Below are 114,132 nucleotides of genomic sequence, written 5' to 3' on the forward strand. Positions count from 1 at the left end.
ATTAACCGGGCAGGTATTGTGCGGGGAAAGCAGCGGTATTTCTGTAAAGCCTGTCAGGTGCATTTTAGCTTCCCCAATGAGGTACACACCCCATCGTTACGGCCCCATCAGGTTACTATTGTTGACATCGCAGAGCAATTGGGTATTTCTAAATCGACAGTTTCGCGGGCTTTGCGCGGGCAGAGCGACATTCATCCCGGCACCCGACAGGCCGTGCTCGACGTAGCGAACCAACTCGATTATCAGCCAAACCAACTGGCACACAGTTTAGTGAAGAGTCGTACCAATACCGTCGGAATGCTCGTGCCGGAGTTTCTGTCGTCGTTTTTCCCGAAAGTAATTATGAGTGCGCAACAGGTGCTGGTTGAAGCGGGCTACAACGTCGTGATCTGCCAATCGGGTGAATCGTATGAAACCGAGGTAGCCAATGCCCGCACCCTGCTGGCTAACCGGGTCGACGGGCTGATGGTGTCGCACACGAAAGAAACCCGCAACTTCGACCACCTGCGGACGTTTCAGCGGAAGGGTATCCCGGTCGTATTTTTCAACCGCGTCTGCGAAGACATGACTGTGCCTAACGTAACGGTCGACGACTACCGGGGGGCGTTCGTGGCTGTTGAACACCTCATCCAGACGGGCCGACGACGCATTGCCCACTTAGCCGGTCCCGACTCGCTGCCGAACAGCCGCAACCGCCTAAACGGCTACCACGACGCGCTCCTGCACTATGGGCTGCCGGTTGACAATGAGCTAATTATATCTTATGATCTGACGCTTGAGAAGGTTAATATCTATGTTAATCACTTACTAAATCTGCCCCACCCGCCCGACGCGCTCTTTGCCATGAACGACCCTGCCGCCATCGAAGCACTGAGAGTGTGCCGGAGCCGGGGCATCAGGGTGCCTGCCGAACTCGCCATTGTGGGGTTCAGCGACGACCCGGTATCGGAACTGGTGGAACCGTCGCTGACTACCGTTGCGCAGCCAATGGCCGAAATTGGCCGCGAAACGGCCCGTCTGCTGCTCAACGCCCTGCACGGACCCGTTTCCGACGTACCGGAACAGGTGATGCTACCCACGCAGTTGATTGTGCGAAGATCGAGCTAAGGGAGCTCACCCGCCGGGCGCGTGTTGGCTCCTTTTTGAGCGGTCAGGTCATCGCCCAGGTCGAGCCGGGCGGCAGTGGCTATCTGTTGTAGTTCCGCTACACGCTCTGGAAACTGATCTTTGAGATCGTAGCGTTCGCCGGGGTCGCGGCTCAGGTCGTAGAGGGCCAGTGTTTCGGGGTTATTTTCGTTGGTTTTGCCCGGAAATCCATTTTGCCCTACCGGGAAAGCTCCGTAGGTGCGGCCCGGATGCGGTAACACTAATTTCCAGTTGCCCCGCCGAACAGCCTCCAGGTTGTTTTTGCGGTAATAATAGTAAAACTCCTTTCGCGGACTTGCCGTCAGGTCGCCCTGCCACAACGGCCACAAATCAACCCCGTCGAGTTTGCGGCTGGGTAGCGGTGCCCCGCAGCGGCCCGCAATGGTCGGTAAGAGGTCGATGGTCGAAGCCAGCGCGTTGCAGACCAGCCCGGCAGGAATAACACCCGGCCATCGTACCAGACAAGGTATTCGGTTGCCTCCTTCGTAGGTTGTACCCTTGCCTTCCCGCAACCCACTGGTCGATCCGGCATGATTACCGAAATTGTACCAGGGGCCATTGTCGCTGGTGAAAACAACCAGCGTGTTCTTGTCTAACTTATTGGCTTTGAGCGCGGCAAGTACCTCGCCAACCGAATGGTCGATTTCGGTAATGACATCGCCAAACAGCCCACGCTCGGTTCGCCCCCGAAAACGAGCCGATGCGGCAATGGGAACATGGGGCATCGGATGCGCCAGATATAGAAAAAAAGGCTTTTTTCGATTTCGCTTGATAAAATCGACAGCCTGCATCGTGAGCAACCCGGTTAGCTCGGCCTGATCGTCGAGGGTGCGAATCAGGCGAAGTGTATCGCCTTTCCCGCGCAGGAGTGGCAAGTCTGTGAATCGTGCTTTCGGCGAAGATGTTGCTGACACCGGCTTGCCATCGTAATCAACCGGCCACATGTCGTTGGAGTAAGGCAGGCCCACATATTCGTCGAAGCCGTGGTTGAGTGGCAGAAATGGTCGCTGATCGCCCAGATGCCATTTACCGAAGATGGCTGTTGCATAACCCTGGCTTTTGAGGAGTTCGGCGAGTGTAGTCTCCTCGCTGTTGATACCAATTTTCGACCCTGGAAACAACGCCCCATACAGCCCGATTCGATTAGGATAGCAGCCTGTCAGCAGAGCCGCCCGCGAAGCCGTACAAACGGGCTGGGCCGACAGGAAATTGGTAAACCGAATACCTTCCGAAGCCAGCCGGTCGAGATGTGGTGTCTGATAGCCAGTAGCCCCATAGCATCCCAAATCGCCAAAGCCGAGGTCGTCCATGAAAATCAGTACCACATTGGGTGGTGTTGGGCGGGGTGGGTTATAGAGGGGGCGAAACGCGACAAATGCAGGCCACAAGCCAATGAGTAAAGTCAGATAAATTGCTTTTTTCATGATGATCGGGGGTTTACAGAAGTATAAGCCTGATAGGTCGAGTTAAATAGTGTGTTTAGCAAAGGCAGCGGGTTTGTAGCCGGAAAGTCCGTAATAGATCAGGTAGAAGTAGCAGATGAGCGGCACTACAAACGCCCAGCGGATGGTGCTATAATCGGAGATTAGGCCCATCAATGGGGGAACAATGGCCCCGCCTACAATGCTCATAATCAGCAACGAAGACCCCTGTTCGGTATGTGGTCCCAGCCCGGCGATGCTTAGGGTGAAAATGATGCCGTACATCACGGACGTGAACAGCCCCACGCTGACCATCGACCAAACGGCCACCCAGCCCGAACTCAACACAGAGACAGTTATCAGTACCACTACTACGCCCGACACTAACCCCAGCATAGGCCCTGCCCGGAACCGCCGGAGTAGCACAGCCCCTGCCAGTCGCCCGATCAGCACACCGGCCATGTAGAGGCTGATGAACGTAGCAGCTTTTTGTTCAGTAATACCCGGCAAATCGAGCGATTTGAGGTAGCGAATCATGAAGCTGACCGTACCCACTTCGGCACCGAGGTAGCAGAACACCGCCACGGCTCCCAGCACCGTATGCCGAAACCGGAGCACGTCGCGCAGGCGGGTGGGAGAGCTGTCGGTTTGCTGAATGGGCGGGAGTTTTAACCGGGCAATCACCACACCCAAACCCAGCAGGAAGAGGGCCAATGTCAGGTAAGGGGCTTTGACGCTGTTGGCCTCGGCATCCAGAAAAGCCGTCAGCGCGTCCGGCGACAAACCACGCAGGGATTCTTCCGAAACATCCTGTTGGTGCAGAATCAGTTGCCCGCCCAGCAGCGGCCCCAGCGTTGACCCCAGCGACCCGCAGGCAGCCGCCAGATTGAGCCGACTTGCCGCCGTTTGGGGCGACCCCAACACCGACACGTAGGGTGTGGCCGAGACTTCCAGAAACGTGAAGCCCGCAGCCATCACGAACAGAGCCAGCAGAAACACCGGATAAAATCGGGTTTCGGCAGCGGGATAAAACAGGAATCCGCCCACCGCAGCCAGACAAAGGCCCGTAACGATACCGGCCTGATAGCCGCGTTTTTTGAGAAAATATCCCACTGGCAGCGCACACAGAAAGTAGGCCCCAAAAAACGCCGACTGCACCAGCGACGATTGAAAATCAGTCAACTGGCAGGCCCGTTTAAGGTGCGGCACCAGCACGTCGTTGATGTTTCGGCTGATGTTCCACAGAAACATCAGCAGCATCACCACCAGCAGCGGTAACCAGGTGGAGCCGGTCGCGGGTTGGGCGGAAGCAGGGGGCAGAGCAGGTTGAGGAATAAGGGCCATGCGATTGGTTTAGGGAGGTTAACGACGGTAGCCCAGTTCGGCCCCTCCGCCAACGGGCATCAGGCACCCGGTGACGAAACGGGCCGCATCGGAGAGCAGAAACACGCACACATCGGCCACGACATGGGCTTCGGGGCAGTAACCCAGGGTATGAATCTCATTCAGATACGTTTCGATGGCGGCTGGATTAGGTTGTGTTTTGGCCCAGTCGCGGAGCATCGGGGTCCAGACCCCTGCCGGGCAAACGGCATTGACCCGAATCCCAAACGGCGCGTAGTCGAGGGCCATTGCCTTCGTTAAAGCGTTCATGGCTCCTTTGCTGGCTACGTAAGCCGCGTGAATCGGCTGGCCGAGTTCGCCTACCATGCTGCTTGTGTTGAGGACGCAGCCACGTGTTTGCTTCAAAGCCTCCAGGCCGTAGCGAGTGGTCCAGTAAACGCTTTTCAGGTTTATCGCCATCAGTTGATCCCATTCGTCTTCGGTGGTTTGGTCCAGCGATTTCGACGGACTCGCGCTGCCCGCATTGTTATGAATTGCGTCGATGCGGCCAAACGTTTGGAGGGCCTGTTCCACAGCCGCTTTTACGTCGGCTTCGTAGCTTACATCGCCCGCAAAGCCCGCGTGGGGGCTACCCAGCCGGGCCAGCGTTTCGGTCAGGCGGTCGGGTTGATTGTCGAGAATAAAGACCGATGCACCCGCGCTCGCGTAAGCCGTTGCGCAAGCCTCACCAATGCCTGATGCACCGCCGGTCAGGAAAATGATTCTGTTGGCTAAAGTTCCCATTTTCAGTCGATTAAGTCGCAACTGCTACCCTCGTGTTGCGGGGTTTGGTAATAACCGCCAACAATTTCGGCGGGGTGCCGGAAGTGCGAACGCAGGTGCGGAATATGCTCCAGAAACAGAGCCTCGTGACCCAGCGCAATGTGGTTGAACAAGACCAGATGCTGGTGCAGTTGGCCCATGTCGCCCACGTGTGGCACCACCGGCACGTCAAACTTTTTGGCCAGCAAACTTACCGCCAGAAACTCGGCCACTCCACCCACGCGCACGGCATCGACCTGGCAAAAATCCATTGCCTGGGCTTGCAGGAAGTTCTTGAAAATGACTTTGTTGGGAATGTGTTCGCCCGTCGCGATTTTGAACGGAGCCACCGCCCGCGCCAGTTGTTGATGCCCCAGTACATCGTCGGGGTGGGTGGGTTCTTCGATCCAATACGGGTTTACGTCGGTCAGTTGGGCGCAGATTTGCCGGGCCTGCGGCACGTTCCATTGTTGATTGGCATCGAGCATAAGCGTAGCCGCGTCGCCCGCCGTGGCCCGAATAAGGCCCGCCCGGCGAATATCACGGGCGGGGTCTTTGGAACCCACTTTCAGCTTCATCGCCGAAAAGCCGTTACTGATGGCCCGGCGCGTGTTTTCGACCACCTGCTCATCGGAATAGTTGAACCAGCCTACCGAGGTGTCATAGCCCCGGTAGCCGGTTTTCAGTACTTCGCTCCGGTCGGGGCGGGTAGATAGTTGGTTGGTCAGTAGGGTCAGCGCGTCGGCGTGGGTTAATTCGTCTTCGAGGTAACTGAGATCGAGGGTCGCCAGCAGTTGCTCGGGCGACAGATCGAGGAGGAGTTTCCAAAGCGGAACCTGCCGGGATTTGGCCCAAAGGTCGAAACAGGCGTTGGTGATGGCCGCCAGCGCGAGGTGAACCACGCCCTTGTGCGGCCCCAGCCAGCGGTAGGCAGGCTGATCGGTGATGCTCCGATAAACGGTCCCAAAATCGGCCATCAGGTCTTCGATGGGCTTGCCCAGCAACGGGGCAGACAGGGCGTTGATAGCCTGACAAACCAGGTCATTGCCCGCGCCGAGTGTGAAAGCCAGCCCGGTGCCGGTGGTGGTTCCACCCGTGTGCAGGTGGCAAACGGCATAGGCGTACTGGATATTCTGGTGGATAGCATCGGAGCCAGCCCCGGCCCTGAGGTCGAATCGGCGGTCGGCGGTTGTAATAGCGGTAATAGTCATAATCGGGTTGTACGTAGGGCAATCGTATGATTTTCAATCCAGTTCCAATCAATATCTACCCCCAGCCCCGGCCCGGTCGGTACATGAACCAGTCCGGGCCACGTTTGGTCGGACCACGCTTAGTTGGTTGGGTCGATTTTTAGGGGCGTGTTGAGCAGATCAAGATGAAAGATCGGGTGGTGTAATTCCAGAAATTGACAGTTGCGGTTCGGCGTCCCGATATTAGCTCCGGCAACGTGCAGGTTCGCTACATCCAACAGGGGGCTTCCGGCAGAATGAATTTCAAGAGTCAAGCCGCGTTTCCGCGCTACGTCAAAAGACCGATGAATGCCCGTAATACCGCTTTTATCAAAACATCGCCCCGGAGTATGGAGAGTTCAGTCTGGTCAGCGAAGGTTTCGAGTGCGGCCAACGGTAAGGTTTCCCCCGCCCGTGATTTCGCCTGCAACCCGCGACCAAGTCCCAAAATGACTCACTTTCACGAAGTAATGACCTGGTTCTTCGATGGAATTGGAAACAGTTCCTTCGTCAATTCAGCTAATACCATCGGGCGAAAGCTGCACCCGCATATCCAGGCGGGTATCGGTGCCTTCAACTTCTTTCACAATTAGAAAAAACAGGGCTTAGGAGGCCCAGCCGCACTTCATCGGGTGCGAGGTAAAAGGTCGTCTATCCAGATTCGGCGTTCGACTGCCGAGGCTTGAAATGGTTTTATTTTGTAGATCTTACTGCTTCTCGTCTTTACCTCCGTATTTCTTTTTGTCCGTATAGAACATGACCATCTCAAGCGCACGAAGTGGCGACACGATCTGTCCATTTAGCTTTTCCTGAATAGTACGGCAAATGACTTTTGCAAAGTCTTGTTCTGATAAATTATTCATTAATGCCTGATAATTGAGAAAGGTCTGAGTCTCTTTCATCTGGTAATGGTGTGGCATTGAATCTTGCTCCAATAAATACCTGAGAACCCGTCGGTCCCATATTGCGTATCTACTGGGGTTGATGAAATGAAGCAGTTTTGATGTACCTACTAATGAATTTTTTAGAAGTCCTTTCAAAACTTCGATTTGAGTATCTGAAAGTGTTCCACCTGAGTTTACTTCATTGAGACAGCGGACAGATTCATCAAAATCAGTAGAGGTGAATGAAAAAACTCTGGGCATCCAACCATATACAAAATGAATGCCTATTATAAGATGATGCTTATTTATAGGATTGACATTCTTGAAATAATTAACAAATTCAGGATAAGAAATCAGATACGAATCATGTTGGTCAAAACCTTTTTGCTTCAACTCTTGCCAGTCTTTCACTATGCGTTCCTGAATTCGCGCTTGATTAAAAAGTACTGTTTTCTCATTCTTCATTGATGCAAATTGTGAGAGTTAATGACTGATTTTAGTGTTTTTCGCCCCGTAGGGGCACACATAGTACATTTTTCTACAAAATATATTCTCCGTTCGCGGCTTCGATAGGGGAGGGAATTTGAGAAGACTTCAGCATTTGCAACACGTTGATTTCAACAGTACGCACAATAGAATCGAGCGGTACACAGGCCGGATTACCATCAAACGGATTCATCAGGCTAAGTCCGTTCAAATGCGTTACGTGAAACACAAACCCGATCAGCCAGCCCAGTCCTATTGACCAGATACCGGCCTCTTCAACGATATCCATCGTCAACACAGCGATCATTATCCAGATAAAAATCCGTGTGAAGTACAAATAAGTTACCGGAAATACTGTGTTCTTAATTCGTTCGCATTTGCCCATGCTATCGCAGAAGCGAACCAGCAACTCGTTGAGTGTTAGAAAAGTAAACCCGTCGATTTGGGAAGTGTCTCTCAATGTTTGCAAATCCTGCGATTGTAAATCCAGTAAAGCCGCCGGGATGTTGGTATAGTGGATGAGAGCTTTCTGATCGGCCTGATTTAAATAAGCCTGATAATCCTGACTGTTTGTGTTACGTAGCGTGCTTTTGAGCGCGTGCAGGAAACTCAGATTACGGCGTATCATTCGTAATGCCAGGTCTTCGGCGGGTATTTCCTGAACAGGCTGTGTAGCCGTCTGGGTAGCCTTTGTATAAGTCAGAATGTTCCGTGTCCAGGACCGGGAATCGTTTACCAATCCGCCCCAAACGGTACGGGCTTCCCACCAACGGCTATATGCCTGATTATTGTTGAACCCAATAAAAAAAGCAAGTGCCGTACCGAACAATGCAGGTATAGACCCCGGAATATGGATGCTTCCCCGAACTACGTATGTCTCCACCAGATAAGCACCCGTGCATAACGCAATCATCCACAAATCAACTCGCCAGGTGATTCGGATTACCCGGCTGAGTCGCAGGTCAGGCTTAATCAACATAAATTTTACTACTGTTAATTATCGGCTCTTTTATACAGTTTACCATCCTTCATTATGACTAAGAAGTTTTTTTCTGGCTTGGTAATCAGGTCCAGTTGGGCAAGTGGATCGCCGTTTATCAGTAACAAGTCGGCCAGAGCACCTTCTTCTACTACGCCCAACTTGCCTTCATAGGGGCTGCGCAAACCCGATAAAGCCAACAACTGTGCGTTGTCGTAAGTGACCATTTTCAGGATTTCGGCGGGTGTGAACCAGGGTTTTAGCTTTAAAATATATTCGTTCTGCTCCATATTGAGCCAGGGTTCAAACAGGAAATCGGTGCCCCAGGCCATTTTTACACCCAGTTTTTTGGCTAAAGGCCACAAACGCGCTTGTCCTTCGATAACGGGCTTCCGCTTTCGCAGGCGCAACGGGTCCATGTCGGGGGTTTCGGCCACTAAGTTTTGCGAACTCAGCCAGATGCCTTTAGCGGCCATCAGACGCAACGTTGCTTCGTCTAATAACTGCCCGTGTTCAATGCATTTCACCCCGGCTTCAATGGCTCTCCGAACGGCTCTGGTAGTGTAGGCGTGAACCGTTACGTAGGTACCCCAATCTTCGGCAGCTTCTACGGCGGCTCGCATTTCGTCTAAAGTGTACTGGGTTACATCAACCGGATCGTAAGCCGACGACGTGCCACCACCGGCCATTACCTTAATTTGACTGGCACCTTTGCGTAGGTTTTCGCGCGTGGCTGTCAAGACCTCGTCGCGGCCATCGGCAATAAAGGTGGCTTCCATTTCTTCGGCCCGCGACCACCGGCCAAAATATCGGCGCGAGCGTTCGTGCGGCATTCGCAAATCGCCATGTCCGGCGGTTTGGCTGATGGTGGCTCCCGAAGGCCAGATGCGCGGGCCAGTGAATTTGCCCCCGTCGACTCCTGCTTTTAAGCCGAACACAGGGCCACCCACGTCGCGTACCGACGTGAAGCCACGTAGCAGCATATTACGGGCCTGGATGCCAGCAATGCTGTCAACGTCTTTTCCGGTCAGTTTGGGGTTCATAAGTTGTGCCATTGTCATGGCCCCAAACGTCAGGTGTACGTGTACGTCAATCAGGCCCGGCATCAGCGTAGCCCCCCGGCCTGAAATAACGGTCATCGACGTAACAGCGGGCAGAATAATCGGCGTTTTACTGATGCGGGCGATGCGGTTTCCCTCAACGAGTACGTGTACCGGCCCGCTCAGTCGGTCAGACTTCCCGTCGAAAATGCGGACGTTATCGAAGAGGACACGGGTTGGTTCCTGTTGTTGCTGGGCAAAACACACAACCGGCAGGAGAACGAGCATGCTTAAACGAGTAAGATGCTTCGGAATCAGTTTGTTTGTCACTAAGTGCCAATCCATAATAACGTTGTGTAAAATTGAGGAAGCCAATCCGATGTCAGGCTGTGTGTTGTTATCGTCAGTGCAAAGGCCGTTTCTTTACCACTCCCCCCTTCGCATCCCTTACATTGCTCATCACCACAAATGCATCCGGCTCTATCTTTTCGATCTCAGCATTGAGTTTCATTAGTTCGAGCTGGGTAACCACTGTGTAGAGTATATCTATTCCTTGCGTTTTCCCAGACTCATCAGGGCGTTTGCCGGTGTAGAGCGTAACGCCGTGTCCAAGTTGATTGCTAATCATTTGCCGTATTTCATCGCTGCGAGATGCTACTATGGTTACGCCAACGTATTCTTCGATACCTTCGACAATGAAATTCAGCGTCTTTGATGCTGCAAGGTAGGTAATCATGGAGTACAGAGCGATTTCGATGCCGAGCATAAAGGCAGCAACCGAAAAGATCAGGACGTTGATGACGATGATGACCGTTCCAATCGACGTACCGAACATCCGGCTTAGATAGATGGCCAGAATCTCTGTTCCGTCAATGACGGCTCCGCCCCGCATGGATAGCCCTATGCCTACTCCAAGAAAAAACCCGCCGAAAATAGCTACCAGCAAGTTGTCCTGCGTAATGTCGGGAAACTCGACAACGGTCAGGCAAATAGCCAGGCCCGCAATGGCGAGAGACGCTTTCACGGCAAACTGTTTTCCGAGTATCTTATAACCGAGAGCTATGAATGGAATGTTTACGCAAATGAGCAGGTACGGCAGCGGAATATCTGTTAAGGCCGCAATCAGCAGCGATATTCCCGTGGCACCACCGTCGATAAAATCGTTGGTCAGCAAAAAACCCTCGAAGCCAAAAGCCGCCGAAAAAATACCCAGCACAATCAGACAAGCGTCTTTGATGTGCTGGCCGATTGACGGGCGTGTTTGGGTGGTAATGTCAGTATGTTCCTGAATCATAAAGTGCGGCCCTGGGCCAGTATTCCCTGAAAATTAATTTGACAGACCGAGGAACTTCAATGGCTTTGAGACCACGAAATTCTTCGAGGATTCGCCGTTATACGTTTCGTTTTTAGAAAGAGCTAACTTTCTGACAGCCGCTCCCTCCTTTAAATCCAGATTTTTAAAGTCAACCCAAACCACGTTTGGTGTTAAGACATTCTCGAAGTAGTAGACAAGGTTTTTGTGATCGGCTACTGTTCTCCACTGAGTATTGGAGATATTGGGTTCGGTAGGAGAGGATATGCCGTAAGGTACTGAGCAGTTGCGGATTACGCTAAAAACACTGGCTACCGCTACCCGCGTATTATCAGTTTGGGGAATGGCATTGATGTAATACGATGCCCGCACAAAACGGTCGGCGGCACGGTTGGTGCCTGGTAATCCAATAGTGCCCGGAATGTCTTTCCAGTACTGATTAATAGCCAACTGCTGATCGAAAATTGGGGAGTTGGTCATCACCGTATATGAGCGGTCGTGATGAATAACGAGTTTGCCGTTGATGTACTCTAAAATGGCATTGTCGCCTGTTGCATCTGATAGCGAGAGGTGCATGGTTGTGAACATATTGGTGCCCGGCACAAAATCGGAAAATACGTCAAACTCGCCTTTACGAAAATCCGCAACGGCTTCGGCTACTGTGGCAAAATTGTCTAAGGTGTATTGAAGCCAGAGCGATATAGCCAGTCCTTTCTTGTTTCCGTCTTTTTTGAACTCCGGATATTTCGACTCCACTAACCAGAGGGTGTTGCCCACCAAGCCTTTTTCGTTCATTCCGTCGGAGGTGGCTACGTCGAACGAGCTGGTAGCCACGCTTCCATACTTTGACTTCCATTTTATGGACATAGGCCCAACTTCGCCGGTCCGTTCGATGCCCTTTGGAAAAGCCCACAAATCAGCCGGAATCTCACCTCGCCAGTCCATCGAACGGGCGGTAATCACCGTGCCGTTTGGCCCCTGATAAACCACCCTCGTACAAGCCTTCGTATCCTGGTTCTGAACGAGGCATCCCAGCGTGAATGCCAACAGGAAACGTGAATAACTCAATAGATTTTTCATGTTGATTTGTTGGTTAAAAAGTACTCTGTCTGTTTCACAGTTGCTAATCCACCTGGCGAATCCGTTTTCGGCGAATGTCGTTGGTGTCGTTGTGGAATGTATAGCCCATACCCCACTCGAAATAATCGGCGTTTCCTTTGTGGGCTTTGATAGTAAGGCCAACAAACAGATGTTCGGTGGCGGCATAGCGAACGCCGACCCGCTCGTAATACCAGTTATTGTCGTCGTTGAGCGGATTGCGATTCAGGTAAAAGCCGAGGCCAACCGGAATATAGATGCGTGGTCGGATCACCCATTCCCAACTGCCTACCACCGCCATGCTGAGCACGTCGCGCAGGGGCGGGTCTGTTACGTTTTGCCGCTCCCGATAGCCACCTGCGTACATGAAGTCCAGCCCAACCCCCATTCGATATTTATAGGAAAACTGCCGCAGCACGTTGACGCCTAACGTAGATTTGGTATAATAGCCCGTTTCGCGGCTGTATTGCTTCTGCCCCACAGCCGCATTCACGTTGATGCGGTAGTGAGGCTGGTAGCGTGGCAACGGCTCGAACTGGCTGAAGTCGGGGCGTTGCTCATCGATCAGGTAATGAACCGACAACGCAGCAGGGAACATATTTATGCCATAATTGGGCAGGCGCGACGAACCATTGGAGAAGTGCTTGAAACCTGCCGACAAGCCCAGCAGAAACCGGCTGTTCAGGTGATACCGAGCCAGAAAGGCAATGTCGACGAAGCAATTTTGCGTAGAGCCTACCAATTCGTTGAGGGGATTGGCATCTTCGTCAAATGGCACGAAATCGTTGGCAATACCGAAACCACCCCGGTAGGCCCACGACCACCGTTGCCGGAAACGCGGATACGAAAACGGGATTTCGAACCACAAATAATAGGCGCGGGGAAAGCCAATGTCGAGATTACGGAAGTTAGAACTATATACCCCCACGCCGAATTTCGGGAACCGGTACAATCGGCTGTAGATGTCAGACTTGGGTATTTGCCAGCCTACCATCACTGAGTGTGCGCGGTAAGTCGACTGGTCGATGAGCTGGGCCGCTTCTGCCGTGCCGTTTCCCAGGATGGGGCCTCCTTCTTCGTAAAAAGTCAGGTAATGAAATGCTTTTTCCCGCCCATTGCGATTCAGCCGAAGCGTGTCGCTCTCCGGTACTGTTGGCTGGGCCTGGGTTAGTGTCCATGACAACGAACACACGCACAAAAGTAACAGAGGATGAATCAGATAACGGAGCATGGTGGTAACTGAACGGTGCGCAATGTATCACAAGGGTTGATGAATTGATTGGCCCGCCCGTGTTTTGCTTGTCAAGATTTATAAATATTTACACACGATATGCTTCTCGCCTACATTGATAATAAGGTTTTTTGGCGTTTCAAGTCGGCCAACTGCGAAATACGTGAATGGGATTGTATCGACGTTAATTCGGATGGTTAGTATACTATTAGTTTGGTACTGGGACGAACAGATAAATAACAACGATTTATTAACTTTGGTAAACCTAAAAGTCAGTATCTTGCCTGCACTATGGCTAAGTCGAAACGCTTTTACATTATGGTCTGAACTACATTAATCCACGTCTATTGCCTCTCATTTTTCATTTATCCAGACTTATGGGTTAAGGACTATCACGACAATGAGCTTAGATATATTCTTCATACTAACCGCTATACAGGCACTGATTACGTGTATAATCGTGTGGCCAAACAAAAAAACTGATAGCGAAGACTACTATCTACTGCTGTTTTTAGCCGCAATTCTATTCAAAGTAGTATCTAAATATATCTTATGGATTAGCGGGAATTACATCCTGTTCTATAAACTGCGAGACAGTTCCAGTTTGCTTTACGGGCCGCTTCTTCTGTTTTACTACCAACGAATTAAAGGCCAACCTATTCCACTCCGTACTGCACTGCTTCATTGTCTGCCCTTTGTAGCTCTGTTCTTGATCCAGGTGTTGGTGTATGTGCTGTCAATGCGTCAAAATAATTCTCTTATCAATTGGTATAGCCAGCTATCCGCCGTAGTCTGTTTATCTTCACCGGCTCTGTATAGTGGTTATGTTCTCTGGCAAATCCAGTCTAACCCTGCTGAATGGGCTTTCCATCACACAAAGCGAACTATCATATATATTTTAGGATTTTCCCAGTTGACATGTGTTCTGATTATCATCTTTTTTGACTTCATACTTGTGAATTCCATGTTAGGCCGGTACACTGTTTACGCCACCATGTTAGCCGCAGTAGTACTGGTATTATACTTCAGAGTCAAATTGTTTAAGCAACATTCCGAGTCGTTTGAGTACAAGGTGGATCAACACACAGAAAAGCCGGGCAAACTGGATGAATCCCAATTGGAAGAATACATCCCTAAGTCGCTGGTTTCGGTATATGACCGCCAAATTCGGGAGTTTATGGAATCTCAAAAGGCTTTTCTGCAACGGGGATATACCCTTCGGGAGATGGCCGAAACTACAGGCATTCCCTTGCATCATCTGTCGGCGGTTATCAACCGGCACTACGGCTATCATTTCAATGAATACATCAATCACTGGCGGATTGAATACCTGAAACAGCGATTGGATAAAAATGAGTGGAAACATAAAACGCTCGAAGCACTGGCCCAGGAAAGCGGCTTCACCAATCGGACATCCTTCATTACAGCCTTTAAAAAACACTGCGGTAAAACTCCATCTGACTACATTCGGACCATAAAAGGTACTGTATAACCAGTCTATTTTATTCCGGGGCCCAATCTGACGATAACGCAAGCCAATCACTTGTTAAGATTTATAAATTCGGACAAGTCCATGTGACTCGTTCGTTTATCTAATTCCAACGAACACTAACTTGGCAGCCGCAAAAGCAGTCAATCGCCGGTTTGATGTTCTGGTATGAAAAAAATTACCTGTCATTTTTTACTGATTAGTACGGTGCTCATCAGCAGTCACCTGATGGTTGGCTGCGGTTCCTCCGCGCGGATTACTGGTTCGTGGAAAAGCCCCGATGCGGTCAGGAAGGCTTATACGAAAGTATTGGTGGCCGCACTTACCAGCGATGCTTACGCCCGGCAAACGGTTGAAACAGATTTGGTAAGCCGCCTTCAGCGTAAAGGCATACAGGCGACGCGTAGTATCGACATTTTCCCGCCCACGTTCAGAGAGGGCAAACTGCCTGCCCGCGAAGATATTATAAAAACCATTCGCGAGACAGGCCACGACGCCGTGCTGACAGCCTCACTCATCAAAAGCAACACGGAGACTCGCTACGTGCCTGGCACGCTAACCTATGCACCGGTCGGCCCGTACTACAGCAATTTCTATGGATACTACAGCCGCGTGTATCCAATGGTCTATTCATCAGACTACTATACAACGCTCGATACGTACTTTCTGGAGACAAACTTATACGAGGTGGGCAGTGAAAAACTGCTCTGGTCTGCACAGTCGAAGACCTATGACCCACCATCAATCAGAGATTTCTCCCGAGACCTTGCCCAACTCACAGTGGATAGGCTCGCTAAAGACGGTATTTTATAACGCACTCGACACCGAAGTCTTATCCGTCACAACACTCACTATATGAGAACTTTCGCACCCAAAACTATCGTCTTTCGTCTCGCACTCCTTATTGCATTCTCGCAGACCGTTTCGTTGCTACAGGCACAAACCGTGCCGCCCACCTATAAAGGGGGACTTACTTTCACGAAGCCAGCTCCTACATGGCGATTGGACGTTACGGGCGGCTACCAGTTTTTTGGCTCGCTCCGGCTCAACGAAGGGCGGCTTCGGCTCCTCGATAGCTTCAACTGGAGTGGTTCGCTTTCCTATCGTTGGCGGGAAACCGACCGCTTTATGATTACATACATCAACCAGCCTACCGAATTATGGCTCCAACCGTATGGCAATTTTAATGGCACACAGGGAGACCGCAGGCTGACCGACGTCAATATACATTATGTGCTGGCTGGCAATGTACGGGAGTTTGCTATCGACGGCCCGGTACATCCTTTCGCCGGAGTACAGGCCGGGCTGGTAGTTTTTGATCCGGTATCGAGGCAGTTCAACAACGAAACCCGGTTTGCTATGGGGGTAACGGGAGGAGCCGTTGGGTCACTTGGCGGGCCGCTCGGCTGGAAGATCGAAGCTTCTTTATTGATGCCGATTTTGTGGGTTGGGGGTGGTGTGTTCTGCGGGCCGGGAGGGTGTAACCTCGGGCTTTCGGGTGGATCAGCCATTCTTCAAATGCATACCAACGCTGGCCTTACGCTCAGTTTCTGATAGCAGTCACCTGTATATGATATGCGCCTATTTTCAAAAGTTTTCTGTGAAACATGTTTAAAATCAACTAGTTAAATGAAAAAACTTATTCTCATAGTACAGGCTTTCCTCATAGGGGTGTGTCTGATTAGCTCTGCCTCCGCACAAACACTTGCTCAGGTTAACCGCGACGAAGTTCAACTCATCCGCAGCATTTGGGGATTGGAGAAGAAAGATATTGTATCGAAATACATGAAGTTTAACGACTCGGAAGCAGCAAAGTTCTGGCCGATATACGAAGAATACACCGCCGGACGCAGGAAACTGGGTGATGATCGCGTCAACATTATTGGTGAGTATGGCCGCACGTATCAGAACATGACTGATGCAAAAGCAGACGAGCTGGCTAACCGGGTCTTCAGCAACAATATTGCCTTAGACAAACTCCAGAAGAAATATTACGGCAAGTTCAAGAAGGCGGTCTCGCCGTTAAGAGCAAGTCAGTTTCTTCAATTGGAGAGCTACCTCGACACGGCCATCAAAGCCGAACTGCAAAAAGAGATTCCGCTTTTGGGTGAATTACGCCAACAACGATAGTCGGCGCAAGCCTCTACAGCTATGGCGCGTCTTCGACAATTTGTTCAGCTCACGATTATTACGGTCGCTGTTCTGCTGGTGGCTGTTCTCTTCAGCAGGGCGTTTGTGACGCTATATCGGTTGTTGCAACAGATAGTTGAAGACCTGCGAATAGGCACCTGGTTAGATTATACGCTTGTTGCAATACTCATAATAGGCATCCTGGTTTTGGCGGGATTTATTGCCGGGCTGCTGTTCGTCAGCAAGTCGGAGAAGTCAGGGCTTATCTCCTCAGTCGATTCGCAAAGTGTGCTGGTATATATCAACGGAGGCTGGCAACCTGCCCTGCTCATTGAACGAGACATTGCCGGTGCTAACGTCGTATACGTACCTCATGTTCCCAACGCTCACACAGGGGCTATTTACATAGTCGAACCATTTCAGATTACTCCCCTTAACATACCTGCGCATGAAATGCAGACAATTATTGGGCAGGGGGGCAGGGGCTTGTCAGAACACACTGGGCAACTTTTCGATGCCGGCTGACGTCTGAACTGCATTTTCCGTACAACAGTAGTAAAAAAACGCTTTAGATAGTATGAAACTTTTTTGGATTCTGACAACCGCATTATTGATTAATGTCAACTTGTCTTCGTTTGCGCAGGATGGAACATCCGTTGGGGGCGAGTGGGCTTCTGGTGTGCGTTTGGGAGGATCTTCCGGCGTAACGCTAAAGAAGTATTCGAAGAATAATCAGTCAGCTTTTGAACTGATTGGCAGCTACAACTTTGATCCCAAGGTGAATAATCTGGGGATTACGGCCCTGTTCGAAAAATTACCTGCTTTATCTGGAAATCGACTGAATGCTCAGATTGGTTTTGGCCCTACCTGGATTTTTCGCAACACGCACATTGGTATTAGTGGTATACTCGGATTCGACTGGCGGTTGAAGCAAGTACCCATCTCGCTCTCGGTCGACTGGGCACCTACCTTTTTCTTTATCAACCGAACCGGCTTCAGTCCAATCAACGGAGCGTTCAGTGCACGCTACATCCTGAATAGCCGAAACTATATGTCTCGACGCCCCCGAATGCCTAAACCCTCGAGCAACTAACCGTCAACCTCAGCTCATCTTCAGTTCGATGAAAAACATGACTTCTTTCTCCTCCATATCGACTTTATTCCATTTACCTCGCCGTCGGTTTGTTCAGTTGGCCGCTATCTGGCCCATGCTGCTGATTATCTATTTCTCTACGCCCTCGGCCACATGGGCGCAAGGGGTAATTATTGGCCGTCCTCCCGGTAACCATCCGGGTCGCCCGCCGGGTAACCATCCCGGCGTGCATCCAGGTCGCCCGCCGGGCAGACCCCCACTTTGGCAGGACTTAGGGACTACTGTAGTCAGCTATGGCGTTAGCCGCGACGCCGTGAATGTATTTCACGAAGGCTTCTTTAGGGCACTGAAATTCAGAGTCTGGGATGCCCCCCTCGAGATGTTTGAGGCCGAAGTAGTTTATGGCAATGGCGGACGCGACCGGGTTCCCATCAATCAAATTATCCGGCGCGGGGAAGAAAGCAGCGCACTTAACCTGCGGGGGGACAGAGACGTATTCGAAAAGTGTTTTTTACGTACCGTTTTGTGCCGGGTTTCACTGGCCGTCGGGCGAAAATAACGCTGTTCGGAGTTCAGTAAACGTGAGACTTTTTACTTGATTAAGCGTAAAACGGGCTATTACATTTGTAAGTTACACAGTACGTTATGCGAACTCCACGTTATTACTATTTTATCCTGCTGGGCTGTCTGGTTAGTTTCACTGCCGTAGCGCAATCAAACTGGCCTCGGGAAATTGCGCTTGCTTCGGGCGGAAAAATCGTTATCTATCAGCCGCAGCCGGAAAATCTTAATGGCAATAAACTTAGTGCCCGCGCGGCTGTGTCGGTACGCCGGAAAGCAGGCGACGAACCTGTGTTTGGTGCTGTTTTTGTAGATGCCACATTAGATACCGACAAGGACAGCCGTACAGCAACCCTTGAAAGTGTGACGGTACGTAATGCGAAGTTTGCCGATGCGAAAGAGGGCGAGATCGAGCAGTTGAAAACGCTGCTGGAAACCGAAATACCGAAATGGGAACTGGAACTCTCGCTCGATCAGTTGCTGACGGCCTTGGAAAACACGCGTAGCACAACCACCGACGAGTATCGCAACGAACCCCCCACTATTATCTACACCGATAAGCCCTCTACGTTGGTGCTGCTCGATGGCGATCCGGTTGTTAAGCCGGATAAAGAACTGAAGATGGATCGGGTAATGAATACGCCGTACCTGATTATCAAAGATGGGGCAACGTATTATCTCTACGGGGGTAAATATTGGTACAACTCGCCGGAAATACTCACTGGCTGGCAACCTCTCACCAAATTGCCGTCGAAGATCAAACAGCTTGACGAGCAACTGAAAAAACAGGAGAAGGAGCAGCAGGCCAACGCCAAGACGACGGAAAACGACGCACCCAGTACGCCCAAAGGCCCAACTGCCATTGTGGTACGCACGAAGCCTACCGAATTGATTCAATCCGATGGTGAAGCGCAATATGCATCCGTCGAGGGAACGAGCTTGCTGTATATGTCCAACACCTCAAATGAGGTTTTTAAGGACATTAATAGCCAGAAAACCTACGTGCTGCTATCTGGCCGCTGGTATGCAGCCCCATCGCTCAACGGTCCCTGGCAATATGTAGCCCCCGATAAACTACCGGCTGACTTCGCCAAAATACCCGAAGGCTCCGAGAAAGATGTAATTCTGGCTAATGTGGCCGGGACACACGCAGCCGAAGAAGCAGTGCTGGATGCCCAGATTCCACAAACAGCCAAAGTAGACCGCAAAACGGCTACTGCAACGGTTAGCTACGACGGTGAACCGCAGTTTGAGTCTATACCCCAAACCGACCTGGAGCGGGCGGTCAATACTGCCAGCACGGTTATGCGGTCAGGTTCCAACAGAAAATATTACTGCGTTGAAAATGGGGTTTGGTTTGAGTCGGCCAATGCAAATGGTCCCTGGACGGTATGTACGGAACGACCGGGGCAGGTGGATAGAATCCCGCCCAGTGATCCGGCTTATAACACTCGATACGTATACATTTACGACACCACGCCCCAGTATGTGTATATGGGCTATACGCCGGGTTACATGGGTTGCTATGTAGCCGGTCCAACGGTCGTTTATGGTACAGGGTATTTTTACCGACCCTGGTATGGGGCCGTGTACTATCCGCGACCGGTAACCTGGGGATATGGTATGTGTTATAATCCCTGGACTGGATTTTCGATGACTGTCGGCTTTGGCGGGGGCTTCTTTTTCTATAGTTCGCGGAGCTATTACGGCGGAGGTTGGTTTGGCCCGCCTGTGTACCGCCCCCCATACCGTCCTTACTATGGCGGTTACTACGGAGCCAGGCCCATTTACCGAGGGCGTCCGGTGAATGTCAATCAGATAAACATTAATATCAATCATACCAATAATATCTACACTCGCCAACGGGGTGTGGTAACACGTGACGTCAACCGGCGACCCGGTGGCAGTTTGGGGTCTGTTAACCGGCCTCTTGCCAACCGACCCCAGAACCGCCCATCCCCAGCTAACCCCGGCCTGAGCGGTCGGCCCGGCATCAGTCGTCCTGACATTAGCCGCCCGTCAACTAATCGCCCCGACGTTAGTCGCCCCTCAGCCAATCGCCCTGATGTTAGTCGACCTTCTGTCAGTCGGCCCGACATCAGTCGACCTTCCGTTAATCGGCCCGAAGTGGGCAACCGTGATGTTCCCAACCGGGTAGGTGGCGCAGTGCGGGAGCGCGTACCAGGTAAGGCGACCGGCATTCCCAATGACGTATTTACGGACCGTAGCGGCAACGTTTTTCGGCGCGAACAAGGGGGAGGCTTACAGCAACGGGAACAGGGTAACTGGAGGCCAACAGGTGGCGATAACCGCGATCTCAACCGGGCCGTTCAGACTCGCGACCGGGCCTTACAACGACAGAACAGCTTTGACCAACACCGGCAATCGAACGATTTTCAGCGGCCCAGCCGTTCGGTAGGCGGCAATCGTCCTGCACCGAATCAGAGTGGTGGCGGTCTTCGGCGGGGACGCTAAACCAGCGTCAAACAGCCGGTAAGAAAAAATAGCTACGTCATACTTGTATAGACAAGACTGTTGTATACCTTTACAACATGGTTGCCAAACCGCGTCGATACCAGCTAATTTATGAGTCGTTAAAACACCAGCTTACTGGGGGCGTTTACCCGAAAGGGTCGTTGCTGCCATCGGAGAACGAGTTATCTACGCAGTTTCAAACATCGCGCATGACCGTTCGGCAGGCATTGTCCGAACTGGTACGGGAAGGATACATTGAGCGGCAGCACGGACGGGGGAGTGTGGTTCGGTCTGAGCGGCAGGCACTGGGACTACTATCGTTTCGCGGGTTTTCGGAGGTGGTCAGCACCAACCACTTAGTGCAGACAAAGTTCCTGGAGCCACCGGCTCTGCGTGACTGGCCCGCCGTCTTTTTTTATGAATTGACAACTGCCGAACGCGCCCTCAACTGCCTGAGCCTGTCCCGGATTCGGTACGCCGACAACGAACCCGTGATGCTTGAATATACGTGGGTGCCCAACATTGGCGTAGACGCTATTCTAACCGGAGAACTGCTCGATGGGTCCTTGTTTCGGACACTACACAGCCAATATCAGCTCGACATTCGGAACATGGAACAGTGGCTACGGGCTACAAGTGCGACCAATGCACAGGCCGAGTTGCTTGGATGCGCTTCGGCCACCCCACTCATCTACATCGAACGGCGGTATCTGACCAACCTGCCCAACATCCATGTCTACAGCCAACTATATTGTCATACCGACCGCTACGCTATCAGCGATAGTAAGTAATCCATTCATAACCAGTGCCGTATTTGTTCTGTATTAACTAATTTCCCCGATACGATGAACCAGACACTTATTCGCGAGATCGCCAAAATGATTGACCACTCGCTGCTGCACCCCACCATGACTGATACAGAACTTCATGCTGGTTGCCTGCTGGCTCTGAAATATGACGTAGCATCGGTTTGCGTGAAACCTTACGCCGTTGCGATGGCACAGGAGCTATTGGCTGGCTCCGACGTGCTGGTAGGTACAGTGATTGGCTTTCCGGCGGGCAATAGCGCAATTTCCATCAAGGTCGCCGAAACCGAGCAGGCTTGCCGGGATGGTGCCGTAGAAATCGATATGGTCGTTAATATCGGCAAGGTACTGGGCGAAAACTGGAGTTATGTTACCGACGAAATTCGGGCTGTTAATGAGGCTACAGTGGCGCATGGGGCCATTCTGAAGGTAATTTTTGAGAATGACTATCTACCTCAGGACAGCTACAAGATCCGGCTCTGCGAACTATGTACAGAAGTGGGAGCGGCTTTTGTCAAGACCTCAACGGGTTACGGTTTTGTGAAGGGTGCAGACGGTAAATACAGCTACGAAGGAGCTACCGAACACGACCTGCGTTTGATGCTTGACCACGTGGGGCCGGGAGTCCGGGTGAAAGCTGCCGGGGGTGTCCGCACGCTTGATGGGCTGCTGAAGGTAAAAGAAATGGGCGTCTCGCGGCTGGGTGCATCGGCTACGGCTACAATCATGGAAGATGCTTACCGCCGGTTTGGGGCCGTTGCCGCCGACGCGCCCGTGATTCCGGTTGCCGATGCGAACGGCTACTGATGGGCGGCTATGCGATTCCTCAGTTGATGGCTACCGGCTTCTGTCCTTTTTTGTATTTCTCGCCAAAACCCGAATTATTAGGTTCATAAGGAGCGGCAAACTCCGCATTGACACCGTTTTTTGGAATGTCTTTTTCCCGGCCTAAGGCCCAGTAAATGCCATTCAGAACCAGCTTCCGCATACTTTCTTCTTTAAAATCGAAAGGGTGGCCCAGCGTCGTGAAAAACACGCGGGCTGCTTTGCCACTGCTGCCGGTATAGGTTTTGGTCCAGGCTACGGGTTGTGTAAGGGGGTATTTATCCAGGTTGCCCTTCTGCTGATGCTGCGACCGCAACGACTTGCCTTCCAGAAACGGCTTTACGTCACCCTGTAATTTCCAGTCGCCCCCATCTACGTGGTAGAGCCACGAGTAAGCCTGGAAGGGCCGCACCCCGTTCAGAATAGGCGTCTGGGTATTGGACATTAAATATACCGATGTTAGCGGGGCGTTGCCATCCTCAAAATGCCCGTGATGGACAATCCATTGCTGCCCGAAGACCTTCGCAGGCCAGTCCGTATTGAGGTGCATCAGGCTCGAATCGGTTTTGTATTGAAACGTGTGCGTGGCCGTTCGGAAACCTACCATCGGCCTGCCGCTTTCGGCGTAGTCGGTAATTAACTTCACTTCGGCTTTGGGGAGGTTGCGCCATCGGGCAAATACCACCATCAGGTCGGCGGTTTTAAGGGCTTCCAGCCCGGCAATATGATCGGTGCGGTTGGGATTGATGGCACCCGTACTGTCGAGTGGATAGCAGACTGTAATTTTCGCGCCGAGGTTACGCTTTAAAATCCGCCCCAGCATCGGCATCGACTCCTCGGAGCGGTACTCTTCGTCGCCCGTTACGAAAACGATGTGCAGTGGTTTTTGCTGGGTCGCGGGGCGAAGGGCCACCGCTGCCGCAAGTACGAAAGAAAACAGAATGGCGTACGTCAAGCGTTTCATAATCAATCAGTTCGGGTGTTGCTTGAGGAGTTCGTCGGGCGTATAGAAGCTCTTGCGGGTTTTGGTCTGTTCGCGTATCTGCTTTACCATTGCCGACGTAACGGGTACGGATGCCGAATTACCAAACGACGACCGGATGTAATTCAATACATTCACCATTTCGTCGTCGTTGAGCAGTTGACCGTAGGGCGTCATGGGCACATTGCCGGGATACTTTTTGCCATTCACCTCCAGCGGGCCGTATAACCCATGCATCACTAATTTGATGAGCCGTTCGGGGCTGCCCGTCACCCAGTTGCTTTTGGCTAAGGGCGGAAAACCTGCCGACTCAAGCCCCGTTCCATCGGCCTGATGACAGGTGATGCAATATCCATCGCGGCTATAGATGGCTTTGCCTAATGCCAGCTTATCGGTCGATGCCCCCGGCTTGGGCCGGATATTGTGATTTACCATATCGGTATGGGGGCTTTTGATAAAATCCAGATGCGGCTTGATCCAATCGTCGACAGGCTGCTTTTCGACCGTTGCCAGTACCTGCTCTTTTTGCGCGTTGGGCAACCACGTACTTGCCACCATTGCTTCCATTCGTACCCGGCCCTGCGGGTCACGGGCGGCTTCGGTTAGCATCGTACCCAGCCTGGAACCCAGTTGATGGTCGTTGAACCGTGCCACGCGTACTGCTGCCGCCCGCACCCGGTAGTCGGGCGATTTCAGAAGCTTCGTCAATAAGCTTTGATCGACCTGATTTAAGCCCCAGCTTACCCAGAGCGCTTCGAGCAGGTGGTGCTGATAGTTGGCATCACTGGCATTCAGCCCCCCGATCCAGGTCTGTAGTTTGGGCAGTACTTCTGCCGGGCTATGTTCGCGCAGTTCGCGCCGGGTGCGGTAGCGGGTGCGATATTCGGGCAGTTTGAGATTTTCCAGTAATTGCTCCACACTCGCTCCATCGACTGGCGCGGGCGTTACGAGCGGGCGGGCCGGGTAGGTGATGCGGTAGATGCGCCCATGAACATGGTCGCGCAGGGGGTCGCGGGCGTTGTGCTGCATGTGGCCGATCAGTACGTTATGCCAGTCGGCCAGATAGAGCGAACCGTCGGGGGCAAACTCCATATCGACAGGCCGGAAGTTGGGGTCGCTGCTTCGTACCAGGTCCATCCGGTGGCGAGTCTGGTAGCCCGTGCCGTCGTCAATCATCTGGTGCATTTTCGTGCCCAGAAACCCAATGGTATTATTGAGCATCATATCGCCCTGCACCTCGTCGGGGAAGTGGCGGCTCGATACGAATTCCAGCCCTGAGGTAGGCCGTACACGCTGTGTTTGTTCGATGAGCGGTCTTGAATCGGGCGAGGTGAAGCCGTAGCGGGCCTTGATGGAACCGGGTGTGAGCCAGAACACGTCGGGGCTGGAGGTAGACAAACAGAATGGTTGTCCCCAGGTGTCGAAAGCTACTCCCCACGGGTTGGAAACGGTGTTTTGCACCACACGGTCGAGTTTTTGGCGTTGGGGATTGTAGCGCATGTAGCCCCCGTGCGTACCGCGAATGGTGCCGTAGGGCGTTTCGACGTTGCTGTGCAGAAATACGCCTTCGCCCATGTAAATGGCTCCCGATTCGTCGGTGCTGAAGGCGTGGATGTTGTGGTGCGTGTCGTGGTCATCGAAGCCGCTCAGCACAATCTCGACCTGATCGGCCCGGTCGTCGCCGTTCGTATCGATGTAGCGTTTGAGGTGGGTTCCCTGAGCGATGTAAACGCCCTGTGGGGTAAGTTCGAAGCCGGTGGGAAGGTGCAGATTGTCGGCAAAAACGGTCTGTTTATCGGCCTTACCGTCGCCGTTGGTATCTTCCAGAATAATCAGTTTATCGTTGGGCCGGGCGTCGCCGGGGCGGTAGTGCGGGTAGGTTGGCATGGTAGCAACCCAAAGCCGCCCCCGGTTGTCGAAGGCAATCTGAGCGGGATTAGCCAGATCCGAAAACTCTTTTTCTGAAGCAAATAACTCGATTTTATAGCCCGGAGCCATTGTGAACGACCGCAGGGCTTCGTCGCCATACAGATACCGAACCCCGGCATTGGGTTTGAAATTGGTTTCAACAGGCGGTAATGGGCTGGTGCGGGCATCAGCGGCTGCCAGGTCGTAGGGCTGTCCGTTGGCGGTGCGCCAGATGAGCGTATCGCGGTTGGCAGTCATCTGGCGAATTTTGGCCAGTTCGGCGGGGTAATTGTCGGGGCCAAAGGGCTTGTAACGACGGCCATAGACATGCACCCCGTTCGGGATTTTATAGTCATTATGCCAGTGCCAGGCGTGGTCGAGCACCGCCTGCCGAACAGCCTCGCGCCGACTCTCGTCACGCATGGGCATCGGGCCAAACAGTCCATCAACCAATAGTCTGGCGAATTTCGAATAGCCGGCTTCGTTTAGTTGCTGCCCGTCAATAGTGAGTTGCTCTCCGGTCTGAAACCATTGCTGAGCAGGCGTGAAAGCATCCAGAAACAGGACGCTGTGCTGGCGGGCTACGTCTTCGATAGCCTTCGCATACAGGCTGAGATTGCGATTTTCGGCCACGCCGTTGGGCAAATCGAACTGCTTCGACAAGTCCTGAAACGCGATGGGCGATACCAGCGCAAGCTGCGGAGCCTGGCTACCGTTATAGCGTTGAGCGAGTGTGTGTTCCACAAACGCCGACAGTTCAGCTTTGAAAGAGGGTAGTCCGGCGGGGCCAGCGTAAGACTCGCTAAAGCCAAAAAAAGCAATCACTACGTCGGCTTTGAGGGTGGTCAGCCATTCGTCGGGTTTGGGATACGTACCGATACTGCTGGAGTTCTGGGCCAGTTCGGTCTGGAATTTTTCGGCACCGGGAAAGGCCCAGGCATCCATTCGACCCGCGTGGGGCCGGAAACCGGGCGTGTCGCCCCCGTCGCAAAGGTTGCGAATGAAGAGATTTTTATCGGGGTAGCGCAGGTGCAGCTCTGTCTCGAACGAGCCGTAATTCAGCATCCGCGCACCGAGATTGTTGCCAATCAGGGCGATATGGGTGTTGTTGCCCAGCGTTAGCTTTGTGGTAGGTCGGGGTAGATAAGCCGTGCTGCCAATTCCGACAAAAAAGGCCAGGCCTAAAAAGAGTGTTGAGCGAAAGCGTTTTGTGTGCATAGGTTTAGCAAAGCGATGCAAACCCAGTAAAGGTGTTGTTGGTAAATAAAATACTCAGTAAACAGATTGTTATTCCGGGCGATTCGCACCAGACTCGTTCGGTAAATTTCTGCCCGGCCTGTTTGTGTGGCTGATTGAAATTCCGACGTAGTCAAACCACAACTTATCTATGGATGAATCATTACGCGGTATGGTGCAAAATGGCTGTACTAAATTTTTGTTAATCAATTGATTATCTGTACATAGTTCTTACATTAGAGTTTGTTTTAGGACCGACCTCTACCAGTGCCTACCCTATGCGATTCATTTGTACTGGAATATTATTGCTCGGCTGGTGTCTGACGAGCTTTGGGCAGACTTATCCAGATTTACCTGCTCTGGATTTTGATCGCCGGAGCGATGCAGCCTACATGGATAGTTTGCTGACACTGGGCCGTTCGCATCAGCGGCTTGTCGATAAGCTGCCGCGCTCGCGCCGGAACGATACCCTGCGGTTGGAGGGGCTGCGATTTATGATCTCGGTTTTCAAACAAATGCGTGGTCCGCAACGCGACAGCAGTTATATCTACGCTAAACGCCTGGAAGAACGGGCTTTGGCTTATCGTAATACGCTGTTTGCCGTGCGGGGTATGATGCAGCAGGAATATTACCTGCGTACCGCCCAGACCGATTATGTGCAGGCACTTAAAATTAATCAGCGGGCGTCGGCCCTGTGTGTGGGATTGCCGCGCGAAAGTTCACCGCGCTGGCAGGTGCAGATGAACATGGGCGATCTTTATGCATTGCTCAAAGAATACGATAACGCTCTGACAAGCTACCAAACGTCATTGACGCTGCTAAGCTACAATACATCACTTACCCCTAAAAATCGAAAATTATTAGCGTCGCAGGCACTCTCGCAAATGGGTGAAGTCTACGAAGCGCAGGGGCGTTTCGAGCAGGCCCGCCAGCAGTATGAAGCCAGCCGGCAAATTGCATTTGAAACCAATTCGCAAACCAACGTGGCGTATGCCAATGAGCGGCTGGGCGATTTTTTTATTAGCCGTCATCAGCCCGAGCAGGCCATTCGGTATTTCAATGAAGGGCTGGCCGTGTGGACACAACTGCGCGACCGGGCAGGGCAGGCTTCCGTATGGGCGCGGCTGGCCGAATGCTACACCCTGACCAACAAACCGGCACTGGCTATTGAATTTGGCGAGAAAGCACTGGCCGTGGCCCGGCAGTCGGGCTATTTACGGATGCGGCAAATGGCTACGCAGGCGTTGTACCGGGCCTATCGGCTGGCAAATCAGCCCACACAAGCGTTGGCAATGTATGAAGAGTACGTCGTGCTGCGCGATAGCCTGAACAATCTTCGGCGGGTAGAAGAACTCTCGCTTATGCAGAAGAAATATGACATCGGTCAGGTTAGGGCCGAGGCCGACCGGGAGCGGCTCGTTCAGCAGCAGCAATTGATCGACCTGCGCCGACAAGCCGAAATTGCACGGTTGCGGGCCGAAACCGAACGCGAGCAACTGGCTGGTGAAACCAGGATGAGCCAGCTTCAACGGCGGATTGAAACCGAACGCCTGCGGGCCGATTCGGAGCGGAGCCGACGCGAACAACAGGCGAACATCGACGCGCTGAACAGTGATATCGAACGGCAATACCTGACGCGGGCCTTTTTGGTGGCCGGGCTGGCAATGCTGCTTTTCTTCACGATTGTTTACTTCCGCAAAAGTCGGTTAGTGAGCCGACAGAAGCGGGAAATCGAGAGTTTCAACCATGATCTGGAAAGCAAGGTAGCCGCCCGGACCGCCGAACTCGAACAGGCGAATGCGCAACTACGGGCTAAAAACAAAGAAATTGAAGACGCTCTGCTGCGTGGGCAAACGCTCGAACGAAAACGCATGGCTGCCGATTTGCACGATAGCTTAGGGGGCTTACTGGCGGCTATCAAAACCAGTTTGTCGGCGTTGAACCCGGCCCGGCTATCGCAGCGGGAGCAGTTGGTGTATCAGAACCTGCTGAATATGACAAAAGAAGCCTTTGCCGAAGTCCGTTATCTGTCGCACAATCTGCAACCCGATGAGCTGGAAAAACATGGCTTGTCGCAGGCGCTGGAACGGTTGGTAAATAAACTGAATAGTACGCAGAAGATTGTTTTCCGGCTTGAAAATGCCGAGTTGCCGCGCCTGGATAAAACAACCGAATTTAATTTGTACTCAATCTGTATTGAACTCTGTAGCAATATTTTACGGCATTCCGAAGCCACTGAAGCCTACATATTGTTTCGGCGATTTGGTACGGAACTAAACATGATTGTGAAAGACAACGGCTGCGGCATGAATCCTGCCGACGCAACGGGTATGGGACTGCGTAACATTCAATCGCGAATGGATCAGATTCATGGCCGCTACGAAATTCACTCCGAAATAGGCGAGGGTACTACGTTTATTTTTATCCTGCCCGTTGCCGTCGGGAATCTGGTTGAAAACAGCGATTACTGAATACGGGCTTCAACCGCGAACTCATTTTTGTCGAAGAAAGACAACTTCTGAAAGCCGTATAATTTGTAGTGATTTACCTGCCAGCCTGTGCGGGTTGGACCGCTTTCGAGCAACAGATGCCGCTCAGAAGCGTATAGCGGGTTACTGGTTTGCAGAACGGCCTCAATACGCCGGGGTTGCCGCGTAACCGAATCGACTTTAACCAATAGCGACCGGACGGTCAGGCGTTCTTCCGAATTTTTCAGCGTGTATCGATACGTCAGCGAGTCGGGCCGGGCAATGTTGTAGCTGCTGCGAAGGGCCGGTTTGTTGATGTCGGCCTGTAAAAAAAGCTCCAGTTCACGCTGCCAGTTGATAGTGCGCACGGTCTGCTGGCTACGCTCCCGATTGATCTGAACCGCTTTCTGAACCAGCGGCTTACGGGCTGAAAGGTCGGTTATTTGCCGGTTAACGAAGCCCCCCACGTCGTAGTATACGGGCGGCAGGTCAGACTGAGCGGGGTTGTTGCAACCACTGAAAAGAAGCGGCAGAAGAAGACACAAACAAAACACTATACGCATAGACAGGAGCAAAATGGTTGCTGATACAGACCACCCGCTGCCCGTTGCAACACGAAATTTTTAAAATCGGTTTGGCGAACCGATTTCTGAACCAAATTTGCGCCTGAAATGCTATTCAAATACACAGTTCAACGGGTAACGTTGCACTTTAAACTTTGACCAAATTCAGGAATGGAATACGATGTTATTTTTATTGGTGCGGGGCCGGGCGGCTATACGGGTGCCATTCGGGCAGCTCAGCTTGGACTTAAAACAGCCATCATCGAAAAATATCCCACATTGGGTGGCACCTGCCTGAATGTAGGCTGCATTCCGTCGAAAGCCCTGCTCGATTCGTCGGAGCATTTTTATAATGCGGCCCACACCTTCGCCGAACATGGCATCAGGCTCGACAGCCTACAGGTTGATCTGCCCCAGATGATCAAACGCAAGCAGGACGTTGTGGATCAGACAACGAAGGGTATAGCGTTTCTGATGAAGAAAAATAAGATCGACACGTATTACGGGCTTGGCTCATTTGTGGATGCGCATACGGTGAAGATTGCCAAAAACGACGGGGGCGAAGAAACGATCAAGGGTAAAAACATAGTTATCGCCACCGGCTCAAAACCCATGTCATTCCCGTCGATGCCTATCGACAAAAAACGGGTCATCACATCGACCGAAGCCCTGAAATTAGAGCAGGTGCCGAAGCACCTGATTATTATAGGTGCGGGTGTGATTGGTGCTGAGTTAGGTTCGGTTTATGCCCGGCTGGGTGCCAACGTGTCGTTCGTAGAATTTGCCGATTCGATGATCCCAACAATGGATAAAACGATGGGCAAAGAATTGCAGAAAGCCATTAAAAAACTTGGCGCCGATTTCTACTTTAACCACAAAGTGACGAAAGTCGAAAACAAGGGTGAAGAAGTAGAGGTAAGCATCGATACGCCCGATAACAAGCAAATAACGCTCACCGGCGATTATTGCTTAGTATCGGTAGGTCGGCGGCCCTATACCGATGGGCTGAACCTCGAAGCGGCTGGCCTGAAAGCCGACGCGCGGGGTAAGGTTGAGGTCGATAGCTATCTACGAACGAGCGTACCGCACATTTATGCCCTCGGCGACGTGATTCGCGGGGCCATGCTGGCGCACAAGGCCGAAGAAGAAGGCACATTTATTGCCGAAACGATTGTGGGTCAGAAGCCACACATCCATTACCGGCTTATTCCGAATGTAGTGTACACCTGGCCCGAAGTGGCGGCTGTGGGCTATACCGAGGAAGAACTGAAGCAGGAGGGCATTCCCTATAAAACGGGTTCGTTTCCGTTCAAAGCCCTGGGCCGGGCGCGGGCCAGTATGGACATTGACGGATTGGCGAAAGTACTGGCGCACAAAGATTCCGACGAGATTTTGGGTGTTCACATCATTGGCCCACGTGCGGCTGATATAATTGCCGAAGCCGTAGTGGCTATGGAATTCCGGGCTTCAGCAGAAGATATTACCCGAATGTCGCACGCGCACCCGACCTACACCGAAGCGTTCAAAGAAGCCTGTTTGGCCGCAACCGGCAACCGGGCCATCAATATGTAATTATCTGGCGCGAGCCAACCGATACGTCGGACCGGCTCGCGCCATTTTCAGTACCCTCGGTTCAGTGAAATCTGGTTTTCCAGGATTTGGCCCTGTTCAAATTTTCGCAGGTTGCGCACGAACTGTACCATCTTCCCCTCGTCTTCGTTGCGTTGTCCGCCCGCTGTATGCTGAGTCAGAATCACGTTGGACATGGCCCATAGCGGGCTGGTCTGGGGCAGGGGTTCAGTAGCCGTTACGTCCAGGACCGCCCCGCCGAGGTGTCCGCGCTGCAACGCGTCGATCAACGCCAATTCATCAACTGTATTGCCGCGCCCGACGTTGGCAAATACGCTACCGGACTTCATGGTCTGTAACATATCTGCCGTAATAAAGCGGTCGGCAGAGCCGGGCAGGCAGTTGATGACCAAATCGGTTTGGGGCAACACCGCCATTAATTCATCGGTGGTATGCAATTCAGCCGCAGGGTCGGTCCGGGCCAATAGCTGAACGCGGCACTCGAAGCCGTTTAGAATCGTGCGCACGGCCAGACCAATGCTACCCGCTCCCAGGATGACAACATTTTGCCGATGCAACAGGCTCATAGTATGCCGAAGCGGAACACCAATCCACTGTTTCTGTCGTTGAAGCACCGCCAGCTCATCCAACCGACGATATAGGGCCATAATACCACCCACAATGGTTTCGGCGCAGGGCCAGGCGAAAAAATCGCCCATGTTACAGACCGGAATCGATAACGTAAGGTTGCTATATTTATCGAAACCAGCAGAGTCTAATTGCCAGAACTTCAGGTTAGGCGCGTTGGCAAACCATTCGGCGGACGGATTTCCCAGCAGAGCGTCGGATTGCTGAAACGCCGGTTGCTGCTCATCGGCAGAAAGTTCGTTGCGAAACAGGAGCGTATGCGTGTCGCCAACGTGCTGACGCAGGGCAATTCGGTTGGTTTCAGATAGAGACGTGTGAATGAACAGGCGCATTGATATTGATATAAATTACGGCTCTTCTTTTTCGAGAGCCGCTGTCAATACAACTAACGTGTCGATTAACTGTTCTACACGCTCGTAGCCCACAATGTCGTCAAATTTATTGCGGGCTTCCTGAAACGTATCTCGTAATACGACAAAAAGCTGTTTACCGCGTTCATTCAGAAAAATAACTTTTGACCGGGAATCGGCGGGATTTTTCTCTGTATAGATATACCCTTCGCTTTCCAGCAGACTCACGGTCTTACTCATCATCTGCTTTGTAACGCCCGCCCGTCGAGCCAGCTCATTATTAGTGATGCCTTTCTCGTCGATGTTCGCTAAAAACGCCAGATAGCTCATTTTAAAATTCACGTATCCGGCTGCGTGTAAGCGAGGTTCCATAAAACCATCCAGATACCGTTTCATACGCCACAAAAGCCGCCCGATTGACCGTTCGCGAATGGTGCGAAATTGGTCGAAATCGAAGCCCGTTGTGTCTTTTTTCGAGATCATGCAGCAAGTTAGGCAATCAGGCCGAGAAGGGGTACGTCTTCATTAAAGACGTACCAGCGCATTACCGCGCAAAACAGGAATCTCTTCGTAGAGGTCATGTTGCAGGCAGTATGTAATGTCGCGCTGAATGCCGAGTTTTTGCAAACGCCGGATGTGCGAGGCATTTGCCATATAGCTGACTAAGTTGTCTTTACCATCGCAGTAGAGCCGATGGGCCATGATCGCACTGTCTTCGGCCAGGGCAAAACTATCTTTGAGTCGGTCGATGAGTGCCCCGGCAAAGAGCGTATCTTCCATATTGACACGACCCTTCCAACCCGCACAAAGTACCATAACGTCATATCGTTCTGACTTTAGATAACGAGCAATGGCATCTAAATTCAGGAACGACCCAACCAGCACTTTCACTGCCGAGCGCGATTTGGTGATTGCCAGCGTACCGTTGGTGGTTGTTACGGCGATGTTGGCTCCGCGAATCTGCTCGGTCATGTAGGTGAACGGCGAGTTGTCTAATTCAAAGCCCTCTACTTTGCGGGCGTTGCGCTCGGCAGCGGCCAAATAGCCGCGTTCCTGCCATTGGCGGCACTCCTCGATGGTCGCCACCGGAACAATGCTATTGACACCATAGGCAAAGGCCGTTACCATGCACGAAGTAGCCCGGAACACGTCGGCTACCACCACAATCGTGTTCTCGATGGTATGCAGGTGCAGCAAATCGGGCGTTAAACAAACGTCAATGTGTTTCATCTGTATTCCATCATTTCTTGATAAAGGGCAATTTAACCACCACCGCCTTCAGCCGCCGGTCGCGTACATTAATGAAAATTTCGGTGCCGGGCTTACTGAAAGCGGTTGGCACGTAACCGAGGCCGATGCCTTTGCCGAGCGATGGCGATTGCGTACCCGATGTAACTTCGCCGATGGTGTTTCCGTCGGCGTCGCAGATGGGGTAGTGGCCGCGTGGGATGCCCCGGTCAATCATCTCAAAACCCACAAGTTTGCGGGAAATGCCCTGGGTTTTCTGTTGTTTTAATAAATCGGCGTCTATGAAATCGTGCGTGAATTTCGTGACCCAGCCTAATCCGGCTTCAATGGGCGACGTTTCGTCGGTGATGTCATTGCCGTAGAGGTTGTAGCCCATTTCGAGCCGGAGCGTATCGCGGGCACCCAGGCCGATAGGTTTGATGCCGTAGGGCGCGCCCGCTTCCATGATGGCGTTCCAGACAACTTCGGCCTGATGGTTGGAGACGTAGATTTCAAAGCCACCCGCGCCAGTATAGCCCGTTGCCGATACAATCACGTTTGCCATACCGGCGAAGTCAGCCTTCTCGAACGTATAATACGTCATTTCGAGGTCGGCGGGCGTCAGCGATTCGAGGGCTTTGGCAGCTAATGGCCCCTGCACGGCAAACAGACACATATCGTCGGAAACGTTGACGAGTGTAAGCTGATCGGTATCGCGTATGTGCTGATTAATCCAGTTCCAGTCTTTTTCGATGTTCGACGCATTCACCACGAGCATATACTCGGTTTCGCTGATGCGGTATACCAGCAAATCGTCAACAATGCCGCCCCGACCGTTGGGCAGGTAGCTATATTGCACTTTTCCATCGAACAGCGCACTCGCATCGTTGGCCGACACGCGCTGAATCAGGGCCAGCGCATCGTTGCCTTTCACGATAAATTCGCCCATGTGGGAGACGTCGAAAATGCCAACGCCATTACGGACAGTGTTGTGTTCGTCAAGGTCGGAGGTGTAGCGAACGGGCATCTCGAAGCCCGCAAACGGCACAATTTTCGCGCCCAACTGCTGATGAATGTGATGAAGGGGAATCTGCTTAAGCTCCATTACGCCGAAAGTTATCCGGCAAAAATACGAAGCGGCCTGACAAAGACACCTTAATCAATGCAACATAAAATTTATCGGCAGGTTGTATTTCACCCGGACGGGTTTACCGCGCTCATAGCCCGGTTTCCAGCGACCGCTCATTTTCTTGATAACGCGCAAAGCTTCCTGATCGACGCTGGGAGCGACTCCTTTCAATACCTCATAATCGCAGAGCGTACCATCGGTGCAGACTACGAAGCTGACAAACACTTTGCCTTCGATCCTGGCGCGTTGGGCATCGCTGGGGTAATGCAGGTTCTGCGATAGAAACTCGCCAAGTCCGGTCAGCCCGCCCTTAAACTCCGGTTGTTTTTCGCGCTCGGTGTAGCGTGTTGTGTCGCCGTCGGCGGAGAATGCTTTCCCGGCCTGACAGATGCCTTTTTCGTAACGCTCTTCATACCCATACGAATCGTCGGCGTAGCGACCCGTCCAGATGCCCTCGCGCAAACCGCCAACATACTGCCCCTGTTCGGTGTAGTCGGTCTGCTGGGTTGTATCGCGCTTTGATTCAACGCGTTTTACGGTTAAAAACGGACCATTACCTTCGGTTATCAACTGTCGGCCTGTGCTATCCCAGAACGATAATACCCGTTCGGGAGTAGAACGCTCTAATTGTTTGAGCTTGCCCGTTTGCCAGATTTGCTGAATCTGCCCGCTCGGATACCATGATGACAACGCATACCCTTCGGTCAGCTCATCCGACTTTTCGGCCACAACGCCGTTGGCATGGTACTGTATCGCACTCCCCACGCGCTGCCCCTCCTCGTAATCGGTCTGCTCAACTAATGTGCCCGTTTCATCAACGGTATAAACCCTTCCCAGCCATTGCCCGTCGGCGTCCTGATGTCCGGTTAAAAATAAGGTTTGCTTAGATGGCCCACGCTTCCAGTGCTTTTTGCGTTGCAAAGGCAACCGGACTGCTTCGGCCCAGCCTTTTGGCTTGCGCTTGTAAACAACCAGATCGCCAGTAGGCATACCTACCGAGTCTAAAGGCAAAAGTTGCTTGTATTGTGCCTGACTGGAGTCAGTCACCGCTTTCTCATCCTCATCGTAGTGGCTGATTTTAACGCCACCAACGTACAGGAACGGTTCATTTTTAGTGAACGCAACCGGCACGCTGACAAGTTGCCGAACGGGTTTACCGTCTTTATAGGCCGGTCGCCAGGCGCGGAATAAGCGAAATACCCGCATCGCTTCCTGGTCGCAATCGGGCCGGAGCGAACGAGCCAATGTAATGTCTGACACCGACGCGTCGGGATTAATAATCGCCGACAGAATCACCCGCCCACTGATGCCATCGGCTGCGGCCCGAACAGGTTTGCGGAGGTTGGTCTGCAAAAAGGTATTCAAATAGGGCATACCACCACGTGGCTCGGCAATGCTGTCAACTTCAAAGGGCTGAAAAGCAGCGTTTTGAGCAATTGTCAAAGACGAAACAAATAAAAATATGAGCAATAGTGGTAAACGCATATAGTTAACTATAGGTGAATGTGATTTTCGGGTTACAATACTACTGAAAATATACAGCAACTCTACGTTGGTTTTATCGAAAAAACGCGAACACCCCAACCGCCGAACCGGAAGCTGGGGTGTTCGCGGTTGAAAACAGTTATTGACGAACCACTTTTACCGTTTTCGTCAGTGTGCCGGTCTGAGCCTGTAGCAGATACAACCCCGACGTGCGTCCTAAACCAACTGTTTGCCGCTCAACGGCATCGGCCTGTTCAACGGTCTGGTCGCTCACTACGCGCCCTTGTACGTCGCGCACGGTCAGCCGCAGCCGTTGCCCTTCGGCACCGCGCACGATTACCTGCACCTGATCGGCCAGCGTTGGATTGCCTTGTACCGTTACGACAAAGGTTTTTTCAGTGTCGGCAGCCGCCTTACGCGCACGACTCACGCAGAAGGCCGCGAAATCGAACGTCGTACTAACCGTGCGATTCCCTTGCGTTGCCTGAATAATCAGCGGGCGTGGGTCGTTTCGGAGTTCAGGTTCTATGACGCCGTTAGGACTCATGGCCGACATCCGCCGAACGCCGGGCGCAGCGAACGTAATGGGCGAACCGTTGCCCCCGGCTGTTACAAACGTGATGGCTCCGGTTGCGCAGTCGTAAGTAGGCGGCAGCAGCACTAAGTCGGTAGTGTTGAGTTGCTGGGCGCAAAACGCGCTGATATCGAACGTAACGCTTACGCTCCGGCCACTCTGAATGGCCGTGATGCTGATTGGTTTTGGATCGTTGCGAAGACCAGCCTCAACAATTCCGGTCAGGCTCGTTGGCGATGTTCGGCTGATGCCCGGCGCGATAAACGTAATGGGTGAACCATCGCCCCCAACCGGGTTAAACGTAATCTGACCCGTGTTACAATCATACATCGGCTGAGCCAGCGACAGGCTGCTGACCGACGAATTGATCTGGTAAATAGAAAGCGAGTTGCTGGTTTCGTTAGCGAGCAACACCAGACCGTTACCGTTTGGGCTATCGTTGGCCGGGATATAGATGATGCCCTCGGCACCCCGGTCGTCGGTATTGGGTGACGCTGTGGGGGCTGTGCGGTTCACCGTGTACGTCACAAATTGCGGAGCAGTCGGCGTGGTTACGTCATATACCATTACACCCCCGATGCGTTCCAGGGCCACAAATGCATACACGCGTCCGTTGATGTTGGCGGTGGTTACGCCTTCGGGTTCGGGGCCTTTGTCGTCGCTGCGGTTCTTTGGGGCCGGGTTGCCATCGCTATTGTTGACGTTGAACAGCAGTGGCACCTGCGCCCGCGTAATGCGTTCGAGCTGATCGCCACTGTCCCAGACTAAATTACCATTCGTGTTCCAAATCGTGAACGAACGCGAACCGTAAGCATGAATCTGGTCGAAGTCGCCATCGCCATCTGTATCGCCCGACTGGTTGGTAACGTTGAGCCGACCCAGCAATAGGTTGTTCTTTAACTCAGCCGCATTCGGGAATACCGTTGGATCAAGTACGTAACTGGCTGCGCCGACGCGTACTACCTCCGTCAGCGCGGCATACTCGCGGGCGTCTCCTTCGTTGGCCGTAATCAGGTACGATTGTCCGCCCGACGTAAACGTAGCGATGGCGTCGGGTTGATAGACTCCGAAAACCGGTAGCTTTTGCAGAGCCGGAATACCGCCCTGATCGGTGGGGTCGAGGGCGTTGGCGTCGGTGTTGTGGTTTTTGAGGCCGAGGGGCTTAATCGCCGTTACGCGTTTAGCAACCAGATCGACAACCGCCACGGCGTTATTTTCCTGAAGAGTAACGTAGGCCGTGCGTGAGTCGGTCGAGAAGGTTACGTATTCTGGCTCAAGGTCTTCCGATACGGTGCTACCGTTATTTACGTTGCCTTTGCGGCCATAGAGCCGAACACCTATGCTACGTAAAAAAACCTTCTGATCGTCGAAGGCCGTGAAGCGCACTGTTGTCACATTGCTCTGCGTCAGCGATGCAACACCACCCATCAGATCGATAATTGTTATTGTGCCTTCTGGGTCAATGCTGTAGTCGTCGTTCGGTTCGCCTTCGTCAGCGGTCAATACGTAGCGGCCATCGGGCGAGAACGCTACCATGTCGGGTAATACCCCCGTCGTCACTTCCTTCAAAATCTGACCGTTCGGGTCAAAAAAGACTACTTTCCCCGGCAGCACTTTATTCGTGTTCTCGATAGCAGCAGCAACCAGCCCATCGCGGGTGGCAACGCTGTTGATGCTTCCGCCCAATGCCGATACATTGATCGACGTCAACGCTACCGGAGCCGACGGGTTCGCGAAGTTGACAATGTCGATGCGGTTGGCAACAGAGTTGGCGATGAATAACCGTTTGCTGGTTTTTTCATACGCCACAATCTCCGACGAACCAGCCGTTGGGTTCCGGTAACTGGTGAGCAATTGCAGGTTCAGCGTCGAGCTGGGCGATGGGGCCGGATTATCGTTGTCGAGAATAAACACCAACTGCGAACTGACCGAGCCAATCTGCACCCCCATTGCGTTTTGTAGCCGCAGCGTCAGGTATTCGTCAGCTTCGGCCATGCCGTCGTTTACTACTGCAATGCGATACACCACCGACGTAGCACCTGCCGGAATTGCTACCGTAACCGGCGCACCGATCAGTAGAAAATCGCTGCCGTTCTGCGCCGACCCCGATCCCAACGCTAATTGCACTGAGCCGGTCGCACTGCCGGGGCTGGTTACTGCCAGTGTAACGGCAATGGTGCCGCTGGCTTCGCCTACGCTCTGAGTGGCTGTACTCAACGCCACTGTTGGCAGGGGGCAGGTTGAACCAAACGTAAAGGCAGTTGTGCTGAAAGGCAGGTCGGGCGCAATGCCATCAATTGATTGGTCGCCACCGCTGTTGGGCTGTACCTGCCAGTTGACCGCATTGTTGAGAACCGACGGATAGCAGGCCCGGCTGATGCCTGTGCGGGGGCCGTTGTAGATACCCACGGCAATCTCGCCAGTCAGCGAAAGAGCCGTAACGCCCACTGCCAGACCCGTTCCGGCCAGCGTTCCGAACGTATTGGCGACAACGCCGTTGTTAGAAATAGCACCCAGAAAGGTAGTCGGCGTGTCGGCATTGGTGCCGAGATAAGCGAATACAGCGTCGTTTTCGTTCGAGATACCCCGGTTGCCCGTGATGGTGGCCGAGCCAACGCTGACGACGATGGGCGATGCCGGGCTTGGGTTGATGTTCGAGAACGCTACCACCGTACCGGCTGGGATAACCGCTCCACCCGAATTCCAGACAATGATGCTTTCGCCCGTGTTGAAGCCGGGATTCTGCCACTCATCGTCCCGGAAATAAATGGTTGTGTTGGCTGAAATGGCATCCAGCACTACAAAGTTCAGGTTGTCGGCACCGTCGGCGTTAAAGCCGGTAAACGCAAGGCTGCCCGGCGTTAGCTGGCCAAAGGATAGTAGTGGCAGGCTGAGGAATAGATACAGAAGAAGTTTTCTCATAAACTTTGCTTTGGATTAGAAGGTAAACTATACCATCGCAAAGTTCATAGTTGTCAGATTACCAGAGTTTTAAAAATCGGGCCGACTTTTTAACCGTGTGGTTACAATGGCAACTGTTTTATCGCCAGCCGTTCTACACCAGCTTCAACTAATTGTTCCATATCCTGCTTAGTAGCCCAGTCAGCTACAATTTTTACCCCCACCGAGCGCGGCACCAACGCCCGAAACTGGCGTGCTTCGTGGAGCCTGTTACGGCATTCCGACTCTACAAACCCCGTTCTATCTTTCAGGAAATCGGCCCCGGCGTCGGCGGCTAATTTGATCATTTTCTGCAACTGCTCGTCATTCAGCAGCGACGATTCCAGTACTACCGTTAGTAGCCGTTCCTGGGCATGGGCAAGGGCCACCATCTTCGCGACTTCAATTTTGAGCCAGACCGACGTAGGCGAAAATAGGGCCGAGGTATTCAGTACGAGTTCCAGTTCAGTAGCTCCGTCTTTCAAAGCCAACTCGGCTTCTACTTGCTTCACCTCCGTGCGTTGGTAGCCAAACGGAAACCCGATCACCGCCGAAAGCACTGCCGGGTGTTCGTCGCCAAGTTCGCGACGGGCTTTTTTCACCCAGAACGGCGCGACCGTTAGCCCGGCCAAACCGAGTTGCGTCACATCGTCGTAGGCTTCATACTGTTCGTTGATCGTCACGCCGGGGTGGAGCAGCGTGCGTTCGATGTAGGGAAACAGGTGGTTCACAGCTTGTAAACGTTGTGGTTTGACATATTGTTAAGGCTGAGTGTTAAGTTACTTTCTTGTTTTCTGGCGAAATCTGTTGATAAGCTATGCTACACTCAAGTTGGTAAATTATACCGTTTAGTTAATTTCATTATAATAAATTGGGGTTCACTGGTTAAGTTCACTGCTAAACAATACTTTGTACTTTTATTAGAATTTACGTTTGCGGTTATGGATTTTAAAGATCAAATCAAGCAGTTAGGCGACAGAGTTGTCCGATTAAAAGATTCTATTCATACTGAGGAGGCTACTAAGACAGCCCTCATTTTGCCTTTTCTGCAATGTTTGGGTTATGATGTTTTTAACCCTCTCGAAGTAGTTCCTGAGTTTATTAGTGATATAGGAACAAAGAAAGGTGAAAAGGTGGATTACGCGATTCTTCGGGATGGTGGGGAGCCGTGTATGTTGATCGAATGCAAACATTGGGCGCAAAGTTTAACACTACATGATAATCAACTGCTACGCTACTTCCATGTGACAAAGGCGCGTTTTGGCGTCTTGACAAACGGAATTATATATCGGTTTTACACTGATTTGGTCGAGTCTAACAAAATGGACGAAAAGCCATTTCTGGAAATAAATATGCTCGATTTGAAGGAGCAACATGTTGAGGAATTGAAAAAATTTCACAAGTCGTACTTCGACGTTGATTTAATAGTGTCAACTGCCAGCGAGTTGAAATACACCAGCGAGTTGAAAAGCTTAATGCACAATGAATTTGTCAATCCATCTGATCCACTCGTCAGGCATTTCGCGAAACAAGTATACAGCGGTCAACTGAATGCAAAAATGATGGATTACTTTACGACATTAGTTCGTAAGTCATTCCATCACACAATATCTGATCAGATTACAGATAGGCTAAAAACAGCACTTGGGCAGGAGCAAGATGCAATCACTCAAACTGTAGAATTACCAAACCCAACAGAAGAGAAAACAACTCCTGCTGTCGTCACGACAGCAGAGGAATTAGAGGCTTTCTACGTGGTGAGGGCCATTTTGAGAAGCCAAATTGATCCTGCTCGTATTGTTCATCGGGATGCACAATCTTACTTTGCTATTTTGCTTGACGATAACAACCGGAAGCCCATTTGCAGACTATATTTCAATGGTCAGAAAAAATATATAGCATTGTTAGATGAATCGAAGAAAGAAACTCGCTTTGAACTTGGTTCATTAAACGATATTTTCAATCATGCAGATGCTATATCCAAAGCCATAAGTCTACATGACTCTGATAAAAAGGCTTAACAAACCCCTTACAAAAACTTCTTTAAAATAATTTTTCTAATTCTCGCGAAAAGTTTCTACTTTTGCAGTCCCAAACTCGGAACGCGAGTTAACGACATATGAAGGTGAAGGTCTGCTAACCCGGAAACCACATCTGACTCTGAGCAAACACGGCTTGCTATGCCCTGCTATGTTTGTTCGCAAAAGGTCAGGTGTGTATACGCCTGACCTTTTTTGTGTTGTTCGGGGCTGAAGGTTAAGCACATAATAGGAATCACTCCGAAATATTCTTACCTTTGCGGCCCGATTCGGAGCTATTCAACGTCATGTTGGGCCTTCTGAGTTGGGAATGAGTACCTTAAATTTTCCTGCTTACTTTAAACAAACACAAATGTCTGGTTTAATTGGCAAAAAAATCGGGATGACCAGTGTGTACAATGCGGACGGGCAGGCTCTGGCATGTACAGTCATTGAAACGGGTCCCTGTGTCGTAACTCAAGTTCGTAGCGTCGAGAAAGATGGCTACACGGCTGTGCAACTGGGTTTCGGCGAGAAGAAAGAAAAGCACACCAACAAGCCGGAGATGGGCCACTTCAAAAAGGCTGGCACCACCCCAAGCGTAAACTCGTTGAATTCAAAGAATTCGAGCGCGAGTTGACCCTTGGCGAAACACTCACGGCTGCCGACGTATTTGGTGAAGGCGACTTCATCGACGTGGTCGGAACAGCCAAAGGGCGCGGTTTTCAGGGCGTTGTAAAACGTCATGGATTTGGTGGGGTTGGCGGTCAAACGCACGGTCAGCACAACCGGGGTCGTCACCCAGGTTCGATTGGTGCCTGCTCGTTCCCTTCGCGTGTATTCAAAGGCTTGCGTATGGCAGGCCGGATGGGTGGCAACCGCGTGAAAGTACAGAACCTGCGCGTTCTGCGGATTATGCCTGAGCAAAACCTGCTCGTTGTTAGCGGTTCGATTCCGGGTGCTAAAAATTCATACGTTATTATCGAAAAATAGGCCATGGATGTAATCGTATATAACAGCAAAGGCGAAGACACCGGTAAGAAGGTTACGCTGCCAGAAGAAGTGTTCGGGATTCAGCCCAACCAACACGCGATTTATCTCGACGTGAAACAATACCTGGCCAATCAGCGTCAGGGTACGCACAAAGCAAAAGAACGGGCCGAAGTATCACGCTCGACCCGCAAGCTGAAAAAGCAGAAAGGTACGGGCGGTGCCCGCGCCGGTAGTGCCAAGTCGCCCGTTTTTGTGGGTGGTGGCACGATTTTCGGCCCTCGCCCCCGCGACTACAGCTTCAAGCTGAACAAAAAAGTGAAGGCACTGGCCCGCAAATCGGCATTTGCTGTGAAAGCGCAGGCCGAGAAAATTTCGGTGATCGACAACCTCACGCTCGAAGCACCCCGCACGAAAGACTATATCCAGTTCCTGAACGCGCTGAACGTAGCCGGTCGTAAGACCCTGCTGATTCTGCCCGACGTGAACATGAACGTAGTACTGTCGAGCCGGAATGTGCAGAAAACGAAGGTAACGACGGCGTCGCAGGTAAATACCTACGATCTGATGAACGCCGACCAACTGCTCATCAGCGAAGAGGCTCTGTCAACCATTCAAACGCAGTTTGCTCAATAAGACCATGAACGTACTGAAACGACCAATCGTCACTGAAAAGATGACGGACCTGAACAAGCAGGGGAAGTATGCTTTTGAGGTCGAACTGAAAGCGAACAAGCTGGAGATTGCCAAGGCAGTCGAGCAGATGTACAGCGTTAACGTAGCATCGGTTCATACGATGCGGGTGTACGGCAAAAACCGAAGCAAGAACATCAACGGACGCGTTGTGATGGGCAAGACCCCAACCATTAAGAAAGCAATCGTGACGGTTGCAGAAGGCGAAATCATTGACATTTACGCGGACCTGTAAACCGGGCGTTGCCCTACCAATAAAACAGTCATGGGAGTTAAGAAACTGAGACCCGTAACGCCGAGTACCCGCTTTCGCGTGGCACCCGATTTTGCGGAAATAACCACCTCCAAGCCGGAAAGAAGCCTGCTGGAGCCCCTGAAGAGAACCGGTGGCCGAAACAACGAAGGCCACCGCACTATGCGCTACATTGGTGGAGGTCATAAGCGGCACTACCGCATTATTGATTTCAAGCGCGATAAAGTCGGCCAACCTGCCGAAGTTTTGACTGTCGAGTACGATCCCAACCGTTCGGCCCGCATCTCATTGGTGCAATACGCCGATGGCGAGAAACGCTACATCATTGCCCCACAGGGGATCACCGTTGGTCAAACGATCATATCGGGTGAAGGCGTTACTCCAGATGTAGGTAATGCTTTGCCGTTAAGCTCGATGCCGTTGGGTACGATTGTGCATAACATTGAACTTGTGCCGGGCAAAGGTGGCTCGATGGCCCGTTCGGCTGGCACATATGCTCAACTCGTGGGCCGCGAAGATAAGTACGCTATCCTGCGTTTGCCTTCGGGCGAGACCCGTCGGGTACTGAGTGCCGGTATGGCTACGGTTGGTTCGGTATCGAACCCCGACCACATGAACGTGGTGATGGGTAAAGCGGGCCGAAATCGCTGGTTAGGCATCCGCCCCCGCGTTCGTGGTGTGGTAATGAACCCTGTCGATCACCCGATGGGTGGTGGCGAAGGCCGGGCTTCGGGTGGTCACCCGCGTTCGCGCAACGGTCAGATGGCGAAAGGTCAGAAGACCCGCAAGAGGAATAAGGCTTCAAACAGCATGATCATTAGCCGACGCAAAAAGTAACAGATAACAATGGCACGTTCACTCAAAAAAGGCCCATATATTGATTTTCGTCTGGACAATAAAGTGCAGGCGCAGAATGATTCGGGCAAGAAATCGGTCATCAAAACCTGGTCGCGTCGTTCGATGATTTCGCCGGATTTCGTAGGCCACACGTTTGCTGTTCACAACGGCAACAAGTTTATCCCGGTTTATGTAACGGAGAACATGGTTGGTCACAAGCTGGGTGAGTTTTCGCCCACCCGCAACTTCCGGGGCCACACCGCAAAGAAAGACAAGGGCAAACGATAAACTAAAGTTGTAAGGTTGAATGGTTGTAAAGTTTTAACGTTAGCTGACGCAACACAAACTATACAACACTACAACACTATAACTCTACAACTGACAAATGGAAGCAGTAGCAAGACTTAGAGATGTGCCCACGTCGCCCCGTAAGATGCGGTTGATTGCCGACCTTATTCGTGGTCAGCGCGTTAGCCGGGCACTTGGTGTATTGAAATACCAGCCGCAGGCCGCTGCCGCAACGTTGCAGAAAGTGCTGTTGTCGGCGGTTGCCAACTGGCAGCAAAAAAACGAGGACGTGCGCATCGAAGACGCCGACCTCTTTGTTAAAACGATTTTCGTGGATGGCGGTCCGATGTTGAAGCGTCTGCGCCCCGCTCCGCAGGGTCGTGGTCACCGGATTCGGAAACGCTCGAACCACATTACCATCGTGATCGACAGCGCAGCTCAGCCGGTACTGGAAGAAGCAGAAACCCCCGAAAACGATAACTAAGAATGGGACAGAAAATTAATCCGGTTGGCCTACGACTTGGTATTGTTCGAGGCTGGGAATCAAGCTGGTACGGTGGTAAGGAATTTGCTGATAAACTCGTTGAAGACGAGAAGATCCGTAAGTACATAGCCGCCCGTATCCCGAAAGGAGCCATTGCTCGGGTTGTAATCGAGCGGACGTTGAAGCGTGTTACCCTTACTATTCACACGGCCCGTCCGGGTATCGTGATCGGTAAAGGCGGTAACGAAGTCGACAAGATTAAAGAAGAGTTGAAGAAGATTACGGGCAAAGACGTTCAGATCAACATTTTCGAGATCAAACGGCCTGAAATCGACGCAAAACTGGTTGGTGAAGCCATCGCCCAGCAATTGCAGGCTCGTATTTCGTTCCGTCGTGCTATGAAGCAAGCCATTCAGTCGGCAATGCGGGTTGGCGCACAGGGCATCAAAGTAAAAGTATCGGGTCGGTTAGGCGGTGCCGAAATCGCCCGCTCGGAGCAATACAAAGAAGGTCGTGTACCTCTGCACACACTTCGCGCCGACATCGACTACGCTATCTCAGAAGCGCAAACGGTTTACGGCAAAATCGGCATCAAGGTGTGGATTTTCAAAGGCGAAGTTTACGGCAAGCGCGATCTGTCGCCAGCGGCTATGATGAGTCAGGCGCAGGCTGGCGAGCGTGCTGCCGGTTCTAACGACCGTGGCGACCGTCGTGGTCCACGTGGCGACCGTGAAGGCGGTAACGACCGGGGTGGCCGTGGCCGTGGCGAACGCGGTGGCAACGACCGTGGCGGTAATAACCGTGGCGGTGGTCAGGGTGGCCGTGGCGGTAACAACCGTGGCGGTGGCCAGGGTGGCAACCGGAGCGGTGGAGGTCCAAGACGATAAACGAGTGATGGGCAGTGAATGATGAGTGGTGATTGGCACCAATAAACTCATCACTCATCACTCATCGTTCATAACTTCTTATTATAAAGATGTTACAGCCAAAAAGAACAAAATTCCGCAAGATGCACAAAGGCCGGATTCCCGGTATCGCATCGCGTGGTCATGAAATCGCTTTCGGCACGTTCGCTATCAAATCGCTGGAACCCGGTCGGATCACGGCCCGCCAGATTGAAGCGGCACGTATTTCAGTGACGCGGGCTATGAAACGGGAAGGCCAGGTTTGGATCCGTATTTTCCCCGACAAGCCGATCACCAAGAAACCCGCCGAAGTGCGGATGGGTAAAGGTAAAGGTGCCCCGGAATACTGGGTTGCCGTCGTAAAGCCCGGTACGATTATGTTCGAAGCCACGGGCGTTCCTCTGGAAACGGGTATGGAAGCACTGCGTCTGGCGGCTCAAAAGCTGCCGGTTCGGACCAAGTTTGTGGTTCGGCGCGATTATCAGGAGCAAGGCGACGAGTAGGACCCCTAAGCGACGAACAAGATGAAAAAGGAAGATTTGAAAGGATTGTCGGTTGATGAGCTTCGTACAGAAATTGCTGTAGAAGAAAACCGCCTGCTGAAACTAAAGTTTGCCCATGCTGTGTCTCCAATTGAGAACCCCATGCGCATTCGTGAGAGCCGCAAACGGGTGGCTCGTCTGCATACGGAACTGACAGCTAAATCGCGGCAAGCCTAATAAGACACGACGATGGAAGAGCAACAAGCACAAGCACCACAGGCCGAAGTAGCCCCTGTGGCCGCAGCAACCCCACAGACGTCGGTAACAACGACGTTGGAGCGGAATGCCCGCAAAGAGCGTATCGGTAAGGTGACGAGCAACAAGATGCAGAAAACCATCACTGTTGCCATTGACCGCAAGGTGAAGCACCCGCTCTACGGTAAATTTCAGCACAAGACCAAGAAATTGACGGTTCACGACGAGAACAATGAGTGCAACATCGGTGATGTTGTGCGCGTGATGGAAACTCGTCCGTTGAGTAAGAATAAGCGTTGGCGGTTAGTCGAAATCATCGAAAAAGCGAAGTAAGCCATGGTACAGCAAGAATCAAGATTAGGCGTAGCCGATAACAGTGGTGCTAAGGAAGTACTGGTTATTCGCGTCCTGGGCGGTACGGGCAAACGGTATGCATCGGTTGGTGATAAGATCGTTGTCACAGTGAAACAGGCCCTGTCGTCCAGTAGCATGAAAAAAGGCACGGTATCGAAAGCCGTTGTTGTTCGGACTAAGAAGGAAGTACGCCGGAAAGACGGGTCGTACATTCGGTTTGAAGATAACGCTGCCGTACTGCTGAACAACAACGATGAGCCGCGTGGTACCCGGATTTTCGGACCCGTTGCCCGTGAGCTGCGCGAGAAACAATTCATGAAGATCGTATCGTTAGCCCCGGAGGTACTGTAACAAATGAAAAAGAAAGTAATTCTGCCCAAACATAAGTTTCACATCAAAACGGGCGATACGGTTCTCGTTATTGGTGGTAACTCGAAAGGTCAGCGGGGTGTGGTAAAAGAAGTAATCGTAGAAAAAGACCGTGCTCGGATTGAGGGCGTCGCTATGATTACGAAGCACATCAAGCCTACGGCCTCTAATCCGCAGGGTAGCCTGGTAAAAACAGAAGGTTCGGTTCATATCAGTAACCTGATGCTGATCGACCCTGCTACCGGCGAACCCACCCGCACGGGCCGTAAGGTGAACGAAAAAGGAAAATTGCAGCGTGTCTCCAAAAAGACTGGCAATTTCATTCCCGATCCGGCCATCCGTTAATCACACGAAAAAAGGTCTAAGAGAATGGCAACGCCAAGACTGAAAGAAAAATATTTGAACGAGGTCGTGCCTCAGTTGAAAGACAAATTCCAGTATAAGTCGGTAATGCAAGTGCCGCGTCTGAGCAAAATTGTTATCAACAAAGGTATCGGTGCCGCCGTAGCCGACAAGAAACTGGTCGACGTAGGTGTCGAAGAGTTGACGACCATTACCGGACAGAAGGCCATCCCGACGCTGTCGAAAAAAGCCGTGTCGAACTTTAAACTACGGGAAAACATGCCCATTGGTGCGAAGGTGACATTGCGGGGTGAGCGCATGTTTGAATTCCTCGACCGGCTGACGACGGTGTCGTTGCCCCGCGTTCGAGACTTCAAAGGTATCAGCGATAAAGGATTTGATGGTCGTGGAAACTACACCTTCGGCGTGCAGGAGCAGATCATCTTTCCTGAGATCAGCATCGATAAAGTGTCTCGTATTTCGGGAATGGACATTACGTTCGTAACGACCGCCAATACCGACGCTGAGAGCTACGAACTGCTGAAAGCAATGGGTATGCCGTTTGCAAAAAGTGGCAAATAATAACCAACCGACATGGCAAAAGAATCAATTAAAGCACGGGAGCGGAAACGCGAGGCACTGGTAGCCAAATACGCTGTGAAGCGGGCTGCCCTGAAAGCTGCCGGAGACTATATCGGGCTGGACAAACTGCCCAAGAATGCATCGCCGGTTCGGCTGCACAATCGGTGCAAACTGACAGGTCGCCCACGGGGCTATATGCGCAAGTTTGGTATTTCGCGGGTAACGTTCCGTGAAATGGCATCGGCAGGTAAGATTCCGGGTGTAACCAAGGCAAGCTGGTAATTTCCAGACTCCATTTTCGTAAGCAATTCAGTTTCCGTAATTTTGCAAACTTGTTCAAAAACAGCGGTTTGTAAGTAACGCAACACAAGAATGAATACAGATCCAATAGCAGATTACCTGACCCGTGTCAGGAACGCTATCCGGGCTAAGCACCGGGTTGTGGAGATTCCTGCTTCCAATATAAAGAAAGAGATTACGAAGGTGTTGTACGACAAAGGCTACATCCAGAACTACAAGTTCGATGACAGCACACCACAGGGAACGATTAAAATCGCCCTGAAGTACAACCCAACAACCAAGCAGCCGGCTATTGTCGATCTGCAACGCATCAGCCGTCCGGGTCTGCGTCAGTATCGGGGTGCCGACAATTTGCCGCGTATCCTGAATGGATTGGGCATCGCTATTCTTTCGACCTCGAAAGGTGTGATGACCGATAAAGAAGCCAAGACGCTGAACGTCGGTGGTGAGGTATTGTGTTACGTTTATTAATCCCGCACTGAACGATGTCACGTATAGGTAAGAAACCCATCGCCCTGCCCAGCAACGTAACGTTGTCTGTTGACGACCAGAACGTTGTGACGGTAAAAGGGCCTAAAGGCACCCTGACCCAAACCGTTGACCGCGACATTACGGTTAGCGTTGAAGATGGTCAGATTCAGGTAACGCGTCCTACCGAGCAGAAGCGGCATAAAGCTCTGCACGGTCTCTATCGCTCGTTGGTAAGCAACATGGTGTTGGGCGTTAGTGAGGGCTTTAAGCTCAACCTCGAAATCATTGGGGTAGGTTATAAAGCATCCGTTGCCAATAACGTACTTGAACTACAACTTGGCTACTCACACAATGTGTATGTGGCAGTGCCGAGCGAAATCAAGGTAACAGCCGTTACGGAAAAAGGTCAGAACCCGAAAGTTTATCTGGAAGGATATGACAAGCAATTGCTGGGCGATGTAGCAGCCAAAATCCGCTCGTTGCGCAAAGTTGAGCCGTACAAAGGCAAAGGTATCCGCTTCGTGGGCGAAGAAGTTCGTCGGAAAGCTGGTAAGTCTTCGTCTAAGAAATAATTTCAAATTCGCCTATTTGGTCGGAATCAAATAAAATGGCAACGAATAAAAAATCAAGAAGACAGCGGATTAAGTTCGGTATTCGCGCTAAAGTGTCGGGTACACCGCAACGTCCGCGTCTGACCGTATTTCGCTCGAATAAAGCGATCTACGCCCAAATTATCGATGACGTAGCGGGCCATACGCTGGCTTCGGCCTCGTCGGTCGAACTGAAAAATGAGGTACAAGGCAACACCATCGAAACGGCGAAGAAAGTCGGTTTGCGGTTAGCTGAGAAAGCGAAAGCCAAGAACATCGACGCCGTCGTGTTTGATCGCAATGGCTACCTGTATCACGGAAAAGTTAAAGCACTGGCCGATGCAGCCCGCGAGGGTGGCCTTTCCTTCTAAGCGAAGATGAACACGAACGCAGCAAGACCTACAAAGTATAACGAAGCCGACCTAAAAGAAAAGGTAGTAGCCATCAATCGCGTAGCGAAAGTGGTGAAGGGTGGTCGTCGGTTTAGTTTCTCGGCAATCGTTGTGGTTGGCGATGGTAACGGCGTAGTTGGTTATGGCTTAGGCAAAGCCAATGAAGTAACTGACGCCATTGCGAAGGGCGTAGAAGACGCCAAGAAAAACTTAGTACAGATTCCGCTGTTGAAGCGCACGGTTCCGCACGAGATGGAAGGTAAATTCAGCGGTGGTTTTGTTCTGCTGAAGCCTGCTGCCCCTGGTACGGGCCTGATTGCTGGTGGTGCTATGCGTGCTGTGCTGGAATCAGCCGGCGTACATGATATCCTGGCAAAATCGAAGGGTTCGTCGAACCCGCACAACGTAGTAAAAGCAACTCTCGATGCATTGCTGAAGATGCGTCTACCCCATCAGGTGGCGTTTCAGCGGCAGATAAGCGTTGCTAAAGTGTTTAACGGCTAATCGAAGCACAGACATGGCACAAGTACGCATTACGCAGGTCCGTAGCACGATCAAACGGCCTCTAACACAAAAAAACGCTATCAAGTCACTGGGCTTGGGCAAAATCAACCGCAGTGTAGTCGTTGAAATGAACGACTCTATGCGTGGTGCAGTGAACAAAGTACAGCACCTGGTGAAGGTTGAAGAAATTTAATTATCTTTGCGATTCTTTTGGCTTTTTGTGTGCTTCGATGCTCTATTGAGGTGCAACATCAGGTCAAAAGAATCAGCTTTTTAACAAAAACAACAATGAATTTAAGCAACCTTAGACCGGCAAAAGGTTCCGTCAGAGAGCGCAAGCGAGTCGGGCGCGGACAAGGCTCGGGTATGGGCGGTACGTCCACCCGTGGTCACAAAGGAGCGCAGTCGCGTTCTGGTTATAGCCGCAAAACACACTTTGAAGGTGGTCAGATGCCCCTACAACGTCGTGTGCCAAAGTTTGGCTTTAAAAATATCAACCGCGTCGAATACAAACCTCTCAATCTGGATTCGATTCAGACTCTGGTTGAGCAAACGAACGCTACGGTCGTTGACCTGAACCTGCTTTTAGAGCACGGTCTTGTCAGCAAGAAGGATTTGGTAAAAATTCTGAGCCGTGGCGAATTAACGTCGGCAGTTGAAATTCACGCGCATGCTTTCTCCGCTTCGGCAAAGGAAGCGATTGAGAAAGCCGGTGGCAAGGCAATTGTGCCGACAAAACCAGCGAAAGAAGAAGCAGCGAACTAATCGTGTGAGCACGGCTAAGGCCGACCTACTTGTATGAACCGACTCATCACCACGTTTAAAAATATTTTTGCGATTGACGAGTTGCGGAGTCGAATCCTCAACACGCTGCTGTTTATCACGGCGTTTCGTCTCGGTTCGGCCATTGTGCTGCCCGGTGTTGATCCGAACAAACTGAATCTGAACCCACAGGGGTTGCTCGGTTTGCTGGATACGTTTTTGGGAGGAGCCTTCAGTAAAGCGTCAATTTTTGCGCTGGGCATCATGCCGTACATCTCGGCCTCGATTGCTATCCAGTTGCTGACGCTCGCGCTGCCTTACTTCCAGAAAATGCAGAAGGAAGGTGAATCGGGCAGAAAGCGTTTGAATCAGATTACCCGCGTGTTAACTATCGCGGTAACAGCCGTTCAGGCTATCACCTATATCCGCACCACAATTCCGCCGGAAGCTCTGCTGATTGATCGCGGTTTGTTCACGATCTCGTCATTGTTCATTCTGACGTCAGGTACCATTTTCTGTATGTGGCTTGGCGAACGGATTACGGATAAAGGTATAGGTAACGGGATCTCGATGATTATTATGATCGGGATTGTGTCGCGGTTGCCGGGTGCTATCATTGGCGAAGCGCAGTCTCGCGGTACGAGCCAGCTATTGGTTTTCGTGCTGGAGATCGTAGCTCTTTACTTTGTTGTGATGGGCGCGGTGGTGCTGACACAGGCCGTTCGACGGATACCAATTCAGTATGCCAAACAGGTTATCGGTAATAAGGTTGTGGGCGGTCAGCGGCAGTACCTGCCATTGAAATTAAACGCAGCCGGTGTGATGCCGATTATCTTTGCACAGGCGTTAATGTTCATCCCGACTTACGTGGCCGGACTGTTTGCTGACAAGAGCGACTTTGCGGCTGGTGTGCAGAATGCATTTGCGAGCTATACGTCGTGGCAGTATAACCTGCTGTTCGCGCTGCTGATTATTGTCTTCACATTCTTCTACACGGCTATCTCGGTTAACCCCGTTCAGATTGCCGACGACATGAAGCGTAGCGGTGGTTTTATTCCAGGGGTAAAGCCGGGCATTCAAACCTCTGACTATATCGGCACCGTGTTGGATCGGATTACGCTGCCGGGTGCTATCATGCTGGCGGTTGTAGCTATCCTGCCTGCTATTGCTAACCTATTGGGTATGACCAGCGGTTTTGCACAGTTCTTTGGCGGAACGTCCTTGCTGATTATGGTAGGTGTTGTGCTCGACACGCTGCAACAGGTTGAAAGCTACCTGCTGATGCGCCGGTACGAAGGGTTGATGAAGTCAGGTCGTGTACAGGGCCGAACGAGCGAAGCCGCAGTTGCTTAATAGAAATGGGAAGTTCTGAGAAGAAAGACAAGATGGTTTATCTCAGGAGCGATGAAGAAATCGACCTGATAAAAATCAGTGCGCAGGTACTCGGAAAAGCCCATGCTGAAGTCGCGAGGTTAATTCGGCCAGGTGTTACGACAAAGGAACTTGACCGGGTTGCCGAAACGTTCATTAAGGATAATGGCGGTCATCCGTCATTTCTCGGCTTCAATAAGTTTCCGGCTTCATTGTGTATCTCGGTTAACGATGTAGTGGTACATGGGTTTCCGAGTCGCTATGAACTTCGCGATGGTGATATCATCTCGGTAGATTGTGGTGTAAAACTAAACGGCTATCACAGCGACAGTGCCTACACCTACCCGGTAGGAGAGGTAAGCCAGGCCGTTCGACGGTTATTGGCTCGCACAAAGGAGTCGGTATACGTGGGTGCGAAACAAGCTATTGATGGTAATCGTATTGGTGACATCGGCTACGCAATCCAGACATATACCGAGAAATATGGCTATTCGGTAGTACGTGAGTTGGTTGGTCATGGTGTTGGTCAGAACCTGCACGAAGCTCCCGAGGTGCCTAACTATGGCAAACGCGGACAAGGTCCACGTTTGCGAGAAGGTATGGTACTGGCAATTGAGCCAATGATCAATTTTGGCAAAAAAGGCATTACTCAGGATAAGGATGGCTGGACAATTCGGACAGCCGACCGAAAACCTTCGGCGCATTTTGAACATACCGTGGCGGTTCGGAAAGGACGGGCGGAGATTCTGACAACGTTCGAGTACATCGAAGCCGTTACCGCCAACACAAGCCTGATGATTGAAGCACAGGAACTGATGGCCGCATAAAGCAGACATGGCAAAGCAGAATTCTATAGAACAGGACGGCGTTATTTTGGAGGCATTATCAAATGCTATGTTTCGGGTTGAACTGGCAAACAAGCACGAGGTAATTGCTCACATCTCCGGCAAGATGCGGATGAACTACATCAAAATTCTGCCTGGTGATCGCGTGAAATTGGAGATGTCGCCTTATGATTTGAGTAAGGCGCGAATTGTGTATCGGTATAAATAAGTGAAAAGATAAACGTGAAAAGTGCATAGTCATTTTTCACGGGTCGCTATTCACTTTTAACTCAGAAACCATGAAAGTCAAAGCGTCAATCAAGAAGCGCAGCGAAGACTGCATCGTGATCCGTCGGAAAGGGAAGCTGTACGTGATCAACAAGAAGAATCCCCGTTACAAACAAAGACAAGGTTAAGCATGGCACGTATTGCAGGTGTTGATATTCCAGATAAGAAGCGTGGAGAAATCGCGCTGACGTACATCTACGGCATTGGCCGCAGCCGTGCTAAGAAAATCCTGACCGACGCGGGCATCAGCGTTGACAAGAAAGCCAGCGAGTGGTCGGATGAAGAGGCAAATGCCGTGCGTAACGCTATTTCGGGCGAATACAAAGTTGAAGGTCAACTGCGTTCGGAAGTTCAGTTGAGCATCAAACGTCTTATGGACATCGGTTGTTACCGGGGTCTGCGTCACCGGAAGGGTCTCCCTGTTCGTGGTCAACACACCAAGAACAACTCGCGTACCCGGAAAGGTAAACGTAAGACAGTTGCCAACAAGAAGAAAGTCACGAAGTAATTAATCGGTCACTCCGTAGTGATGACGATCACCTCCTAACAACACAATGGCTCAGGCAAAACGTAAAGACAAAGCGAAAAAGCGCGTCGTAGTGGTTGAATCCGTTGGTCAGGTACACATCCGGGCTACGTTCAACAACATTATCATTTCGATCACCAACATGAACGGTCAGGTTATTTCCTGGGCGTCGGCGGGTAAAATGGGCTTCCGTGGCTCAAAGAAAAACACACCCTATGCTGCTCAAACGGCGGCATCGAACTGCGCTGCTGTTGCCCACGAATTGGGTATGCGCAAAGCAGAAGTGTTTGTGAAAGGTCCGGGATCGGGTCGCGAATCGGCCATCCGTACTATTCAGAACTCGGGTATTGAAGTGACCACAATTCGCGACATTACCCCGCTACCACACAACGGTTGTCGCCCACCGAAGCGTCGTCGCGTATAACGCACGATTGCTGAAAGGGCAGTTAAATACTCGAATGAGGACAGGCGACATTGGGTTGTGTCTGTCCAAGTTTTCACCTTAATTCATTCAGTCAGGAATGGCACGTTACACAGGGCCAAAAGCCAAAATTTCGCGCAAGTTCGGAGAGCCAGTTATGGGTCCGAGCAAAGCGTTACAGAAAAAGAATTACGGACCGGGTATGCACGGTCGGGGGCGCAAGCGGAAACAGTCTGAATACGCGCTCCAGTTGATGGAGAAACAGAAGGTAAAATATACCTACGGTATTCTGGAACGTCAGTTCCGCGCGCTGTTCCATCGCGCGCAGGTTCGTGAAGGTATCACGGGCGAAAACCTGCTCAAACTGTGCGAAGCACGTTTAGATAACACCGTTTATCGGTTGGGCATCGCGTCGTCGCGCCGGGCCGCTCGTCAGTTGGTATCACACAAGCACATTGTGGTTGATGGCGAAGTGGTAAACATTCCGTCATATTCGCTGAAGCCCGGTCAATTGATCGGCGTTCGGGAGAAGTCGAAGTCACTCGAAGCTATTGCGTCGAGCCTGTCGGCCCGGAATACCAAACGGTATAATTGGGTTGAGTGGGATACGCAACAAATGGCGGGCAAGTTTATCAGCTACCCTGAGCGCGACCAAATTCCGGAGAACTTCAACGAGCAGGCCATCGTCGAATTGTATTCGAAGTAATCAGGCTGGCAGAACTTAGCAGGTTCTGCCGCAATTATATATAGTTTTCAGAGGGCGGTGTACAGTGAGTGGTATTTGCTGACTGAGACCTGTCAACTGAAGACTACAAAAAGAGTCGTCACTCCCCGGCAGAGAACTGCTGTAAACAATACGAAACGTATGTCCATCTTAGCGTTCCAAATGCCCGACAAAGTCGTCGTAGAAAAAGCCGACGATTTTCACGGGGTGTTTGAATTCAAGCCTCTTGAAAAAGGATACGGTGTGACCATTGGCAATGCGCTCCGGCGCATTCTGCTGTCATCGCTGGAAGGCTACACCATTACGAGCGTAAAATTTCCTGGCGTGTTGCACGAGTTTTCCTCAATTGAGGGCGTTGTTGAAGACGTGACGGAGATCATTCTGAACCTGAAAATGGTTCGTTTCAAGAAGATCAACGACGTTGTTGACAACAAAATTACGGTTAACATCAAGAAGCAGTCGGTACTGAAAGCAGGTGATATATCCAAGTTCTCACCCTCGTTTGAAGTGCTGAATCCTGAACTGGAAATCTGCCATATTGACGATACACGCGACCTGGAAATGGAAATCTTCGTGGAAAAAGGACGCGGATATGTACCCGCCGACGAACCACGGGCCAACGAATTACCCTTCGGTCATATTCCTATCGACGCTATTTACACGCCTATCAAGAACGTGAAATACAGCGTTGAAAACACGCGCGTTGAGCAGAAAACTGACTACGAGCGGTTGTTGTTAGACATCGAGACCGATGGTTCGATTCATCCGGAAGAAGCACTGAAAGGTGCTGCTCATATCCTGATTCAGCACTTTATGCTGTTCTCGGATCAAACGATGACTTTCGAGACGACCAAGCCGGAAGAAGAAAATGTGGTTGATGAAGAAGTGCTGCACATGCGGAAACTTTTGAAAACCTCGCTGGCTGATCTGGACTTGTCGGTACGGGCCTACAACTGCCTGAAATCGGCTGACGTGCGCACGCTCGGCGATTTGGTTCGGCTGGAGATTTCAGACATGATGAAGTTCCGTAACTTCGGTAAGAAATCATTGACGGAGCTTGAGCAATTAGTTGCTGAAAAGAACCTGACGTTCGGTATGGACGTCGCCAAGTACAGATTAGACGAAGACTAACACATTAAGGAGAAAGGAGTAAAGGAGAAAGGAGGAAAGGGAATAAACCCCCTTATTCCGTTCTCCCCCCTCCCTTACTCCCTTTACCAAAATGAGACACGGTAAGAAAGATAATCACCTCAGCCGGACGCACTCGCATCGCCAGGCCATGTTGCAGAACATGGCAGCGTCGCTGATTCTGCACAAGCGGATCGAAACAACGGTTGCAAAGGCGAAAGAACTCCGCAAATTTGTGGAACCGTTACTGACCAAGGCGAAGGACGATACGTTCCAGAATCGCCGGGTTGTGTTCCAGACGTTGCACAACAACGACACGATTAAAGAACTCTTCGGAACGGTAGCCGACAAGATCGCGAACCGTCCGGGTGGTTATACGCGCATCATCAAGCTGGGGAACCGGGCCGGTGACAATGCCGATACCTGCCTGATCGAACTGGTGGACTTTAACGAAACGCTGATCGCGGTTGCGGCTGAGAAAGCGGCTGCTACGACCAAAACGCGCCGGAGCCGCCGGGGTAGTGGAGTACGTGCTGCCGCTACAACCGAAGCTGCTCCTGTGGTGGCGGCTGAAGCACCTGCTGCCGAAGTTATTGAGGAGACTCCCGTTGCGGAAGCCCCTGTCGAAACGGTAGAAGAAGCATCTGCCAACGAAACGCCCGCTGCTCCTGAAGCATCGGCTGACGACGAAACGAAACAGAGCTAATGCCGATTCGTTTTTTCATAGCGAAAAGGGGTTAACCAGACGATGGTTAGCCCCTTTTTTTAGACTTTTGTACTCCAAAAAGCATTCATGAAACATACGCAACAGCCCGAAGCCCTGCTGGTTTTGCAGGATGGTTCAGTATATCGGGGCCTCGCCTTAGGTAAAAAAGGCACCGCCGGGGGCGAAATCTGCTTTAACACCGGCATGACCGGCTATCAGGAGATTTACACCGACCCGTCTTACTATGGTCAGGTCATCATCAACACCACGTCGCACATTGGCAACTATGGTGTATTGCACGATGCCGAGCAGGAATCGTCGGGCGTGAAAATCCGAGGGATGGTCTGCAATTTCTTCTCAAACATACATTCGCGCTATACCGCCGACGGGTCGTTGCAGGATTATTTTGAGCAAGCTAATATTGTCGGGATTCACGGCATCGACACCCGGCAGTTAGTACGTTACATTCGCTCGAAAGGAGTGATGAACTGCATCATTTCGTCGGAGATTTTAGATCCCGCCCTATTATTGGCCGAATTGCAGAAAGTGCCGGATATGGAAGGGCTGGAACTATCGTCAGAAGTAAGCACTAAGAACGCTTACGAACAGGGTGATCCTGAATCGGCCCTGCGCGTAGCCGTGCTGGATTTAGGCGTCAAACGCAGCATCCTGAGCAATTTCAACGAGCGGGGCGTATTTACGAAGGTATTCCCGGCCAAAACGCCATTTGCCGAGTTAGCCGCCTGGAAACCTAATGGCTTTTTTATTGCCAATGGCCCCGGCGACCCGGCAGCAATGCCCTACGCTGTTGAAACCGTGAAGCAGGCTTTAGATACTGACAAGCCAGTTTTCGGCATCTGTCTCGGCCACCAGATTTTGTCGCTCGCCAGTGGCATCTCGACCTACAAAATGCATAACGGCCACCGGGGGCTGAACCACCCGGTGAAGAATCTGATTACAGGACATTGCGAAATTACGTCGCAAAACCACGGTTTTGCCGTTCGGGCCGAAGAAGTGCGTGACCACGCTAACGTTGAACTGACCCACGTTAATCTGAACGACAACACCATTGAGGGCATCCGGCGCAAAGACAAACCTGCTTTTTCGGTGCAATACCATCCCGAATCGTCGCCCGGCCCACACGATTCGCGCTACCTGTTCGATCAGTTCGTACAGATGATGAAGGAGTAATATAAAGAAGCCCGGCCCACATCGCCGGGCTTCTTTATAACTTTCCTCGCCAGAATTCCCGGCTCCAGACGCGCTGAAAGGGCCATCCCCGGCTTTGTAGGGCGATAGGTAAATAAGCATGCGCTTGCTTCGGCGGTTGCTGGTAGTATGTATCGTCGTCGGTCAGAATTAGCGATTGATACGTGTCTTCAACTTTTACCGTCAAATCGGCAAAAGGCAGTTCGGGCTGCCAGTTAGGGCGTTTATCGGCTAATTGATCTTTCAGCAACGAGCCAGTTAGCCCTGCCGTAATAGGGGCGGGTAAGGGACGAAAACGACCTTCCGATACATCGAGGGCGTATTGCAGGTACGCTTTCAGCAGATGTACTCCGGCACTGTTACCTGTATCGGTGCGTAGTTGATCGGGCCAAAGACTGGTGATAACGTATACCCGTTCGCGGGCGCGGGTCACAGCCACATTCAGGCGATTCTCGCCACCGCGTGCGTTTAAGCTCCCGAACTGCATCGTCAGCCGACCGCGTTCATCAGGCGCGTAGCCAACCGAGAAAATGATGATGTCGCGCTCGTCGCCCTGCACGTTTTCAATGTTTTTGACGAAAATACCCTCACCCCTGGCCCCTCTCCCAGTACGGGAGAGGGGAATAGTGCTCCCGGATGGTTCACCCCTCTCCCGTACTGGGAGAGGGGCCGGGGGTGAGGGCAATAGCAAGTCCTGAATCAACTGCTGTTGTGGATAGTTGAACGTGACCACGCCGATAGAGCGTCCTGGCAACTCAACGGCAAGCTGATCGATCAATTGTAAAACGGCTTCTGCCTCCGTTAGATTCGTATTTTGCTGCCAAACTCCGCCCACGTATTGGTAGTGAATGGCGGGTTCGTGCCGGTTGATGTCGGCATAGTGGGGGAGGAGCGACAACCGATTTTGGTAAAAATGGCGATTCGAGAACGTAATCAGATCAAGTGAGCGGCTGCGGTAATGTTCGGTCAGCGAGGTTTGCGGAAACCATTGGGTAGCCAGTTCGAGCAGCGATTCTACTTCCAGTTCGGCGGGCGTATCGTCGCCCGATTCGACATCGCCTAAGCGGGTTTGATACAGATCGCTGGGCCGAAGCTGCTGGTTATCGCCCGTTACAATCACCTGTTTGCCCCGCATCATGGCCGGAACACCCTGCTCGGCAAAACACTGCGACGCTTCATCGAAAATAACCAGATCGAACAGGTCGTTGCGGAGCGGGAAAATGGCCGACACCGTTTCGGGCGAAGCCAGCCAGCATGGCACGAGCTTAAACACTTCGTCGGCATAAGCGGCTACAAGTTTGCGAACGGGCCAGATAGTACGCTTTTTGGTAGTTTGATGCAGCAGCTCGCGGTACGTTACAACGTTGTTCAGGCGATTGAACGTCAGGTTCCGGTATGTTTGCTCGCGGAGTTTCATAAGCAAAATATCGCGGCTGAAACGCTGTTTTTGGGCCATACCCGCCTGCAACATCTGTTCTGCCTGTGCCATTTTCAGCGATGAGACCGCCCGCAGTTCGGGTTTCTGCTGCTCGATATGATTAAGCCAGGCCAGCCGAAGTGAGTTCTGAAACGTAGTCACCCATTGGTCGGGACGAAAAGCTACCAGCCGTTGTACTATGCTCATCTCAACAGGAGTCAGGCTGGCTTCGATGCGGTCGTGTTCAACCAGCAAGTCAAAATCCTGCGTCAACGACTGATACAAGGCATCAGCAAAACTATTATTGTGCCAAAGCCGCTCTAACTGACTGCCCGATAGCCATTGACCAGACATGTCGAATTGCTTGGCTACATCCATTGCAATATTCAGCACTGCCGTAACTACCGTCTGAAACGAGCTTGCCGACAGCCACGCCGACGGGGGCAAGGTTGTAAGTAGAGGCAGCGTATCAATGCGTTCGAGCAGTTTCCGCGCCCGCCAAATCAGCCGTAAACTCGCCGGAACGTTGGGCAGGGGCAATTCGCTCAATAACGATTCTACTTGCGGTTGCAGCGTATTGAGCTGATTTCGCTTTTCGAGCCGAACAGCCAGCGTATCAAGATCGGCTTCATTGGTGGTCAACGCATTCAGCATAGCCACCTGTTGTAGTTGCCGATAGCCCGAATTAGTTAGCCGCCACCACTGCCAGCGCACCCACGCCCCACGAGCCGCCCGCGCATCGGTAAGCAGGCTCATGAATGGCAACAATTCGGACTGCTGTAACGACGTTTCGGGACCGGGCGAGGCTAACGCATCGTCCCACGCAGACGATAGTTTGGGTAGCTGTTCCAGCTCAATCATCAGAGCCGGGTGCCGTGCATTGGCCCGCAAAACCAGCACCACCGCCCAGAGTTCGTTGGCATCGGGTTCGTCCAGCAATCGGAGCAGAGTTACTACTTCGCTGGCGGCAAAATTCCAGTTCATTAACCTCTGAAGCGCGATTGACTGCCCCAGTAGGGCAGCGGTTTGAGCATCGGTCTGCTGGCGCGTTTGGGCCCAGGTCGCAATGGCGTCTGTTAGCTTAGACAAATCAGCCGGGCCGAGCGTATCGAACCGCTTCCGGTCGGTCCACGGGTGTTCGGAGCCGAGCCGCTGTCGGTAAGCTGCGTAGTCGCTCAACCGGCGGGTAATGCCGTCGATGTTCGACAGTTGAAAAGCGGTATAGGTGTCCGAAACGTCAATAGTTGGGGCGTTGGGCTGGCTGGTCAGATACAGCTCTTTGGCCGATATGCCACAGATACTTGTGTCGAACAGCGCGTCTTTGAACGTCTGAAGTTCGGCTACTATAGCATCGATTCGGCGGCTTTCGGTATCAAAATCACGTTCGAGCAGTACGGCGTTCAGACTGTTGTTTTGTTGCCGGTAAGCGTCTATCTGCTCAATTTGCCGGGCAATTTGCGCGTACAAAGCCGGGCGGTCGTCCTGAAAATCGTGAACGAGTGCCAGAAACGATTCCATGCCAACCTGCCGTAGCCGTTCCTGCACCACGTCGAGTGCGGCCCGTTTCTGACATACCAGCAGCACGCGCTTGCCCGCAGCGGCTGCATCGGCCATGAGGTTGGCAATCAGTTGTGACTTACCTGTACCGGGTGGCCCCTGCACCGCCAGCGACTGCCCCGCCTTCACTGCCCGCAAAGTTGCTTCCTGTGATGCATCGAGGGGGAGGGGCGTGAGAATCTGTCTCTCTTTAAGTGATGAGTGATGAGCGATGAGCGATGAGTCTTCATTTCGGGGTAGCCACTCATCACTCATCGTTAATCGGTCATCGGTCAATAGCGCGTCATAATCAGGAACTAAAAACGACCCGGCTTGGGGAAAAATGCCCAGCACGGCTTCAGGATAAAGTTTTAACTCACCAGTGCGTTCGAGCTGGTCTAAGCTTCTGGCGTTTTGTTTGTCGAAAAATTGAAGTTTGTCGGCAAATAATTCCTGATTGAAATTCAGTTCGAGCGGGGTCGTTTTCAACCATTCGTACAACTGCGTTCGGAATACGAGCGGATCGTGGTCGAAATCATCGGTCGATTTTTCGAAAACATCGTCGGGAATTGTCAGGCTGTTGAACTGTTGGTAGGCCAGCAGCAGGGTCGGATTCAGAAATGAACCCACATCACCCCGGCCTGCGAGTTTCCAGTGCCTGCCCTGTTGTACCAATTCGACCGGAAAGAACAGCAGTGGCCCGTGTACGACCGTATTATCGAGAAATTTTCCCCGCACAAACGGCCATCCTACATACAGGTCTTCGGTGCCGCGCTCGTCTTCAATAAACCGTGCCGTGCGGTCAATGCGCCGGAGTTTACGGCTGACTTCATTACTGCGTTCCTGCCGGGCGTCGAGAACATCGCAAACCGGCACTACTGCTTTACGCCCAATCAGATCGGCAAGTATAGTGAACGACGGCTTGTTAAGCAGAAAATCGGTTTCGTGCAGATCCAAGAACTGACCAATCGGCAAATTAGTCAGAAGCAACGACCGATTACGGCTGCTCAGATTCGTAAGCCGACGGCGGAAGGTGCGGAGAATATCTGAACCAGGATTAGTCATGATTAACAGGATTAAACAGGATTTGACGCTTCGCTTGTTCGGAGCTATAACTAATTGATGTTGTAAATAAGCGCAGCGTCAAATCCTGTTTAATCCTGCTAATCTTAGCTAATCCTGGTTCAGGCGACTTTTTTTTCCGGTATCAGGTACGACGCCAGAATGCTAACGGCCAGAATAGAAATGATGATATAGAGTGAATATACGGGTTTGAAGCCCCATTCTTCGAGCCAGTGTTCGGCCAGCATTTTCGCGCCGATATAGGTCAGCAATACGGCTAAACCTGTTTTCAAAAAACGGAACTGGCTAATGATATTCGATAAGAAGAAGAACATCGACCGCAACCCCATGATAGCAAAAACGTTCGAGAAAAACACGATGTACGGGTCTTTGGTGATCGAGAAAATGGCCGGAATGGAGTCGACAGCGAAGACCAAATCCGTAAACGCCACCACGATAACAATGATGAACAAAGGCGTAACAAACAACTTCTGGTCGGTTTTTCGGCGAACGAAGAAGTTATCGGTCACATTGCGCTTATAAACGTTCAAGTATTTACTGGCAATGCGCACCACGGGATGATTACTGGGTTCGATTTTCTCGTCTTCGTCTTTCTGAAAAAACAAGGAAATGCCTGTGTAAACCAGAAACGCCCCGAACAAATACAGAATCCAGTCGAACCGCTGAATCAGGGCCGAGCCTAAGAAAATAAACACAAACCGGAGCACAATGGCACCCAGAATTCCCCACACAAGAATCTTCTTGTAGTATCGCTCCCGAACACCGAAAGAGTTGAAAATCAGGATAAACACGAAGATATTATCAGCCGACAGCGAGTATTCGACCAAATAGCCCGTAATGTATTCGAGGGCCATGTTATCCTGAAATCGTTGCAAACTGGCTGCAAAATCGCCGGGAATCAACCCAACGTGTCCAGCATATCGGTCGTGTACTTCCTGCAGGCGGGCAAAGTCGGTAATGCCGTGAACGAGATAGCCAAAATTTTTCAGGAAAAAATAGAAAGCGATTGACAAACCTACCCAGATAGCACTCCAGGTTGCGGCTTCTTTAAAGTGAACGATGTGGCTTTTCTGACGGGAAAACACGCCCAAATCGAGAGCCATTACTACAAGAACGAAGGCCGCAAAGGCCAGAAAAAACGTAGTTTCGCTGGTGAACATAAGCCATTGGCATAAACAGAGACATAACCCTGCTCTGCCCGAAAAGTTAATTTTAAATGGTAAAACTACTTTGAATACGCCGAAACAGCCACGTTGGTTCGGCATAGTCTTGGCATAGTGGTAGTTAGGCTGTAGTTTTGGGCCATGTTTAATGATAAAAAAGTGATTGTGGTAATGCCCGCTTACCGGGCAGCCCTCACACTCGAGCGTACCTACCGCGAAATTCCGTTCAATATAGTTGACGAAGTAATCTTAGTTGACGACGCCAGCCCCGACAACACCGTAGAGGTAGCAAAACAACTGGGTATCAGACATGTTATTCGACATGACCGTAACAAAGGTTATGGCGGCAATCAGAAAACCTGTTACGCCAAAGCCCTCGAACTTGGGGGCGACATCGTGGTGATGCTCCACCCCGATTATCAGTACACGCCCCTGCTACTGACGGCCATGATTTCAATAATTGGCAACGGACTGTATCCGGTTGTGTTTGCCTCGCGTATATTGGGTAAAGGTGCGCTGAAAGGCGGGATGCCACTCTATAAATATATTGCCAACCGCTTTCTGACTTTCACACAGAATCTGCTTATGAATCAGAAACTGTCGGAGTATCACACTGGCTACCGGGCGTTTTCGGGCGAGGTGTTACGGAGTCTAGATTTTACACACAATTCCGATGACTTCATTTTCGACAATGAGATGATTGCACAGATTTTCTACAAAGGCTACGAAATTGCTGAAGTGACCTGCCCAACCAAATACTTTGAAGAAGCGTCGTCCATCAATTTCAAGCGCAGCAGCATTTACGGCTTAGGTGTATTGCGCACATCGGTGCTGTACTTGTTTACAAAGCTTGGGTTGATGCGCTGGAAAATTCTGAAGTAGCGTAGTTAGCGTCGACCGTAACAATTTCCAGCACCATCGATTCGAGCGTTAGGCCCGGCCCAAACGCGCAACTCAAAATATTTCCCGGTACTGACGCGTTCCGGGCCGATGTGTCTGGAGTTGTTTCTATCGCCAGCGGATCAGGTCGTAGGCTGTTCCACACGTCTTTTAGCACAAACAGCACCGTAGCCGACGACATGTTGCCATACTGTCGCAATATGTTGTAAGCATGACGATTGTCGTATGTTGTTATGCCTAATTGCTGTTCAATAACTTCCAGAATCCGCCGACCGCCGGGGTGTAGGGCATAATGCCCGATGCCATCGAGCGTGAGATTACACTGGTCAAGCAAACGTTCCATCAACTGACCAATGCCCTGTTGGATAAACGTGGGCACCTCGGCAGTGAGCGTCATCTCGAAGCCAAAATCGCTGACGTGCCAGGCCATAGCGTGTTTGCCTTCGGGTAACAGGTCGCAATAGAACGACCGTAACCGAAACGCCTGTTCGGGCCGGGGGCGGCTTTCGACCACTACTGCCGCCGAACCGTCGGCAAAAAGCGCGTTCGATAACAGGTGATCGGTTTCGGTTTTTTTCTGGAAATGAATCGTGCAAAGCTCAACGCACACGACCAGCACTTTGGCATCAGCATCGGCCCGCACGATGGCGTCGGCAGTTTTCAGGCCATTAAATGCGCCATAGCAACCCATGAAATTAATAGCCAACCGCTGTGTTGTAGTGGGCAGACCGAGTGCTTCGATGATCTCGATGTCTGGCCCCGGCGCGTATAGCCCGGTACAACTCACGGTAATCAGATGCGTAATCGTCTGGGGGTCGAGGTCAGCGTAATTGGCGAAACAATCGCGAATAGCGTCAAGGGCAAGGGGCACAGCCTCCTGCCGGTATACGCCCATCCGCTGACTCACCGTCGGGAATGGTTCCATACCCGGCGTATTCGCGTAGAAAGTATAATCTCCTTTTGGCCGAACGTAATCGGCCAGCACCGTATGCCGCTTATCGATACGGGTTTGGCGGTAAAGAGCCATCAACCGGCGGCTATCACGCTCATCGAGCTGCAACACGTCGGCCATGAATTCAGCCGCTTTCTGCTGGGTTTTTGAATAAACGGGTACGGCAGTTCCGATACTGTTGACGTAAGCACTGGGGCGACTATTCATAGCGTAGGTAATCCGCCGAAGCAGATGTATTGGCGTATCTCCCTCACAGGGTACATCGTATAACTACAGTCTGTGCCGAAAGTTCTGTAATTTGCCGTAGCCTTACCTTATAACCAAATGTCTGCTCGCGCCATCTGGCTGCACTTACGGGTGCCGTTCTCGTTTTTTCTGCTGCCTATCTTCTGGTTTGCACTCAGTCAGTCGTCGCATATCGACCTATGGCGGGCAGTGGCAGTGCTGATTATCATACACTTGCTGTTGTATCCGGCCAGTAACGCCTACAATAGCTATTTCGACAAAGACGAAGGCCCTATCGGTGGTCTGGAAACACCTCCTCCCGTTACAAAAACGCTGTATTGGGTGTCGTGGCTGCTCGATGTGGTGGCGTTGATACTGGGCGCGTTTCTGGGCTGGCCGTTTGTTGTGTATCTGCTTGTTTATGGCTTTGTGACGAAGGCATATAGCCACCGCCATATTCGGCTGAAAAAATACCCTATACTTAGCTTTTTCCTCATTAGCGGCCTACAGGGCGGTATTACCTACGTCATGACCTACGTTGCCGTCAACGATTTGCCATTCTCGGCCATAACGCAACCCCGACTATTGTTTGGCGGGCTATTGGGTACGCTGAATCTGATGGCTCTTTACCCCGTCACGCAGGTATACCAGCACGTCGAAGACGCTCGCCGGGGCGACCGCACGCTGAGCTTACTGCTGGGCGTTCGTGGCACGTTCGTATGTGCCATCGTAATGTTCACCCTGTCGCTGGTCGCATTTTTCGTTTACTTCAATAACCTGATTTATTTCGGATTATACGTACTACTTCTGTTGCCCGCTGTTGCTTATTTTCTGCATTGGGGCTGGCAGATCTGGTACGACAGCCAGCGGGCCAATTACCGCTCAACCATGCATATGATGTGGATTTCGGGTGTTTGTCTGAACAGTTTTTTTATTTTTTTGATTGTACTAACCCATTCGTAATCAGTTTTTAGCGGTATCCTGAACGGATGGGGGTACAATTTTTTTAGGCCGAGGTCTTGACAAGCGACGAAAAAAGCCTAATTTTGCATCCACAATTCGCCACAAGGTACGGCGAACTATGCGAAAGTAGCTCAGCTGGTAGAGCGCGACCTTGCCAAGGTCGAGGTCGCGGGTTCGAACCCCGTCTTTCGCTCCACGAAAAAGGCACCGTTGGTCGGTGCTTTTTTCGTACATGCTGAAACTTGGCAGCAAGCAAGGCAAATTGCCGGGATGGTGGAATCGGTAGACACGCCGGACTTAAAAGTTGAGTGCCCGATTGGAAACAATCGGAGTAGAACCGCTTAAATTCGGGGAAACCTTATCGAGCAATTGATTGGCAATCCCGAGCCAAGCCTGCCAGCGACAGTTGGTGTGGAAGGTGTAGAGACTTAACAGGCGGCACCTACGCTCTGCAAAAACGGAGTATGGTGAAGAGAAAGTCCAGACCACAAATCGTTGCACAGGGCAACGAGCAGCGAAAGCTGTAGTTGGTACGAAAATCCTGTGGGCTTTACGGCCCGTGCGGGTTCGACTCCCGCTCCTGGTACAAAACCTCCTGAAAAGGAGAAGCAAATGGCAAACAAAAACCGCTGATAATCAGCGGTTTTTGTGTTTTCGGACCAATACGCGGTACACTATCAACCAAAACTTGTAGGAAAAAATGAATTTTTTTCAAGAGTGGATAGAGAACAAGTAAATTTACTTCATTGCTGAGACCAGCTCTCAAAGCCATAACAGATCGCAACCTCTTGCGCGAGAGCGAACGAATGAAAATCGAATGTGGAGAAAAGGACTTTACTGAGTTCGATGACGTATCGTTTGCCCCGGTTAGCAGCGTATCGGATATAAATGGCAGAGTAATATTTTGATTATCAGATTATTGTCTTGATTTTGTGCGCTTATAAATAAGGATTTAGGTTAATTTTTGCCAAGCATAGCACTCAATGAGAGCGGGATATGTTTTTTGAGCGTAAGTCTAAACTTTCATCAAAAGACAATATTATTAATGGAACCAAATCGCAGCAAGATTATTTGCGATACAAACATCTGGTATCGAATATTTGATGGCCGTATCTCAATCAACGAATTGACAGGCAAGTTTTTAGTGGGTACATACATAAGTGGGTTTGAATTTGGCTGTACTCTAAACGCTCTGAATGACTTTAACCTGTTTCGCAACGCAGTTATAGCATTTAAAGGACAAGCTCAACAATTCTATAAAGAGCATCCAATTGAGTACATAAAATTATTGTCTAACTATCCTTCAAACAGCGACAAATGGATTGAGTTAAATGAATCGCTCAACAAGGTATTTGGTACAAAGGAACCGAACCCGGCATATTATGATGCTGCAAAACATGAATATGAGAAATACTACACTGAAGCAAGTGATCTCCTTGAACCATTTGTTAGGTTCGTTGACGATTATCGCAATAGTATCACTAATAAGGGGTTACACAAAAAAAATATGAATGCTTCAATCTCTCGTCTGCAACAGATTGAAGCAACAAAATCAGTTATAACTAATTGGTTTCAGGGGGTGGAGATTAAATGGGAGCCTTTAGAATTATTCTTGAACGTTTTTAACGAATGGCTTAGGCAGTTAGACCTACAGAACAATCTTAAAATGAATCTGAATGATTGGAACGACGTATTCAACTTAGTATATGTTGCACCGGGTGATTTGTATTGGACTCGCGACTATAAAAAGACATGGGAGTTTATTAAACAGGCTGGGCTTTCACATTATTTATTTGAGCCAGAAAAGGTACGTGAATAATTTTTTTTCCTATTTGTTACTCACTATTTTCAAATACTTGTAAATCAATTAGTTATAAGATAATTTTATACCCGCTCCTGATACAAAATCTTTAAAAAAGGGGAAGCAAACTACAAACAAAGATCGCTGATAATCAGCGGTTTTTTTGTTTTTACACATACACTAAATTAAATAAACTGGAAATAAATATGTAAGATATTCCAAAATGAATATTTGTGTATCCTAAACCGTCTCACCATTGATAGTGATCTGATAACAATTTTCGCTCAGTATTATTGGTTTGTCTAAAATCGCTATTTCTTGAACAAACAACGGGACGCGCACATGGGAGTAAGGCTGCACTTTTGTAGCAATAAAAACTGCTACAACTATGAGTACCCCCAAAACCCTGTTCGATAAAGTCTGGGACGCACACGTTATCCGGCACATCGAAGATGGCCCCGATGTGCTGTTCATCGACCGCCATTTCATTCACGAGGTAACAAGCCCGGTAGCATTTCTGGGACTCGAAGGCCGGGGCGCGTCGGTACTGTTTAATCAGCGCACGTTTGCCACCGCCGATCACAACACGCCTACCCTCAATCAACACCTGCCCGTAGCCGACCCACTGTCGGCCAATCAGTTGGCCGCTTTGGAGCGAAATGCCAACAAACACGGCATTTCGTACTGGGGCCTGGGCCACCATAAAAATGGGATCGTTCACGTAGTGGGGCCGGAGAACGGCATCACATTGCCCGGTATGACTATCGTTTGTGGCGATTCGCACACGTCTACGCACGGCGCGTTTGGAGCTATTGCGTTTGGTATTGGCACATCGGAGGTCGAGATGGTACTGGCTACGCAGTGCATCATGCAGCCTAAACCAAAGAAAATGCGGATTTCGGTCAATGGCATACTGGGCAAAGGCGTATTGCCGAAAGACGTAGCCTTATACATTATTTCGCAGATTTCAGCCAGCGGAGCCACGGGCTACTTTGTTGAATATGCGGGTGAGGTATTCCGCAGCATGAGTATGGAAGGCCGCATGACGGTCTGCAATATGAGCATCGAGATGGGCGCGAGAGGTGGCATGATAGCTCCCGACCAAACGGCCCTTAACTACCTGAAAGGCCGCGATCTGGCTCCCAAAGGCGATGCCTGGGACAAACTGGTGCCCTACTGGGAATCGCTCAAAACCGACGACGAAGCCGAATTCGACGTTGACCTGTCCTTCGATGCGGCCAACATTGAACCCCAAATCACCTACGGAACCAATCCTGGGCTTGGCACGGGTGTTACGCAGCAGATTCCGCTGGCCGAAGCCGTGAAAGACGGTGCCGCGAGCTACAAAAAATCGCTGCAATACATGGGTTTCGCCGAAAACGAATCTATGATTGGTAAACCCATCGACTTTGTGTTTTTGGGCAGTTGCACCAACGGACGCATCGAAGATTTTCGGGCGTTTGCATCCATTGTAAAAGGGCGCAAAAAAGCAGATAACGTAACGGCCTGGCTCGTGCCGGGGTCGCACATTGTTGAAGCGCAAATTAAGGAAGAAGGTATTCTCGACATTCTGACCGAAGCCGGTTTTGCACTCCGTCAACCAGGCTGTTCGGCCTGCCTTGCCATGAACGAAGACAAAATTCCGGCGGGTAAATACGCCGTTTCGACCTCTAACCGCAACTTCGAGGGCCGACAGGGGCCGGGTGCCCGTACACTGCTTGCCAGCCCGCTCGTAGCTGCGGCTGCGGCTGTGACAGGGGTGGTAACAGACCCACGAAAGTTTTTATAGTGATGAATGCTGAGTGATGAGCATCCTTCCTGCGACGCTTATTTATCACTCATCGTTCATCATTCATCGTTTATCACTCAAAAAGATGGCATACGACAAATTCACCATTCTGCGCTCGACCGCCGTTCCGATGCCTATCGAGAACGTCGATACCGACCAAATTATACCCGCCCGATTCCTGAAAGCTACCGAACGCAAGGGTTTCGGTGACAACCTTTTCCGCGACTGGCGGTACAACGCCGACGATACCCCGAAAGCTGATTTCGTGCTGAACAACCCGACCTACTCTGTCGAAGGGTCGCCCCGAAAAATTCTGGTGGGGGGCAAAAACTTCGGTAGCGGGTCGAGTCGCGAACACGCGGCCTGGGCTATTTACGACTACGGTTTCCGGTGCGTTGTATCGAGCTTCTTCGCCGACATTTTCAAGAATAACTGCCTGAATATCGGTATCCTGCCCGTTACGGTCAGCCCTGAATTTGCTGAAGAAATTTTCGCGGCCATCAACGCCGACCCCAATACCGAACTGGAAGTAGACCTGCCTGCGCAGACGATTACGTTGCTGGCTACCGGCAAGAGCGAACACTTTGCTATCAACGGCTACAAAAAGCACAACCTCACCAATGGCTACGACGATATCGATTACCTGTTGTCGATGAAGCACGAGATTGAGCAGTTCGCCGAAACCAGACCGTTCTAAATGTTGAATGATTGAGTGGTTGACTGATTGAATGGTTTCTTAACGACTCATTCAATCAGTCAACCACTCAATCATTCAATAATTTCTACCTATGCGCTACATTGAAATTATGGATACTACCCTCCGCGATGGTGAACAAACCAGCGGAGTGTCGTTTACGGCAGCCGAGAAACTGGCCCTCGCGCAGGTGTTGCTCACGGAGGTAAAAGTCGACCGGGTGGAGGTGGCTTCGGCCCGAGTGTCGGCGGGCGAACTGGAGGCCGTACAGCAAATTACGCGCTGGGCCGATAGTGTCGGAATGCTTGACCGGGTGGAAGTGCTGACATTCGTAGACGGTCGGGCCTCACTCGACTGGATGCGGGCATCGGGCGCGCGGGTTATGAACCTGCTTACAAAAGGCTCGCTGAACCACCTCACGCACCAGCTTAAAAAAACTCCTCACGAGCATTTTGCCGATATTCGACAGGTTATTGAAGATGCACAAGCTGCTGGTCTTCAGGTAAATGTGTATCTGGAAGACTGGAGCAATGGCATGCGTACCTCGCCCGATTACGTACTTCAGTTTATCGACTTTCTGCAAACGCAGCCTATCCGACGTGTGCTGCTACCCGACACGCTGGGTGTGCTGACCCCCGCCGAAACCTACCAGTTTATTGCCCTGTTGGTGGGCCGCTATCCGCAACTTCACTTCGATTTTCATGCCCACAACGATTACGACCTAAGCGTAGCCAACGTTCTGGAAGGCATCAGGGCCGGAGTGCATGGCATTCACCTGACCGTCAATGGCTTAGGCGAGCGAGCGGGTAACGCCCCATTAGCCAGTACGCTGGCCGTGTTGCGCGATTTTGTACCCGGCGTGCAGATGGGCGTGGCCGAAAAGTCGCTCTATAAAGTCAGTAAGATTGTCGAAACGTTTTCGGGATTGCGGATTCCTGACAATAAGCCGGTTGTGGGTAATAATGTATTCACCCAAACGGCGGGTATTCATGCTGACGGCGACAAAAAAAACAACCTGTATTTCAATGCGCTACTTCCCGAACGTTTTGGCCGCGAACGCAGCTACGCTTTAGGTAAAATGTCGGGAAAAGCCAACATCGAAAATAATCTGCGCGAGTTAGGTATACAGTTGTCGGACGATGAGCTGAAAAAGGTAACGCAGCGAGTTATTGAACTGGGCGATAAGAAAACCACGATCACCCGCGAAGACCTGCCTTATATCATTACCGACGTGTTGCAGCAAACGGCAACGGCTGCGCGGGTAGAGGTGCTGAACTACTCGCTGACCAAATCGAAGGGGCTGAAACCCTCAGCCACAATTCAGGTACGTATCGATGACGAGCAGTTTGAAGAAAACGCGCAGGGCGATGGGCAATACGACGCGTTTATGAATGCGCTGAAGAAAATCTACAGCCGCAAGCAAATGGCCTTCCCCGAACTAACCGACTATGCCGTCCGCATTCCGACCGGCGGGCATACCGATGCACTCTGCGAAACCATTATCACCTGGAAAGTGAACCACCGCGAATTTAAAACCCGTGGCCTCGACTCTGACCAAACCGTGTCGGCGATAAAGGCCACGCAAAAAATGTTAAACACACTCGAATGAAAAAACACATACTCGTAGTACCCGGCGATGGTATCGGGACCGAAGTGACCGCCGTTGGCAAGCAGGTTTTAGAAAAAATTGCTCAAAAATTCGAGCATGAATTTACCTACGATGAAGCCCTCATCGGTCACGTTGCCATCGAAGCCACCGGCGTGGCCCTGCCCCCGAAACGCTCGACAAAATGAAGGCCGCCGATGCTGTGCTGTTCGGAGCCGTCGGCCATCCCAAATACGACAACGACCCCTCGGCTAAAGTCCGGCCTGAACAGGGACTGTTGCAGATGCGGAAAGAGTTGGGCCTGTACGCCAATCTACGCCCTATCAAGCTGTTTGACGAGCTGCTGGAATCGTCGAGTATCAAGGCTGAAATTCTGCGCGGAGCCGATATTCTGTTCTTCCGCGAACTGACCGGCGATGTGTATTTTGGCGAGAAAGTTCGTTCCGACGACCGCGCAACGGCTTCGGATCTGATGATTTACCACAAATATGAAGTAGAGCGAATTGTACGGAAAGCATTTGAAGCCGCCCGCACTCGTCGGAAAAAGCTTATGAGCGTCGATAAGGCAAACGTACTGGAAAGCAGCCGATTATGGCGTGAAGTGGTGCAGGCACTAACGCCCGAATACCCCGACGTAGAGGTAGAACACCAGTTCATCGACGCAGCGGCCATGCTGCTTATCAAAGATCCTAAACGCTTCGACGTAGTGGTAACGGGCAACCTTTTCGGCGATATTTTAACCGACGAAGCCAGTCAGATTGCTGGCTCGATGGGCATGCTGGCTTCGGCGTCGGTCGGCGATAGCACGGGCGTGTACGAACCCATTCACGGTTCGGCGCACGACATTACCGGCAAGGGCGTTGCCAATCCGCTGGCGTCGGTGCTGTCGGCGGCACTATTGCTCGATATTTCGTTTGGCCTGAAAGCCGAAAGTGAAGCCGTGATAAATGCTGTTGATGCGGTGTTGAAAGCAGGCTACCGCACCCGCGACATTGCTGATGGCAATACCCCCGCCGACAAACTGTTAAACACCGGGCAAATGGGCGCACAGGTGCTGGCACACTTATAATGTATAGCCGCCCCGGAGGGGTGGCTATACAATTTTTGCCGTAATTTGGCACGTTAAAACAGAGCAACTGGAAACGTTAATAATCCAACGCATGAACCAAGCCCGCCAAACGGCTGAGAAAGTCGAGTATAACGGCTCCGACAACTTAGCGATCATGAGTTTCGCTACTAACTACAATGGTAGTTTATATGACTGGGTAGCCCGCGACGTGCGCCCCGGCATGGCCGTACTGGACTTTGGTGCTGGTAATGGCGAATACGCGAACCGCTTCCCGATTGGCAGCGTCGATGCCGCCGAAATCGACCCCGACCTGATTCCACAAATTAAACAGCCCGTTGTTACCGACATCGACGCGCTGGGGGTAAAATACGACCTGATTTATACGATAAATGTGCTGGAACATATTGAGCATCATGCCGAAATGACGCAAAAGCTGGCGTCGAAGCTTAAGCCGGGCGGTAGACTGAAAGTATTTGTGCCGGCACGGCAGGAAATTTTCAGCAACATGGATACCCACGTGGGTCACTACCGCCGGTACGATAAAGCAATGGTACGCGACATCCTGGAGAAAGCGGGGCTAAAAGTTACCAGACTCGGCTACTACGATTTTGCTGGCTACTTTATTTCGCTCTTGTATAAATGGCTCGGCAAAGACGGACGAATCACGAAAGAGTCTATAGTTTTCTATGACCGGGTCGTGTTCCCAGTTAGCCGCGTATTCGACAAATTGACTGGTGGTCAGGTAATTGGTAAAAATGTTATTGCTGAAGCAATAAAGGTCTAAAAATTTTGGCGGAACGCTTGCGTCAGCTATAAAATCATTTACTTTTGTAGCGTATTTACGCATTCAGCGAAATTTCGCAGAAACATGACCGCTCCACTTTCGTCTAACCGACTGCAAAAACTACTCGTTTGAACAGGACTGAGGAAGGACGTATGTTATACTACTAAAGCCCTTTCCTCACCAGGAAAAGGCTTTTTTTACGTAACGACCAACCAATTTACCCCAACATAAATTACCATATGAGTCAGCGCGTTTATATCTTCGACACTACCCTCCGCGACGGCGAACAAGTGCCAGGGTGCCAGTTAACCACGGAAGAAAAAGTTATTGTGGCGAAAGAACTGGAACGACTGGGGGTTGATATCATCGAAGCCGGTTTCCCGGTTTCCAGCCCCGGCGATTTCCGGTCGGTTGTTGAAATCTCAAAAGCAGTTTCAGAACCGACTGTTTGCGCGCTAAGCCGGGCCGTAAAAGGCGATATCGATGCGGCTGGCGAGGCTCTGAAGTTCGCTAAACGCGGTCGGATTCATACCGGAATTGGCTCATCGGATATTCATATACGCAATAAATTCGGTAGCACCCGCGAGAAAATACTGGAGCAGGCCGTTGCCGCCGTGAAACACGCCCGCACCTATGTTGACGACGTTGAATTTTACGCTGAAGACGCCGGTCGGGCCGACCTCGTGTTTTTGGCGCAACTAACCGAAGCCGTGATCCGGGCTGGAGCCACAGTCGTCAATATTCCTGATACTACCGGCTACTGTCTGCCCGACGAGTATGGACGGAAAATTGCGTATATCTACGAACATGTTCCGAACGTGCATCAGGCTACGATTTCTATTCACTGCCACAACGACCTCGGCTTAGCCACGGCCAACACACTGGCGGGCGTAATAAATGGGGCGCGGCAGGTGGAAGTAACGATGAATGGTATCGGCGAACGGGCGGGCAACACCTCGCTCGAAGAAGTGGTGATGGCTCTGAAAGTGCGAAAAGAACTGGGCTATCATACCAATGTCGATTCAACGCGGCTGTATCCGGTAAGTCAGTTGGTGTCGGAAATGATGCGTATGCCCGTGCAGGCCAATAAAGCTATTGTGGGCCGCAACGCTTTTGCACACTCGTCGGGTATACATCAGGATGGTTTCCTGAAGCACTCGGAAAACTACGAAATCATGAACCCTCACGACGTAGGTGTGCCGAAATCATCTATCGTGTTAACGGCCCGCAGCGGTCGGCACGCGCTCAAACACCGGCTCGAACTGCTCGGCTACCGCTACGATAAACCCACGCTCGACGGCATTTACACCCGTTTCTTAGACATGGCCGACATCCGCAAAGAGGTGAACGATAAAGATTTAATGGAACTCGTGCGGTAAGAAACAAAAGTTATTAACACGCTGTTAGCCCCGTATTAACTCATCACTGTTGGCTGATAACTGTTAACTGAAATGGCACGACCAACTCCCGAACTAATCGATGCCCTGCGCCGAACGGCCCGTAATCTGAAAAATGGTGCACCCTACCAATGGGGTCATATGGGCGGCTGCAACTGTGGCAATCTGGCGCAGGAACTGACAAAGCTCAGCAAAGATCAGATTCATCGTTACGCCATGCAACGCTACGGCGACTGGAATGAGCAGGTCGATGACTACTGCCCCACCAGTACGCTTCCCGTTGATCTGGTTATCAGTGAGATGTTGAGCGCAGGCTTGATGCTTGAAGACATTAAGCATCTCGAAAAGTTAGACGACCGCGCCGTGCTGATGCGCTTCCCGGTTGAAGAACGCTTCTTAAAACACAACGTCCGTGACGACGTAGTGGCCTACATGAACGCCTGGGCCGATCTGCTGGAAGAGCAGCTTTTAGAGAAAATTACACTACCTGTATTTAATCTTGAGCTTATAGATCAAGAAGTTGTCTACTAATCAAGCGTATTGACAAAAAAAGCGGCTGTATTACCAGCCGCTTTTTTTATTGACCATCATCGCGGTTGTATCTACTTGACTGGGGTTTTGAGTGTAACGAAATACACCCTGTTCATGTCGATGGTATTCGTAGCAGGCAGAATTTTAGCCGCGTAGTTGCCCACACCAACCACCCCAAAATCATCGTCATTGGCAATAGCTAACAAAGTTGGGCTAAGCAGGGCAAGCCCTTCGGCTTTGTCGTGCGGATAGACTGGTGAAAGTTCTGTTGCCATATCAAACGCCAGCGTCTTTTTGACCGGAACGATTCCGTTTGCCAGCAGCGCAGCTTCCGTTTTAAGCTCTTCAACGGTTTTGCCACCATACAATTTACCTCCTATGCCATCGGCAGGGTCTGATATGTCAGTGGCTCCCGCAAGGTCAATTTTGTAGATACGCTTAAACAACGTTCCTGCGTTAGCCGTCGTACCAAATTCGCCATCGCGTTCGAGCACCAGAAACGTAGTATTAGTGATAGCTGTTATCTCGCTGTTGGCCTGTAGGTTAGCCCGTTCAATCAGGTACGCGTACTGTTTAGTAGCTCCGGTAGCAATGTCAAATGTCAGAATTCGGGTCACTAACGAACCAGTGATTGCTGCCTGAGATGGATTATACAGCGGGAATTGCATGATACCGACCAGCGTTTTTCCGTCGGGTGTAATAGTCAACCCTTCCATGCCCCGGTTGGCCCGACGCCGGGCAAAAACCAGCGGCATCCGACGCCCGCCTGTTCCGGTGCCAAAAGGATTGATCCGCTCGACGGTACGGCCCGTTGCATCGAAATGAACGATATGCGGTCCGTATTCATCGCTTACCCAGAACGTACCGTCGCTGGCAACAACCAGCCCTTCCGAATCGAGGCCGTCTGTGCTGGCTGGCAGCGTTTTACCGGCCAGATCGAACGCTATCTCGCCTGTTCCGCCTTGATTGACCGGGTTAGGCAATCCATTCAATTTGCCGCCCGAACTGTTTTTCAATTCGATGATCGATTCAAGAACCATTTGGCCGTTTTTCAGTCGGAACTTACCAATCTGCGGGGCAAAATCAGGCTGGGCAAATACCTTCGAGTTGGTCACGTTCCCGTCAATATTCGGTCCTCGGTCGGTAAGTAGGTAGAACACCGTTGGGTCCCTGGGGTCGGCAGCGATGGCCGAACCAAAACCGCCGTTGAAGACCTTGACGCCGTTGGTCTCAAATAAAACAGCAGGAACAACGGTGCCGGGGTTCACGGCATCGGCAACTGCCGGGTATTGGAAAGATGGAACAAGGTGATCGCTACAGGAAGCCGTTACAAGCAGTACTACCAAGCCAATGCTCAGAATGCGGGACAGGTTAAGGTGTTTCATCAGTAAGAATTTGATAGTGAACAGATCAACCACAAAATTCGACTTATCCTATTACCCGAATGTGTTCTTAACGGTGTTAGTTATGAAGCAATTATGATAATGTTAGACTGAGTACGGTTAACGCTGTTTAGGCGTGTATTGATTGGCCCGCTCGTTGCGCTCAGCCTTGGATACAATCTCTGCGATGCGTTTGGCTCGGGTTTCGGGCGTTTTAGCGTTTAGCAGCCATTCAAGAATTCCGCGCCTGACCGAACGTGGAAAGGCGTCGAAAAATGATTTGGCCATACTATTGGCATCCAGTGCCGTTTGTAAATCGGGTGGGCAAATGCCGTCTTCCAGATGATCGAGCGCAGTCCAGGTGCCGGTTTGTTTGGCGAGGTCAATCAATGCCTGCCCGGCGGGGGTCATCAGCCCGGCAGCAGTCAGTTTTTCAACCTTCGTTTTATTCACCTGGCTCCAGTTGCTTTTTGGATTGCGTTTGGCAAAGTACTGCCAGTAGTACTGCTCATCGCCTTTTTTGACAGAGCTATCGATCCAACCAAAGCACAGGGCTTCGTCAACGGCTTCGTCGTAGGTCACGCTGGGTGTTCCGCTGTTTTTCTTGAAAATCTGTAGCCACACGTTGGCGGCTATCTGGTGATTGTCAATTAGCCATTGCCGCCAGGCCGCGCGGCTTTCGGCGTAGGTTACGTTGTCAGTGGGTATCATTCGGCAATGATTTTATCCAGTCACGCACCAGAGCAATACCCTCGCGATGTGGCACTTTGCGGGCCACTTCAGGCATCATAATGCCGGGGTCGGTCGATTCCATTCGATAAAGCAAAATCGACTCATCGGGGTGCCCCGGCATTATATCGTATCGTCGGTCGCCGGAGCCGCGACCGGCTGCTACGGGCGTTTTCAGCAAGCCCCAGGCCGTTACATTTTTCTCGTGAACGCTCAGATTCAGGCCCGATGTATTGGCCGGACCTTCGGGCCGGTGGCAATGGGCGCAGTTAATATCGAGGTAAATTCGTGCGCGGGCGTCGAGCGAGCCGGTGGCGGGGTCGCTCCAGACCGGAGCGCGGGGTACGTCGGCCAGAGCGGGCAGGTCGGTCAGTAAACCGGCTTTCTGCCAGTGTTGAAGTTGATTTTCGGGGCCGGTGGTGTAGGTCAGATCGCCGTTGAGCTGCCGCGCCGATGGGCCGATGGGCGTCATGACTTCGTTGCGGTTGTGGCAGCTTTTGCACTGGTTCAGGTTCGGAATGATATACTCCTGCTGTCGTTTGCGGCCTTCGGCATCTACGAACGTTACAGGCTTTCGGTCGCCCGCGACTTCCAGCACAGCATCGGTTTGCTCGTCATTCCAGACGTATTCGAGGGCTTTCCAGCCCGCCGTTTCGCGAACGAGCAACCGCGTTTCCATGAGCCGACGGCCCTTGCTGACATCCCGAAAATCGTTGGGGTAATAAAACGTCTTGATTAAGGTTGTGCCGACCGGAAAATCCAGCACTTCGGTGGCATTATACGACACCGTTTGTCCTGTAGGCAGCTTTACAAATCGTAATTTCTCGGCATAATCTGAGAACAGGGGCGTGTTTAGTCGATACGGCACCACGCCCTCTGCGGGTTGCTGCTCGGCGAGGTTACCCTCGAAGAAGCCGTATTCCGATAGTTTTTGGGGTATGGCGGTATGTGGCTGCGTTCGGAACGACAGCAGGAGTACGGTTAGCGTAGCGAGTGCAACGAGCGTTTTCATTTGATTGTGGACTCTTCAACAGGCTTTTGTTGCTGACGCGAGTGAGACGCAAAGGGTTGCTTCTCTACAATTGACCGTCCGGTGTAGAGACGCAACCCTTTGCGTCTCACTCGCGTCAGCAATTTTACTTCCCCGCTGCCGAGACTAATGGCGGCAACTCGCACGTAACTTTGCTCAGGTCGCGTGAAATGGCTTTGAAGTTATTACCGGCGTCGATGTTGGCAAAGCGCGCGTTGACATTGTTGCGCAGGCATAGCACGGGCTGGTTTGCGGTAGCTTTATCGTCGGTAATGCCGTCCCAAATGATGTCGGGTACATCTTTACCGAACCGCAGCTTGAACCGGAACATCATGCCCATGCGTCCTTTGCGGGTTGGCAATACGGCAGGTCGTTGGTAGTCGTTATCGTGAATGCTGATAGCCGACGGATATGGGTTGTACAGGCTGTCTTTAATAGCTTCTTCGGTAATAAAATAACTGATGATGCCTGTGCCAAGCGAGATGTTGTTGTGAATGCGGTTTTTGAAAATCTCCACCTGATTGGTTGCCAGAATAAGCACACCCGTTCCGGCGGGGACTCTGGCAACGATATTACCCTTCGGGGCGAAGTTGTCGAGATTATTGTCGTGGATGTAGTTGTCGTAAACGCGCACGTTGCCGCCTTTTTTCTGCACCAGATCGGGCAGATCGAACACCAGAATACCGCCTGTATTTTGGTAGGCTTCGTTCTGATACACGTCGGCCCCAACAGAATTTTCGATTTCTATACCCGCTACGTTATGATACGCCACGCAGTTACGCACCACGATGTTCTGTGACTGACCCACATAAATACCCGCATCCGAAGCTCCAATGGCCGTGCATTTGTCGATAAGCACGTTGTTGCACTGTACGGGATACAGGCCATACGAGCCGTTGTTTTTGGATAGATCGCCAGTCCATTCGGTTTTTACGTTGCGGAACGTAATGCCGTTCACATTCATGGTTTTAATTCCATCGCCTTTGGTATCCTGCACCGTCAGGTTTTCGATGGTAATGTTTTTGCCATTAGTAATACGCAGCCCCTCGGCCCCTTCGGTTTGCCCTTTAAACGACAGAATCGTTTTCCCTTCCCCTGACGCCGGATCGCCCGCCCCGCGAATGGTGATGTTGTTCTTATCCTGCAACGACAGGCTTCCCGACAGCGTGAACGTTCCGGCAGGCAGGTCGATAATAGCACCGTCTTCCGCCATAATCAGATCGGTCTGAATTTTCTTCTGTACGGCAGGCTGCGCTACGGCTACAGAACCGGCTACATATAAAGCGATTAACGTGAAGAGCTTAGCATTCATCGTGCGCAGAAATTGACTGTTGGATACTGTACAAATCTAAGAAATTATACGCAGTTACCCTGAAAATAGGTCAGGTTGTGTTTGCGCTACGTTTACCGAGTAACTTTAAAAGGTATCACACTGGCAATTTTATTACAAACTCCGTTCCTTCGCCTTCGTGGCTTTCTACAATTAATTCGCCCCCGTATCTTTTTGTGATGATGTCGTAGGAAAGCGACAAGCCCAGCCCGGTGCCTTCGCCGGTAGGTTTAGTGGTAAAGAACGGCTGAAAAATTTTCTGTTTTACCACATCAGGAATGCCCGTGCCGTTATCACGCACGCTGATTTTGATTGTTCCACTCTTGAACCGCGTACTAACCCACACAGTTGGCTGATAAGCTGTTCCCGGTCCGGTGTTTGTTGCCCGTTCCTGCACGGCATAAAACGCGTTGTTGTACAGATTTAACAACACCCGCCCAACATCCTGCGATACAACCGAGACACTTGGCAAGGCGGCATCAAGGTCAGTAAAGAACTGACAGCTAAACGTTTTGTCTTTGGCCCGCAGCCCGTGATAAGCCAGCCGCAGATATTCGTCGGCCAGGGCGTTCAGATCGGTAGGGGTAGGTTCGCCCGTGCTGGCGCGGCTGTGTTCGAGCATTCCGCGTACAATAGCCCCGGCCCGTTTGCCATGCTGGTTGATTTTTTGAAGATTCTGTTTAATGTCGCCCAACAGTTCGACTTCTAAACTTTCATCGCGATTGTTTCCTTTTTCCCGCTCTTCTTCCAGTTCATTAACCAATTCAACCGATACCTCTGAAAAGTTATTGACGAAGTTGAGTGGATTCTGAATTTCGTGAGCGATACCCGCCGTTAATTCGCCTAACGAGGCTAATTTCTCTTTCTGAACAAGCTGATTCTGCGTTGTTTTCAGCGTTTCGAGCGATTGTTGTAATTCGGCAGTACGTTCGCGGACTTGTTGTTCGAGCCTTTCGTTTTGTTCGGCAATGAGTCGGCTGCGTTCTTTTTCGAGTTGTTCGCGTTCAATGGCCTGCCGGGCTACTTGTTGACGTGTAAGGTTATATCGGTTGAGCAGGGCGGCTGAGAAAAAGATAATCATCCACGCAAAGGCCATGTTTTCTGCGTACTCGAACGACGCTGGCAGTTCTCTCGACAAAGAAACCTGGAAGTAGGTGTAGAATGTCTTGTCGACCACGGTAAAAAGCCACCAGATAGCGAGGGGCATAATGGCAATCAATACAAACCGGGCATCGCTGTTTTGTCGGCGCATTTGCCGGTACGTGAGCCAGATGCATAAGCTGTAGACCACCCGAACAAGGATTTCCAATACCAGTTCGAGCCAGAGTGCTGCCTGCGGTGCCCACCAGAATAGCATAATTTGAGCCACATAGACTACGATTGTCAGGTTTAGTGTGTAGACAATGAGCCTGTCGAGCCGGGTCAGCGAAACCTGAGGCTGCACAAACCGCCGAATGGCCTGTATGAAGCAGACGAAAAAAGCCAGGAAAAAGAAGTTGCCGAAGAATTGAAGCCAGTATGGGTATTCACTAAACAAGGCCGTTTGCGCGTTCGTTTGATTTCTGTCACGGTCGAGCACAAAAAAGAGCAGACATAAACCGAAATACAGATACACCCGCTCTTTTGTGGAACTGTAAACGAGCAGGTTATAGCCAAAAGCCAGCAGCAGAACGCCCACGCCGACGCCATTGTACCAATGGATCAACCAGCCCTTGTTGGCAAAATAATAGCGAAAAACAGCCTTTGCTAACCCTGCTTCCGTTTCAAGTTGCGGCTTGAAGTATTGGGGCGGCATGTGCCACCACACATTCTCCGCGCGTTGATAAATGGTAGTTTCCTGCCCCGCTTTCAGCCGAAAGAATACCCGGCTCGAACTTCGATAGCCGTTGTGTTCGGTCAATTCGCTCTGGGGCAACAAAGCTCCCGCCCGTCGGTGCTGCCACTGGCTGGCTGAGTCGAGCCAGTAGATATCGGCATAATCGCCGGTGATATTGCTGTAGTACACGCCCAAATCAGTGGGGCGGTCGTTGCGGACGCGCATTCGGAGCCAGTAAACGTGCGTCTGCCGGTCAGGGTCATAATTAGGTCCTGACCGAAATCCGTTGCTGCGCCGTACCTCGTCAAACGTGAGCCTGTGCGAAGAATCGGCGAACACTTGAAAGTGAGCCGTATCGAACGGAAAATACGCCGAATCGGTCTGGATCGATACGGTGGGCGGCCAACCTGTCTGAGCCAGCCCAGCCGTCAGATTTACAAACCAGAGAAGTAGGGTCAGGAAGGCGTATCTCACACGTCGATTATTGATTTGTGGCGAGTTCCTGCACAGCCAGCCAACTCATCAGGCCCGCGCCAATTTCAAGGGCCGATTCGTCGATGTCGAACGTAGGCGTATGCACGCCCGACGTAATGCCACGGGCTTCGTTACGGGTGCCGAGCCGATAAAAACACGCGTCGACAACCTGTGAATAAAAAGCGAAATCTTCGCCCGCCATCCACAAATCCAGATCAATTACGTTCGACGCGCCCATGTAGTCAACGGTCTGCGCCCGCAGTCGGCGGGTTAGTTCAGGGTTGTTTTGCAGGAACGGATAGCCGTGAACAATGTCGAACTCGCAGGTGCCGCCCATAGCTTCGGCAATACCCTGCGCCAGTTTCACCATACGCCGTTTGCCCTCGGCCCGCCATTCCTCGTTCATACACCGAAACGTTCCCTGAATCGTCACTTCATTGGGAATTACGTTCGTAACGCCATCGGCAATGAACCGCCCGAACGACAGTACGCTGGGGCTGGCCGGGGGGCGGTTGCGGCTAATGACCTGCTGCAAAGCCACGATAATGTGCGAGGCAATCAATACGGGGTCAACTAAACCGTCGGGCATGGCTGCGTGGCCGCCCTTGCCACGCACGGTCAGGTAGAGTTCGTCAGTGCTTGCCATGTACATGCCCTCGCGGAAGCCAATTTTGCCCACCGGAATATTCGGAGCTACATGCTGCCCAATCATGCTCACGGGCGCGGGGTTTTCCAGCACCCCTTCCTTAATCATCAGCGACGCCCCGCCCGGTGCTTTTTCTTCGCCGGGCTGAAATACTAATTTTACCGTGCCATCGAACTGATCGCGTAACACGTGCAGAATACGCGCCACACCGAGCAAACTGGCCGTGTGCGCATCGTGTCCGCAGGCATGCATAACTCCCTCAACAGTAGATTTGTACGGCACGTCGTTCGCTTCATGAATAGGCAGCGCGTCCATGTCGGCCCGCAACCCAACCACTTTGCTGCTGGCGTTTCGGCCCTCAATCAGCGCGACAAGGCCGGTATCGGCTACTCCTTCCTGCGGAGTAATGCCAATGGCCTTGAGCTGATCGGCTACGTAGCGGGCCGTATTGCGTTCATGAAACGACAGTTCAGGGTGAGCGTGCAAATGACGGCGGGTTTGCACAATATCAGCAGCATACTGCCGGGCAAGCGATTTGATGGAATCGAGCATATGTAACGCGGCTGGAAAGCCGCCTGTAATTTTTTCTACGGCTTTCCAGCCGCGTTACTGTGTTGTTATAAACTGATAATCACTGACAACCGTTTCCAGAAATGCCCGGTTGCTCAGATTAGTCTGGATGCCAGTTACTTCCTTGATTTTATCGGCTGTTCGCAATAATACGTATTCATCGCCCCGCTGAAGTACTTCACGCACTACGCTTACGTCGCGGTCGGTCAGCAGGCGCACGTCGGGAAATTGCACGGTGTAATTATCAGCGAAGGGTTGTGTCTGCAAATCATCAAACGAAACGGCGGGCTTCAACCGTACAACGGTAGTTCCGGCAGCAATATCGCCCAAGCGTTGGCCTTTGCCGTTAGCGGCAATTGTAATAACAGGCACAATGCCTGCCATAAACGGCCCCGATTCAACAATGCGGGTAAGCCAACGAAGCAGATACGCCCCTACGGTTGGCTGCGATCCATCGAGCATAACGACCCGAATGCCAATAGCTAACTTGCCTACACTACGACCATTTAACAGGTATTCGCAAAGCAGGTCGTACAAGACGATGGGAGCAAAAAGAAATGTTGAAAAAAAGCTGCTTATGGTAATACCTAACCTATTAGGTAATGCAAAGACTAACATAAACCACCCAAAAAATACTAAGTAGTCTATTAATGTAGCTAAAATTCGTTCACCAACGCTTGCTGGTTCATAGTCTACATCAACATTCTGCGATGTGCGGATAGAAATTGACATCAATCAACCAATTTGCACTTTAGTTAAAGACTTAGTAATTATCATAAGCCAGACATGAAAAATAGCTACCTTATGTTTGGCCGTTCCCACAATATTCACCAAATTTTCGGTCTCTACACAGTTTTCAATCATGAATGGCCCAATTCTATGCGCGAGGCCCTGTTTATTAAACGAAATTCAGACAAGTGGAAGGCCATTGAACAGGCTACGTCTGCTGCGGCTACCCGGCCTGATCCCGATGAATTGGTCGCCAATTTCATTGAACTGACCGATGATCTTTCCTACGCCCGAACGTTCTATCCCGATGCCAACGTAACGCGCTACCTCAACGGATTAGCCGCGCAAATGCACCGGGGTTTGATGCAAAACCGACGCGATGACCGCAGCCGTATCATTACGTTCTGGCAATACGAACTGCCGCTGCTGTTTCGGCAGTCGCATCGATTGCTGGCCGTATCGGCCCTGATTTTTGGCGTTGCCTGTGCGCTTGGGTGGTTGTCGGCAGCCCATGATAATACCTTCGTGCGGCTGATTCTGGGCGACGCCTACGTGAACATGACGTTGGAAAATATCAAAAAGGGTGATCCGCTGGGCGTGTATGCCAGTCAGGATCAGGGCAGTATGTTTATTCAGATTACGCTTAATAATATTTACGTCTCGTTCCGCACGTTTATTTTTGGCCTGTTGGCGTCGTTTGGTACGATGGCGATGCTGTTTTACAATGGCGTGATGCTTGGTTCGTTTCAGTACTTCTTCTACGAACGGGGCTTGCTGCTCGATTCGGTACTGAAAATCTGGATTCACGGTACGCTCGAAATTTCGGCCATTGTCATTGCCGGGTGCGCCGGACTAACGGTTGGCAACAGCCTGTTATTTCCCGGTACGTATTCGCGGTTGGTATCATTCAAACGCGGCATGAAACAAGGGCTGAAAATTGCCGTTGGCTTAGTTCCGGTTTTCATCATAGCTGGTTTTTTAGAAAGTTTCATAACCCGGCTCACGCTTCATCCGATTGTTAGCGGGGGCATCATTTTTGCGTCGGCCAGCTTTATTCTCTGGTACTTTATTTTCTACCCCCGTACACTAAACCGTTCTGTTACGCAATGATTCCTATTTTTCAGCAACGCGAATTTGGCGATAAGGTCAACGCTACATTTCAATATATAGCGAAGCAGTTCCAGAGTTTAGGGGCGGCCCTCTTATACATTGTAGGTCCGGTTGCTCTGTTAGCTGGTATTGCTTCGGGCATTATGCAGTCGAATATGCTGCGACTAATTGGCGAATCGGGCAACGCCAACACCCGCGATTTTGCAGCTGCCTTTCAATTAGCCGGTTTTTTCGCATCTCCGTCATTCTGGCTATCGATGCTACTGGGTATCGTTGCCAACGTGGCTGTTATCCTGGTTGTGTTCACGCACATGAAACGTTATGCGAATCAGTTGCTAAATCCTGCCCCAATTAGCGTAGGTGAAGTTTGGGCCGACATGCAGCCCGCTATTGGCCGGGTGTTGTTACTCACGGTTATCGTATCAATCGTATCGGGGGTAGCAACAATGTTTTTTATTGTTCCTGGTATCTATCTGTTTGTAGTTTTGTCGCTGGCTCCGGCTATTGCTGTATTTGAAGAAACCGATTTTGGGCAGACGTGGAACCGTTGTTTCGCACTTATTCGCGACAAATGGTGGTCGACGCTGGGGCTAATTATTGTGATGGCGATTATTGCGGTTATTATTAGTACCATTTTTTCAATACCAAATGCTGTGATTGGCTTCCTCGTAGGAGCAACTCAGAAAACAGATAGGCTTACCAGTTGGTTACTCATTGGTAATGTAATAAGCGTTGTTGGGCAAACGTTGCTCTATTCCCTGATTTACGTTGCGATTGGTTTTCAGTATGGCAATTTGGTCGAACGGCAGGAGGGACGGGGGCTGCTCTCTGCTATCGATCAGATTGGCAGGCCATCCACACAGCCGCGAGCATTAGACGAAGGTGAGCAGTAAGACACATAACAAACAGCAGCCGTTACGGCAAAGCAGGGGGCACTTCCATCAGCAGGTAGTCTGTTGGTGTGCTGGCTGGTTGTTCACGGCCTTTTTTTTCTTTGGCTTATCCCTTGCTACTAAAAATAATGCATACGCTCAACCCCAGAGCGAAGCGGTCGAGGCACCCGATGATCGCTCGGTTGTTGTTGTCAGACGTCCTGAAAATGAGCAGCTTAGATCGTTTCGTGCTGATGGTGATTATCGATATGACCGCGACGTGCCGCCCCCCGAAAACCCGTTGGCACGATTTTTGAGTTGGTTCTGGCAAAAAGTGGTCCAGATCTTAAATAGCGAAGCATATCAAAGTATCGGCCAGTATATAGTGCTGGCTGGCATTGCTGCTTTCGTTATTTATCTGCTACGCAAAGCTGAAATGCTGAACTTTCTCTTCCCTAAAAAAACTCAGATTGCCGAACTGCCCTATGAAGGCGTTACGGAGAATATCTATGAAATTAATTTCGATACGGCTATCGAGGAGGCCATTACCCGGCAGGATTTCCGGTTGGCAGTGCGGTTGATGTATCTGCAAACGCTTAAATACTTGGACGAGGCCGGGCAGATTAACTACCAACCCGACAAAACTAATCGGCAGTACGTATACGAACTGGCAAATTCACCCCAGCAAGATGAGTTTGAAACCTTGACACGGCAGTTTGAATTTGTCTGGTACGGCGATTTTCCGGTCGATGATGCTCTGTTTTCGGTTGTAAAAGCTAAATTCACGACCTTCAATCAGGTCGTTAGACATCTGTAGGCGACCGCAGCCTTAGCCCGACTTTGCGCCGACCCAACAAATACGTCCTCATACTGCTTGCCACTGTGCTGGCCTATGTACTCATTGAGTATTACCGCCCCCGGCCTATCGACTGGACGCCCACCTACGAGAACGACGACAAAATTCCGTTTGGCACTAACGTACTGTATTCATTGATGCCGGGCCTGATGCACCAACCGAACGTACAAACCATTCGGTTGCCTGTTTATAATTTCCTGACTGAAACGGAACGGGCCGGTCGAAGCAATTATGTCTTGATTTGCCAACGGTTCGAGGCCGACCAAACCGATTTAAGGGAGTTGTTTCGCTACGTTCGACAGGGAAATAACGTATTGATTTCGGCCTATGAACTGCCCGATTCACTGGAGAAAGTGCTCGGGTTTGAAGCGACCCTGAAAGACCCTACTAAAGCCGATACTACGTTAAAGCAGTTTTTTCAAAACCCACGTCTAAGCCGCGTCAATGGGTACGTATTCCCGCAGGATGATGGCCGGAATTTTCTGCGCATCAAAAAACCACAGCGTATTACCGTTCTGGGTCGAAACGCCCGCCGGGAGCCGGTATTTATCCGGGTGGCTTATGGGCAGGGGCAATTTCTGATCCACAATTTGCCGCTCGCTTTTACCAATTACTACGTACTCGATCCTAAAACGGGCGATTATGCGTTTAAGGCCCTCGCCTATCTGCCCGCATTGCCAACGTATTGGGACGAATACCAGAAGCAGGGGCGTTTTAACGAAGAAGAACAGTCTATTTTCCGATATATTCGTTCGCAACCCGCGCTCAACTGGGCCTACTACATTGTGCTGTTCGGGTTATTGTTCTACGCCATTTTCGCCGGAAAGCGAATGCAGCGAATTATTCCAGTGCTGGAACCGCCCCGGAACACATCATTGGATTTTGTAAACGACGTAGGCCGCCTTTATTTTCAACAAGGTGATCATGATAACCTGGCCCGCAAAAAAATTCAGTACTTCTTAGCCGATGTCCGCGACCGCTACAATCTGAACACTACGGTTTTAGACGACGAATTTGCTAAACAATTCGCCCGTAAACACGGCACACCAATTCAGGAAACACTCGAACTGGTGCGAACGCTGCGACAGGCGCAAAAAAGCATTTCGCTGTCTGAGTACGATTTACTGACTGTGAACGGGGTTATCGAGCGGTTTAACGCTACGGTTTCAACGACCTGACAGGGCCAATTACACAACCTCGCCATACAGGTCAAACTCTTCGGCACGAAGTACCCGGACGTTGGCAAAGTCGCCCAGCCGAACATACGGCCCGGATGCAGAAACTAATACTTCGTTGTCTACTTCGGGCGAATCGGCTTCGGTGCGACCAATAAAGTAGCCGCCTTCTTTCCGGTCGAACAGCGTTTTGTAGATGCGACCGATTTTCTGTTGGTTCAGCTCCGATGAAATGCCCTGTTGCAGATCCATCAACTCGTCGGCGCGTTCCTGCTTGGTATTGGCTGGCACATCGTCGGGCATCGAAAACGAATGCGTATCGTCTTCGTGCGAGTACGTAAACACGCCCATGCGGTCGAAGCGCATTCGTTCTACGAAGTCATAAGTCTCCTCGAACATGGCATCGGTTTCGCCGGGATGTCCTACAATCAGCGTTGTGCGGAGTGTAATGTCAGGAATACGTTCACGAATAGTTTGAATGAGGCTCTCGGTTTTTTCGCGCGTAATGCCCCGACGCATGAGCCGCAGCATCTCGGTCGAGCCGGTTTGGAGGGGCATATCCAAGTAATTGCAAACGTTGGGCCGGTTGCGCATTACGTCGAGGATTTCGAGCGGAAAACCCGACGGATACGCATACTGCAACCGAATCCAGTCGATGCCTTCTACATCGGCAAGTCGGGCAATCAACTCATCGAGGTTGCGCTTGCGGTAAATGTCTAACCCGTAATACGTTAAATCCTGTGCAATCAGAATCAGTTCTTTCGTGCCGCGCCGGGCCAACGACCGGGCTTCTGTTACTAACTCGTCCATTGACCGCGATACGTGTTTACCACGCATGAGCGGAATAGCACAGAACGAGCAGGGCCGGTCGCAGCCTTCGGCAATTTTCAGATACGCGAAGTGTGCGGGTGTAGTCAGCAACCGTTCGCCCACGAGTTCGTGTTTGTAGTCGGCCCGGAGCGTTTTCAGCAGGCGGGGCATTTCGTTGGTGCCAAACCACGCATCGACGTCGGGAATTTCAACCTCCAGTTCGTCTTTATAGCGGTGCGACAAACAACCCGTAACATACACCTTGTCGACTATGCCTGCTTCTTTCGCATCAACGTACCGCAAAATGGTGTTGACCGATTCTTCCTTAGCGTTGTCGATAAAGCCGCAGGTGTTAATGACGACAATGTTGGCGTCGTCTTTTTTCGATTCGTGTGTCACGTCTATACCGTTGCCCTTAAGCTGGGTAAAGAGTACCTCCGAGTCGACTAAATTTTTCGAGCAGCCGAGCGTGACGATATTGATTTTATTAGTACGTAATCCTTTGGTTTTCATCTGGTAATGCGGGTGGAAACCCGCTCTTATTTTCGCTACGGGCTTCTACCCGCATTACTAAAACACTGCCCCGTGCGAAATCTCGACGGTTACGCTGGCTACTTTCTGTTTTTTTACGGTCACGGGGTTAATCCGCCCGTCAATGTCGAACAGGTTGGCGTACAAACCTTTCGATTCGCGCACCAGCACGGAGTAGGTTCCGGTGGGCAAACCGTAAATACAAAATTTTCCCCGCTTGTCAGTACGAGCGGTTTTGACGGGTTGCGCAGGCAGGTTGCTGTAAAAACCGTCTTCGCTCATCGTGACCTGATCGGTTTTCAGCACGGCGTAAATCAGCACTTCGCGCTCAACGGGTTGCCCGGCAGGCGCGGGCTTATCGACGGTGGGCATGTGGTTGCCACGCTTCTCAACGACCGTACCGCAGATGCCCTGTTTCACAAATTTTTTTGCTCTTTTACGGCTGGACGTCTGCCCGTTTGCAGTCAGAATCAATAACAGAAGGCCGCTGAATAACAGAAGTTTACGCATAGTTTTCCTTGACGAAGTTGAGAAACCCTTCGGCCATATTAACCAAACGAACGACTTCATCTACTGGAAAGTCACTGTCCAGGTCATAATCGGCAAACTGACGTCGGTCAAATAAGATGGCAAAATCATCTTTAAAACGGGCGGGTATTTCACCCGTTTTTATATAATGTAATGAAAACATTTCACGCGCTGCTGAATGTCGCTTAGTCGTAATTCCTTTTTCATAAAGCAACCCTCTTACAAGCCAGAAAAAACAATAATAAGCGGGCGTAATGGCCGCAGCCGGTAAATCGCTCAGTAGGTCGTGCTTAGCAGCCCGTAGATAGAAATCGGCTTTACGCAAATGAAGGGACAAGTCCTCGCTCATAAATTACTTTTCCGTCTTTTCTGACTTCTTTATAAAAAGGACGGTTCGACGTAAGATATTGACTATGTGAAACAACAACAGCCGAAATGTGGATAAACGTTTCCAGATAGTAATCATTCCGATCGGAAACGGTTGTGGTAACTTCCATGAATGGCGACACGTTTTCGCGGTCAAGCAGCACCACATAATCGACATCTGATTCCTCATGAAAATCACCACGTGCATAGGAGCCATATAGAATAATTTTCGCCAGTGACTCTCCATAATGTTTCTTCATAATGTCGGTCACTTTCCAATTAACTTTCTCCAAATCCGTTACGATAGCCATAGCCTCTCATTTCTTAAAAAACGAATCAACAAACTCCATTTTATTGAACGTTTGCAGGTCGTCGATTTTCTCGCCTACGCCGATGTATTTAACCGGAATCTTAAACTGATCGGAAATGCCAATTACTACGCCCCCTTTGGCCGTGCCGTCTAATTTGGTGATTGCCAGAGCCGATACTTCCGTAGCTTTGGTAAACTCAGTGGCCTGAATAAACGCGTTTTGGCCTGTCGACCCGTCGAGTACCAGTAGCACCTCGTGGGGAGCGTCGGGCGTAATTTTCTGCATCACGCGCTTGATTTTGGTCAGTTCGTTCATCAGATTCACCTTCGTGTGCAGCCGTCCCGCTGTGTCGATAATTACCACGTCGGCATTCATGTCGGTGGCTTTTTTTACGGCGTCATAAGCTACGGCAGAAGGATCGGTGTTCATACCATGCGAGATCACCGGTACGCCCACGCGGTCGCCCCAGAGTTTAAGCTGATCAACGGCAGCGGCCCGGAACGTGTCGCCCGCGCCCAAAACAACCTTCTTGCCACGCTTATGAAACTGGGCGGCCAATTTGCCGATAGTGGTGGTTTTGCCCACGCCATTTACACCCACTACCATAATCACATACGGCTTTTTGTCGGCAGGCAGAGCAAAATCGTCGGCTACGTCAACGGTATTGTTACTGGCAAGCAGGGCGGCTATTTCTTCGCGCAAAATCCGGTCGAGTTCATCGGTACCCATATATTTATCGCGGGCTACACGCTCTTCGATGCGCCGGATAATTTTGATGGTCGTTTCAACGCCTACGTCTGAGGAGATTAGTACGTTTTCGACTTCGTCTAACACCTCTTCATCAACCGTTGATTTACCAACTACGGCCCGGCCCAGCTTAGAGAAGAAATTTTCTTTCGTTTTCTCCAAGCCTTTGTCGAGCGTTTCCTTTTTTTCTTTCGAGAAGAAACCGAATAAAGCCATCTTATACTGATTTTCTTACCAACAAAGCTATAACAAAAAAAGTCCCACCGGGCCGATTAGGCTGTGGGACCTGATAATGTCTTCGTGTGCGGGAAGTTGCGAGCCGATACGCTTAGCTTTTCAGCGCGTTCTGCACTTCGTCAACCGGGACCATTTCTTCTTTGAAGGTATACGCGCCAGTTTTGGGCGACTTAACGGCTTTGATAATTTTGGCGAATGCCTTACCGTTATCCTTCGTTTTCAGGGTTGCAACTACCTTTTTTGCCATTGTCTTAGAGGGCAGTGATTATCAGTCATTAGCAGACACCAATGACCAAAAACCAATGACACTTATTTAATTTCTTTATGCAGCGTTACTTTTTTGAGGAACGGATTGTACTTTTTCCGCTCGATACGAGCCGGCGTATTTTTCCGGTTCTTGGTGGTAATGTACCGGGACATGCCGGGTACACCGCTGTCTTTCTGCTCGGTGCATTCCAGAATAACCTGGATTCTATTGGCGCCTTTCTTTGCCATTGCTCAGTTCGTTTTCTCGATAAGGAGCGCAAAGGTACAAAAACTATTTTACCTGGCCAATATGTCTTAGAAAAAATGCAATGATTTGTAATGGGTTAGCAGTCAAAAAAAACGCTTGCTTGGCTTTCGGGTTGGTATTGGCGAACTTTGTAAGTAGCCTATGACAACCCAAACGATTCAATACGAATATGCCCCCGGCCATTTTCGGGCGTCGGAGCCGAGTGTTTACGGCCCCGACGATCTGCGCGAGGGCGAGATGATTCTGAACATGGGGCCACAGCACCCCAGTACGCACGGTGTGCTGCGGCTTGAAGTCGTAACCGATGGTGAGATTATTGTAGACGTGGTGCCGCACCTCGGCTACCTGCACCGCTGTTTCGAGAAACACGCCCAGTCGCTGCCGTTCAACCAAACGATTCCGTTTGTTGATCGGCTCGATTATCTGGCGGCCATGAACGCCGAACACGCTTTTGTGATGGGCGTGGAAAACATGCTGGGCATTCAGAACGATATTCCCAAACGCACTGAGTATATCCGGGTGTTGGTGGCCGAACTGAACCGCATTGCGTCGCACTTCGTAGCCATTGGTACGTATGCTCTTGATATTGGAGCCTACACGCCTTTTCTGTGGCTCATGCGCGACCGTGAACACATTCAGCGGATGCTCGAATGGGTTAGCGGTGCCCGTATGCTCTACAACTACATCTGGATTGGTGGCTTATTCTACGATCTGCCCGTTGGCTTTGAAGAACGATGCCGCGAATTTGTGCTGTACCTGAAACCGAAACTCACGGAGTTGCAGCAGTTGGTTATCGAAAACGAAATTTTTATTAAACGCACGGCCAATGTGGGTGTGCTGCCGTTGCCGGTAGCTATCAATTATGGTTGTACGGGGCCAGTGCTGCGCGGGTCGGGTCTGCGCTACGATCTGCGTCGGGTAGATGCCTACTCAGTATATCCTGAACTGGACTTTGATATCCCGATTGGCACCGGAGCAATGGGCACTGTGGGCGACTGCTGGGACCGCAACAATGTACGCGTACTCGAATGTCACGAATCGCTGCGTATTATCGAGCAGTGTCTTGACCAGCTCACCGGCCCGCATCGCCGAACCACCGACTACGACCCACAGGCGGTGGTGCCAAAGAAAATTCGTCCGAAAGCCATGGATTTTTATGCCCGTGCCGAAAGTTCAAAAGGCGAACTGGGCTTTTTCTTCCGTACCGATGGCCGCGCCGACGTGCCGGTGCGGTGCCGATGCCGGTCGTGTAGTTTTCACAATTTATCGGTCATCAGCGAGATCTCGCGCGGAGCCATGCTCGCCGATTTGGTGGCCGTAATTGGCTCGGTCGATATAGTAATGGGGGAGGTAGACCGTTAAGACGCTAATACCAGAATATCCGGCGTATTTCGGCCCAGACCGTCGTAATCTAAGCCGTAGCCGACAACGAAACGATTTTCAATTTCAAAGCCAACATACTGCAAATCAACGGGTTTTTTGAGCGCGGCTGGCTTAAATAGTAACGTGGCAATGGCGAGCGATGCGGGCGACTGGGCGCGGAGTTGGTTGCAAACGTCGCAGATGGTCAGGCCGGTATCCACAATGTCTTCAACCACGATTAAATCCCGACCTTCAACCGGTTCGCTTAACCCCAGAATTTGCTTCAGTTCGCCGGTCGATTCGGTAGCCGTATAGGATTTGACCCGGATAAACGTGATTTCGCACGGAATGGTCAGGTGCTTCATCAGGTCGGCGGCAAACAGCACGGAGCCGTTCAGAACGCCCACAATCAGTGGCTGACGGTCGGCGTAATCGCGATTGATCTGGCTGGCTAATTCCTGAATCCGGGCCTGAATGGCGTCGGCAGTGATAAATGGAACAAAAGTCTTGTCCTTGATGATTAGCATAACTCGGTGTCGGCAAGGGTCAAAGATACGGCCCATAGCGGGAAGCAGACAAAAAATCAACGAAAAATAAGCGCAAACAAACGTAGCCGAAGCCGTTTGCGTTTCTTACGTATACGCAGCCTTTAGCCTGTGTAGATTTGACTCCAATTGCCAGAATAAATTTTATTTCAATCACGGGTTGAAGCCCGTGGACACGACTTATGAAACAATTTCTGTTGACGGTATGGCTTATAGTTCTGACGACACTGGCGCAGGCGCAGCTATACGACCCGTCGGCGTTCGATAAAAAATACGATGGCCTGTTGAAGCACCCCGGCGTTCAGATCGAATCGGCGGAAGCTATCAACCTGATGTATAATTTCAAGTTTTATGAGGCCGACAAAGAGTTTCGGTGGTTGCGGCTGCGGTATCCCAAACATCCAATGCCCACTTTCATGATGGGCCTGGCCGAATGGTGGAAAATAGTACCTAACACCGACGTTACCGACTACGACGATAAGTGCCTGATGTATATGGACAGTACCATTACACTGGCCGAAAAACTGTACGACGACAGTGATAATAAGCTCGAACCGGCATTTTTCTTAGCTGCTGCCTACGCCTTCAAAGCCCGGCTGTATTCTGAGCGTAAAAAGTGGCCCAAAGCTACGTTTGCCAGCAAAAACGCGCTCAAGTACTTTGAGAAGTGCAAAGGAAACGCCGACTTTAGTCCCGAACTGCTTTTTGGCGATGGCATGTACAATTACTACGCCCAATGGATTCCCGAAAACTATCCGCTGCTGAAACCCATTCTGGTGTTCTTTCCGAAGGGCAACAAACAGAGTGGCATGAAGCAGTTGGAGAAGACGGCGAACACGGCCTTCTACACCCGCGTGGAGGCCCGTTACTTTCTGGTTCAGATTTACAGCATGGAAAACCAGTACGATAAAGCTTACGAACTGGCGAAGTACATGAACGAACAATACCCTGACAATCCGTTTTTCGAGCGGTACTTTGCCCGCTCGGCGTTTGTGCAGGGCCGCTTGCCAGAAGCTGAACGCATCTCAAAAAGTATTCTGGAGAAGGTTGGGCGCACACAGGCGGGTTATGAGGGCGTGAGTGGTCGAACGGCAGCCTATATTTTGGCCTATATCAATCACCTGTTTTACAAGAACACGCCCGAAGCAAAGAAATATTATCAGCAAGCCATTGACTTCGCCAAACAGACCAATTCGACGAATGCGGGCTATTATTGGTCGTCGGTGCTGGGGTTGGCGAAAATTGCCACTGATGAGAAAAATTACGGCCTCGCCCAGACCTATCTGAAAGAAGTGATGGACAAGTCGGACCGGAAATCAAGCCAGCACAAAGAAGCGAAGAAACTGCTCGAAGAGCAAAAGAAGGCCCGGCGTGAAGAACGCAGACGAAAATGAGTAGTTAAAAATGAAGAGTGAAAAGTGGGCTACCGCAAAACATTTTTCACTCTTCACTTTTAACTACTCATGGAATTGGCAGAACCTTGCTCTCTTTAAAAGTCGACATAATCACCATCGTTTGTGTGCTGGCAACTTCATCGATTTCGTTGATAACATCAAGCATCAGAGCCTGATACGAGGCAATGTCTTTCGCAATCACTTTCAGCAGGAAATCGCCCGAGCCGGTAATGTGGTGACACTCAATGATTTCAGGAATATTATTTGCTTTATCCACAAACGACATGGTTGTCTCCTTCTTGTGACCAGTTAGTGTCACCATAACAAAAGTGGTGACGCCTAACCCTACTTTATCGCGATTGAGCTGCGCGTGGTAGCTTTGGATAACACCCGATGTTTCGAGTTTTTTAACTCGTTCAAGCGTTGGAGCGGGCGAAAGGCCAATTTCTTTTGACAGTTGCGCGTTGGTGATTTTGGCGTTGGCTTGAAGAATTTCTAATACGTTGCGATCTATTTGATCTAACTTCTGGCTCGACATAACAAGTGATCTGTTTGAAACTCAGTTGCAGAACGTTGCAAATCTACTATCTTTTCAAATACCAATAATTAAAATTTATATTGGTTTTCTACAATTAGCAGAATAAAAAAAGCTACACCCCGCAATTTACGGTACAAAAGTAAGCGAATTAGCCCGGACGCCAAACGAACAATTTAGCGTTTGGTCATCTTGTTATGGCTTACTATGCGCTGACTGGCCGACTTGAAACGGCCATCATCGACCGCCGACCGAGCCGCGTGTTTTGTGGCACGGCCCTGTACTCGGGCCCGCCACATTCGCCACGAGGAAGGCTTCATTTCCCGGCGCATAACCTCGATTACCTCCTGCTCCGACAGGCCAAACTGCGCTTCAATGGCATCGAATGGCGTGCGATCTTCCCACGCCATTTCAACAACCCGATCAATGTCGGCGTCGGTAAGGGCGGTAATTTTTTCGCTTGATTTCATAGCAGACAAACCTGTATGCTACTCGCTTAGTTTTGAACCTATGAAGATGCGTAAAAAATCAGACTTGCCTACCAAAATCTGCCCCGTCTGCAACCGCCCGTTTGCATGGCGTAAAAAGTGGGAACGCGACTGGATAAACGTAATCTATTGCAGCGATGCCTGCCGGGCCGTAGGAAAACGTAAAACTCTTGTTGTTCTGAAAAATGAGGCATCCTGAGCACCTGCCCCCATGCGGTCAGAAAAGATGCACGATTCCCTGTCCCTCAGAATGGCGGAAAGTAAACAATTCCATTGCTATTTTTGGGAATGATTTATTTTCTGCCCAAATCTTTTGTTGCTTTTCTGTTTCTGATTTTAACGGTTATTCTGGTCGACGGATGCCGTAGGCCACAGCCTGCTGCTACCCGCAAGCCCCCCGTCGCAGCGAAACCGACTCCGCCTAAAACCACTCCGACCAAACCTAAGCCGGTTCCGCCTACCATTATTGTAAATCCTGTCGATACGGTCGAAACCGAGATAGAACTGGCTGGGCCGGTGCCACCTAAGCGCGAGTTTCGGGCTGCGTGGATAGCTACAGTCGATAATATTGACTGGCCCAGTAAAAAAGGCTTGCCCGTTGCCGATCAGCAACGTGAAATCATTGAGATGTTCGATCAGCAACAGCAGATGGGCCTGAATGCCGTAGTCGTGCAAATTCGGTCGGCGGCTGATGCCTTTTATGCCCGCAGCTCAGAACCCTGGTCGGAGTGGCTGACGGGGCAGCAGGGCCTTGCGCCCGAACCGTTCTACGATCCGCTCGAATTTATGATTGAGCAGGCCCACCAGCGTGGCATGGAGTTTCATGCGTGGTTCAACCTCGACCGGGCTACGTTCAGCAAAACGGCCAGTATTGCACCGTCAAACATTATTTACCGCAAGCCGGAGTGGATATTGGAATACGGTGGCCGCAAGCTTTTTAACCTCGGCATTCCGGCGGTTCGGTCATATATTGCCGGTATCGTAGCGAATGTGGTGCGCGAATATGATGTAGACGGCATACATTTCGATGATTATTTCTACCCCTATACCGTACCCGGTCAGGTACTGCGCGACGACAGCACATATCAGGTTAACTCGTATCCCGGCATGAAGAAAGCCGACTGGCGACGCGATAACGTGACACGCTTGGTTAAAGAACTTCGCGATTCGATTCGGGCCAACAAGCCGTGGGTAAAGTTTGGCATCAGCCCGTTCGGAATCTGGAAAAACCAATCGAACGACCCCGAAGGTTCGGCCACTAATGGCGGACAATCATACTATGATCTCTACGCCGACACTCGTAAATGGGTGCGCGATAGTTTGGTTGACTACATTGTGCCACAGGTGTATTTCAGTTCGGAGTTTGGTCGGGTGCCGTATAAAACGCTGGTAGAGTGGTGGACCCGCAACGCGGGCCGAAGCCATCTGTATATTGGGCAGGGAGCGTACCGCGTGGGGCGGGGGTCGGAGCGCGATCCGGGCTGGGGCAGGGTCACTGAATTTCCCAATCAGATGCGCTTCAACCGGCAGCAGGCCGTGGTGCAGGGAAGCGTCTTTTTTAGTGCCAAATCGCTGAAAACGAACCCACTCTCTATCCGCGATTCGCTGCAAAATAATTTTTACCGATACCCGGCTTTGCTGCCTACGATGCCGTGGCTCGACAGCATCCCGCCCCTGCCACCCCACGACCTCAAAGCTGCCGACACGCCCGAAGGCATTGAACTATTCTGGCAACAGCCGACCGTTGCCCGCGACGGCGACGCGCCCACATCGTATGTTGTATACCGCTTCGAGGGCCGACGCCCGCGCCTGCAACTCCACGACCCGCGCTTCATTGTAGCCCGTTGCATCGGCGGAACCACCACGCGCTACGTAGATAAAACCGCCGATCCGAAGAAACGATACGTGTACGTTGTAACGGCCCTTGATCAGCTCCAGAACGAGAGCAAAGAAGCTGTAGTACAGGTTCGGTAGAGCTTGTAAAGCGGGTGGAAACCCGCTTTACAAGCCCGCAAATTCGCTCATAACGTCTTCTACGGGCCGGGCGTCGGGGAAGAAGCCAACCAAACGCAGCAGAATACCTTCGACAACGGCGTCGGGGCAGGAAGCTCCGCAGGTGAGTAGCACCGAAATGGGGCGGGTTTCAGGAATGTAATTCTCCGTAACAATTTCCTGCTTTGTATGCCCGTTGAAGTGCCGAATCAGTTTGTCAGACAGAATTTTCTGGGCTGATTCAATGAAATAGGTAGGCAGTTTTTCGGCGCAAAGTTCAACGATGTGCGAGGTATTCGAGGAGTTGTATCCCCCGGCTACGATAGCAAAGTCTGCCTCATCTGGGTGGGCCGGATAATTGAGCAGGGCGTAAGTAGCGTCCTGATTATCGTTGGTGGCGTAGCAGAGCGTATCGCGGGTGTTGGCAAAATGCGCTTCAACCTCAGCGGGTTGCAATGAATAACGGCGAATCATTACCTGCTTCAGGTAATCGGCAATGCCTTGCGTATCAGACGCGAGCATGGTGGTCTGGTTTACAACGCCAATGCGCTGCAAATCGCGGACTGGGTCGAAGCCATCGGAATATTGCCCGGCGAATTCGGTATAAAACTCGTTCGCTGAGCCTTCGCCGGTGATGTAGCGGGCCAATCGCTGCGTCTGGGCCATGTCTTTTACGACAACGGTTGGGGCCGCTTCTTTGCTGTGCGAAAAAGTAGCGCGGGTTTCTTCGTGGGTTGGTTTGCCATGCACGACTACCGTATAATTCTTTTGCCCGATCTGACTGGCTTTGTTCCAGACCTTCTCAACGAAGGGACAGGTTGTGTCGTATTTTGCTACGTCTAAGCCAATAGCGGCCAACTGCTGCTGAATTTCGAGCGTAGTGCCAAAAGCAGGAATAATTACCACATCGTCGGGCGTGAGGTCAGACCAGGGTACGAGTTGATTGCCTCTGGTATCCATCAGAAACCGCACCCCGCGCTCCTGCAAATCGGCGTTCACATCGGGGTTGTGAATCATTTCACTCAACAAAAAGATGCGTTTGTCGGGATTTTCGGCGATGGCTTTGTACGCAATTTCAACCGCGTTTTCAACACCATAGCAAAAGCCAAAATGTCGGGCAATGAAAAATCGGATGGGACCGAAATCGAGTAGGGTAGGCGTAAAATCGCGCTTGAGTTTATCGCGTTTGCGCCGAAACTCTTTCAGGGGCGTAATGATGTTGCTACGGTAGTAGTCAGGGATATCGAACGATTTCATGCTAAAAACCTTAACGGGCTACAGACCCTTTTAGGTCTAACAAAACTACGCGCTAAATCATGCCGAAACGATTGTTGAAATACAAAAACTACGATGTCCAGAGCATCACAACGGCCACACCCGACGGTCGGCGGAACGCTAACATCGCGACGTGGGTAATGCAAACGGCAATGGGCGGCACGCATCTGGTGGTCGCGCTTTATAAACCTGATTATACGATTGAACTCGCCCGTGAAAGCGGCATCCTGAACGTGAATCTGCTTGCCACCGACCAAACCGGCCTGATTCGCAAGCTTGGTCAGCAATCGGGACGCGATAAAGACAAATTTAAGAACGTACCCCACGCGCTCGATGAACGCGGTTGCCCCTACCTGACCGAGTCTATCGGCTATGCCCAATGCCGCGTGTCACACACCACCGATGCGGGCGACCACGAACTGTTCATCTGCGAAGTGTTGCGGCAGGTGGTACTGCACCCCGAGAAGGAGGTGATGACCAATATTTTTCTGAAAGAAAGAAAGTTGATTCGGGGTTAACAGAGCTGTAATTCAGCAGCAAAGCTGAAAAAATCATAGTTGATCAGGGCAATCCGACGAATCACAGTTCGAGACACTGTTTCCCCAAAATATCATCAAGATATTCGCGCGAATTTGCCAGCCGGGGCACCTTATGCTGTCCGCCGACTTTGCCGCGCTGCTTCATCCAGGCATAGAATGTGCCACGCGGCACCACATGAATACGTGGCTGTTGCAGCACGTAATCATTGTATCGTTTGGCGTCGTAGTCGGAGTTGACCTGTCGGAGGGTTTGATCCAACAGTTGATTGAAACGCTGCTGATTATTGGGTTCCTGGGCAAACTCAATCACCCACTCGTGGCAACCATTGGTGCCATTGCCCATGTATACCGGCCCGGCAGTATAATCAGAAATTACGGCTCCGGTGGCCTCACAGGCGCGGGTAACGGCAACTTCGGCATTTTCAACGATAACTTCTTCGCCAAAGGCATTGATAAAATGCTTCGTGCGTCCGCTTACTTTCAGCCGATGTGGATAGAGCGAGGTAAACCGAACCGTATCGCCTACCCGATACCGCCACAAACCACCGTTGGTCGATACAATGAGGGCGTAATTCTTGTCTAACTCAACCTCGTCGATGGTAAGTGCTTTCGGGAACGGCTGATCGGATTCCTGCATTGGCACGAATTCGTAGAAAATGCCATAGTCGAGCATGAGCAGCATCTCACCCAGGCGGCTAAGGTCGTCCTGAATAGCGAAGAATCCCTCCGATGCGTTATAAACTTCCTGATACCGAACGCTATCGGATGGGAAAACCTGCTGCCGGAACAAATCGCGGTAGGGCTGAAAATTTACGGCCCCATGAACGAATAATTCAAAGTTCGGCCATACTTCCAGAATATTGGACTTACCCGTGCGGGCCAGAATTTTGTCGATCAGCACCAGTCCCCACGTCGGTACGCCAAGCATGCTCGTTACGTTCTCCTGAGCTGTTACCTCGGCCATGCGTTCGAGCTTGGCTTCCCACTCGTCCATCAATGCAATCTCAATAGACGGCGTTCGAATAAACTGCGCCCAGCTTGGCAGGTTTTTCATAACTACCGCCGATACGTCGCCTGCTGCACTGTTTTTGCTGTGGGGGTTGGCGTGCAGGCTACCGCCAATCGACAAGCCCTTGCCGTCAAACGCCCGCGTATCAGGGTTATTGGCAACGTAAAGTGCCATCATGTCCTTGCCGCCTTTGAAGTGACTCTCATCGAGCGACTCGGTCGTGACCGGAATGAATTTACTACGGGCGTTGGTTGTACCCGACGACTTGGAAAACCAGCGAACGGGCGACGGCCACAGCACTTTCTGCTCGCCTTTCATTACCCGTTCGATGTACGGGAACAGGTCTTCATAACTCGAAACAGGCACCTGCCGTTGAAAATCCCGTATGGTCTGGATGGATTTGTAGCCGTATTTATGACCCCACTCCGTGCGTCGACCCGACCGGACAAGCTGTTGAAATACATTCTGTTGCACCACGCCGGGGTGTTGCATCATAGCCTCGATGCGTGGCAATCGCCGTTGCAGGAGCCACTTAAGCGTGGTGTTTAGAAAGGTCATAGTGTGAAAATAAGAAAGAATTTACATTCGTTGAGCTAATTAGCTGTAGAAACTGGAAAAGCAGGGCGTTGGTTTAACGACCCAGCCCTTTTGCCCGGTCAGGATAATCTGTAATAAGGCCATCGACGCCCCATTTTTTCAACCGTTCCATGTCATCGCGCTTATTTACGGTCCAGGGTACAACGCGGATGCCCTGCTGGTGCAATCTGGCAATGCGGTCTTGTCCCAACAAGCGATAATACGGACTGTAAATGTCTGGTTTAAAGCCTAATTCTTCCAAATTTTTTTCAGGAGTGCGCAAATTTTCGACCAAAGCGGCCAGCCGAACGGTTGAATATTTACCCGCTTTTGCCTGCTGATGCCAGTGTTTCAACACAGCAAAGTCGAAACTCTGAATAATCACACGGTCGGCGGGGAGTTGTTTGCGGATAACGGCTTCTACCAGATCGCAGAACGGACCCGGCTGTGGCTGACTTTTGTCGTATTCCGATTCTTCGCTTTTAATTTCGATGTTATAGGAAAAAGCAGGCAGATTTTTCTGCTGGCGATAGGTCTCGGCCTGCTCGATCACTTCGCTTAGCAGCGGCTTGTAGGTTTTTAACTTCTGCTGTTCGGGATAAGCAGAATTGCCGTTCGAGCCGACGTCGTAACGTTTGATGTCGGCATAATTCATCTGGTATAAAGTCAGGTTGTTATGCTCGCTTTTCTCTACCGGCGTACCATCGGGTTTTATGCTGAACGCTGCGTTGAAATACGGCTCGTGCGACACCACCACCTGCCGATCTTTGCTAATTACCACGTCGAGTTCGAGCGTTGTAACACCTAAATCAAGTGCCTTCAGAAAAGCTGGAACCGTATTTTCGGGCATCAAGCCCCGGCATCCCCGGTGGCCCTGCACATCGAAAGTGGGTGGGGCGGGCTGAGTCAAAGCGGTGGTCATCAGGCAGAAAAAGATTACTAAATAGCGCATCGCTAAAAAATCAGGTTGCCCAAAACTACGGCCAAACAAGATAAAACCCGCACGCCCTGCCGGGACGATGCGGGTTTTGTTGCCGGAAAAGAGTAGAAACGGCTGGCGTTAGCAGAATATGCCCTGCTCAATTCCAATCATCAGTTACTGAAGCCCGAACCAGTGGGTTGGTGTCCTTCTCGCCCTGCGGAATGGGCAACAATACGTGCCGGGGCAGGAATGGCGTGCGGTTAAGCTGCCGCTGCTTTTCGGGGTTGATGGTCTGCTGGGCAATGCCCCAGCGTACCAGATCGAAGAAGCGCGACTGTTCGCCAGCCAGTTCGAGTTGCCGCTCCCGACGCAGTAGCAGCCGGGCGTTGTCCTGTGCGCCAAGCGACGTGTAGGCGAAAGCACCTACGCGTCGGCGCACGTCGTTGATTTGCGCCAGTGCTCCGGCGAGGTTATTCTGCTCGATGAACGTCTCGGCCAGCATCAGCTTTACGTCGGCTAAGCGAATTAGCTGGGAGCTGATGTTGCTGGCGGGCAGGTCTTCTTTCTCGCGCACTTCGTAGTTATTGTACTTGCGCCAGGCCAGAATCTTCTTATCCGCGAATGGATATGGCTTTGCGCCACCAGTGCAGGCGTTGCAGTAGTCGACGTCACCGCCCGAGGCTGCATCGCCGTAGAAGGTCAATTTAGCCCGTGGGTCTACGTAGTCGGCACCAGCTTCGTTTTTGTATTTGAACGCCATCGCCAGCGAAGGTGCTACCTGTACGTTTTGCCAGTCGTTCCAGCCGTATTCCATGCCCCGGCCCGATGCCGTGTTTTTGTTGCCCCAAGTCTCCTGCCCGCCAAACATATAGAAAGCGTTGCCCTGATCCCAGCCGACCCAGCGGTGCTGTACGGCAAAAATGGTTTCGTTGGTCATCTTACCCGCCGTAAACAGGTCGTCATAGTTTGGCGTCAGGGCGTAGCTGTAGGGAGCCTGAAGCAACTGTTGCAACTGCGCCTGTGCCTGCGCATACTTTTTCTGATAGAGCAGTGCCTTTCCCAGCAACGCTACGGCAGCTCCCCGTGTGGCCCGGCCCAACTGAGCATCGGGGTAGGTTAGAGGTAGATCAGTAGCGGCCTTTGTGAGATCACGCTCCACAGCCGCCCAGCCCTCGGCTACACTGGCGCGTGGAGCCTCGGCGTTCTGCGCTGATGCCGAATTAGGCCGCAGCGGTACGGCTCCCCACAGTTGTGTCAGTTGCATCTGCGCCCAACCCCTCAGAAACGACGCTTCGGCGATGTACTGCTTCTTGTTGGTCTGCTCAGCAGCCATCGTTGGGTTCCAGGCAGTAGCGCGGTCGATGACAAGATTGGCGCGGAAGATCATCCGGTACAACGACCCCCACGTTTGCTGAATCACCGGATTGGCCCCCGTATGCGCATAGATCGGGAACTCGGCTAAGTCGCCCAGGAGTGGGGTGTTGCGCTCGGCGTCGTTGCCCAGCAGGTCGAACGTAAAGTACCAATCACGGGCGTACAGACCCTGGTGGAGCAACGTAGCGTAAGTAGCAATGGTAGCTTCGTTGAACTGTACGTCCGTTGTGAAGTACGTAGCGTCGCTGTATTGGTTCTGGTTTTTGATGTCCAGCGTATCGGGGTCGCAGGCCCAGTTGCCCAGTAGCAACGCCATCAGCAGAGGAATGAACCGTTTTTTCATACGTATTAATCGTTTAGTAGCGTTGGCGGCAGTGCAGATGCCCACCACCAACGGGTGTTGTGGTTTTAGAAATTAGCCTGAAGACCAATCATATAGGTGCGCGGCTGCGGATACTGCCCCCGGTCGACACCCCGCGAGAACAAAAACGCTGACGCATTATTGGGGTCGGGGCTGCTAATTTCAGGGTCGTAGCCGGTGTACCGCGTAAACGTCAGTGCGTTTTGGAGTGTGGCATACAGCCGTACTGATTGAATGAATCGCGACTTTTGTAAGAATGCATTTGGTAATGAGTAACCGATGGTAATATTACGCACCCGCATAAATGCTCCATTCTCCACAAAATAGCTCGACGGGCGTGTGTTCAGATTGGCGTTCTGACCGGCGCGTGGTACGTCGGTTACGTCGCCATCCTGCCGCCACCGACGCAGCACCTGCGTACTGGCGTTGAAGGGTCGGGTCATGCCTACCAGCCAGTAATTCAGGGCGTTATAAATCTCTACGCCTGCCACACCCTGTAGCGCAATCATAGCATCGAGCGGACCGTAGCGCAGGTTGATGTTGCCGCCGTAGGTCCACTTCGGAATCGGTGAGCCGAGGAAGGTTTGGTCGGCGGGCGTGATTCTGCCGTCGCCGTTAATGTCCCGATACACAAAGTCACCCGGCAATAGTTTGTCCTGGAAGGTAGATGCTCCTTTGTCGTCGACACCCAGCGACCGCAGGTCAGCCACGCTCGATACGACCCGATCCACTCTGTAGCCGTAGAAATATCCCAGCGGGAAGCCCGGTTCGGTGCGGGTAGCGTTGAAGCCTCCGTCGATACTTCCGTTCGCAAACGGCACCCCACCGCCCAGCGATGTTACCTGGTTTTTGTTGTAGGCTGCATTGCCCGTCAGGTCGAGCCGTAGTTTGCCAATGTCGGCGCGATAGCTGGCGGTAAATTCTACCCCCCGGTTAAATGCGCTGGCCGCGTTCTGCCACAAAGTTGACGTCCCTACGCCCGTATTACCCACTCCGGTCGATGGCGGAATGGGCACCTGCAACAGCAGCCCGTTGTTGTTGCGATTGTAATAGTCTACCGTCAAACCTATTTTATTGAACAGCGTTACGTCTACGCCCACGTTGGTTTGCGTCGTTTCTTCCCAGCGCAGAGAAGGGGCCGCAATGGAGTTGACGGTTGCTCCCTGTGTGTACGTACCGTCGGTGCCGAGCGAATAAACCAGGCTGGGTGAACCACGCCATACGGTTGGTTCGGTCAGGCCAAAGGGAATGCGGTCGTTCCCGGTTTTGCCCCAACTGGCCCGTACTTTCAGGTTGCTAATGGCCGGTATATTTTTCAGGAACGGCTCCTCCGATACAATCCAGGCAAAACCAAAGCCGGGAAAATTACCAAATCGATTGGTCGCACCGAAATTGGGCGAACCGTCGCGCCGGAAGCTCGCCGTAAAGATGTACCGGTCCATGAGCGTGTAATTGACCCGCCCAAAGTACGACAGCCGGGCACTCTCATATGCCGAACCACTGGTGATGGTTGTCTTGGGCGATACGCCAATCTGCTGAATCTCGTCGTTAGCCAGGTCATTACCCTGTGCGTTCAGCGAACGGCCCAGCGCACCCCGAACATACGTATTACCCACCACTACGTTCAGGTTGTGGATACGGCCAAACGTTTTGTCGTAGGTAAGATAGTTCTCCAGCAGTGGGCTGATGTCATAGCCGTAGTACTCCGTAATCTGACGGGGAAACACCAGCATGCCATTGGCAAAAGGACGCTGGAAGTTAAATCCGTTGTAGTTTCCAAAGTTGATTGACGCCTGAGTGCGGAAGGTCAGCCCGTCCATAATCCGCCACTCGCCAAACAACTGCGTATAAAGCTGCATAAAACGGGCCTTGCGGTTGGTCAGGTTGATAGTTGCCAGCGGGTTGAACGCGTCGTTGAGGTCGTCGGTCGTTGTTACGCGCGAGAAGCCGCCGAGGTTGGTAGGATCGGTGGTCGGTGCGTAGGGCGGCATCCGCAGCGCATCGGCAAACGAAGCCGTATTGCCCCGGTTGGTGGTATAGCGAAAGTTGATGTTCTGACCAAACTTGAACCGCCCTACCGTTTGCTCCAGCGCGGCCCGCAGGTTGATCCGCTCGAAGTCGTAGTTACGCATGATAGCCTGCTGATTGGTATAACCCATCGACACGCTGTAGGTCGATTTTTCGGAGCCACCCGTCAGGTTCAGGTAGTGTTCGGTGAGCCGACCGTTGCGATAGATTTCGTTCTGCCAGTCGGTACGGGTAACGCGTACATCGGGCGATTGCAGTTTGCTGGTCAACTGACCACCGAGCGCGGTTTGGATGTCGCCCACCAGATCAACGTATTGGGTGGCGTTCAGCATGTCGAGCTTGCGCCAGGGCTGTGCTACGCCCACGTAACCCGTGTAGGAGAGTTTCGGCGTTCCACTCTTGCCCCGTTTGGTTGTCACAATCACTACGCCGTTGGCGGCTGCGGCTCCGTAGATGGCGGTAGTGGCGGCATCTTTCAGTACTGTTACGTTCTCGATGTCGTAGGGGCTAACCGAGTTGATGTCGCCCCCCTGAATACCGTCGATAACGTAGAGTGGGTCGGAGTTGGTGAACGAGCCAACACCCCGGATGGTAATTTTAGTGCCTGAACCGGGCAGACCGTTGTTGTTCGTTACGTTTACACCCGCCAGCTTACCTTGCAGCAACTGATTGGCGTCTGATACGTTCACGTCGCCGAATTCTTTTCGGCCCGCAATGGCTACCGAACTTGCCAGGTCGCGCTGCCGTACCGTACCGTAACCAATGTTTACCACCGATACCTCCTGCAACGTTTTGACATCGCTTGCCAGACTTACGTTAATCGTTGATTGATTCCCGACCGCAATTTCCTGTGTTACGTAGCCTATGTAGCTGAAAATCAGAGTTGCGTTGTTCGACGGAACATTAATGGAGTAGCTGCCGTCTGAGTTGGTCGAGGTGCCCCGGTTGGTTCCTTTCACAGCAATCGAGGCACCTGCCAGAACAGCACCGCTCTCGTCGGTGATACGACCCGTTACGACGCGGTCCTGGACCAGTTCGTTCAGTATCAGCCCAGCCCGGCTAATGCGGTTTTCGAGCGACTGGCTCAGGGAACGGATGTCGGTGCCCGCTCCGATCAGGGCGAAAGGGCCTTTATTTTCTTCTTCGAGCAGGCCAGCCCGTTTCAGCGGGCGCAGTGTTTTACCAGCTTTCTGGCCTTTGGCGCGAATTATGTAAAAATTGGCGCGTACTGGCTCCGAAATCAGGTCGGTTCCCTGTAGTAAACTGTTCAGGTCTTCGGTTAAGCTGCCCGATAGCATGGTGTTATTCAATACCTGCGTATCTACCAGGTCGCTTCGGTAGATGAACGAAACGCCGTACCGTTTCTCGATGCGGGCCAGTCCAACTTTTAGCTGTACCATTTTGGGCGATACGGCCCGCCCGGAACCGTCGTCGCCGTGTTGCTTTAGCACTAATTCCGGACGTTGCGAGTTAAGGCGGCTTGTGGATGCCAGCACCTGTGCATCTACCGCAGAGGGTAGCATTGTGTTTGCTGTCAGGCTGACTCCTAAAAGGAATAGTAACTTTTTCATGCGTTGTAAAAGAAGAAAGAATTAATCATTAGAGTCGATAATCACCTGATTTCCATGCCGTTGAATTGAAAGCCCGAATAGCTGAGCCAAGCCGTCCAGTAGCACGTTTACGTTGTGATTGGGCACCGTACCCGAAAACCGTTGCTGGAGGAGTTCCGGTTTTTTTACCGTCACCGACAAGCCATATGTTTCTTCCAGCCGATCTACCATGTCCTGAAGGCTGGCGTCATCGAAGGTTAGCCTGTCTGTTTGCCATGAAGCATCCGCTACCGGGTTTACACGCCGGCGGTTTACATACTTAGTTCTGGGTGAAGTTTCAACCAGTTCGCCGGGGCGCATCTCTACTTGCTGACCAGCCTGGTTTTCGAGTCGGATACGTCCGCTGCTGAGCACAATGCGGGTCCGGGAGGGGCGGGCCAAAACGTTAAACTGAGTACCCAGCACTTCGATGTTCAACTTGTTGGGCAGATGCACCACAAAGCGTTCATGGTTAGCCTGATGCGTTACACGAAAGAAGCCTTCGCCATCGAGCCAGACTTCACGGGTGGTGCCGGTGGCCCAGCGGGGCGCATACCGTAGCCGACTATTACCGTTCAGGGTTACGGTAGAGCCATCGGGCAGCGTGAACCGGCTGGTTTTGCCATAAGCCGTTTGCTGAATCAGATCAGCCGGGTAGACATACTGATAGCCGTAGAATCCACCCGCAGCCAGTAACAAAGTGCCAATCAGAACAGCCGCCCAGCGCATTGGCTGACTGTACCACGGCAATTGTCGAACAGGTGTTTCGTCGGTCAGCGGGCGAACGGGCGTTAACCTCTGGCGAAGTGCGGCTAAGAGTTTATCGGCGTCGGGCGCAGTAGCGGCTGCATTGGGCAAAGTCTGCCACTCAGCCTGATCGAATTGCTGATCGAGACGATGCTTCAGGTAAACCTGCCCTTCATTGGTGGCGAACCAGTTCAGCACACGCCGAGCCTCATCGGGTGTAACCTGGTTGGCGAAGTAGCGTTGGAGTATATCTTCGGTCATAGGGTATAGAAAAGCCAGTTTGCTTCCTATACACCAGCCGTGAACAGAAGTATTATTGGAATGGGAAAATTTTTTCGGATTTAATCACAAATTTTGATGAGGAGTAGTGTCATCAGCGTTGGAATGTCGGCGTGTTGGCGCAGATAATCGCGCAGGAACCGACAAGCGTGGTAATACTGCACTTTAACCGTATTGATAGAAATATCGAGTTGCTGAGCTACCTCTTCGTTCGACAAACCGCTTTCCGAACGCAACGTAAACACCAGCCGACGCTGGGCAGGCAGTAGTTGCAGCCCCTGCCGCACTACTAAACTATACTCGTTCAGCATAATCGCTTCTTCGGTGCTTGTGTCGGTTTCTGGAAGGGCCGTTTGCTGCTCAATATGACGTAGAATAGCTCGCTTCTCGTCGCGCAGGCGGTTCAGAATCTGATGACGCATGGCCGTTGCCAGATAAGCCCGGACTGACTGGGCCGGGTCGAGGTGGGTGCGGTTCAGCCACAGTTTCAGATATACTTCCTGAAGAGCATCTTCGGCCAAACCGGGGTCTTTAACGTACTGAACGGCAACGCCGTAGAGGTAGCGGTAATGACGCCGGAACAGCAACTCAAACGCGCTTTCATCGTGGCGCGTCAGCCGAAGCGTTAGTTCCGAGTCGGTCGGTTCCATAAACAGCTATCATTAAACAAAACGGCGTACCACCCGGTGGTGGGCCAACCCACTTTGCGACCTATGACAAATGTAGAAAAGAAATAAGCAAGTTGACAAAAGAATACTTTTTATTTGAAGGGTGCAATCGTAAACTTGCATTTCCATTCGACACTACGTCTATAACCCGTTATGCGTTACGCTAAGGCCATTCTTTCTACTCTTCTAACCATAATTTTAATCTACGCGCTCAGTCGTTCATGGGGTACAGTCCCGGCGTTTGGGCCACTACTTAGTCCATTTGTTGGGTTTTGGCAAAACGCTGAACCCGCCAACGACGCCGACGAAGAAATTACAATCAATGGCACGTCGGCTCCGGTTACGGTCATTTTCGATGACTTAGCCATCCCGCACGTATTCGCGCAGAACGACCGCGATGCCTATTTCGCGCAGGGTTATCTGACTGCCCGCGACCGGCTCTGGCAGATGGAGTTTCAAACACACGCAGCCGCCGGGCGAGTGTCTGAGATTGTAGGCGACCGCGCCCTCGAGCTCGACCGCTACAACCGGCGATTAGGTATGGGATTCGGGGCCGAACGCGCCGTAAAGGCTATGATGGCCGATCCGCGTTCGCGCGAGTCGCTTGAAGCCTACACAGCGGGCGTCAACGCCTATATCGATCAGTTGAAACCCGCGCAGTATCCGCTCGAATACAAACTGCTGGGCTATGCCCCCGAACCCTGGCAACCTATTAAGTGTGCCTATTTCCTGAAATACATGTCGGGGGTACTGGCACTGGGAGCCGATGACCTGAATATGAGCAACGTACTCAAAAAATATGGTCTCGCCGTTACGACGGATCTGTTTCCCGATTACCCCTTTCGCGAAGATCCAATTGTTCCGGCTGGTACAAAATGGGACTTCAAACCGATAAACATTCCGGCTGTTCCTGCCAGTGTGCTGCCCAATGGCAAACCGCTGGCAATGCGCTGGCCCGAACATGACCCAACCATTGGCAGTAATAACTGGGCCGTGGGGCCGCAAAAGTCGGCTACCGGCTACCCAATTCTGGCGAATGACCCGCACCTGTCGCTGAGTCTGCCGTCGATCTGGTATCAGATTCAGTTGGTTACGCCCACACTGAACGTATACGGAGCTTCTATGCCGGGTTCGCCAGGGGTGATAATTGGTTTCAACAGGCAAATAGCCTGGGGCGTTACGAATGTTGGTGCCGACGTACTCGACTTTTACCAGATCAAGTTCAAAGACGCATCGAAACGCGAGTATTGGCACGATAACAAATGGAAGCCCATCACGCGTCGGCTGGAGGTTATAAAAGCAAAGGGTAAACCCGACATCATCGACACGGTATTATACACGCATCATGGCCCGATTATGTATGAGGAAAATGAAAAGCCGTATGCCAAAAACGTACCGGTTGGCTACGCAGCCCGCTGGATTGCCCACGAAGCCTCAAATGATTTTCTAACCTACTACCTTCTCGACCGGGCCAAAAATCACGCCGATTACCGCAAGGCTCTGTCGTTTTATTCGGCTCCGGCGCAAAATTTCGTCTTTGCCGACGTTGCCAAAGACATTGCGATTTCACCAAATGGGCGTTTCCCTCTGAAATGGAAGAATCAGGGCAAGTTTCTGCTCGACGGAACCAATCCGGCCCACGATTGGCAGGGGTGGGTCCCGGCTGAACAAAACCCGCATGTTAAAAACCCGCCGAGGGGATTTGTCAGCTCGGCCAATCAGTTTTCGACAGATCCGACCTATCCGTATTACCTGAACTGGCAGTTTGCTTCCGCCGAACGCGGCATCCGCATTAATCAGCGGCTTACAGCTATGCAAAACGCTACGCCCGACAGCCTGCGGATGCTGCAAAATGACAATCTGAATTTGCGGGCTAAAAACGCGTTGCCTATATTTTTGCCCTATTTGCGAACGAATGGACTAACCGCTGAACAGGCTAAAGCGTTGGACATTGTGAAAAAATGGACTTACACCAATGATGTAGGCGAGGTTGGTGCCACTATTTTCACTGAGTGGATGCAACAGTATATGGAACACGTCTGGAAAGACGATTTCCCCAGCAATGATCAGAACACATTTCGATTTCCGAGTTTCGACCGAACGCTGCTGCTGGCCGAAAAAGAACCAAACGCCCGTTGGTTCGACAATGTAACGACCGCAACAACTGAAACACTTGGCGATATGCTGACGCAGAGTTTCCGGTCAGCCGTTGACTCGCTCACCCGGCAGCACGGCCCCATCGGCAAGGCATGGCAGTGGGGCAACCATAAAGCAACACGCATCAGTCACTTAGCCCGGCTCGATGCCCTCAGCGCGCTGAACGTACAGATTGGTGGTGGAGCCAACATCGTTAACGCTACCAGCGAACGCAACGGCCCGTCGTGGCGGATGGTGGTGGCGTTGGGGCCACAGCCCAAAGCCTACGGTGTGTATCCGGGCGGGCAGTCGGGCAATCCCGGCAGTCCGCATTACCTGAACATGCTCGAAACATGGCGAACGGGCCAGCTCAATGAATTGCTTTTCCTGCAAACCGCACAGGACAAACACCCCCGCATCAAGCGGAAAATGGTGCTAAAGTAACGCGGCTGGAAACCTGCACATGGGGTGTTAACATACTGCGGCTGGAAAGACACACGTAAACTGACTACAAAAACTTAATTGCGGCTTCCCAGCCGCCTTACACATATGCTTCAAATCATTATAATCGCCATACTGAGTCTGTTGGCTCAGCTTATTTTGCCGTGGTGGAGTCTGGCATTAGTAGCCTTTGGTGTCTGTTTCTGGCGCAGCACGGGCGCGGGACAATCGTTTTGGTACGGTTTTGCCGGTATCGCGCTGGTATGGCTGCTATATGCCCTGCTCATACACCTACGTACAGACGGTATCCTGACTAATCGCATGGGCCAGCTTATTTTTAAGACAGATGGAGCCGCGCTGCCGTTGCTGGTAACAGCCCTATTGGGCGGTTTGGTTGGTGGCCTGGCAGGTGTTTCGGGGTACTACGTCCGGCTGATTTTCCAAAATCAAATAGCTAATCGTACCTCGTAAATCGTAAATCCCTATAACTTTGTAGGATAAACTTGTCACTAACCAATTCATTTCCTGTGAAGAATGCCTCATTAATTCTGAACGTCATCCTGACGATTGCCGTAGCTGTACTCTACTACCTGCATTTTAAAGACCGCCAGCCCGACGCGCCCGCCGTAGTGGCAAAACCCGCCGAAGCGAAAGGTAAAGAGATTGTTTACGTAAACGTCGATTCGTTGTTGACCAAATACG

General features: G+C 51.4%; 114 protein-coding genes, 1 tRNA gene and 2 pseudogenes (2 of these 117 only partly in view). 69 read left to right on the forward strand and 48 right to left on the reverse strand.

The window, feature by feature from the left end:
• Window positions 1–1,107: the 3' portion of a LacI family DNA-binding transcriptional regulator gene (locus tag AWR27_RS23560; protein ID WP_077133451.1), read on the forward strand. 36 nt of this gene lie to the left of the window's left edge; 1,107 of the gene's 1,143 nt are visible here — the last part of the coding sequence; the start codon falls outside the window, past its left edge; the stop codon is at window positions 1,105–1,107.
• Here the strand turns inward: AWR27_RS23560 and AWR27_RS23565 are convergent.
• The 5 genes from AWR27_RS23565 to AWR27_RS25440 all read right to left on the reverse strand — a co-directional run bounded on the left by AWR27_RS23565 (window position 1,104) and on the right by AWR27_RS25440 (window position 6,216).
• Complete coding sequence (locus tag AWR27_RS23565) at window positions 1,104–2,570, reverse strand: sulfatase family protein (RefSeq protein ID WP_077133452.1); 1,467 nt, start codon at window positions 2,568–2,570, stop codon at window positions 1,104–1,106. The two genes, AWR27_RS23560 and AWR27_RS23565, sit on opposite strands and share 4 nt — an antisense overlap.
• A 42-nt stretch (window positions 2,571–2,612) precedes the next feature.
• Complete coding sequence (fucP, locus tag AWR27_RS23570) at window positions 2,613–3,911, reverse strand: L-fucose:H+ symporter permease (protein WP_077133453.1); 1,299 nt, start codon at window positions 3,909–3,911, stop codon at window positions 2,613–2,615.
• 18 nt (window positions 3,912–3,929) lie between these two features.
• Window positions 3,930–4,694: an SDR family NAD(P)-dependent oxidoreductase gene (locus AWR27_RS23575; RefSeq protein ID WP_077133454.1), complete on the reverse strand. Its 765-nt coding sequence runs from the start codon at window positions 4,692–4,694 to the stop codon at window positions 3,930–3,932.
• 2 nt (window positions 4,695–4,696) lie between these two features.
• Entirely contained in the window at window positions 4,697–5,923 is a 1,227-nt protein-coding gene (locus AWR27_RS23580; protein ID WP_077133455.1) for an enolase C-terminal domain-like protein, read from the reverse strand.
• Between the two features lie 119 nt (window positions 5,924–6,042).
• On the reverse strand, window positions 6,043–6,216 hold the full coding sequence (locus AWR27_RS25440) for a hypothetical protein (protein ID WP_157579295.1): 174 nt from the start codon (window positions 6,214–6,216) through the stop codon (window positions 6,043–6,045).
• Between the two features lie 30 nt (window positions 6,217–6,246).
• On the opposite strand from AWR27_RS25440, the gene AWR27_RS23585 reads away from it, so the two are divergent.
• Window positions 6,247–6,534: a hypothetical protein gene (locus tag AWR27_RS23585; protein WP_157579296.1), complete on the forward strand. Its 288-nt coding sequence runs from the start codon at window positions 6,247–6,249 to the stop codon at window positions 6,532–6,534.
• A 114-nt stretch (window positions 6,535–6,648) separates the two neighbouring features.
• On the opposite strand, the gene AWR27_RS23590 is transcribed toward AWR27_RS23585, so the two are convergent.
• From AWR27_RS23590 to AWR27_RS23615, 6 genes are all read right to left on the reverse strand, one after another.
• Window positions 6,649–7,290 (reverse strand): hypothetical protein, encoded by a 642-nt coding sequence (locus tag AWR27_RS23590; RefSeq protein ID WP_077133457.1) that lies wholly within the window; start codon window positions 7,288–7,290, stop codon window positions 6,649–6,651.
• Window positions 7,291–7,363: 73 nt separating this feature from the next.
• Entirely contained in the window at window positions 7,364–8,290 is a 927-nt protein-coding gene (locus tag AWR27_RS23595; protein WP_077133458.1) for a bestrophin family protein, read from the reverse strand.
• Between the two features lie 14 nt (window positions 8,291–8,304).
• On the reverse strand, window positions 8,305–9,618 hold the full coding sequence (locus AWR27_RS23600) for a metal-dependent hydrolase family protein (RefSeq protein WP_157579297.1): 1,314 nt from the start codon (window positions 9,616–9,618) through the stop codon (window positions 8,305–8,307).
• 115 nt (window positions 9,619–9,733) lie between these two features.
• Window positions 9,734–10,624 carry a YitT family protein gene (locus tag AWR27_RS23605; RefSeq protein WP_077133459.1) on the reverse strand — a complete coding sequence of 297 codons (891 nt, stop codon included), beginning with the start codon at window positions 10,622–10,624 and terminating at the stop codon, window positions 9,734–9,736.
• A gap of 33 nt (window positions 10,625–10,657) precedes the next feature.
• A complete protein-coding gene (locus tag AWR27_RS23610; RefSeq protein WP_077133460.1) occupies window positions 10,658–11,722 on the reverse strand; it encodes a linear amide C-N hydrolase in 1,065 nt (354 codons plus the stop codon).
• Window positions 11,723–11,765: 43 nt separating this feature from the next.
• Window positions 11,766–12,971: a hypothetical protein gene (locus tag AWR27_RS23615; protein WP_077133461.1), complete on the reverse strand. Its 1,206-nt coding sequence runs from the start codon at window positions 12,969–12,971 to the stop codon at window positions 11,766–11,768.
• Between the two features lie 1,072 nt (window positions 12,972–14,043).
• Here AWR27_RS23615 and AWR27_RS25620 point away from each other — a divergent pair.
• From AWR27_RS25620 to deoC, 10 genes are all read left to right on the forward strand, one after another.
• Window positions 14,044–14,463: a helix-turn-helix domain-containing protein gene (locus AWR27_RS25620; protein ID WP_198045075.1), complete on the forward strand. Its 420-nt coding sequence runs from the start codon at window positions 14,044–14,046 to the stop codon at window positions 14,461–14,463.
• 165 nt (window positions 14,464–14,628) lie between these two features.
• On the forward strand, window positions 14,629–15,273 hold the full coding sequence (locus AWR27_RS23625; protein WP_077133463.1) for a hypothetical protein: 645 nt from the start codon (window positions 14,629–14,631) through the stop codon (window positions 15,271–15,273).
• 42 nt (window positions 15,274–15,315) lie between these two features.
• Window positions 15,316–16,014 (forward strand): hypothetical protein, encoded by a 699-nt coding sequence (locus tag AWR27_RS23630; RefSeq protein WP_077133464.1) that lies wholly within the window; start codon window positions 15,316–15,318, stop codon window positions 16,012–16,014.
• 75 nt (window positions 16,015–16,089) lie between these two features.
• Complete coding sequence (locus AWR27_RS23635) at window positions 16,090–16,590, forward strand: hypothetical protein (protein WP_077133465.1); 501 nt, start codon at window positions 16,090–16,092, stop codon at window positions 16,588–16,590.
• A gap of 21 nt (window positions 16,591–16,611) precedes the next feature.
• Window positions 16,612–17,115, forward strand: coding sequence for a hypothetical protein (locus AWR27_RS23640; protein ID WP_077133466.1), 504 nt, complete (start codon window positions 16,612–16,614; stop codon window positions 17,113–17,115).
• 52 nt (window positions 17,116–17,167) lie between these two features.
• On the forward strand, window positions 17,168–17,683 hold the full coding sequence (locus AWR27_RS23645) for a hypothetical protein (protein WP_077133467.1): 516 nt from the start codon (window positions 17,168–17,170) through the stop codon (window positions 17,681–17,683).
• 37 nt (window positions 17,684–17,720) lie between these two features.
• Window positions 17,721–18,242 (forward strand): hypothetical protein, encoded by a 522-nt coding sequence (locus AWR27_RS23650; RefSeq protein ID WP_157579298.1) that lies wholly within the window; start codon window positions 17,721–17,723, stop codon window positions 18,240–18,242.
• A gap of 86 nt (window positions 18,243–18,328) precedes the next feature.
• A complete protein-coding gene (locus tag AWR27_RS23655) occupies window positions 18,329–20,719 on the forward strand; it encodes a hypothetical protein (RefSeq protein ID WP_077133469.1) in 2,391 nt (796 codons plus the stop codon).
• A gap of 77 nt (window positions 20,720–20,796) precedes the next feature.
• The gene (locus AWR27_RS23660) at window positions 20,797–21,510 is read left to right on the forward strand and encodes a GntR family transcriptional regulator (protein ID WP_077133470.1); all 714 of its coding nucleotides are present in this window, start codon (window positions 20,797–20,799) and stop codon (window positions 21,508–21,510) included.
• 54 nt (window positions 21,511–21,564) lie between these two features.
• Window positions 21,565–22,332: a deoxyribose-phosphate aldolase gene (deoC, locus tag AWR27_RS23665; RefSeq protein ID WP_077133471.1), complete on the forward strand. Its 768-nt coding sequence runs from the start codon at window positions 21,565–21,567 to the stop codon at window positions 22,330–22,332.
• Window positions 22,333–22,351: 19 nt separating this feature from the next.
• On the opposite strand, the gene AWR27_RS23670 is transcribed toward deoC, so the two are convergent.
• Entirely contained in the window at window positions 22,352–23,314 is a 963-nt protein-coding gene (locus AWR27_RS23670) for a ThuA domain-containing protein (protein ID WP_077134173.1), read from the reverse strand.
• A 6-nt stretch (window positions 23,315–23,320) separates the two neighbouring features.
• Entirely contained in the window at window positions 23,321–26,458 is a 3,138-nt protein-coding gene (locus AWR27_RS23675; protein WP_077133472.1) for a PVC-type heme-binding CxxCH protein, read from the reverse strand.
• 296 nt (window positions 26,459–26,754) lie between these two features.
• Between AWR27_RS23675 and AWR27_RS23680 the strand changes: the two genes are divergently transcribed.
• Window positions 26,755–28,947 carry a tetratricopeptide repeat-containing sensor histidine kinase gene (locus tag AWR27_RS23680; protein ID WP_077133473.1) on the forward strand — a complete coding sequence of 731 codons (2,193 nt, stop codon included), beginning with the start codon at window positions 26,755–26,757 and terminating at the stop codon, window positions 28,945–28,947.
• On the opposite strand, the gene AWR27_RS23685 is transcribed toward AWR27_RS23680, so the two are convergent.
• A complete protein-coding gene (locus AWR27_RS23685) occupies window positions 28,941–29,507 on the reverse strand; it encodes a hypothetical protein (RefSeq protein WP_077133474.1) in 567 nt (188 codons plus the stop codon). The genes AWR27_RS23680 and AWR27_RS23685 overlap by 7 nt on opposite strands.
• A 171-nt stretch (window positions 29,508–29,678) precedes the next feature.
• Here AWR27_RS23685 and lpdA point away from each other — a divergent pair, with 171 nt between their 5' ends.
• A complete protein-coding gene (gene lpdA, locus AWR27_RS23690) occupies window positions 29,679–31,079 on the forward strand; it encodes a dihydrolipoyl dehydrogenase (protein ID WP_077133475.1) in 1,401 nt (466 codons plus the stop codon).
• Window positions 31,080–31,126: 47 nt separating this feature from the next.
• Here lpdA and AWR27_RS23695 read toward each other — a convergent pair whose 3' ends face one another.
• The 7 genes from AWR27_RS23695 to AWR27_RS23725 all read right to left on the reverse strand — a co-directional run bounded on the left by AWR27_RS23695 (window position 31,127) and on the right by AWR27_RS23725 (window position 40,160).
• Window positions 31,127–32,056, reverse strand: a complete 930-nt coding sequence (locus tag AWR27_RS23695) for a D-2-hydroxyacid dehydrogenase (RefSeq protein WP_077133476.1) — start codon at window positions 32,054–32,056, stop codon at window positions 31,127–31,129.
• Between the two features lie 15 nt (window positions 32,057–32,071).
• Complete coding sequence (locus AWR27_RS23700) at window positions 32,072–32,557, reverse strand: MarR family winged helix-turn-helix transcriptional regulator (protein WP_077133477.1); 486 nt, start codon at window positions 32,555–32,557, stop codon at window positions 32,072–32,074.
• 42 nt (window positions 32,558–32,599) lie between these two features.
• Window positions 32,600–33,304: a 2-phosphosulfolactate phosphatase gene (locus tag AWR27_RS23705; RefSeq protein ID WP_077133478.1), complete on the reverse strand. Its 705-nt coding sequence runs from the start codon at window positions 33,302–33,304 to the stop codon at window positions 32,600–32,602.
• A gap of 10 nt (window positions 33,305–33,314) precedes the next feature.
• The gene (gene gcvT / locus AWR27_RS23710) at window positions 33,315–34,406 is read right to left on the reverse strand and encodes a glycine cleavage system aminomethyltransferase GcvT (RefSeq protein WP_077133479.1); all 1,092 of its coding nucleotides are present in this window, start codon (window positions 34,404–34,406) and stop codon (window positions 33,315–33,317) included.
• Between the two features lie 54 nt (window positions 34,407–34,460).
• Window positions 34,461–35,873, reverse strand: coding sequence for an energy transducer TonB (locus AWR27_RS23715; protein WP_232325914.1), 1,413 nt, complete (start codon window positions 35,871–35,873; stop codon window positions 34,461–34,463).
• A gap of 181 nt (window positions 35,874–36,054) precedes the next feature.
• On the reverse strand, window positions 36,055–39,411 hold the full coding sequence (locus AWR27_RS23720; protein ID WP_077133480.1) for a choice-of-anchor I family protein: 3,357 nt from the start codon (window positions 39,409–39,411) through the stop codon (window positions 36,055–36,057).
• 101 nt (window positions 39,412–39,512) lie between these two features.
• Entirely contained in the window at window positions 39,513–40,160 is a 648-nt protein-coding gene (locus AWR27_RS23725; protein WP_077133481.1) for a hypothetical protein, read from the reverse strand.
• A 210-nt stretch (window positions 40,161–40,370) separates the two neighbouring features.
• On the opposite strand from AWR27_RS23725, the gene AWR27_RS23730 reads away from it, so the two are divergent.
• The 32 genes and pseudogenes from AWR27_RS23730 to carA all read left to right on the forward strand — a co-directional run bounded on the left by AWR27_RS23730 (window position 40,371) and on the right by carA (window position 58,479).
• Window positions 40,371–41,450, forward strand: a complete 1,080-nt coding sequence (locus tag AWR27_RS23730; protein ID WP_077134175.1) for a type I restriction endonuclease — start codon at window positions 40,371–40,373, stop codon at window positions 41,448–41,450.
• Window positions 41,451–41,820: 370 nt separating this feature from the next.
• On the forward strand, window positions 41,821–42,087 hold the full coding sequence (locus tag AWR27_RS25885; protein ID WP_232325915.1) for a large ribosomal subunit protein uL3: 267 nt from the start codon (window positions 41,821–41,823) through the stop codon (window positions 42,085–42,087).
• Window positions 42,027–42,440: pseudogene (rplC, locus tag AWR27_RS23735) on the forward strand (50S ribosomal protein L3); the annotation flags it as partial. The gene AWR27_RS25885 and the pseudogene rplC, both read left to right, overlap by 61 nt.
• 3 nt (window positions 42,441–42,443) lie before the next feature.
• Window positions 42,444–43,073: a 50S ribosomal protein L4 gene (gene rplD / locus AWR27_RS23740; RefSeq protein WP_077133482.1), complete on the forward strand. Its 630-nt coding sequence runs from the start codon at window positions 42,444–42,446 to the stop codon at window positions 43,071–43,073.
• Between the two features lie 4 nt (window positions 43,074–43,077).
• The gene (gene rplW / locus AWR27_RS23745; RefSeq protein ID WP_077133483.1) at window positions 43,078–43,365 is read left to right on the forward strand and encodes a 50S ribosomal protein L23; all 288 of its coding nucleotides are present in this window, start codon (window positions 43,078–43,080) and stop codon (window positions 43,363–43,365) included.
• Between the two features lie 30 nt (window positions 43,366–43,395).
• A complete protein-coding gene (gene rplB, locus AWR27_RS23750; protein ID WP_077133484.1) occupies window positions 43,396–44,220 on the forward strand; it encodes a 50S ribosomal protein L2 in 825 nt (274 codons plus the stop codon).
• A gap of 9 nt (window positions 44,221–44,229) precedes the next feature.
• Complete coding sequence (gene rpsS / locus AWR27_RS23755; protein WP_012930238.1) at window positions 44,230–44,508, forward strand: 30S ribosomal protein S19; 279 nt, start codon at window positions 44,230–44,232, stop codon at window positions 44,506–44,508.
• Window positions 44,509–44,605: 97 nt separating this feature from the next.
• Window positions 44,606–44,992, forward strand: a complete 387-nt coding sequence (gene rplV, locus AWR27_RS23760) for a 50S ribosomal protein L22 (protein ID WP_077133485.1) — start codon at window positions 44,606–44,608, stop codon at window positions 44,990–44,992.
• Window positions 44,993–44,994: 2 nt separating this feature from the next.
• Entirely contained in the window at window positions 44,995–45,879 is an 885-nt protein-coding gene (gene rpsC, locus AWR27_RS23765; RefSeq protein WP_077133486.1) for a 30S ribosomal protein S3, read from the forward strand.
• 89 nt (window positions 45,880–45,968) lie between these two features.
• Window positions 45,969–46,400 (forward strand): 50S ribosomal protein L16, encoded by a 432-nt coding sequence (rplP, locus tag AWR27_RS23770; protein ID WP_077133487.1) that lies wholly within the window; start codon window positions 45,969–45,971, stop codon window positions 46,398–46,400.
• 21 nt (window positions 46,401–46,421) lie between these two features.
• On the forward strand, window positions 46,422–46,616 hold the full coding sequence (rpmC, locus tag AWR27_RS23775) for a 50S ribosomal protein L29 (RefSeq protein WP_077133488.1): 195 nt from the start codon (window positions 46,422–46,424) through the stop codon (window positions 46,614–46,616).
• A gap of 96 nt (window positions 46,617–46,712) precedes the next feature.
• Window positions 46,713–46,967 (forward strand): 30S ribosomal protein S17, encoded by a 255-nt coding sequence (rpsQ, locus tag AWR27_RS25890; protein ID WP_257788530.1) that lies wholly within the window; start codon window positions 46,713–46,715, stop codon window positions 46,965–46,967.
• Between the two features lie 3 nt (window positions 46,968–46,970).
• Window positions 46,971–47,339, forward strand: coding sequence for a 50S ribosomal protein L14 (rplN, locus tag AWR27_RS23785; protein ID WP_018618706.1), 369 nt, complete (start codon window positions 46,971–46,973; stop codon window positions 47,337–47,339).
• 3 nt (window positions 47,340–47,342) lie between these two features.
• A complete protein-coding gene (rplX, locus tag AWR27_RS23790) occupies window positions 47,343–47,702 on the forward strand; it encodes a 50S ribosomal protein L24 (protein ID WP_077133490.1) in 360 nt (119 codons plus the stop codon).
• 24 nt (window positions 47,703–47,726) lie between these two features.
• Window positions 47,727–48,281, forward strand: a complete 555-nt coding sequence (rplE, locus tag AWR27_RS23795) for a 50S ribosomal protein L5 (RefSeq protein ID WP_077133491.1) — start codon at window positions 47,727–47,729, stop codon at window positions 48,279–48,281.
• A gap of 12 nt (window positions 48,282–48,293) precedes the next feature.
• Window positions 48,294–48,563, forward strand: coding sequence for a 30S ribosomal protein S14 (gene rpsN, locus AWR27_RS23800; protein WP_018618709.1), 270 nt, complete (start codon window positions 48,294–48,296; stop codon window positions 48,561–48,563).
• Window positions 48,564–48,653: 90 nt separating this feature from the next.
• The gene (gene rpsH, locus AWR27_RS23805) at window positions 48,654–49,052 is read left to right on the forward strand and encodes a 30S ribosomal protein S8 (RefSeq protein ID WP_077133492.1); all 399 of its coding nucleotides are present in this window, start codon (window positions 48,654–48,656) and stop codon (window positions 49,050–49,052) included.
• Between the two features lie 14 nt (window positions 49,053–49,066).
• Complete coding sequence (gene rplF, locus AWR27_RS23810) at window positions 49,067–49,624, forward strand: 50S ribosomal protein L6 (RefSeq protein ID WP_077133493.1); 558 nt, start codon at window positions 49,067–49,069, stop codon at window positions 49,622–49,624.
• A gap of 35 nt (window positions 49,625–49,659) precedes the next feature.
• On the forward strand, window positions 49,660–50,013 hold the full coding sequence (gene rplR / locus AWR27_RS23815) for a 50S ribosomal protein L18 (protein WP_077133494.1): 354 nt from the start codon (window positions 49,660–49,662) through the stop codon (window positions 50,011–50,013).
• Window positions 50,014–50,019: 6 nt separating this feature from the next.
• Window positions 50,020–50,538, forward strand: coding sequence for a 30S ribosomal protein S5 (gene rpsE, locus AWR27_RS23820; RefSeq protein WP_077133495.1), 519 nt, complete (start codon window positions 50,020–50,022; stop codon window positions 50,536–50,538).
• Between the two features lie 13 nt (window positions 50,539–50,551).
• Entirely contained in the window at window positions 50,552–50,731 is a 180-nt protein-coding gene (gene rpmD / locus AWR27_RS23825) for a 50S ribosomal protein L30 (protein ID WP_077133496.1), read from the forward strand.
• Between the two features lie 95 nt (window positions 50,732–50,826).
• Window positions 50,827–51,303 (forward strand): 50S ribosomal protein L15, encoded by a 477-nt coding sequence (gene rplO / locus AWR27_RS23830; protein ID WP_077133497.1) that lies wholly within the window; start codon window positions 50,827–50,829, stop codon window positions 51,301–51,303.
• A 33-nt stretch (window positions 51,304–51,336) separates the two neighbouring features.
• Entirely contained in the window at window positions 51,337–52,653 is a 1,317-nt protein-coding gene (gene secY, locus AWR27_RS23835) for a preprotein translocase subunit SecY (RefSeq protein WP_077133498.1), read from the forward strand.
• Between the two features lie 32 nt (window positions 52,654–52,685).
• The gene (map, locus tag AWR27_RS23840; RefSeq protein WP_077133499.1) at window positions 52,686–53,498 is read left to right on the forward strand and encodes a type I methionyl aminopeptidase; all 813 of its coding nucleotides are present in this window, start codon (window positions 52,686–52,688) and stop codon (window positions 53,496–53,498) included.
• 7 nt (window positions 53,499–53,505) lie between these two features.
• Window positions 53,506–53,724 carry a translation initiation factor IF-1 gene (gene infA, locus AWR27_RS23845; RefSeq protein ID WP_009284801.1) on the forward strand — a complete coding sequence of 73 codons (219 nt, stop codon included), beginning with the start codon at window positions 53,506–53,508 and terminating at the stop codon, window positions 53,722–53,724.
• Between the two features lie 70 nt (window positions 53,725–53,794).
• The gene (ykgO, locus tag AWR27_RS23850) at window positions 53,795–53,911 is read left to right on the forward strand and encodes a type B 50S ribosomal protein L36 (RefSeq protein WP_009284800.1); all 117 of its coding nucleotides are present in this window, start codon (window positions 53,795–53,797) and stop codon (window positions 53,909–53,911) included.
• 2 nt (window positions 53,912–53,913) lie between these two features.
• Window positions 53,914–54,291, forward strand: coding sequence for a 30S ribosomal protein S13 (gene rpsM / locus AWR27_RS23855; RefSeq protein WP_077133500.1), 378 nt, complete (start codon window positions 53,914–53,916; stop codon window positions 54,289–54,291).
• 46 nt (window positions 54,292–54,337) lie between these two features.
• Window positions 54,338–54,733 (forward strand): 30S ribosomal protein S11, encoded by a 396-nt coding sequence (gene rpsK, locus AWR27_RS23860; protein WP_077133501.1) that lies wholly within the window; start codon window positions 54,338–54,340, stop codon window positions 54,731–54,733.
• 97 nt (window positions 54,734–54,830) lie between these two features.
• Window positions 54,831–55,436 (forward strand): 30S ribosomal protein S4, encoded by a 606-nt coding sequence (gene rpsD, locus AWR27_RS23865; RefSeq protein ID WP_077133502.1) that lies wholly within the window; start codon window positions 54,831–54,833, stop codon window positions 55,434–55,436.
• 159 nt (window positions 55,437–55,595) lie between these two features.
• Window positions 55,596–56,585 carry a DNA-directed RNA polymerase subunit alpha gene (locus AWR27_RS23870; RefSeq protein ID WP_077133503.1) on the forward strand — a complete coding sequence of 330 codons (990 nt, stop codon included), beginning with the start codon at window positions 55,596–55,598 and terminating at the stop codon, window positions 56,583–56,585.
• Window positions 56,586–56,676: 91 nt separating this feature from the next.
• The gene (gene rplQ / locus AWR27_RS23875) at window positions 56,677–57,288 is read left to right on the forward strand and encodes a 50S ribosomal protein L17 (RefSeq protein ID WP_077133504.1); all 612 of its coding nucleotides are present in this window, start codon (window positions 56,677–56,679) and stop codon (window positions 57,286–57,288) included.
• A gap of 87 nt (window positions 57,289–57,375) precedes the next feature.
• Complete coding sequence (gene carA / locus AWR27_RS23880) at window positions 57,376–58,479, forward strand: glutamine-hydrolyzing carbamoyl-phosphate synthase small subunit (RefSeq protein ID WP_077133505.1); 1,104 nt, start codon at window positions 57,376–57,378, stop codon at window positions 58,477–58,479.
• 34 nt (window positions 58,480–58,513) lie between these two features.
• On the opposite strand, the gene AWR27_RS23885 is transcribed toward carA, so the two are convergent.
• Window positions 58,514–62,515 (reverse strand): AAA domain-containing protein, encoded by a 4,002-nt coding sequence (locus tag AWR27_RS23885; protein ID WP_077133506.1) that lies wholly within the window; start codon window positions 62,513–62,515, stop codon window positions 58,514–58,516.
• Between the two features lie 119 nt (window positions 62,516–62,634).
• The gene (locus AWR27_RS23890) at window positions 62,635–63,693 is read right to left on the reverse strand and encodes a TerC/Alx family metal homeostasis membrane protein (protein WP_077133507.1); all 1,059 of its coding nucleotides are present in this window, start codon (window positions 63,691–63,693) and stop codon (window positions 62,635–62,637) included.
• Between the two features lie 144 nt (window positions 63,694–63,837).
• On the opposite strand from AWR27_RS23890, the gene AWR27_RS23895 reads away from it, so the two are divergent.
• Window positions 63,838–64,578 (forward strand): glycosyltransferase family 2 protein, encoded by a 741-nt coding sequence (locus AWR27_RS23895; protein ID WP_077133508.1) that lies wholly within the window; start codon window positions 63,838–63,840, stop codon window positions 64,576–64,578.
• On the opposite strand, the gene AWR27_RS23900 is transcribed toward AWR27_RS23895, so the two are convergent.
• Window positions 64,538–65,755, reverse strand: coding sequence for a type III polyketide synthase (locus AWR27_RS23900; protein WP_077133509.1), 1,218 nt, complete (start codon window positions 65,753–65,755; stop codon window positions 64,538–64,540). The two genes, AWR27_RS23895 and AWR27_RS23900, sit on opposite strands and share 41 nt — an antisense overlap.
• 117 nt (window positions 65,756–65,872) lie before the next feature.
• Between AWR27_RS23900 and AWR27_RS23905 the strand changes: the two genes are divergently transcribed.
• The 10 genes and pseudogenes from AWR27_RS23905 to AWR27_RS23950 all read left to right on the forward strand — a co-directional run bounded on the left by AWR27_RS23905 (window position 65,873) and on the right by AWR27_RS23950 (window position 76,407).
• Window positions 65,873–66,736: a UbiA family prenyltransferase gene (locus tag AWR27_RS23905; RefSeq protein ID WP_077133510.1), complete on the forward strand. Its 864-nt coding sequence runs from the start codon at window positions 65,873–65,875 to the stop codon at window positions 66,734–66,736.
• Window positions 66,737–66,856: 120 nt separating this feature from the next.
• Window positions 66,857–66,932, forward strand: a tRNA-Gly gene (locus AWR27_RS23910).
• A gap of 849 nt (window positions 66,933–67,781) precedes the next feature.
• Complete coding sequence (locus AWR27_RS23915; protein ID WP_077133511.1) at window positions 67,782–68,555, forward strand: hypothetical protein; 774 nt, start codon at window positions 67,782–67,784, stop codon at window positions 68,553–68,555.
• A gap of 370 nt (window positions 68,556–68,925) precedes the next feature.
• Window positions 68,926–70,326, forward strand: coding sequence for a 3-isopropylmalate dehydratase large subunit (gene leuC, locus AWR27_RS23920; RefSeq protein ID WP_077133512.1), 1,401 nt, complete (start codon window positions 68,926–68,928; stop codon window positions 70,324–70,326).
• A gap of 85 nt (window positions 70,327–70,411) precedes the next feature.
• Window positions 70,412–71,023: a 3-isopropylmalate dehydratase small subunit gene (gene leuD / locus AWR27_RS23925; protein WP_077133513.1), complete on the forward strand. Its 612-nt coding sequence runs from the start codon at window positions 70,412–70,414 to the stop codon at window positions 71,021–71,023.
• A 91-nt stretch (window positions 71,024–71,114) separates the two neighbouring features.
• Entirely contained in the window at window positions 71,115–72,629 is a 1,515-nt protein-coding gene (locus AWR27_RS23930) for an alpha-isopropylmalate synthase regulatory domain-containing protein (RefSeq protein WP_077133514.1), read from the forward strand.
• Window positions 72,626–73,695 (forward strand): annotated as a pseudogene (gene leuB / locus AWR27_RS23935) (3-isopropylmalate dehydrogenase). The gene AWR27_RS23930 and the pseudogene leuB overlap by 4 nt, the downstream one beginning before the upstream one ends.
• Before the next feature lie 91 nt (window positions 73,696–73,786).
• Complete coding sequence (locus tag AWR27_RS23940) at window positions 73,787–74,479, forward strand: class I SAM-dependent methyltransferase (protein ID WP_077133515.1); 693 nt, start codon at window positions 73,787–73,789, stop codon at window positions 74,477–74,479.
• A 239-nt stretch (window positions 74,480–74,718) separates the two neighbouring features.
• The gene (locus AWR27_RS23945; RefSeq protein WP_077133516.1) at window positions 74,719–75,858 is read left to right on the forward strand and encodes a 2-isopropylmalate synthase; all 1,140 of its coding nucleotides are present in this window, start codon (window positions 74,719–74,721) and stop codon (window positions 75,856–75,858) included.
• Between the two features lie 72 nt (window positions 75,859–75,930).
• Window positions 75,931–76,407: a hypothetical protein gene (locus AWR27_RS23950; RefSeq protein ID WP_077133517.1), complete on the forward strand. Its 477-nt coding sequence runs from the start codon at window positions 75,931–75,933 to the stop codon at window positions 76,405–76,407.
• Window positions 76,408–76,478: 71 nt separating this feature from the next.
• On the opposite strand, the gene AWR27_RS23955 is transcribed toward AWR27_RS23950, so the two are convergent.
• The 7 genes from AWR27_RS23955 to AWR27_RS23985 all read right to left on the reverse strand — a co-directional run bounded on the left by AWR27_RS23955 (window position 76,479) and on the right by AWR27_RS23985 (window position 85,116).
• Window positions 76,479–77,792, reverse strand: coding sequence for an esterase-like activity of phytase family protein (locus tag AWR27_RS23955; RefSeq protein WP_083732953.1), 1,314 nt, complete (start codon window positions 77,790–77,792; stop codon window positions 76,479–76,481).
• A gap of 117 nt (window positions 77,793–77,909) precedes the next feature.
• The gene (locus AWR27_RS23960; RefSeq protein WP_077133518.1) at window positions 77,910–78,500 is read right to left on the reverse strand and encodes a YdeI/OmpD-associated family protein; all 591 of its coding nucleotides are present in this window, start codon (window positions 78,498–78,500) and stop codon (window positions 77,910–77,912) included.
• Complete coding sequence (locus tag AWR27_RS23965) at window positions 78,487–79,530, reverse strand: SO2930 family diheme c-type cytochrome (protein WP_077133519.1); 1,044 nt, start codon at window positions 79,528–79,530, stop codon at window positions 78,487–78,489. Before AWR27_RS23965 ends, AWR27_RS23960 begins: the two co-directional genes overlap by 14 nt.
• A gap of 124 nt (window positions 79,531–79,654) precedes the next feature.
• Window positions 79,655–80,860: a parallel beta-helix domain-containing protein gene (locus AWR27_RS23970; protein ID WP_077133520.1), complete on the reverse strand. Its 1,206-nt coding sequence runs from the start codon at window positions 80,858–80,860 to the stop codon at window positions 79,655–79,657.
• A gap of 115 nt (window positions 80,861–80,975) precedes the next feature.
• Window positions 80,976–83,168, reverse strand: a complete 2,193-nt coding sequence (locus AWR27_RS23975) for a sensor histidine kinase (protein ID WP_232325916.1) — start codon at window positions 83,166–83,168, stop codon at window positions 80,976–80,978.
• Window positions 83,169–83,175: 7 nt separating this feature from the next.
• Window positions 83,176–84,366 (reverse strand): M20 metallopeptidase family protein, encoded by a 1,191-nt coding sequence (locus AWR27_RS23980; protein ID WP_077133521.1) that lies wholly within the window; start codon window positions 84,364–84,366, stop codon window positions 83,176–83,178.
• A gap of 54 nt (window positions 84,367–84,420) precedes the next feature.
• Window positions 84,421–85,116, reverse strand: coding sequence for an RDD family protein (locus AWR27_RS23985; RefSeq protein WP_077133522.1), 696 nt, complete (start codon window positions 85,114–85,116; stop codon window positions 84,421–84,423).
• 147 nt (window positions 85,117–85,263) lie between these two features.
• Here AWR27_RS23985 and AWR27_RS23990 point away from each other — a divergent pair, with 147 nt between their 5' ends.
• The 4 genes from AWR27_RS23990 (at window position 85,264) to AWR27_RS24005 (ending at window position 89,129) form a co-directional block, all read left to right on the forward strand.
• Window positions 85,264–86,223, forward strand: a complete 960-nt coding sequence (locus AWR27_RS23990) for a stage II sporulation protein M (RefSeq protein WP_077133523.1) — start codon at window positions 85,264–85,266, stop codon at window positions 86,221–86,223.
• Window positions 86,220–87,116 (forward strand): hypothetical protein, encoded by an 897-nt coding sequence (locus AWR27_RS23995; protein ID WP_077133524.1) that lies wholly within the window; start codon window positions 86,220–86,222, stop codon window positions 87,114–87,116. Before AWR27_RS23990 ends, AWR27_RS23995 begins: the two co-directional genes overlap by 4 nt.
• 313 nt (window positions 87,117–87,429) lie before the next feature.
• Complete coding sequence (locus AWR27_RS25895) at window positions 87,430–87,912, forward strand: DUF4129 domain-containing protein (protein WP_232325917.1); 483 nt, start codon at window positions 87,430–87,432, stop codon at window positions 87,910–87,912.
• Between the two features lie 23 nt (window positions 87,913–87,935).
• A complete protein-coding gene (locus tag AWR27_RS24005) occupies window positions 87,936–89,129 on the forward strand; it encodes a DUF4350 domain-containing protein (protein ID WP_077133526.1) in 1,194 nt (397 codons plus the stop codon).
• A 9-nt stretch (window positions 89,130–89,138) separates the two neighbouring features.
• On the opposite strand, the gene rimO is transcribed toward AWR27_RS24005, so the two are convergent.
• From rimO to rpmG, 7 genes are all read right to left on the reverse strand, one after another.
• Window positions 89,139–90,449: a 30S ribosomal protein S12 methylthiotransferase RimO gene (gene rimO / locus AWR27_RS24010; RefSeq protein ID WP_077133527.1), complete on the reverse strand. Its 1,311-nt coding sequence runs from the start codon at window positions 90,447–90,449 to the stop codon at window positions 89,139–89,141.
• Between the two features lie 57 nt (window positions 90,450–90,506).
• On the reverse strand, window positions 90,507–90,977 hold the full coding sequence (locus AWR27_RS24015) for a peptidase associated/transthyretin-like domain-containing protein (RefSeq protein ID WP_077133528.1): 471 nt from the start codon (window positions 90,975–90,977) through the stop codon (window positions 90,507–90,509).
• Window positions 90,970–91,344: a HEPN domain-containing protein gene (locus AWR27_RS24020; protein WP_083732955.1), complete on the reverse strand. Its 375-nt coding sequence runs from the start codon at window positions 91,342–91,344 to the stop codon at window positions 90,970–90,972. The genes AWR27_RS24015 and AWR27_RS24020 overlap by 8 nt, the downstream gene beginning before the upstream one ends.
• Window positions 91,313–91,672, reverse strand: a complete 360-nt coding sequence (locus AWR27_RS24025; RefSeq protein WP_083732956.1) for a nucleotidyltransferase domain-containing protein — start codon at window positions 91,670–91,672, stop codon at window positions 91,313–91,315. Before AWR27_RS24025 ends, AWR27_RS24020 begins: the two co-directional genes overlap by 32 nt.
• A 6-nt stretch (window positions 91,673–91,678) precedes the next feature.
• Window positions 91,679–92,635: a signal recognition particle-docking protein FtsY gene (gene ftsY / locus AWR27_RS24030; protein WP_077133530.1), complete on the reverse strand. Its 957-nt coding sequence runs from the start codon at window positions 92,633–92,635 to the stop codon at window positions 91,679–91,681.
• Between the two features lie 112 nt (window positions 92,636–92,747).
• Window positions 92,748–92,903 carry a DUF4295 domain-containing protein gene (locus AWR27_RS24035; protein ID WP_077133531.1) on the reverse strand — a complete coding sequence of 52 codons (156 nt, stop codon included), beginning with the start codon at window positions 92,901–92,903 and terminating at the stop codon, window positions 92,748–92,750.
• A 62-nt stretch (window positions 92,904–92,965) separates the two neighbouring features.
• Window positions 92,966–93,151, reverse strand: coding sequence for a 50S ribosomal protein L33 (rpmG, locus tag AWR27_RS24040; RefSeq protein WP_012929817.1), 186 nt, complete (start codon window positions 93,149–93,151; stop codon window positions 92,966–92,968).
• A gap of 160 nt (window positions 93,152–93,311) precedes the next feature.
• Here rpmG and AWR27_RS24045 point away from each other — a divergent pair, with 160 nt between their 5' ends.
• Entirely contained in the window at window positions 93,312–94,532 is a 1,221-nt protein-coding gene (locus AWR27_RS24045) for an NADH-quinone oxidoreductase subunit D (RefSeq protein WP_077133532.1), read from the forward strand.
• Here the strand turns inward: AWR27_RS24045 and hpt are convergent.
• On the reverse strand, window positions 94,529–95,059 hold the full coding sequence (hpt, locus tag AWR27_RS24050; protein ID WP_077133533.1) for a hypoxanthine phosphoribosyltransferase: 531 nt from the start codon (window positions 95,057–95,059) through the stop codon (window positions 94,529–94,531). The genes AWR27_RS24045 and hpt overlap by 4 nt on opposite strands.
• A gap of 200 nt (window positions 95,060–95,259) precedes the next feature.
• On the opposite strand from hpt, the gene AWR27_RS24055 reads away from it, so the two are divergent.
• Window positions 95,260–96,471 carry a tetratricopeptide repeat protein gene (locus tag AWR27_RS24055; RefSeq protein WP_077133534.1) on the forward strand — a complete coding sequence of 404 codons (1,212 nt, stop codon included), beginning with the start codon at window positions 95,260–95,262 and terminating at the stop codon, window positions 96,469–96,471.
• A 67-nt stretch (window positions 96,472–96,538) separates the two neighbouring features.
• Here AWR27_RS24055 and AWR27_RS24060 read toward each other — a convergent pair whose 3' ends face one another.
• Window positions 96,539–97,009, reverse strand: a complete 471-nt coding sequence (locus AWR27_RS24060) for an Lrp/AsnC family transcriptional regulator (RefSeq protein WP_077133535.1) — start codon at window positions 97,007–97,009, stop codon at window positions 96,539–96,541.
• A 173-nt stretch (window positions 97,010–97,182) separates the two neighbouring features.
• On the reverse strand, window positions 97,183–97,476 hold the full coding sequence (locus AWR27_RS24065) for a TIGR03643 family protein (RefSeq protein WP_077133536.1): 294 nt from the start codon (window positions 97,474–97,476) through the stop codon (window positions 97,183–97,185).
• Window positions 97,477–97,522: 46 nt separating this feature from the next.
• Between AWR27_RS24065 and AWR27_RS24070 the strand changes: the two genes are divergently transcribed.
• Together AWR27_RS24070 and AWR27_RS24075 are read left to right on the forward strand one after the other, a co-directional pair.
• Window positions 97,523–97,693, forward strand: coding sequence for a DUF2256 domain-containing protein (locus tag AWR27_RS24070; protein WP_418346596.1), 171 nt, complete (start codon window positions 97,523–97,525; stop codon window positions 97,691–97,693).
• A gap of 89 nt (window positions 97,694–97,782) precedes the next feature.
• Window positions 97,783–99,468, forward strand: coding sequence for a glycoside hydrolase family 10-like protein (locus AWR27_RS24075; RefSeq protein WP_077133538.1), 1,686 nt, complete (start codon window positions 97,783–97,785; stop codon window positions 99,466–99,468).
• A 27-nt stretch (window positions 99,469–99,495) separates the two neighbouring features.
• On the opposite strand, the gene AWR27_RS24080 is transcribed toward AWR27_RS24075, so the two are convergent.
• Window positions 99,496–100,743: a 4-hydroxy-3-methylbut-2-enyl diphosphate reductase gene (locus tag AWR27_RS24080; protein ID WP_077133539.1), complete on the reverse strand. Its 1,248-nt coding sequence runs from the start codon at window positions 100,741–100,743 to the stop codon at window positions 99,496–99,498.
• A gap of 59 nt (window positions 100,744–100,802) precedes the next feature.
• Here AWR27_RS24080 and AWR27_RS24085 point away from each other — a divergent pair, with 59 nt between their 5' ends.
• Entirely contained in the window at window positions 100,803–101,279 is a 477-nt protein-coding gene (locus tag AWR27_RS24085; protein WP_077133540.1) for a flavin reductase family protein, read from the forward strand.
• Between the two features lie 61 nt (window positions 101,280–101,340).
• On the opposite strand, the gene AWR27_RS24090 is transcribed toward AWR27_RS24085, so the two are convergent.
• The 6 genes from AWR27_RS24090 to AWR27_RS24115 all read right to left on the reverse strand — a co-directional run bounded on the left by AWR27_RS24090 (window position 101,341) and on the right by AWR27_RS24115 (window position 110,835).
• Window positions 101,341–102,867, reverse strand: coding sequence for a GH3 auxin-responsive promoter family protein (locus AWR27_RS24090; RefSeq protein ID WP_077133541.1), 1,527 nt, complete (start codon window positions 102,865–102,867; stop codon window positions 101,341–101,343).
• A 73-nt stretch (window positions 102,868–102,940) separates the two neighbouring features.
• A complete protein-coding gene (locus AWR27_RS24095) occupies window positions 102,941–103,837 on the reverse strand; it encodes a glycerophosphodiester phosphodiesterase family protein (protein WP_083732957.1) in 897 nt (298 codons plus the stop codon).
• A 127-nt stretch (window positions 103,838–103,964) separates the two neighbouring features.
• Window positions 103,965–105,524, reverse strand: a complete 1,560-nt coding sequence (locus AWR27_RS24100) for a RagB/SusD family nutrient uptake outer membrane protein (protein ID WP_077133542.1) — start codon at window positions 105,522–105,524, stop codon at window positions 103,965–103,967.
• Window positions 105,525–105,589: 65 nt separating this feature from the next.
• On the reverse strand, window positions 105,590–109,093 hold the full coding sequence (locus AWR27_RS24105; RefSeq protein ID WP_077133543.1) for a SusC/RagA family TonB-linked outer membrane protein: 3,504 nt from the start codon (window positions 109,091–109,093) through the stop codon (window positions 105,590–105,592).
• A gap of 69 nt (window positions 109,094–109,162) precedes the next feature.
• Complete coding sequence (locus AWR27_RS24110) at window positions 109,163–110,167, reverse strand: FecR family protein (RefSeq protein WP_077133544.1); 1,005 nt, start codon at window positions 110,165–110,167, stop codon at window positions 109,163–109,165.
• Between the two features lie 80 nt (window positions 110,168–110,247).
• Entirely contained in the window at window positions 110,248–110,835 is a 588-nt protein-coding gene (locus AWR27_RS24115; RefSeq protein ID WP_077133545.1) for an RNA polymerase sigma factor, read from the reverse strand.
• A gap of 171 nt (window positions 110,836–111,006) precedes the next feature.
• Between AWR27_RS24115 and AWR27_RS24120 the strand changes: the two genes are divergently transcribed.
• The 3 genes from AWR27_RS24120 to AWR27_RS24130 all read left to right on the forward strand — a co-directional run.
• The gene (locus AWR27_RS24120) at window positions 111,007–113,433 is read left to right on the forward strand and encodes a penicillin acylase family protein (protein ID WP_077133546.1); all 2,427 of its coding nucleotides are present in this window, start codon (window positions 111,007–111,009) and stop codon (window positions 113,431–113,433) included.
• A gap of 105 nt (window positions 113,434–113,538) precedes the next feature.
• A complete protein-coding gene (locus AWR27_RS24125) occupies window positions 113,539–113,901 on the forward strand; it encodes a hypothetical protein (RefSeq protein ID WP_077133547.1) in 363 nt (120 codons plus the stop codon).
• 56 nt (window positions 113,902–113,957) lie between these two features.
• Window positions 113,958–114,132, forward strand: partial view of an OmpH/Skp family outer membrane protein gene (locus AWR27_RS24130; RefSeq protein WP_077133548.1) — the beginning only. The gene runs 431 nt beyond the window's last position; the window shows 175 of its 606 coding nt (coding positions 1–175); its start codon is at window positions 113,958–113,960; the stop codon falls past the right edge of the window.

The sequence above is a fragment of the Spirosoma montaniterrae genome (genome assembly GCF_001988955.1).
GTDB lineage: Bacteria > Bacteroidota > Bacteroidia > Cytophagales > Spirosomataceae > Spirosoma > Spirosoma montaniterrae.

What these genes read in the sequence shown, in the direction of transcription:
- AWR27_RS24075 (WP_077133538.1), top strand. Translation starts at nt 97,783, where the DNA reads ATGATTTATTTTCTGCCCAAATCTTTTGTTGCTTTTCTGTTTCTGATT.
- AWR27_RS23565 (WP_077133452.1), bottom strand. Translation starts at nt 2,570, where the DNA reads ATGAAAAAAGCAATTTATCTGACTTTACTCATTGGCTTGTGGCCTGCA.
- AWR27_RS23655 (WP_077133469.1), top strand. Translation starts at nt 18,329, where the DNA reads ATGCGAACTCCACGTTATTACTATTTTATCCTGCTGGGCTGTCTGGTT.
- AWR27_RS24055 (WP_077133534.1), top strand. Translation starts at nt 95,260, where the DNA reads ATGAAACAATTTCTGTTGACGGTATGGCTTATAGTTCTGACGACACTG.
- infA (WP_009284801.1), top strand. Translation starts at nt 53,506, where the DNA reads ATGGCAAAGCAGAATTCTATAGAACAGGACGGCGTTATTTTGGAGGCA.
- AWR27_RS23595 (WP_077133458.1), bottom strand. Translation starts at nt 8,290, where the DNA reads ATGTTGATTAAGCCTGACCTGCGACTCAGCCGGGTAATCCGAATCACC.
- rplQ (WP_077133504.1), top strand. Translation starts at nt 56,677, where the DNA reads ATGAGACACGGTAAGAAAGATAATCACCTCAGCCGGACGCACTCGCAT.
- AWR27_RS23970 (WP_077133520.1), bottom strand. Translation starts at nt 80,860, where the DNA reads ATGAATGCTAAGCTCTTCACGTTAATCGCTTTATATGTAGCCGGTTCT.
- AWR27_RS23670 (WP_077134173.1), bottom strand. Translation starts at nt 23,314, where the DNA reads ATGAAACGCTTGACGTACGCCATTCTGTTTTCTTTCGTACTTGCGGCA.
- AWR27_RS23720 (WP_077133480.1), bottom strand. Translation starts at nt 39,411, where the DNA reads ATGAGAAAACTTCTTCTGTATCTATTCCTCAGCCTGCCACTACTATCC.
- rplP (WP_077133487.1), top strand. Translation starts at nt 45,969, where the DNA reads ATGTTACAGCCAAAAAGAACAAAATTCCGCAAGATGCACAAAGGCCGG.
- rpsS (WP_012930238.1), top strand. Translation starts at nt 44,230, where the DNA reads ATGGCACGTTCACTCAAAAAAGGCCCATATATTGATTTTCGTCTGGAC.
- AWR27_RS23645 (WP_077133467.1), top strand. Translation starts at nt 17,168, where the DNA reads ATGAAACTTTTTTGGATTCTGACAACCGCATTATTGATTAATGTCAAC.
- deoC (WP_077133471.1), top strand. Translation starts at nt 21,565, where the DNA reads ATGAACCAGACACTTATTCGCGAGATCGCCAAAATGATTGACCACTCG.
- AWR27_RS23730 (WP_077134175.1), top strand. Translation starts at nt 40,371, where the DNA reads ATGGATTTTAAAGATCAAATCAAGCAGTTAGGCGACAGAGTTGTCCGA.
- AWR27_RS23610 (WP_077133460.1), bottom strand. Translation starts at nt 11,722, where the DNA reads ATGAAAAATCTATTGAGTTATTCACGTTTCCTGTTGGCATTCACGCTG.
- AWR27_RS23945 (WP_077133516.1), top strand. Translation starts at nt 74,719, where the DNA reads ATGAGTCAGCGCGTTTATATCTTCGACACTACCCTCCGCGACGGCGAA.
- AWR27_RS23600 (WP_157579297.1), bottom strand. Translation starts at nt 9,618, where the DNA reads ATGCTCGTTCTCCTGCCGGTTGTGTGTTTTGCCCAGCAACAACAGGAA.
- leuC (WP_077133512.1), top strand. Translation starts at nt 68,926, where the DNA reads ATGAGTACCCCCAAAACCCTGTTCGATAAAGTCTGGGACGCACACGTT.
- rplF (WP_077133493.1), top strand. Translation starts at nt 49,067, where the DNA reads ATGTCACGTATAGGTAAGAAACCCATCGCCCTGCCCAGCAACGTAACG.
- AWR27_RS24065 (WP_077133536.1), bottom strand. Translation starts at nt 97,476, where the DNA reads ATGAAATCAAGCGAAAAAATTACCGCCCTTACCGACGCCGACATTGAT.
- AWR27_RS23580 (WP_077133455.1), bottom strand. Translation starts at nt 5,923, where the DNA reads ATGACTATTACCGCTATTACAACCGCCGACCGCCGATTCGACCTCAGG.
- AWR27_RS24035 (WP_077133531.1), bottom strand. Translation starts at nt 92,903, where the DNA reads ATGGCAAAAAAGGTAGTTGCAACCCTGAAAACGAAGGATAACGGTAAG.
- ftsY (WP_077133530.1), bottom strand. Translation starts at nt 92,635, where the DNA reads ATGGCTTTATTCGGTTTCTTCTCGAAAGAAAAAAAGGAAACGCTCGAC.
- AWR27_RS23675 (WP_077133472.1), bottom strand. Translation starts at nt 26,458, where the DNA reads ATGCACACAAAACGCTTTCGCTCAACACTCTTTTTAGGCCTGGCCTTT.
- AWR27_RS23685 (WP_077133474.1), bottom strand. Translation starts at nt 29,507, where the DNA reads ATGCGTATAGTGTTTTGTTTGTGTCTTCTTCTGCCGCTTCTTTTCAGT.
- AWR27_RS23900 (WP_077133509.1), bottom strand. Translation starts at nt 65,755, where the DNA reads ATGAATAGTCGCCCCAGTGCTTACGTCAACAGTATCGGAACTGCCGTA.
- AWR27_RS24125 (WP_077133547.1), top strand. Translation starts at nt 113,539, where the DNA reads ATGCTTCAAATCATTATAATCGCCATACTGAGTCTGTTGGCTCAGCTT.
- AWR27_RS25885 (WP_232325915.1), top strand. Translation starts at nt 41,821, where the DNA reads ATGTCTGGTTTAATTGGCAAAAAAATCGGGATGACCAGTGTGTACAAT.
- AWR27_RS24085 (WP_077133540.1), top strand. Translation starts at nt 100,803, where the DNA reads ATGCCGAAACGATTGTTGAAATACAAAAACTACGATGTCCAGAGCATC.
- AWR27_RS23985 (WP_077133522.1), bottom strand. Translation starts at nt 85,116, where the DNA reads ATGTCAATTTCTATCCGCACATCGCAGAATGTTGATGTAGACTATGAA.
- rplV (WP_077133485.1), top strand. Translation starts at nt 44,606, where the DNA reads ATGGAAGCAGTAGCAAGACTTAGAGATGTGCCCACGTCGCCCCGTAAG.
- AWR27_RS23995 (WP_077133524.1), top strand. Translation starts at nt 86,220, where the DNA reads ATGATTCCTATTTTTCAGCAACGCGAATTTGGCGATAAGGTCAACGCT.
- AWR27_RS23870 (WP_077133503.1), top strand. Translation starts at nt 55,596, where the DNA reads ATGTCCATCTTAGCGTTCCAAATGCCCGACAAAGTCGTCGTAGAAAAA.
- AWR27_RS24120 (WP_077133546.1), top strand. Translation starts at nt 111,007, where the DNA reads ATGCGTTACGCTAAGGCCATTCTTTCTACTCTTCTAACCATAATTTTA.
- AWR27_RS23705 (WP_077133478.1), bottom strand. Translation starts at nt 33,304, where the DNA reads ATGAAACACATTGACGTTTGTTTAACGCCCGATTTGCTGCACCTGCAT.
- AWR27_RS23650 (WP_157579298.1), top strand. Translation starts at nt 17,721, where the DNA reads ATGACTTCTTTCTCCTCCATATCGACTTTATTCCATTTACCTCGCCGT.
- rplW (WP_077133483.1), top strand. Translation starts at nt 43,078, where the DNA reads ATGAACGTACTGAAACGACCAATCGTCACTGAAAAGATGACGGACCTG.
- fucP (WP_077133453.1), bottom strand. Translation starts at nt 3,911, where the DNA reads ATGGCCCTTATTCCTCAACCTGCTCTGCCCCCTGCTTCCGCCCAACCC.
- AWR27_RS24070 (WP_418346596.1), top strand. Translation starts at nt 97,523, where the DNA reads ATGCGTAAAAAATCAGACTTGCCTACCAAAATCTGCCCCGTCTGCAAC.
- AWR27_RS23915 (WP_077133511.1), top strand. Translation starts at nt 67,782, where the DNA reads ATGGAACCAAATCGCAGCAAGATTATTTGCGATACAAACATCTGGTAT.
- AWR27_RS23585 (WP_157579296.1), top strand. Translation starts at nt 6,247, where the DNA reads ATGAATGCCCGTAATACCGCTTTTATCAAAACATCGCCCCGGAGTATG.
- AWR27_RS24025 (WP_083732956.1), bottom strand. Translation starts at nt 91,672, where the DNA reads ATGGCTATCGTAACGGATTTGGAGAAAGTTAATTGGAAAGTGACCGAC.
- AWR27_RS24090 (WP_077133541.1), bottom strand. Translation starts at nt 102,867, where the DNA reads ATGACCTTTCTAAACACCACGCTTAAGTGGCTCCTGCAACGGCGATTG.
- AWR27_RS23895 (WP_077133508.1), top strand. Translation starts at nt 63,838, where the DNA reads ATGTTTAATGATAAAAAAGTGATTGTGGTAATGCCCGCTTACCGGGCA.
- AWR27_RS24115 (WP_077133545.1), bottom strand. Translation starts at nt 110,835, where the DNA reads ATGGAACCGACCGACTCGGAACTAACGCTTCGGCTGACGCGCCACGAT.
- AWR27_RS24045 (WP_077133532.1), top strand. Translation starts at nt 93,312, where the DNA reads ATGACAACCCAAACGATTCAATACGAATATGCCCCCGGCCATTTTCGG.
- secY (WP_077133498.1), top strand. Translation starts at nt 51,337, where the DNA reads ATGAACCGACTCATCACCACGTTTAAAAATATTTTTGCGATTGACGAG.
- AWR27_RS24100 (WP_077133542.1), bottom strand. Translation starts at nt 105,524, where the DNA reads ATGAAAAAACGGTTCATTCCTCTGCTGATGGCGTTGCTACTGGGCAAC.
- rpmD (WP_077133496.1), top strand. Translation starts at nt 50,552, where the DNA reads ATGGCACAAGTACGCATTACGCAGGTCCGTAGCACGATCAAACGGCCT.
- rplD (WP_077133482.1), top strand. Translation starts at nt 42,444, where the DNA reads ATGGATGTAATCGTATATAACAGCAAAGGCGAAGACACCGGTAAGAAG.
- rplN (WP_018618706.1), top strand. Translation starts at nt 46,971, where the DNA reads ATGGTACAGCAAGAATCAAGATTAGGCGTAGCCGATAACAGTGGTGCT.
- AWR27_RS23625 (WP_077133463.1), top strand. Translation starts at nt 14,629, where the DNA reads ATGAAAAAAATTACCTGTCATTTTTTACTGATTAGTACGGTGCTCATC.
- rpsH (WP_077133492.1), top strand. Translation starts at nt 48,654, where the DNA reads ATGAATACAGATCCAATAGCAGATTACCTGACCCGTGTCAGGAACGCT.
- rpsM (WP_077133500.1), top strand. Translation starts at nt 53,914, where the DNA reads ATGGCACGTATTGCAGGTGTTGATATTCCAGATAAGAAGCGTGGAGAA.
- AWR27_RS24105 (WP_077133543.1), bottom strand. Translation starts at nt 109,093, where the DNA reads ATGCTACCCTCTGCGGTAGATGCACAGGTGCTGGCATCCACAAGCCGC.
- AWR27_RS23940 (WP_077133515.1), top strand. Translation starts at nt 73,787, where the DNA reads ATGAACCAAGCCCGCCAAACGGCTGAGAAAGTCGAGTATAACGGCTCC.
- AWR27_RS23660 (WP_077133470.1), top strand. Translation starts at nt 20,797, where the DNA reads ATGGTTGCCAAACCGCGTCGATACCAGCTAATTTATGAGTCGTTAAAA.
- rpmG (WP_012929817.1), bottom strand. Translation starts at nt 93,151, where the DNA reads ATGGCAAAGAAAGGCGCCAATAGAATCCAGGTTATTCTGGAATGCACC.
- AWR27_RS23635 (WP_077133465.1), top strand. Translation starts at nt 16,090, where the DNA reads ATGAAAAAACTTATTCTCATAGTACAGGCTTTCCTCATAGGGGTGTGT.
- AWR27_RS23885 (WP_077133506.1), bottom strand. Translation starts at nt 62,515, where the DNA reads ATGACTAATCCTGGTTCAGATATTCTCCGCACCTTCCGCCGTCGGCTT.
- AWR27_RS23695 (WP_077133476.1), bottom strand. Translation starts at nt 32,056, where the DNA reads ATGCGCCTGTTCATTCACACGTCTCTATCTGAAACCAACCGAATTGCC.
- rimO (WP_077133527.1), bottom strand. Translation starts at nt 90,449, where the DNA reads ATGAAAACCAAAGGATTACGTACTAATAAAATCAATATCGTCACGCTC.
- ykgO (WP_009284800.1), top strand. Translation starts at nt 53,795, where the DNA reads ATGAAAGTCAAAGCGTCAATCAAGAAGCGCAGCGAAGACTGCATCGTG.
- rpsK (WP_077133501.1), top strand. Translation starts at nt 54,338, where the DNA reads ATGGCTCAGGCAAAACGTAAAGACAAAGCGAAAAAGCGCGTCGTAGTG.
- AWR27_RS23905 (WP_077133510.1), top strand. Translation starts at nt 65,873, where the DNA reads ATGTCTGCTCGCGCCATCTGGCTGCACTTACGGGTGCCGTTCTCGTTT.
- lpdA (WP_077133475.1), top strand. Translation starts at nt 29,679, where the DNA reads ATGGAATACGATGTTATTTTTATTGGTGCGGGGCCGGGCGGCTATACG.
- gcvT (WP_077133479.1), bottom strand. Translation starts at nt 34,406, where the DNA reads ATGGAGCTTAAGCAGATTCCCCTTCATCACATTCATCAGCAGTTGGGC.
- AWR27_RS23965 (WP_077133519.1), bottom strand. Translation starts at nt 79,530, where the DNA reads ATGAAAACGCTCGTTGCACTCGCTACGCTAACCGTACTCCTGCTGTCG.
- AWR27_RS24015 (WP_077133528.1), bottom strand. Translation starts at nt 90,977, where the DNA reads ATGCGTAAACTTCTGTTATTCAGCGGCCTTCTGTTATTGATTCTGACT.
- AWR27_RS23590 (WP_077133457.1), bottom strand. Translation starts at nt 7,290, where the DNA reads ATGAAGAATGAGAAAACAGTACTTTTTAATCAAGCGCGAATTCAGGAA.
- AWR27_RS23615 (WP_077133461.1), bottom strand. Translation starts at nt 12,971, where the DNA reads ATGCTCCGTTATCTGATTCATCCTCTGTTACTTTTGTGCGTGTGTTCG.
- rpsN (WP_018618709.1), top strand. Translation starts at nt 48,294, where the DNA reads ATGGCAAAAGAATCAATTAAAGCACGGGAGCGGAAACGCGAGGCACTG.
- rplO (WP_077133497.1), top strand. Translation starts at nt 50,827, where the DNA reads ATGAATTTAAGCAACCTTAGACCGGCAAAAGGTTCCGTCAGAGAGCGC.
- rpmC (WP_077133488.1), top strand. Translation starts at nt 46,422, where the DNA reads ATGAAAAAGGAAGATTTGAAAGGATTGTCGGTTGATGAGCTTCGTACA.
- AWR27_RS23955 (WP_083732953.1), bottom strand. Translation starts at nt 77,792, where the DNA reads ATGAAACACCTTAACCTGTCCCGCATTCTGAGCATTGGCTTGGTAGTA.
- AWR27_RS24020 (WP_083732955.1), bottom strand. Translation starts at nt 91,344, where the DNA reads ATGAGCGAGGACTTGTCCCTTCATTTGCGTAAAGCCGATTTCTATCTA.
- carA (WP_077133505.1), top strand. Translation starts at nt 57,376, where the DNA reads ATGAAACATACGCAACAGCCCGAAGCCCTGCTGGTTTTGCAGGATGGT.
- hpt (WP_077133533.1), bottom strand. Translation starts at nt 95,059, where the DNA reads ATGCTAATCATCAAGGACAAGACTTTTGTTCCATTTATCACTGCCGAC.
- map (WP_077133499.1), top strand. Translation starts at nt 52,686, where the DNA reads ATGGTTTATCTCAGGAGCGATGAAGAAATCGACCTGATAAAAATCAGT.
- AWR27_RS23640 (WP_077133466.1), top strand. Translation starts at nt 16,612, where the DNA reads ATGGCGCGTCTTCGACAATTTGTTCAGCTCACGATTATTACGGTCGCT.
- AWR27_RS23960 (WP_077133518.1), bottom strand. Translation starts at nt 78,500, where the DNA reads ATGATACCCACTGACAACGTAACCTACGCCGAAAGCCGCGCGGCCTGG.
- AWR27_RS23890 (WP_077133507.1), bottom strand. Translation starts at nt 63,693, where the DNA reads ATGTTCACCAGCGAAACTACGTTTTTTCTGGCCTTTGCGGCCTTCGTT.
- rplR (WP_077133494.1), top strand. Translation starts at nt 49,660, where the DNA reads ATGGCAACGAATAAAAAATCAAGAAGACAGCGGATTAAGTTCGGTATT.
- AWR27_RS23950 (WP_077133517.1), top strand. Translation starts at nt 75,931, where the DNA reads ATGGCACGACCAACTCCCGAACTAATCGATGCCCTGCGCCGAACGGCC.
- rplE (WP_077133491.1), top strand. Translation starts at nt 47,727, where the DNA reads ATGGCAACGCCAAGACTGAAAGAAAAATATTTGAACGAGGTCGTGCCT.
- AWR27_RS23680 (WP_077133473.1), top strand. Translation starts at nt 26,755, where the DNA reads ATGCGATTCATTTGTACTGGAATATTATTGCTCGGCTGGTGTCTGACG.
- leuD (WP_077133513.1), top strand. Translation starts at nt 70,412, where the DNA reads ATGGCATACGACAAATTCACCATTCTGCGCTCGACCGCCGTTCCGATG.
- AWR27_RS24060 (WP_077133535.1), bottom strand. Translation starts at nt 97,009, where the DNA reads ATGTCGAGCCAGAAGTTAGATCAAATAGATCGCAACGTATTAGAAATT.
- rpsE (WP_077133495.1), top strand. Translation starts at nt 50,020, where the DNA reads ATGAACACGAACGCAGCAAGACCTACAAAGTATAACGAAGCCGACCTA.
- rpsC (WP_077133486.1), top strand. Translation starts at nt 44,995, where the DNA reads ATGGGACAGAAAATTAATCCGGTTGGCCTACGACTTGGTATTGTTCGA.
- AWR27_RS24080 (WP_077133539.1), bottom strand. Translation starts at nt 100,743, where the DNA reads ATGAAATCGTTCGATATCCCTGACTACTACCGTAGCAACATCATTACG.
- AWR27_RS23605 (WP_077133459.1), bottom strand. Translation starts at nt 10,624, where the DNA reads ATGATTCAGGAACATACTGACATTACCACCCAAACACGCCCGTCAATC.
- rplX (WP_077133490.1), top strand. Translation starts at nt 47,343, where the DNA reads ATGAAAAAGAAAGTAATTCTGCCCAAACATAAGTTTCACATCAAAACG.
- rpsD (WP_077133502.1), top strand. Translation starts at nt 54,831, where the DNA reads ATGGCACGTTACACAGGGCCAAAAGCCAAAATTTCGCGCAAGTTCGGA.
- AWR27_RS24095 (WP_083732957.1), bottom strand. Translation starts at nt 103,837, where the DNA reads ATGCGCTATTTAGTAATCTTTTTCTGCCTGATGACCACCGCTTTGACT.
- AWR27_RS23575 (WP_077133454.1), bottom strand. Translation starts at nt 4,694, where the DNA reads ATGGGAACTTTAGCCAACAGAATCATTTTCCTGACCGGCGGTGCATCA.
- AWR27_RS23930 (WP_077133514.1), top strand. Translation starts at nt 71,115, where the DNA reads ATGCGCTACATTGAAATTATGGATACTACCCTCCGCGATGGTGAACAA.
- AWR27_RS23990 (WP_077133523.1), top strand. Translation starts at nt 85,264, where the DNA reads ATGCGCGAGGCCCTGTTTATTAAACGAAATTCAGACAAGTGGAAGGCC.
- AWR27_RS24110 (WP_077133544.1), bottom strand. Translation starts at nt 110,167, where the DNA reads ATGACCGAAGATATACTCCAACGCTACTTCGCCAACCAGGTTACACCC.
- AWR27_RS23980 (WP_077133521.1), bottom strand. Translation starts at nt 84,366, where the DNA reads ATGCTCGATTCCATCAAATCGCTTGCCCGGCAGTATGCTGCTGATATT.
- AWR27_RS23630 (WP_077133464.1), top strand. Translation starts at nt 15,316, where the DNA reads ATGAGAACTTTCGCACCCAAAACTATCGTCTTTCGTCTCGCACTCCTT.
- AWR27_RS23700 (WP_077133477.1), bottom strand. Translation starts at nt 32,557, where the DNA reads ATGATCTCGAAAAAAGACACAACGGGCTTCGATTTCGACCAATTTCGC.
- rplB (WP_077133484.1), top strand. Translation starts at nt 43,396, where the DNA reads ATGGGAGTTAAGAAACTGAGACCCGTAACGCCGAGTACCCGCTTTCGC.